Source organism: Lactococcus sp. dk101, assembly GCF_009601055.1.
Lineage (GTDB): Bacteria > Bacillota > Bacilli > Lactobacillales > Streptococcaceae > Lactococcus.
Map to the genome: position 1 here is coordinate 1 of NZ_WITI01000007.1, position 99,611 is coordinate 99,611.

Annotated in this window: 113 protein-coding genes, 1 tRNA gene and 3 pseudogenes; 29 read left to right on the forward strand and 88 right to left on the reverse strand. The window is 38.4% G+C overall.

The features are described 5' to 3' along the window. Positions 1 to 779 precede the first annotated feature (779 nt). Complete coding sequence (locus GHI45_RS06495) at positions 780 to 1,001, reverse strand: hypothetical protein (protein ID WP_147780108.1); 222 nt, start codon at positions 999 to 1,001, stop codon at positions 780 to 782. A gap of 98 nt (positions 1,002 to 1,099) precedes the next feature. Here GHI45_RS06495 and GHI45_RS06500 point away from each other — a divergent pair, with 98 nt between their 5' ends. Beyond that, positions 1,100 to 1,291, forward strand: a complete 192-nt coding sequence (locus GHI45_RS06500) for a hypothetical protein (RefSeq protein WP_147780107.1) — start codon at positions 1,100 to 1,102, stop codon at positions 1,289 to 1,291. On the opposite strand, the gene GHI45_RS06505 is transcribed toward GHI45_RS06500, so the two are convergent. The 4 genes from GHI45_RS06505 to GHI45_RS06520 are packed head-to-tail and all read right to left on the reverse strand — an operon-like array spanning position 1,288 to position 2,948. Beyond that, the gene (locus GHI45_RS06505; RefSeq protein ID WP_147780106.1) at positions 1,288 to 1,551 is read right to left on the reverse strand and encodes a hypothetical protein; all 264 of its coding nucleotides are present in this window, start codon (positions 1,549 to 1,551) and stop codon (positions 1,288 to 1,290) included. The two genes, GHI45_RS06500 and GHI45_RS06505, sit on opposite strands and share 4 nt — an antisense overlap. A gap of 20 nt (positions 1,552 to 1,571) precedes the next feature. Continuing rightward, positions 1,572 to 2,339 (reverse strand): phage antirepressor KilAC domain-containing protein, encoded by a 768-nt coding sequence (locus GHI45_RS06510; protein ID WP_147780105.1) that lies wholly within the window; start codon positions 2,337 to 2,339, stop codon positions 1,572 to 1,574. A gap of 16 nt (positions 2,340 to 2,355) precedes the next feature. Then, positions 2,356 to 2,685: a DUF771 domain-containing protein gene (locus GHI45_RS06515; protein WP_147780104.1), complete on the reverse strand. Its 330-nt coding sequence runs from the start codon at positions 2,683 to 2,685 to the stop codon at positions 2,356 to 2,358. Continuing rightward, complete coding sequence (locus tag GHI45_RS06520; RefSeq protein WP_147780103.1) at positions 2,682 to 2,948, reverse strand: helix-turn-helix transcriptional regulator; 267 nt, start codon at positions 2,946 to 2,948, stop codon at positions 2,682 to 2,684. Before GHI45_RS06520 ends, GHI45_RS06515 begins: the two co-directional genes overlap by 4 nt. A 119-nt stretch (positions 2,949 to 3,067) precedes the next feature. Between GHI45_RS06520 and GHI45_RS11565 the strand changes: the two genes are divergently transcribed. Then, positions 3,068 to 3,205 (forward strand): hypothetical protein, encoded by a 138-nt coding sequence (locus GHI45_RS11565; RefSeq protein ID WP_147780102.1) that lies wholly within the window; start codon positions 3,068 to 3,070, stop codon positions 3,203 to 3,205. Between the two features lie 28 nt (positions 3,206 to 3,233). Here GHI45_RS11565 and GHI45_RS11515 read toward each other — a convergent pair whose 3' ends face one another. Then, entirely contained in the window at positions 3,234 to 3,356 is a 123-nt protein-coding gene (locus tag GHI45_RS11515; protein ID WP_255471396.1) for a hypothetical protein, read from the reverse strand. Between the two features lie 245 nt (positions 3,357 to 3,601). Here GHI45_RS11515 and GHI45_RS06530 point away from each other — a divergent pair, with 245 nt between their 5' ends. The 3 genes from GHI45_RS06530 to GHI45_RS06540 all read left to right on the forward strand — a co-directional run bounded on the left by GHI45_RS06530 (position 3,602) and on the right by GHI45_RS06540 (position 5,849). Next, entirely contained in the window at positions 3,602 to 4,366 is a 765-nt protein-coding gene (locus GHI45_RS06530) for an XRE family transcriptional regulator (RefSeq protein ID WP_147780101.1), read from the forward strand. Positions 4,367 to 4,378: 12 nt separating this feature from the next. Next, a complete protein-coding gene (locus GHI45_RS06535) occupies positions 4,379 to 4,702 on the forward strand; it encodes a hypothetical protein (protein ID WP_147780100.1) in 324 nt (107 codons plus the stop codon). A gap of 76 nt (positions 4,703 to 4,778) precedes the next feature. Further along, entirely contained in the window at positions 4,779 to 5,849 is a 1,071-nt protein-coding gene (locus GHI45_RS06540; RefSeq protein WP_147780099.1) for a site-specific integrase, read from the forward strand. A 180-nt stretch (positions 5,850 to 6,029) separates the two neighbouring features. Here the strand turns inward: GHI45_RS06540 and GHI45_RS06545 are convergent. The 9 genes from GHI45_RS06545 to GHI45_RS06585 form a co-directional block, all read right to left on the reverse strand. After that, a tRNA-Ser gene (locus tag GHI45_RS06545) sits at positions 6,030 to 6,117 on the reverse strand. Positions 6,118 to 6,347: 230 nt separating this feature from the next. Further along, the gene (gene nrdG / locus GHI45_RS06550) at positions 6,348 to 6,959 is read right to left on the reverse strand and encodes an anaerobic ribonucleoside-triphosphate reductase activating protein (RefSeq protein WP_147780098.1); all 612 of its coding nucleotides are present in this window, start codon (positions 6,957 to 6,959) and stop codon (positions 6,348 to 6,350) included. Continuing rightward, complete coding sequence (locus GHI45_RS06555) at positions 6,937 to 7,254, reverse strand: hypothetical protein (RefSeq protein WP_147780097.1); 318 nt, start codon at positions 7,252 to 7,254, stop codon at positions 6,937 to 6,939. Before GHI45_RS06555 ends, nrdG begins: the two co-directional genes overlap by 23 nt. Before the next feature lie 9 nt (positions 7,255 to 7,263). Further along, positions 7,264 to 8,247, reverse strand: a complete 984-nt coding sequence (locus GHI45_RS06560; protein ID WP_228386037.1) for a virulence RhuM family protein — start codon at positions 8,245 to 8,247, stop codon at positions 7,264 to 7,266. A 124-nt stretch (positions 8,248 to 8,371) separates the two neighbouring features. Beyond that, entirely contained in the window at positions 8,372 to 9,787 is a 1,416-nt protein-coding gene (locus GHI45_RS06565) for a HEPN domain-containing protein (RefSeq protein ID WP_147780096.1), read from the reverse strand. Continuing rightward, complete coding sequence (locus GHI45_RS06570) at positions 9,788 to 10,117, reverse strand: hypothetical protein (RefSeq protein ID WP_147780095.1); 330 nt, start codon at positions 10,115 to 10,117, stop codon at positions 9,788 to 9,790. Further along, on the reverse strand, positions 10,095 to 10,676 hold the full coding sequence (locus GHI45_RS06575) for a histidine phosphatase family protein (RefSeq protein ID WP_147780094.1): 582 nt from the start codon (positions 10,674 to 10,676) through the stop codon (positions 10,095 to 10,097). Before GHI45_RS06575 ends, GHI45_RS06570 begins: the two co-directional genes overlap by 23 nt. Positions 10,677 to 10,714: 38 nt before the next feature. Then, positions 10,715 to 12,964: an anaerobic ribonucleoside-triphosphate reductase gene (nrdD, locus tag GHI45_RS06580; RefSeq protein WP_147780093.1), complete on the reverse strand. Its 2,250-nt coding sequence runs from the start codon at positions 12,962 to 12,964 to the stop codon at positions 10,715 to 10,717. A 255-nt stretch (positions 12,965 to 13,219) separates the two neighbouring features. Then, positions 13,220 to 15,874 carry a calcium-translocating P-type ATPase, PMCA-type gene (locus GHI45_RS06585; protein ID WP_147780113.1) on the reverse strand — a complete coding sequence of 885 codons (2,655 nt, stop codon included), beginning with the start codon at positions 15,872 to 15,874 and terminating at the stop codon, positions 13,220 to 13,222. A 418-nt stretch (positions 15,875 to 16,292) separates the two neighbouring features. On the opposite strand from GHI45_RS06585, the gene GHI45_RS06590 reads away from it, so the two are divergent. Beyond that, positions 16,293 to 17,594: a LysM peptidoglycan-binding domain-containing protein gene (locus GHI45_RS06590; RefSeq protein ID WP_147780092.1), complete on the forward strand. Its 1,302-nt coding sequence runs from the start codon at positions 16,293 to 16,295 to the stop codon at positions 17,592 to 17,594. A 27-nt stretch (positions 17,595 to 17,621) separates the two neighbouring features. Here GHI45_RS06590 and GHI45_RS06595 read toward each other — a convergent pair whose 3' ends face one another. Next, positions 17,622 to 18,134, reverse strand: coding sequence for a cysteine hydrolase family protein (locus GHI45_RS06595; RefSeq protein ID WP_147780091.1), 513 nt, complete (start codon positions 18,132 to 18,134; stop codon positions 17,622 to 17,624). 181 nt (positions 18,135 to 18,315) lie between these two features. Beyond that, positions 18,316 to 19,161: an aldo/keto reductase gene (locus tag GHI45_RS06600; protein ID WP_147780090.1), complete on the reverse strand. Its 846-nt coding sequence runs from the start codon at positions 19,159 to 19,161 to the stop codon at positions 18,316 to 18,318. 185 nt (positions 19,162 to 19,346) lie between these two features. On the opposite strand from GHI45_RS06600, the gene GHI45_RS06605 reads away from it, so the two are divergent. The 6 genes from GHI45_RS06605 to pnuC all read left to right on the forward strand — a co-directional run bounded on the left by GHI45_RS06605 (position 19,347) and on the right by pnuC (position 24,035). Beyond that, entirely contained in the window at positions 19,347 to 19,823 is a 477-nt protein-coding gene (locus tag GHI45_RS06605; RefSeq protein ID WP_147780089.1) for an S-ribosylhomocysteine lyase, read from the forward strand. 28 nt (positions 19,824 to 19,851) lie between these two features. After that, complete coding sequence (locus tag GHI45_RS11275) at positions 19,852 to 20,007, forward strand: hypothetical protein (protein WP_187230094.1); 156 nt, start codon at positions 19,852 to 19,854, stop codon at positions 20,005 to 20,007. Further along, entirely contained in the window at positions 20,004 to 21,023 is a 1,020-nt protein-coding gene (locus GHI45_RS06610; RefSeq protein WP_147780088.1) for a Gfo/Idh/MocA family oxidoreductase, read from the forward strand. The genes GHI45_RS11275 and GHI45_RS06610 overlap by 4 nt, the downstream gene beginning before the upstream one ends. A gap of 128 nt (positions 21,024 to 21,151) precedes the next feature. After that, positions 21,152 to 21,958: an NUDIX hydrolase gene (locus tag GHI45_RS06615; protein ID WP_147780087.1), complete on the forward strand. Its 807-nt coding sequence runs from the start codon at positions 21,152 to 21,154 to the stop codon at positions 21,956 to 21,958. Between the two features lie 140 nt (positions 21,959 to 22,098). Then, on the forward strand, positions 22,099 to 23,211 hold the full coding sequence (locus GHI45_RS06620) for a nicotinamide-nucleotide adenylyltransferase (RefSeq protein WP_147780086.1): 1,113 nt from the start codon (positions 22,099 to 22,101) through the stop codon (positions 23,209 to 23,211). 41 nt (positions 23,212 to 23,252) lie between these two features. After that, on the forward strand, positions 23,253 to 24,035 hold the full coding sequence (pnuC, locus tag GHI45_RS06625; RefSeq protein WP_147780085.1) for a nicotinamide riboside transporter PnuC: 783 nt from the start codon (positions 23,253 to 23,255) through the stop codon (positions 24,033 to 24,035). A 45-nt stretch (positions 24,036 to 24,080) separates the two neighbouring features. On the opposite strand, the gene GHI45_RS06630 is transcribed toward pnuC, so the two are convergent. The 3 genes from GHI45_RS06630 to GHI45_RS06640 form a co-directional block, all read right to left on the reverse strand. Further along, the gene (locus GHI45_RS06630) at positions 24,081 to 25,016 is read right to left on the reverse strand and encodes a LacI family DNA-binding transcriptional regulator (RefSeq protein ID WP_147780084.1); all 936 of its coding nucleotides are present in this window, start codon (positions 25,014 to 25,016) and stop codon (positions 24,081 to 24,083) included. Positions 25,017 to 25,128: 112 nt separating this feature from the next. Continuing rightward, positions 25,129 to 25,941, reverse strand: a complete 813-nt coding sequence (locus tag GHI45_RS06635; RefSeq protein ID WP_147780083.1) for an HAD family hydrolase — start codon at positions 25,939 to 25,941, stop codon at positions 25,129 to 25,131. Positions 25,942 to 26,076: 135 nt separating this feature from the next. Then, positions 26,077 to 26,742 (reverse strand): DUF697 domain-containing protein, encoded by a 666-nt coding sequence (locus GHI45_RS06640; protein ID WP_147780082.1) that lies wholly within the window; start codon positions 26,740 to 26,742, stop codon positions 26,077 to 26,079. 132 nt (positions 26,743 to 26,874) lie between these two features. Between GHI45_RS06640 and GHI45_RS06645 the strand changes: the two genes are divergently transcribed. Then, positions 26,875 to 28,737 (forward strand): glycine betaine ABC transporter substrate-binding protein, encoded by a 1,863-nt coding sequence (locus tag GHI45_RS06645; RefSeq protein WP_147780081.1) that lies wholly within the window; start codon positions 26,875 to 26,877, stop codon positions 28,735 to 28,737. A gap of 28 nt (positions 28,738 to 28,765) precedes the next feature. Here GHI45_RS06645 and GHI45_RS06650 read toward each other — a convergent pair whose 3' ends face one another. The 5 genes and pseudogenes from GHI45_RS06650 to GHI45_RS06670 all read right to left on the reverse strand — a co-directional run bounded on the left by GHI45_RS06650 (position 28,766) and on the right by GHI45_RS06670 (position 34,422). Continuing rightward, positions 28,766 to 30,616, reverse strand: a complete 1,851-nt coding sequence (locus tag GHI45_RS06650) for an ABC transporter ATP-binding protein (protein ID WP_370450753.1) — start codon at positions 30,614 to 30,616, stop codon at positions 28,766 to 28,768. A 2-nt stretch (positions 30,617 to 30,618) separates the two neighbouring features. Beyond that, a complete protein-coding gene (locus GHI45_RS06655; RefSeq protein ID WP_147780079.1) occupies positions 30,619 to 32,400 on the reverse strand; it encodes an ABC transporter ATP-binding protein in 1,782 nt (593 codons plus the stop codon). A 126-nt stretch (positions 32,401 to 32,526) separates the two neighbouring features. After that, positions 32,527 to 32,943, reverse strand: a complete 417-nt coding sequence (locus GHI45_RS06660) for a DUF1398 domain-containing protein (protein WP_147780078.1) — start codon at positions 32,941 to 32,943, stop codon at positions 32,527 to 32,529. Between the two features lie 63 nt (positions 32,944 to 33,006). Then, complete coding sequence (locus GHI45_RS06665; RefSeq protein ID WP_147780077.1) at positions 33,007 to 33,573, reverse strand: hypothetical protein; 567 nt, start codon at positions 33,571 to 33,573, stop codon at positions 33,007 to 33,009. Positions 33,574 to 33,647: 74 nt separating this feature from the next. Then, positions 33,648 to 34,422: pseudogene (locus tag GHI45_RS06670) on the reverse strand (NAD(P)H-hydrate dehydratase). Positions 34,423 to 34,519: 97 nt separating this feature from the next. Between GHI45_RS06670 and GHI45_RS06675 the strand changes: the two are divergent. From GHI45_RS06675 to GHI45_RS06680, 3 genes are all read left to right on the forward strand, one after another. Next, a complete protein-coding gene (locus GHI45_RS06675; protein WP_147780076.1) occupies positions 34,520 to 35,770 on the forward strand; it encodes an NAD(P)/FAD-dependent oxidoreductase in 1,251 nt (416 codons plus the stop codon). Between the two features lie 93 nt (positions 35,771 to 35,863). Further along, positions 35,864 to 36,001 (forward strand): hypothetical protein, encoded by a 138-nt coding sequence (locus GHI45_RS11280; protein ID WP_194285093.1) that lies wholly within the window; start codon positions 35,864 to 35,866, stop codon positions 35,999 to 36,001. After that, a complete protein-coding gene (locus GHI45_RS06680; RefSeq protein WP_147780075.1) occupies positions 35,992 to 36,489 on the forward strand; it encodes an HAD family hydrolase in 498 nt (165 codons plus the stop codon). The genes GHI45_RS11280 and GHI45_RS06680 overlap by 10 nt, the downstream gene beginning before the upstream one ends. A gap of 79 nt (positions 36,490 to 36,568) precedes the next feature. On the opposite strand, the gene GHI45_RS06685 is transcribed toward GHI45_RS06680, so the two are convergent. Then, positions 36,569 to 37,489 (reverse strand): LysR family transcriptional regulator, encoded by a 921-nt coding sequence (locus tag GHI45_RS06685; RefSeq protein ID WP_147780074.1) that lies wholly within the window; start codon positions 37,487 to 37,489, stop codon positions 36,569 to 36,571. 309 nt (positions 37,490 to 37,798) lie between these two features. Here GHI45_RS06685 and GHI45_RS06690 point away from each other — a divergent pair, with 309 nt between their 5' ends. Together GHI45_RS06690 and GHI45_RS06695 are read left to right on the forward strand one after the other, a co-directional pair. Continuing rightward, positions 37,799 to 39,181, forward strand: coding sequence for an MFS transporter (locus GHI45_RS06690; RefSeq protein WP_147780112.1), 1,383 nt, complete (start codon positions 37,799 to 37,801; stop codon positions 39,179 to 39,181). Positions 39,182 to 39,214: 33 nt separating this feature from the next. Beyond that, entirely contained in the window at positions 39,215 to 40,432 is a 1,218-nt protein-coding gene (locus GHI45_RS06695) for an amidohydrolase (RefSeq protein ID WP_147780073.1), read from the forward strand. 175 nt (positions 40,433 to 40,607) lie between these two features. Here the strand turns inward: GHI45_RS06695 and GHI45_RS06700 are convergent, their stop codons facing one another. From GHI45_RS06700 to GHI45_RS06830, 27 genes and pseudogenes are all read right to left on the reverse strand, one after another. Continuing rightward, entirely contained in the window at positions 40,608 to 41,780 is a 1,173-nt protein-coding gene (locus GHI45_RS06700; RefSeq protein WP_147780072.1) for a class I SAM-dependent rRNA methyltransferase, read from the reverse strand. A 49-nt stretch (positions 41,781 to 41,829) separates the two neighbouring features. Continuing rightward, a complete protein-coding gene (locus GHI45_RS06705; RefSeq protein ID WP_147780071.1) occupies positions 41,830 to 42,105 on the reverse strand; it encodes a bacteriocin immunity protein in 276 nt (91 codons plus the stop codon). Positions 42,106 to 42,344: 239 nt separating this feature from the next. Continuing rightward, on the reverse strand, positions 42,345 to 43,541 hold the full coding sequence (gene pgk, locus GHI45_RS06710) for a phosphoglycerate kinase (protein ID WP_147780070.1): 1,197 nt from the start codon (positions 43,539 to 43,541) through the stop codon (positions 42,345 to 42,347). Between the two features lie 192 nt (positions 43,542 to 43,733). Beyond that, a complete protein-coding gene (gene rpsU, locus GHI45_RS06715) occupies positions 43,734 to 43,910 on the reverse strand; it encodes a 30S ribosomal protein S21 (RefSeq protein WP_003134539.1) in 177 nt (58 codons plus the stop codon). 97 nt (positions 43,911 to 44,007) lie between these two features. Then, on the reverse strand, positions 44,008 to 44,994 hold the full coding sequence (locus GHI45_RS06720) for an adenosine deaminase (RefSeq protein ID WP_147780069.1): 987 nt from the start codon (positions 44,992 to 44,994) through the stop codon (positions 44,008 to 44,010). A gap of 89 nt (positions 44,995 to 45,083) precedes the next feature. Continuing rightward, positions 45,084 to 45,446, reverse strand: a complete 363-nt coding sequence (locus GHI45_RS06725; protein ID WP_147780068.1) for a hypothetical protein — start codon at positions 45,444 to 45,446, stop codon at positions 45,084 to 45,086. Between the two features lie 194 nt (positions 45,447 to 45,640). Further along, positions 45,641 to 45,916: a hypothetical protein gene (locus GHI45_RS06730; protein ID WP_147780067.1), complete on the reverse strand. Its 276-nt coding sequence runs from the start codon at positions 45,914 to 45,916 to the stop codon at positions 45,641 to 45,643. 128 nt (positions 45,917 to 46,044) lie between these two features. Then, a complete protein-coding gene (locus tag GHI45_RS06735) occupies positions 46,045 to 46,242 on the reverse strand; it encodes a hypothetical protein (protein WP_147780066.1) in 198 nt (65 codons plus the stop codon). 97 nt (positions 46,243 to 46,339) lie between these two features. Then, positions 46,340 to 46,552 (reverse strand): hypothetical protein, encoded by a 213-nt coding sequence (locus GHI45_RS06740; protein WP_147780065.1) that lies wholly within the window; start codon positions 46,550 to 46,552, stop codon positions 46,340 to 46,342. A gap of 98 nt (positions 46,553 to 46,650) precedes the next feature. Then, the gene (locus GHI45_RS06745; RefSeq protein WP_147780064.1) at positions 46,651 to 46,869 is read right to left on the reverse strand and encodes a hypothetical protein; all 219 of its coding nucleotides are present in this window, start codon (positions 46,867 to 46,869) and stop codon (positions 46,651 to 46,653) included. A 49-nt stretch (positions 46,870 to 46,918) separates the two neighbouring features. Continuing rightward, positions 46,919 to 47,194 carry a hypothetical protein gene (locus GHI45_RS06750; RefSeq protein WP_147780063.1) on the reverse strand — a complete coding sequence of 92 codons (276 nt, stop codon included), beginning with the start codon at positions 47,192 to 47,194 and terminating at the stop codon, positions 46,919 to 46,921. An 81-nt stretch (positions 47,195 to 47,275) separates the two neighbouring features. After that, positions 47,276 to 47,938: a uracil-DNA glycosylase gene (gene ung / locus GHI45_RS06755; protein WP_147780062.1), complete on the reverse strand. Its 663-nt coding sequence runs from the start codon at positions 47,936 to 47,938 to the stop codon at positions 47,276 to 47,278. Between the two features lie 284 nt (positions 47,939 to 48,222). Continuing rightward, on the reverse strand, positions 48,223 to 48,540 hold the full coding sequence (locus GHI45_RS06760; protein WP_147780061.1) for a sigma factor-like helix-turn-helix DNA-binding protein: 318 nt from the start codon (positions 48,538 to 48,540) through the stop codon (positions 48,223 to 48,225). Positions 48,541 to 48,691: 151 nt separating this feature from the next. After that, positions 48,692 to 48,916 carry a hypothetical protein gene (locus GHI45_RS06765; protein WP_147780060.1) on the reverse strand — a complete coding sequence of 75 codons (225 nt, stop codon included), beginning with the start codon at positions 48,914 to 48,916 and terminating at the stop codon, positions 48,692 to 48,694. 78 nt (positions 48,917 to 48,994) lie between these two features. Beyond that, positions 48,995 to 49,288 carry a sigma factor-like helix-turn-helix DNA-binding protein gene (locus tag GHI45_RS06770; RefSeq protein WP_147780059.1) on the reverse strand — a complete coding sequence of 98 codons (294 nt, stop codon included), beginning with the start codon at positions 49,286 to 49,288 and terminating at the stop codon, positions 48,995 to 48,997. Between the two features lie 696 nt (positions 49,289 to 49,984). After that, positions 49,985 to 50,323 (reverse strand): hypothetical protein, encoded by a 339-nt coding sequence (locus GHI45_RS06775; protein ID WP_147780058.1) that lies wholly within the window; start codon positions 50,321 to 50,323, stop codon positions 49,985 to 49,987. Between the two features lie 221 nt (positions 50,324 to 50,544). Beyond that, positions 50,545 to 51,435 (reverse strand): annotated as a pseudogene (locus GHI45_RS06780) (phage major capsid protein); the annotation flags it as partial. A gap of 5 nt (positions 51,436 to 51,440) precedes the next feature. Beyond that, a complete protein-coding gene (locus GHI45_RS06785) occupies positions 51,441 to 51,713 on the reverse strand; it encodes a hypothetical protein (RefSeq protein WP_147780056.1) in 273 nt (90 codons plus the stop codon). Next, on the reverse strand, positions 51,710 to 52,330 hold the full coding sequence (locus GHI45_RS06790; RefSeq protein WP_147780055.1) for a hypothetical protein: 621 nt from the start codon (positions 52,328 to 52,330) through the stop codon (positions 51,710 to 51,712). The genes GHI45_RS06785 and GHI45_RS06790 overlap by 4 nt, the downstream gene beginning before the upstream one ends. Positions 52,331 to 52,342: 12 nt before the next feature. Next, a complete protein-coding gene (locus tag GHI45_RS06795) occupies positions 52,343 to 52,729 on the reverse strand; it encodes a hypothetical protein (RefSeq protein ID WP_147780054.1) in 387 nt (128 codons plus the stop codon). 78 nt (positions 52,730 to 52,807) lie between these two features. Beyond that, a complete protein-coding gene (locus GHI45_RS06800; protein ID WP_147780053.1) occupies positions 52,808 to 52,987 on the reverse strand; it encodes a hypothetical protein in 180 nt (59 codons plus the stop codon). 441 nt (positions 52,988 to 53,428) lie between these two features. Next, positions 53,429 to 54,865, reverse strand: a complete 1,437-nt coding sequence (locus GHI45_RS06805; RefSeq protein ID WP_147780052.1) for a VapE domain-containing protein — start codon at positions 54,863 to 54,865, stop codon at positions 53,429 to 53,431. Then, positions 54,858 to 55,418: a hypothetical protein gene (locus GHI45_RS06810; RefSeq protein ID WP_147780051.1), complete on the reverse strand. Its 561-nt coding sequence runs from the start codon at positions 55,416 to 55,418 to the stop codon at positions 54,858 to 54,860. The genes GHI45_RS06805 and GHI45_RS06810 overlap by 8 nt, the downstream gene beginning before the upstream one ends. Next, positions 55,418 to 55,663 (reverse strand): hypothetical protein, encoded by a 246-nt coding sequence (locus tag GHI45_RS06815; RefSeq protein WP_228386038.1) that lies wholly within the window; start codon positions 55,661 to 55,663, stop codon positions 55,418 to 55,420. The genes GHI45_RS06810 and GHI45_RS06815 overlap by 1 nt, the downstream gene beginning before the upstream one ends. A 57-nt stretch (positions 55,664 to 55,720) precedes the next feature. Then, a complete protein-coding gene (locus GHI45_RS06820; RefSeq protein ID WP_147780050.1) occupies positions 55,721 to 56,011 on the reverse strand; it encodes a hypothetical protein in 291 nt (96 codons plus the stop codon). Positions 56,012 to 56,144: 133 nt separating this feature from the next. Continuing rightward, complete coding sequence (locus GHI45_RS06825; protein ID WP_187230093.1) at positions 56,145 to 56,330, reverse strand: DUF1655 domain-containing protein; 186 nt, start codon at positions 56,328 to 56,330, stop codon at positions 56,145 to 56,147. Positions 56,331 to 56,588: 258 nt separating this feature from the next. Next, on the reverse strand, positions 56,589 to 56,783 hold the full coding sequence (locus GHI45_RS06830) for a transcriptional regulator (protein ID WP_147780048.1): 195 nt from the start codon (positions 56,781 to 56,783) through the stop codon (positions 56,589 to 56,591). A 170-nt stretch (positions 56,784 to 56,953) separates the two neighbouring features. Here GHI45_RS06830 and GHI45_RS06835 point away from each other — a divergent pair, with 170 nt between their 5' ends. The 4 genes from GHI45_RS06835 (at position 56,954) to GHI45_RS06850 (ending at position 61,680) form a co-directional block, all read left to right on the forward strand. After that, positions 56,954 to 57,388, forward strand: coding sequence for a helix-turn-helix domain-containing protein (locus tag GHI45_RS06835; protein WP_147780047.1), 435 nt, complete (start codon positions 56,954 to 56,956; stop codon positions 57,386 to 57,388). Positions 57,389 to 57,779: 391 nt separating this feature from the next. Continuing rightward, a complete protein-coding gene (locus GHI45_RS06840) occupies positions 57,780 to 57,965 on the forward strand; it encodes a DUF6440 family protein (protein WP_147780046.1) in 186 nt (61 codons plus the stop codon). Between the two features lie 426 nt (positions 57,966 to 58,391). Next, positions 58,392 to 59,579, forward strand: a complete 1,188-nt coding sequence (locus GHI45_RS06845) for a site-specific integrase (RefSeq protein ID WP_147780045.1) — start codon at positions 58,392 to 58,394, stop codon at positions 59,577 to 59,579. A gap of 463 nt (positions 59,580 to 60,042) precedes the next feature. Next, positions 60,043 to 61,680 carry a peptide ABC transporter substrate-binding protein gene (locus GHI45_RS06850; protein ID WP_255514414.1) on the forward strand — a complete coding sequence of 546 codons (1,638 nt, stop codon included), beginning with the start codon at positions 60,043 to 60,045 and terminating at the stop codon, positions 61,678 to 61,680. A 53-nt stretch (positions 61,681 to 61,733) separates the two neighbouring features. Here the strand turns inward: GHI45_RS06850 and GHI45_RS06855 are convergent, their stop codons facing one another. From GHI45_RS06855 to GHI45_RS11405, 6 genes are all read right to left on the reverse strand, one after another. Beyond that, positions 61,734 to 62,147, reverse strand: a complete 414-nt coding sequence (locus GHI45_RS06855) for a MerR family transcriptional regulator (RefSeq protein ID WP_147780043.1) — start codon at positions 62,145 to 62,147, stop codon at positions 61,734 to 61,736. Then, positions 62,144 to 62,680 carry a TMEM175 family protein gene (locus GHI45_RS06860; protein WP_147780042.1) on the reverse strand — a complete coding sequence of 179 codons (537 nt, stop codon included), beginning with the start codon at positions 62,678 to 62,680 and terminating at the stop codon, positions 62,144 to 62,146. Before GHI45_RS06860 ends, GHI45_RS06855 begins: the two co-directional genes overlap by 4 nt. 137 nt (positions 62,681 to 62,817) lie before the next feature. Then, positions 62,818 to 63,228 (reverse strand): cupin domain-containing protein, encoded by a 411-nt coding sequence (locus tag GHI45_RS06865; RefSeq protein WP_147780041.1) that lies wholly within the window; start codon positions 63,226 to 63,228, stop codon positions 62,818 to 62,820. A gap of 56 nt (positions 63,229 to 63,284) precedes the next feature. After that, a complete protein-coding gene (locus GHI45_RS06870; RefSeq protein WP_147780040.1) occupies positions 63,285 to 63,617 on the reverse strand; it encodes a carboxymuconolactone decarboxylase family protein in 333 nt (110 codons plus the stop codon). A 16-nt stretch (positions 63,618 to 63,633) separates the two neighbouring features. Continuing rightward, positions 63,634 to 64,365, reverse strand: a complete 732-nt coding sequence (locus tag GHI45_RS06875; protein ID WP_228386039.1) for an alpha/beta hydrolase — start codon at positions 64,363 to 64,365, stop codon at positions 63,634 to 63,636. Then, a complete protein-coding gene (locus GHI45_RS11405) occupies positions 64,331 to 64,585 on the reverse strand; it encodes a hypothetical protein (protein ID WP_228386041.1) in 255 nt (84 codons plus the stop codon). The genes GHI45_RS06875 and GHI45_RS11405 overlap by 35 nt, the downstream gene beginning before the upstream one ends. Before the next feature lie 163 nt (positions 64,586 to 64,748). Between GHI45_RS11405 and GHI45_RS06880 the strand changes: the two genes are divergently transcribed. Genes GHI45_RS06880 through GHI45_RS06900 form a run of 5 tightly spaced genes read left to right on the forward strand, consistent with a single transcriptional unit; the run spans position 64,749 to position 72,197 of the window. Continuing rightward, positions 64,749 to 64,967, forward strand: a complete 219-nt coding sequence (locus GHI45_RS06880; protein ID WP_147780039.1) for a helix-turn-helix transcriptional regulator — start codon at positions 64,749 to 64,751, stop codon at positions 64,965 to 64,967. A gap of 2 nt (positions 64,968 to 64,969) precedes the next feature. Further along, positions 64,970 to 68,191, forward strand: a complete 3,222-nt coding sequence (gene hsdR / locus GHI45_RS06885) for a type I restriction-modification system endonuclease (RefSeq protein WP_147780038.1) — start codon at positions 64,970 to 64,972, stop codon at positions 68,189 to 68,191. Between the two features lie 18 nt (positions 68,192 to 68,209). After that, a complete protein-coding gene (locus GHI45_RS06890; RefSeq protein WP_147780037.1) occupies positions 68,210 to 69,649 on the forward strand; it encodes an N-6 DNA methylase in 1,440 nt (479 codons plus the stop codon). Then, entirely contained in the window at positions 69,646 to 70,683 is a 1,038-nt protein-coding gene (locus GHI45_RS06895) for a YhcG family protein (RefSeq protein ID WP_147780036.1), read from the forward strand. Before GHI45_RS06890 ends, GHI45_RS06895 begins: the two co-directional genes overlap by 4 nt. Next, positions 70,680 to 72,197: a restriction endonuclease subunit S gene (locus GHI45_RS06900; RefSeq protein ID WP_153497419.1), complete on the forward strand. Its 1,518-nt coding sequence runs from the start codon at positions 70,680 to 70,682 to the stop codon at positions 72,195 to 72,197. The genes GHI45_RS06895 and GHI45_RS06900 overlap by 4 nt, the downstream gene beginning before the upstream one ends. On the opposite strand, the gene GHI45_RS06905 is transcribed toward GHI45_RS06900, so the two are convergent. The 28 genes from GHI45_RS06905 to guaB all read right to left on the reverse strand — a co-directional run bounded on the left by GHI45_RS06905 (position 72,160) and on the right by guaB (position 95,539). After that, positions 72,160 to 73,599 carry a restriction endonuclease subunit S gene (locus GHI45_RS06905; protein ID WP_147780035.1) on the reverse strand — a complete coding sequence of 480 codons (1,440 nt, stop codon included), beginning with the start codon at positions 73,597 to 73,599 and terminating at the stop codon, positions 72,160 to 72,162. The genes GHI45_RS06900 and GHI45_RS06905 overlap by 38 nt on opposite strands. A gap of 156 nt (positions 73,600 to 73,755) precedes the next feature. Then, on the reverse strand, positions 73,756 to 74,163 hold the full coding sequence (locus tag GHI45_RS11410) for a hypothetical protein (protein WP_228386043.1): 408 nt from the start codon (positions 74,161 to 74,163) through the stop codon (positions 73,756 to 73,758). Continuing rightward, entirely contained in the window at positions 74,076 to 74,744 is a 669-nt protein-coding gene (locus tag GHI45_RS06910; RefSeq protein WP_222705833.1) for a hypothetical protein, read from the reverse strand. Before GHI45_RS06910 ends, GHI45_RS11410 begins: the two co-directional genes overlap by 88 nt. Before the next feature lies 1 nt (position 74,745). Further along, positions 74,746 to 75,069, reverse strand: coding sequence for a DUF2255 family protein (locus tag GHI45_RS06915; RefSeq protein WP_147780034.1), 324 nt, complete (start codon positions 75,067 to 75,069; stop codon positions 74,746 to 74,748). A gap of 135 nt (positions 75,070 to 75,204) precedes the next feature. Then, entirely contained in the window at positions 75,205 to 75,825 is a 621-nt protein-coding gene (locus tag GHI45_RS06920; RefSeq protein WP_147780033.1) for an NAD(P)H-binding protein, read from the reverse strand. Between the two features lie 14 nt (positions 75,826 to 75,839). Next, on the reverse strand, positions 75,840 to 77,168 hold the full coding sequence (locus GHI45_RS06925) for an MFS transporter (RefSeq protein WP_147780032.1): 1,329 nt from the start codon (positions 77,166 to 77,168) through the stop codon (positions 75,840 to 75,842). Positions 77,169 to 77,446: 278 nt separating this feature from the next. Then, complete coding sequence (locus GHI45_RS06930; RefSeq protein ID WP_147780031.1) at positions 77,447 to 78,601, reverse strand: cystathionine gamma-synthase; 1,155 nt, start codon at positions 78,599 to 78,601, stop codon at positions 77,447 to 77,449. A gap of 18 nt (positions 78,602 to 78,619) precedes the next feature. Continuing rightward, positions 78,620 to 79,357 (reverse strand): amino acid ABC transporter ATP-binding protein, encoded by a 738-nt coding sequence (locus GHI45_RS06935; RefSeq protein WP_147780030.1) that lies wholly within the window; start codon positions 79,355 to 79,357, stop codon positions 78,620 to 78,622. A 9-nt stretch (positions 79,358 to 79,366) separates the two neighbouring features. After that, positions 79,367 to 80,254: an amino acid ABC transporter permease gene (locus GHI45_RS06940; protein WP_147780029.1), complete on the reverse strand. Its 888-nt coding sequence runs from the start codon at positions 80,252 to 80,254 to the stop codon at positions 79,367 to 79,369. 99 nt (positions 80,255 to 80,353) lie between these two features. Further along, complete coding sequence (locus GHI45_RS06945) at positions 80,354 to 81,193, reverse strand: amino acid ABC transporter substrate-binding protein (RefSeq protein ID WP_147780028.1); 840 nt, start codon at positions 81,191 to 81,193, stop codon at positions 80,354 to 80,356. Positions 81,194 to 81,362: 169 nt separating this feature from the next. Then, entirely contained in the window at positions 81,363 to 82,082 is a 720-nt protein-coding gene (locus tag GHI45_RS06950) for a YebC/PmpR family DNA-binding transcriptional regulator (protein WP_147780027.1), read from the reverse strand. A 281-nt stretch (positions 82,083 to 82,363) separates the two neighbouring features. Next, positions 82,364 to 82,765, reverse strand: coding sequence for a hypothetical protein (locus GHI45_RS06955; protein WP_147780026.1), 402 nt, complete (start codon positions 82,763 to 82,765; stop codon positions 82,364 to 82,366). A 68-nt stretch (positions 82,766 to 82,833) separates the two neighbouring features. Beyond that, positions 82,834 to 83,367 carry a GNAT family N-acetyltransferase gene (locus GHI45_RS06960; protein WP_147780025.1) on the reverse strand — a complete coding sequence of 178 codons (534 nt, stop codon included), beginning with the start codon at positions 83,365 to 83,367 and terminating at the stop codon, positions 82,834 to 82,836. Continuing rightward, positions 83,364 to 84,461: a nucleotidyltransferase gene (locus tag GHI45_RS06965; protein ID WP_147780024.1), complete on the reverse strand. Its 1,098-nt coding sequence runs from the start codon at positions 84,459 to 84,461 to the stop codon at positions 83,364 to 83,366. Before GHI45_RS06965 ends, GHI45_RS06960 begins: the two co-directional genes overlap by 4 nt. A gap of 22 nt (positions 84,462 to 84,483) precedes the next feature. Continuing rightward, the gene (locus GHI45_RS06970) at positions 84,484 to 85,281 is read right to left on the reverse strand and encodes a class I SAM-dependent methyltransferase (protein WP_147780023.1); all 798 of its coding nucleotides are present in this window, start codon (positions 85,279 to 85,281) and stop codon (positions 84,484 to 84,486) included. Positions 85,282 to 85,566: 285 nt separating this feature from the next. Further along, positions 85,567 to 85,929, reverse strand: coding sequence for a ribosome silencing factor (gene rsfS, locus GHI45_RS06975; protein ID WP_147780022.1), 363 nt, complete (start codon positions 85,927 to 85,929; stop codon positions 85,567 to 85,569). Positions 85,930 to 86,102: 173 nt separating this feature from the next. Continuing rightward, entirely contained in the window at positions 86,103 to 86,363 is a 261-nt protein-coding gene (locus GHI45_RS06980; protein ID WP_147780021.1) for a hypothetical protein, read from the reverse strand. A gap of 250 nt (positions 86,364 to 86,613) precedes the next feature. After that, positions 86,614 to 87,198 (reverse strand): bis(5'-nucleosyl)-tetraphosphatase (symmetrical) YqeK, encoded by a 585-nt coding sequence (gene yqeK / locus GHI45_RS06985; protein WP_147780020.1) that lies wholly within the window; start codon positions 87,196 to 87,198, stop codon positions 86,614 to 86,616. Positions 87,199 to 87,207: 9 nt separating this feature from the next. Continuing rightward, complete coding sequence (locus tag GHI45_RS06990) at positions 87,208 to 88,005, reverse strand: DUF2785 domain-containing protein (RefSeq protein WP_147780019.1); 798 nt, start codon at positions 88,003 to 88,005, stop codon at positions 87,208 to 87,210. Further along, on the reverse strand, positions 88,002 to 88,631 hold the full coding sequence (locus tag GHI45_RS06995) for an RpiB/LacA/LacB family sugar-phosphate isomerase (protein ID WP_147780018.1): 630 nt from the start codon (positions 88,629 to 88,631) through the stop codon (positions 88,002 to 88,004). Before GHI45_RS06995 ends, GHI45_RS06990 begins: the two co-directional genes overlap by 4 nt. A gap of 4 nt (positions 88,632 to 88,635) precedes the next feature. Beyond that, positions 88,636 to 89,175, reverse strand: coding sequence for a GNAT family N-acetyltransferase (locus GHI45_RS07000; protein WP_147780017.1), 540 nt, complete (start codon positions 89,173 to 89,175; stop codon positions 88,636 to 88,638). Between the two features lie 16 nt (positions 89,176 to 89,191). Then, a complete protein-coding gene (locus GHI45_RS07005) occupies positions 89,192 to 89,788 on the reverse strand; it encodes a nicotinate-nicotinamide nucleotide adenylyltransferase (RefSeq protein WP_147780016.1) in 597 nt (198 codons plus the stop codon). Between the two features lie 128 nt (positions 89,789 to 89,916). Continuing rightward, positions 89,917 to 90,231, reverse strand: coding sequence for a ribosome assembly RNA-binding protein YhbY (yhbY, locus tag GHI45_RS07010; protein ID WP_147780015.1), 315 nt, complete (start codon positions 90,229 to 90,231; stop codon positions 89,917 to 89,919). Between the two features lie 53 nt (positions 90,232 to 90,284). Beyond that, positions 90,285 to 91,592: a GTPase HflX gene (hflX, locus tag GHI45_RS07015; protein ID WP_147780014.1), complete on the reverse strand. Its 1,308-nt coding sequence runs from the start codon at positions 91,590 to 91,592 to the stop codon at positions 90,285 to 90,287. A gap of 170 nt (positions 91,593 to 91,762) precedes the next feature. Next, positions 91,763 to 92,323 carry an NUDIX hydrolase gene (locus GHI45_RS07020; RefSeq protein WP_147780013.1) on the reverse strand — a complete coding sequence of 187 codons (561 nt, stop codon included), beginning with the start codon at positions 92,321 to 92,323 and terminating at the stop codon, positions 91,763 to 91,765. Beyond that, entirely contained in the window at positions 92,313 to 92,756 is a 444-nt protein-coding gene (gene msrB / locus GHI45_RS07025; protein WP_147780012.1) for a peptide-methionine (R)-S-oxide reductase MsrB, read from the reverse strand. The genes GHI45_RS07020 and msrB overlap by 11 nt, the downstream gene beginning before the upstream one ends. A gap of 62 nt (positions 92,757 to 92,818) precedes the next feature. After that, positions 92,819 to 93,952, reverse strand: coding sequence for a ribosome biogenesis GTPase YqeH (gene yqeH, locus GHI45_RS07030; protein WP_187230092.1), 1,134 nt, complete (start codon positions 93,950 to 93,952; stop codon positions 92,819 to 92,821). A gap of 105 nt (positions 93,953 to 94,057) precedes the next feature. Beyond that, the gene (gene guaB / locus GHI45_RS07035; RefSeq protein WP_147780011.1) at positions 94,058 to 95,539 is read right to left on the reverse strand and encodes an IMP dehydrogenase; all 1,482 of its coding nucleotides are present in this window, start codon (positions 95,537 to 95,539) and stop codon (positions 94,058 to 94,060) included. 152 nt (positions 95,540 to 95,691) lie between these two features. Here guaB and GHI45_RS07040 point away from each other — a divergent pair, with 152 nt between their 5' ends. After that, a complete protein-coding gene (locus GHI45_RS07040; RefSeq protein ID WP_147780010.1) occupies positions 95,692 to 97,161 on the forward strand; it encodes a GH25 family lysozyme in 1,470 nt (489 codons plus the stop codon). A 104-nt stretch (positions 97,162 to 97,265) separates the two neighbouring features. Continuing rightward, positions 97,266 to 99,197, forward strand: coding sequence for a GH25 family lysozyme (locus GHI45_RS07045; RefSeq protein ID WP_147780009.1), 1,932 nt, complete (start codon positions 97,266 to 97,268; stop codon positions 99,195 to 99,197). Between the two features lie 201 nt (positions 99,198 to 99,398). Here GHI45_RS07045 and GHI45_RS07050 read toward each other — a convergent pair. After that, positions 99,399 to 99,611, reverse strand: a pseudogene (locus tag GHI45_RS07050) (IS3 family transposase); the annotation flags it as partial.

Below are 99,611 nucleotides of genomic sequence, written 5' to 3' on the forward strand. Positions count from 1 at the left end.
TTTTACGTTGACTTGTATTTTATTTTTTTCCATTTTTGTTTCCTATTCTTAATGTTTTTTAATGTCTCTCTCATGCTATAATGTCTGTAGGCTATTGGTAGTAGCCTAGATTATAGAAAGGAGGTGTGTATGATTTATAATTTAGTTAAAAATATGCTTCCATTTTTGGAAAAGTATTCGGGATATATATCTTTGATACTATTTGTTGTTTGGATAATTCAAATGAAGTCAAAACATTATATTCTCTACCTGGAAATTAAAGCCAAGCGAAAACACGAGAAGAATGAAATAGGGTTAATGAATTACAATAACAATAACCCTAACTACCAAATGCAACTTTCAAGCGGGTGGTATAAATTATATGTTTCATACTTAAATTCGAGATACAACACTTTATTCTTGTCTTTGACATTCGCTTATATTTCATTCAATACTAAATCGTACTATGAGAGTTCTAGTGATAATTTTTATAAGCTCCTTGGAATTTCAACTACACTATTTTTAGCAGGTCTATCATATATCCAGCGAAACACAACACAAAAATAATTAGTAAGTACCTATTAATATTTGTATGAATTTGAACTGTACATGTAATGTCTGGATGCTCTAAATCATCAACTTCAACTACTTCTTTTACCTTGTAATTTTTTAAAATTCTAAAGCTTTCAAGTATTTCTTTTTTTTCTTCATGTTTACACCTAACAGTTATCAATATTACTTGCCTATCTGAAAACATTTCTAATAATTTCGATATCAATTAAATAACTCCCAGTCTTCTCTTAAAATATCTTGACCTCCTGGATTCCAATATCTTCTAGGTTCGGGATATTTTTTTTCATACCCATCTTTTGTTTGTCAAAGTAAGGTTTATCTCCCATAAGTACCATGCCAAGCGAAGCTGAGGTAGTTGGAATAATAATAACTCCACTTTCTTTGTAATCATCGTTTGTAATCGCCTTATTTTCGTCTAAGGCTTTTTTTGTTGCTTCGATAATATTCATTTTCTTGTTTCCTTTTCTAATTTTTTTTAATGTCTCTCTCGTGCTATAATGTCTGTAGGCTATTGGTAGTAGCCGTGATTATAGAAAGGAGGTGTTTTATGACTAAAACTAATGAAAAAATAGCTCATGATTTGGCAATTTGCATTTTAAATAATCCTGAAAATGTTGAAAACTTTTTTTCTGTTTTAGAGGAAGCAGAAATCATTAACGAAGATGAAAACATTCCTAAAAAATATGTTGTTGCTTACCAAAACATAGTTAACACCATTGAATCTGAACTAAATAACTAATTTATCCCCCACTTGTTAGCTTTTTTTCTATTAGCTTTAGTGGGTTTACTTATTGCGATTTTTTCTATTTTTTTGACTGCTTCTTCAATGATGAATCCGCCTGTATCTCCCCAAAGAAGAAACTTTCCTTGTTTTACAGCCTTGATCGCTTCAGCGTAAGTTGGAAAAGCATATAATGCTTCATCTACCAATTGATCTATGAGTTCATTTGTTGCATTTCTGCACGCTGTTAATTTTTCAATGAATTCTTTATCGTTCATCTTTTTCTCCTTAAAACAGCTCAAGCTGCATCATTCTTTTCAATAGTTGGTAGAATACCTTCAGACTTAAGCACGTTGTAAATGAATATCCGTCCTTTTTGAGTCCATTTAGTGTTCATGACGACTTTTTCACCACCTTTTTTATAGTTAGGTAGGATTGTCGTATCGCTAAACGTGTATCCGTGATTTTTGTGTTTGGCATATAATAGCCACTGACCGCCGACTTTATGTTGAATTTGTAGTTCAAATAGCTTTTTATTTAGTGCCTGTGCTGTCATGCCGTAGTCGTCAGCAATTTGACTAATCGTTACGAGTGACTTAGACTTAAGAATGCGATCATAGTAATCAGCCTTTGGGCGACTTTCAGCGACTTGTTGAGATAACATCGCTGTTTTTTCTTGTTCTGTTTTGAGCTGTGTGGCAAGCTGAATGATGAAGTCTGGGCTAGTCAATGTTTTTTCAATGACTTCGCTAGTCATGTACGCTCCGTGCTTGCGGATTGTTTTCATAGTTTCTTTAACTTTCTTCTTGAAAAGTTTTGCTTGTTGTTTTCTTGACTGCATTAAAACTTCATAAAGTCCATCTTCAGTTAAAAACCACATGTTTCGATTTTGACCTGATGTAGATACTACCGACATCAGCTTTTCATCATCATCAATATTATTAAGCATGTCACGATTATTTTTAATTTCTAACATTTCTGCAATATCTTTTGCTAAAAACAACGGATTTTCTGCTGTACCATATATTTTTGCTTTAAATCCATCAACGTTTTGTAATACGTTCATTTTCGTGTTCCTTTCGTTATTTGGAAACCCAGCTGTTTTTTGTCAGCCAAGCTTTTGCTTTATTTTTATTGAAGCTATAGCCATTCCTACCGCCTTTAGGATATTTAACCCAAGCTGTGGGAGAGCCTTTAGCTTCATCAATACGAGCTTTCAAACTATCGTTTTTATCCAAGAGCTCTCTTACTAACCAAGTGCGACCTCTTCCCGTATAGTTTTTAAGCCACTCCCAGCCAACGTATTCGTTCTCCTCATCACTAACTGTTATTTTTACTCCGCTAACAGCATCGGAAACAATTTGATTAATTATTCTTAGCTGCAACGGTGTAAATACATCTTCTTCCTTCATTGATTCTCCTTTGAAAACGATTTGTGTTGCAACTTGTCAACTTTTAATGTAAAAAAATATGATACCTCAAAAAGTTTATGCTTATCTATCCCAGTTGCATCTGAAATTTTCTTTATTAGTTCGACATCTAATTTTGAAGGCTTTTTTCGTAATCTGTACAAATAACTTTTGTCAATATTAGATTTTGCAGCAATAGCCGAGTATTTCATGCCAGTTGACTCTAGTAGGTCATCAAGTGGTTTATATGTTTTTTTCTCTCCCATCATGGCTCCTTTCCCAAATTCTTGTTGTTTTTTAATCCTCTAGTGCTATAATGTTATTAGAGCAAGCATTACTAGTAATAATGCCTACCCTAATAATATAATAGAGAGGAGATAATAATATGCACTCTACAGGCGAAAAACCTGGCAAAGGTGAGTACTATTGCACAAATTGCGGGCAAAATGTGTCACTTGACCAAAGCACAGATACTTTACCACCTTGCCCACGTTGTAACCACACCCAATTTAAAAAAGGGTGAGTCGTGAGAGAATCGTAAGATTCTCTTTTTAAATTTCAATTTCACGACTAAAAAAGCAGAAATGTTTCCCTAAAATATCTAATTGTATCCAAGAAACAGCTTTTCTAGTGTTTTTTTCATCACTGTATTTTGTAATATAATGTTTAACCATTTTTCTCCTTCCTGCCCTTTGGGCTATTTACTTTAACAAGTACTCGTCACGGGGTTTACGCAACGTACCCACACCCTGCACAAGTCCGAAACATTACGAATTACTCGGCAAATGCTGTGTTTGTTCTCTGTATTTCTTAAGTATGATTTAATTATAAAGTATAAGTTGTAATTTGTCAACTTTTTAGGTTGGCTTTTGTCAACTTTTCTATTGCAATTTAATCCCTTTTTATATATAATATAACTATGAAAAATAAAGCATTCGCAGATAGATTGAAAGAAGCCAGAAAGTCAGCAAAACTTTCCCAGCAGTCATTAGCTGACAAAATTGGGCGCACAAAGTCAACAATTTCTAGGTGGGAAAGTGGAGAAAGAAATCCTAAAATGTTTGAGATGGTTGAATTAGAAAATATTCTTGGAGTATCTGCCCAAACATTGATGTTCGGAAAAGATAAAATTGAATCAGACGCTATAACTCCTCACATTTTAAGAGTAAGTTCACAACTTAACAAAACGAGACAAGAAAAAGTCCTTAATTTTGCTGTTGCTCAATTAGATGAACAAGAATTAGAAAAAAATAAAATAATTGACATTAGTAACCAATCTCGTACTTCTCAATTAACTGCCGTTGAAACAGTAGAAAAAGTTTCTGCTGGATTTGGATTCCATTATGGTGAAAATGAAAAATCTCTCTATTACACCCTAAGAACAGATTTACCACGATTTGATTTTGCAACCGTTGTTGATGGAGACTCTATGGAGCCTACACTTCATGACGGAGATGTTATTCTTATCAAGCAAACGTACGATACCCCTCAAGGTGGTATCTATGTCGTTGACTATGATGGTACCTCTTGGGTAAAAGAAGTTACTCTTGACGAAGAAGAACTAATTTTACATTCAGTTAATGAGAAATATCGTGATAGATTTCTTCCAGTTCCTCCTGAGGATGGTGAATATTGGAATATTGTCGGTGAAGTCGTTGATTGGTTTACACCAGAAATTGTATAGGAGAGTTTTTTTATGGATATTGATGAATTTAAAGACTACGTTGAAAAGAATAGTAATGCTAAAGATATTTTCACTGCAAAAATGAAAGAGTATCTCAATTCAGTAATTATTTCTGGAGATGGTAAAGTTACTTTGACCCAATCTCAAGCTGAAAGTGAAATTAAAAAATCTTGGAACCAATCAATAAAAAAATTGTACGATTCAGTCAAAAGAAATGTTACTACTAAAGCATCAGATGCACATGAAACAAAAGTTGAAAAATGGTTAAACAAATTAAGTGAGCTGGAAGTTTTGGATAATTTTACTGAAGAACTTGATAATATGGAATTTGATTAAATTGTTCTGCTGAAAAAATATACTATGAATAAAAAATAGCCACCATACGGTGGCTAATCTTATATAGAGGTACATTATGGCATACTTTAGAAAAAGAGGTAAGGTATGGGAATATCGAATATCCTATAAGGATAGAGCTGGTAAAAGTAGAATTAAATCAAAGGGAGGTTTTGCTACAAAGAAAGAAGCTACTAACGCTTCACTCGAAGAAGAAATGAAGCTTAACAGAAAGATTTTTGAAGATAAGTCATTGATTTTTTCTGATTTTTTTAAGAAGTGGGCTGAAATTTACAAAGAACCTATTGTAACTGTAGTTACTTACAAAAAAATACTTATGTTTTCAAAGCAAGTTGAACGTTATTTTGGCGATGCTAAGGTTGTAGATATTTCTCCGACATACTATCAAGAATTACTCAATGATTACGGAAAAAAGTATTCTCAAGAAACAATTACTCAATTTCACCATTACGTTAAAGCAAGTATGAAAATTGCTGTTAGAGAAAAACTCGTAGATCAAAATTTTGCTGAGTATGCCACCGCTAAATCAAAAGTAAAGAGTAGACCGATAGAAGAAAGTTTTTTAGAAGAAGATGAATTTTTGAAATTAATTGAGCAGTCAAAGGCTAAATATCAAATTAAAAGCCACATGGCTATCTATCTAATTTGTGTTTCAGGAATGAGATTTGCTGAATGTATCGGATTGACCTGGAAAGATGTAGACTTTGACAAAGGAAGTTTAAATATAAACAAAACATGGAATTACTCTATTACACATAATTTTGCGGAAACAAAAAATAAGTCTTCCATTCGAATTATTCCAATCGACTCAGAAACAGTTAATTTGTTAAAAAAATTCAAAAAGGAGCAACCAAAGGACAAGTATAATCGTATCTTTGGCAATATAACGCATACGGCCGTTTCTAAGGCACTTAAACGAGCTGTTGGTAGAAATATCCATATTCACTCTCTAAGGCACACATACGCCTCTTATTTAATCTCACAGGGCATTGATTTAATTTCTATATCTAAAATACTGGGACATGAAAATCTAAACATAACTCTTTCTGTTTATGCGCATCAACTTGATAAATTAAAACAGAAAAATGATGATAGGGTGAAAGAGGTATTCAATAAAATTAATAGCTAAATTTTAGCTATTTTTTTGACCTAAATTTGACCTAAATTTGACCTAAATTTGACCTAAATGACCTAAATTTGACCTAAATTTTTTGAGACAAAACAAAAGTCTAGAATAAATAAACATGCTAAAAACCGCACTGTTATGCGGTTTTTAATTCTCGTAACTTATCGTAGATTGTTACAATTAAGGAGAGAAGGGGATTCGAACCCCCGAAACGCTTGTGACGTTTACACACTTTCCAGGCGTGCTCCTTCGACCACTCGGACATCTCTCCATGACCTTACTTAGAATTATTTTCGAGAATAAATCACTGTTAAAATTTATTCCGTGAGGAATTACGTTGTCCATTTGCTTATTTGCTGAAGCAAAAAGAGCAAAGGGCACTCGGTCATCTCTCTGTGAATTTACTTAGCCTTATTTTCGAGAATAAATCGTTATGCATGTTTATTCTAACAAATTTTATAAGAATTGTCATTTTTGAATATGGTCAGCGCTGACAACTCATCATATCAGCTTTTCTTTATGAATTTGCTCCACCGCAGCATTTCCGTCATTGAGTTTGTCCCAAATCACTGCTTTTCCTGCTTTCAAGGATTTTTTCACATCAATAATCCGCTGATTGCTGGAGCCGCGAAATTGCAGGTTCAGATTTTTCTTTGCCAGCTCAAAACGGCCGTCCACCAAAATATCAAGCAACCGTAACATTTCCTGCTTGTCAGCACTGACAACCTCCGACTCAAGCTGTAATTCTTCCCAAGTGTAGCCCGTCCATGACCAGATGTCCTTCTCAGGTAATTCTCGACGAATACGGCTTAATAAAGGTAATAAAATTCCAGTATTCAAGAAAGGCTCACCACCAAGGAGGGTCAATCCCTGCACGTAAGGTTGTGCCAAATCTGCCATGATTTGGTCTTCCAGCGCTTGCGAATAGGGCTTGCCATACTGAAACGACCAAGTCGCTTGATTGTAACAGCCCGCACAATGAAAGAGACAGCCCGACACATAGAGCGAGCAACGCACGCCCTCACCGTCCACAAAATTGAACGGCTTATAATCCGCAATGTAGCCCTGCGACAAATCAGCCGCGCGCCATTCATTTGGCTTTGGGTTGTTCATTTTCAAATCCCTCCTCCAATTTATTTATCGTTTTGCGAAGTGCTGATTTTTCAATCACTTTTGTCTGACAGCTCTGATCTGCTGGCTCAAAATCACCCGCAAATTCTCGGTCAATCCACAGGAAAATCCAGTCGTTCATTTCTTCTATCATTTCAAGTGAATATGAAACCTCCTTATCCCCTCCCATCTCAAAGCATTGCGTTGACGGGTTGTAGAAAAAGAGACTGTCGCCAATCGTGCGGTCGAAATATTCAAAGTCGTGTGTGTAAAAAGCGCAGAGGGATTGTTTGTTCATTTAAGTTTCCTATTTTAGATTTTTTGTTTGTTTATCAAAATCTGAGATAATTTTTTGTGTTTTGTTAAACGCATCGTATTCTTGGCTGGCGGCTGATTTTGCCTCTTTCATTGACACTTTCCCATAACCATCCAAAACTTGATACTCCCTAAATGCTAAAAAATTATCAATGCTTTGAGCACAATCTTCCATTGTGAAATTCGTCCGCCGCTCAATTAAATCCTCGATATAATCCAGATAACTTGACACGTTCCGTTCCAAACTCTTGATTTGCTTTTCATCCAGATAATTTTTAGCAATTCCGGTATCACTCTTTAAAATTCGCCCATCCGGAGAATTTTTCCAAGTGGTCAATCCCATATTTGCATTTTTATGATTAGCGCGAGATTTGATAATTTCAGCTGCCGTTTCACCGGTAATCGCGTAGTGAAACTTGTTTTGAACTAAGGCGTAAAACCGCTTTGTTACATCGCTGTCTTTATCATAATCTGATGAAATTTCTGCAAAAATATCCGTCACTTTCTGCCAAACACGCCGCTCACTCGCACGAATCGAACGAACGCGTTCCAGCAATTCTTGAAAATAATCTTGATTAAAAATTCGCTCGCCTTGCTTTAACCGCTCATCATCGAGCACAAAACCTTTAATCATAAATTCTTTCAAGATTTTAGTTGCCCATTGACGAAAACGCGTCGCTTTTTGCGAGTTCACACGGTAGCCGACAGAAATGATCGCGTCAAGATTGTAAAATCCCGTCTTATATTTCTTTCCATCTGTGGCAGTATATTCCATTTTGGAATATACTGCCGACTCTTGCAATTCCTGACTTTCAAAGATATTTTTTAAATGTTTTGCAATCGCTGGCTGCCCTACATCAAACAAGTCACTCATTGATCTTTGAGTCAGCCAAATCGTCTCATCTTTTATCAATGCATTGATTTCAGATTCATTATCTATCTGATAAATTTGAAAATTTAAGTTTTCTTTTTCCAATAATATACCTCTATCTATTTATACGTAAAAAATTGAAATTGTAATCTACTTCATCGCTAGCTCTCACAGTGTATGTATTCAATATTCTTTCAGAAGCGTATTATCTCATTCTAAATGTTTTTGTTTAATAAACCTCTATGTTATTGACCTGAATAAATTCATCATTAAATTTTTCATTCAATACCTCATCTGCAATACCTAGTTCCCTCAACAGCAATACATAGAAATAAAGTTTTAATTTTTCCGTATAAATTATTAAATCCCCGTCAAACTTTAAGTTTAAACTATTTTCTTTATCTCCGTGAACGACATTATCTCTGGTGTCTTTCATTATCTCCGAAAACTGTTCAATAAAGTCAGTAGCTTGGCCTGTGTAATCCCCATCTTTTATTTGAATGGATTTTTTCAACTCATTCGGTAATTGTCTGATTCCATAGATTATTTTCTTTTTTAAATCTGTAATCAGTTTCCCATTTGATGGGTAAGTAGAACCCTTATAATATGTTTCAAGCCCATTTGTTAAACTCGTCATTACATTTTCAACATATAAATTATCATTCATTGTGGAGACAAAGGCTCTAGCAAGCTTTTGCAATTTCAAATTATTTACAAATCCTTCAAGTATTTTAGAAAACTCCAAGTCTCTCAAATGCAACTTTAACTCTCTGGCTTTCAAATCAGGGTTGTAAGCTTTATTTTTTCCTTGATTAATAAATAGATTTTCTCTTCTATCATCAGCCTTATTTGTTTCAGCATCAAGGCCTAAATAATCGTTTTGCAAAACATAATTAAAAAATATGTACTTTCTCATCAAAACAGAAAATAAATCTTTCAAAATATAAATCAACTCTTGAACTTTATCCCTACTCATTTTACTTTCAAACTCAAAAACCAAAAAATAAGTAAAAGAGATGCCTATTCTCTTTCTATCTAACAAGTCTGGACTTGTCGCTCCTGTAAAAACTTTTACTTTAATTTTTTTATCTTCCCAAATTATTTCATCATCAAGTAAATAATTTTTCTTCTGATAAGATACTGTGATTTCATCTTCTTTTTCTTCCCACCGACTTATCACTTTGAATCTCGGGGTATCAACAAAAATATCAAAATAATCAAAAGCTAACTGAATCTTTTTCACATCTTCATCTAATTCAAATTGGTTTACCATTCTAAAATTTGAAATTTGATACGTCGATGTACTGTTGCCTATGTCTCCAATAGCCGCATAATTGCTAGTACCTATAAGCTGAAATTTATCCAAAACAGCTTTGAAGCCTCCATCGATAGATTTAATATATAAATGTTTCAAATCTTTGCTAGTTCTAACCGTATTACTCCAACCCACCTCTACGCCTGCATTTTCATTCTTTTTTAAAATTAAAGGAAGTTGTAATGTCGTTTTTTCGGCCGAATACTTAAAATAACCAATAATAGCGGTTCGCTGATCAAGCGTTGTTCCAAAATCAAATTCAGTTAATTCATCAGTTACATAAACTAGTGCCTCGAAAGAATCATTCATATTGTAGTCTGTATAACTCATTCATTCTCCCTCCACAATTCTAATTTCTTCCTCCGTCAATCCATACAACTCATAAACCAACGTATCAATCTCTCGATCCGTCGCCGTCAAGACCGCTGTCAGCTCTGACAAGTCCGCCTTGTAGCCGTCGAAATACTCTTCCCACTCGTCCTGTTCTTTCAGTGACAGCTTGACCTTCACCTTCTTCAGCTCCGCCAAAAATTCCTTGAAGGTCAAGGCGTCAAATTTCTCCAACTTATTGGAAAGCTTCACCAACTCAAAATTAGAAGTTAGGCTCTCCATATTTAATTTTACACGAACAAAATTATTATCCGTGATATGACAATTCATTTTCAAATTCCCAGCCTTGGTCCGTATATTTAAATGCCATCAAACTAGCCGCAGGTGTTGTCAAATTACCAAACCCCATTGCCATCAGAATTTCTTGAATGACTCCTCCGTGGGTAACAATCAAAATATTAGTATGGGATATTTTTGCATGCTCTGTTAGTAAAAGCCAAGCATTATTTACTCTATTATGAAATTCATGAGGACTTTCTCCCATTGGATATGATTCATCCCAACTTAAAGTAGACCGATATAAACCTGGAAATTTATTGTCTGCTTCACTATTTAGCATTCCTGCTAATTTTCCGTTATTCATCTCTCTGAAATTGTCATCAAATTCAATTTTCAAATGAATCATTTGATGAATAATTTCAGCCGTTTCTTTACTTCTCATTAAATCACTTGAAATAAATCGAGAAATCTCAAGTGATTTAGTATTTGATTTTATAAATTGAGCCAAGTTATTAACTTGTAAAATACCTTCATCGGTTAGTCCAAACTGGCTCCATCCTCCACGAACATCTGTTCTATCTTGTCCATGTCTTACAAGATAAATATTCATTTTATTCTTACCTTAGTTTATCATTTTTATATTAGAGGTCACCCCACAAAATACCCACTCTTGGCCTCATCCACAGCCACTGAATCAATATTCTCGCCGTTGGTCAAATGTCCGACAACTCCTGCCATGTGCTTGACACGACTGGTGATTTCGGAGTGTCTTCCATGCACCATGGGGCGCGCCTGAGGGTTGCCGAGATAACCGCAGGTTCGTTTGACCACATCGCAGGTTTTAGGGTCTTGATTGCCACATTGAGGGCATTTGAAGCCTTTAGCGGTTGGCGCAAAGTCGCCCTCAAAGCCACAGGCATAGCAATGGTCAATCGGGGCATTGGTGCCGAGATAGCCGACACGGTCATAAGCATAGTCCCAGACTGCTTCTAAAGCCTTTGGATTTTGCTGAATCATCGGATATTCGCAATAATGAATGAAACCTCCATTGGCATAGACAGGATAGTCCTTTTCAAAGTCAAGCTTCTCAAAAGGTGTCGGATTTTTACGAATGTCATAGTGGAAAGAGTTGGTATAGTAATCTTTTTCTGTAATGTCAGGGATTGAGCCAAACTTTTCCTTGTCCATCCGGCAAAAACGGTCGGTCAGCGACTCAGACGGCGTGCTATATACTGAGAAATGATAACCTGATGCTTTTGACCACTTTTCACAGTCCTCATGCATCTTTTTGACAATCTCAAGCGTGAAAGCTTTGGCCTCGGGATTGCTTTCCCATGTTGGCCCATAAAAAGTCGTTGCGACTTCGTAAAGCCCGATATAGCCTAGGCTTACAGTTGCACGTTCATTCTTGTAAAGTTCATCAACCGATTGATTTTCGCTCAAGCGTCCAAGCGCGCCATTCATAAATAAAATCGGTGCATTTTTGGGTTGTGCTTCTTTGGCACGTTCCACACGAAAAACAAGCGCGTCTTTGGCAATGCCAATTCGTTCGTTGAAAATGTCCCAGAATTTTGCTTTGTCGCCTACCGCTTCTAACGCAATCCGAGGCAGATTGACTGTGACAACACCCAGATTATTTCGTCCCGCCGTGACTTCGTTGCCTTGGGCGTCTTTCCAGCCTTGTAAAAAGCTCCGGCAGCCCATGCTTGCTTTGAATGAGCCAGTTAATTCGACAATCTTGTCATAGCTCAAAATATCTGGATACATGCGCTTGGTTGAACATTCCAGTGCCAGTTGTTTAATGTCATAATTGGCTGTGCCGATTTCGAGATTGAGTCCACGTTTCAAAGTAAAAATTAACTTAGGAAAAATGGCAGTCCTATGGTCTGAACCCAGTCCTTTAATGCGGACGTTCAAGATTGCCTTTTGAATTTCACGCGCATACCAATCCTGTCCCAAGCCAAAGCCAACTGTCACAAACGGCGTTTGTCCATTACTTGTAAACAAAGTATTGATTTCATATTCGAGCGATTGCATGGCATCATAAATATCTTTGACTGTCTTTTCTTTTGCATAATCAACGCGTTTTTCAGGTGCGTCAATCCATTTTTCAGCGTCTCTCATGTGCTTTTCATAATTCAATTTGGCATAGGGTGCCAAAATCTCATCTGCACGGTCAAATGAGCAACCACCGTATTGAGAACTTGCCACATTGGCAATGATTTGGCTGGTTTGTGCTGTCGCTGTCTGAATGGATTTCGGACTGTCCACCTGTGCATTTCCAAGCTTAAAGCCATTTTCAAACATGTTCTTAAAGTCAATCAAGCAACAGTTGGCCATGGTCGTATAAGGGCTATAATCCAAGTCATGATAATGGATTTCGCCTTTTTGGTGGGCATTTGCGACATGAGGAGGCAAGATTTTGAGTCCTATAGCTTTGGATACGGCACCTGCGGTCAAATCACGCTGTGTATTAAAGACATTGCTGTCTTTATTTGCATTTTCGTTGACGACGGTACTGTCACGATTGATCAGTTTTTCAATCGTAAAATTGATGTCCGTTGCTTTTTTGCGGTCAAAATCACGTTTTGTCCGATAACGAACATATTCTTCGGCAAGTCCAATCTCATCTGCCTCTAATAATTCATGCTCAACAATATTTTGAATTTCATAGATTTTGACATTTTCATGGAAACGATTGAAGATTTCTGAAATGACCCGATCTGTCACGGCTTCAATGCGTTCTTCCTGTGTATCATTCCAACTGGTAATTTTGTCGGAAGCTTTTTTTAGCGCCTGAAAAATTTTATCCTCATCAAATTTTACCGAGCGTCCGTCACGTTTTATGACGTTCATCGTCCGCTCATCTAAATCCAAATTTGCTGTCCATAGTTTCATTTTTCAGTTCCTCCAAAAAGTTTTTCGTTGTTACTTCTAAAATACTTGTGATTTTTTAATCAATCTTATTCTACCAAATTATTATCTTTTTGTACACCATATCTAGTACATTTTTTTAAAATTTATTTATTTTAACACAAGATATAGTTTCCGTAAAAAATGTAAGATTCAAGTACAATTACCGTAAAAGGACTCAAAAAAACCGCTCAATAGCTTGAGCGGTTCGTGTCATGAAAAAATATTATTTAATTTTCATTACTTTTTTGCAACTAAACGTTGGATTGCTTTCACGATTTCAACAATGATGACAACTGAAACCGATGCGGCAAGCACCATTGCCCATTGATAGAAATCAAGATGTGAAACATGGAAAATACTGTTGAGTCCTGGCACCATGATAACTGCGGCAAGCAAGACAAAGGAAACCAAGATTGACAAGTTGAAAGTCTTAGATTTGAAGACACCAACTTTGAAAATCGATTGATGAAGTGATTTGACGTTGAATGCATGGAAGAGTTGGATTAAACCAAGTGTTGCAAAAGACATGGTCAAGGCATCTTGATGGATCATGTCATAATTTCCCGGATGTGCTGGGAATGCAATCGCTAAGCCATAAATTCCGAGCGTCAATGCAGCTTGAACTACACCTTGATAAACGGTTGATGACAAGACACCACCGCTAAAGAAGCTGGCATTTTTACCACGCGGTTTTTCTTGCATGGCTCCTGGTTCATTTGGCTCTACACCAAGCGCAATCGCTGGGAAAGTATCTGTTACCAGATTGATCCAGAGCAACTGAACAGGTAACATAACGTCCCAACCTGCTAAAGTAGCAATGAAAATGGTCAAAACTTCGGCTGTATTTGCTGACAAAAGATATTGAATGGTTTTTTGAATATTGGCAAAGACTTTACGGCCTTCTTCAACGGCAACAATTATGGTTGCGAAATTATCATCGGCAAGCACCATATCTGATGCACCTTTTGAAACTTCCGTTCCAGTAATTCCCATTCCGATACCAATATCTGCTTGTTTAAGGGCTGGTGCGTCATTGACACCATCCCCTGTCATCGCAACGACTTTGTTTTCATTTTGCCATGCTTTTACGATACGCACCTTATGTTCAGGCGATACACGCGCATAAACAGAATATTGTTCCACTTGTTTTTGGAAATCATCATCAGAGAGTTCATTCAGTTGAGCACCTGTCAGGACGTGTCCTTCGCTATCGTCAGCACTGATAATTCCCAAACGTTTGGCAATGGCTTCAGCAGTATCTTGATGGTCACCCGTAATCATGATTGGACGGATTCCTGCCTCTTTAGCAACACGTACTGCTTCGGCAGCTTCCGGACGTTCTGGGTCAATCATACCGACCAAACCAGCAAAAATTAAATCATTTTCTAAATCTTCACTGGTCAATTCATCAGGAATGACATCAATATATTTATAAGCCATCATCAAGACTCGCAACGCTTCATGAGCCAACGCATGATTTTCAGCTAAAATATTTTCTTTATCTTCAATCGTCAATGGTGTGATTTCGTCATTGACTAATTTTTTTGATACCCGTTTGAGCAATTGATCTGGCGCACCTTTGACCGCAACGAAAAATTGACCATCAGCAAGTTGATGAATGGTTGACATGAGCTTACGATCACTGTCAAATGGCAGTTCAGCCACACGTGGATTTTCTGTCAGCTCTGACGAAAGATTGAAGGCTTTATCTTGTCCAAATTTGACCAAAGCGGTCTCTGTAGGGTCACCAATCAGCTCACCTTCTTGCGAAATTTTTGTATCATTGGCAAAGTTCATGACTCTTAGTGTCATGTCGTCAAGACTGATGTTTTCACTGGCATCAACAAGTTTACCGTTGGTCAAAAGTTTTTCAACCGTCATCTTGTTCATGGTCAATGTTCCTGTTTTATCAGAAGCAATGATTTCGGTTGAACCCAGTGTTTCAACCGCTGGAAGTTTACGCACGATTGAGTTTCGTTTGGCAAGCACCTGTGTACCAATCGCAAGCACGATGGTTACAATCGCAGGTAATCCTTCTGGTATGGCAGCAACGGCAAGCGCAACAGAGGTCATCAAGCCTTGCAAAACACCCTCTTGTGTGATGGTATCAAGGCGTAAGATATGAACTAAGAAAGTGATTAAGGCAATCCCCAAAATAGCCCATGTCAGAACTTTAGACAGACGATTTAAATTGCGTTTCAAAGGCGTTTCTGTTTCATCAGCCAGTTCAATCATTTTCGCAATTTTACCGACCTCGGTGTACATTCCCGTAGCAACGACAATCCCTGTTCCGCGACCATAAGTTACGTTGGCATTCTGATAGGCCATGTTAATTCGGTCACCAATTCCGCTGTCAGCACTGACAAGATTGCGCGCGTCTTTTTCAACAGGAACAGATTCTCCTGTCAAGGCTGCTTCTTCGATTTTCAAGCTGGCAGACTCAATAAGGCGCATATCAGCTGGGACAACATCGCCCGCTTCAAGCAAGACAATATCGCCTGGCACAAGTTCTTTACTATCAATCTCAAGCACGTGACCATCACGTTTTACGCGAGCTGCTGGCGAACTCATGTCTTTCAAGGCTTCAATCGCTGCTTCAGCTTTTCCTTCTTGGTAAACACCAAAAATCGCATTGATGACAACAACAGCCATGATGATAATCGCATCTGAAATATCATGACCACCACTTGTCACTACTGACAAAATCGCCGCGATAATCAAAATGATAATCATTAAGTCTTTAAATTGTTCAGCAAACTTGACCAGAAGTGATTTCTTTTTGCCCGCTGACAATTCATTTCTGCCGTAATCTGACAAGCGTTTTTGTGCTTGTTCACTTGACAAGCCATCGTCAGTACTGACGAATTCATCATAGATGTCTGGCATTGGCATCTGATGAAAAGCTTTGATGTTTTGAGTTTTCTTCTGTTCTTCTGGCAAAATGGTTCCTCCAATAATCAACCTAGATATAAATAAGCAGTCATTATGCTAAAAAAAGAGACCCGTAGCACAATGCCACAAGTCTCGCTGTTTAATACGATACCGAGCTTACGCTGTATTGACGGTATCATAAGAAGCTTACTTGCTTCCCGCTACTCCCTTGAGTGTTTTAATTATATCAAATTTTAATAAAAAATCAAACCAAAATATGTTTAGCGTTCAATATAAATATTAGTCTATAAATAGTAATATTATGCTAAATTATAAATAATTTAAAATTAAATTGAAATTGTTGTCTTATCTATGTTAGAATATGTTTATCTATCAAATAAAATTCAGAGTGAGTAGTTTCAGTCAGAAAGGACACGGCATGCCTCAATCACGGATTAAGAAAAAAAACCAACATTTAAAAAAGAAAAATTACAATTTTTATAAACCCACATCAAAAGCTGTCAGTACTGTCCTTTTAGCAGGTACTTTGACAACGACTGCCGAAATTTTATTGGATTTTCATGCGCCTAAAGCGGAAGCTGCGACAACGACCAGCCAACAAAATTTTATCGAAACGATTGCAGCGTCGGCAAAGCCTGTCGCTGATGCCAATGGCTTGTATCCGTCCGTCATGATTGCTCAAGCCATTTTGGAGAGTAACTGGGGGCAAAGTTCGCTCTCAAAAGCGCCTTATTACAACTTATTTGGCATTCAAGGAAGCTATCAAGGCAAGAGTATCTCGCTCACAACCCAAGAATACATCAATGGCAAATATGTCACTAAAAAAATGCCATTCCGTCAGTATCCATCTCACAAAGAAAGCTTTCAAGATAATGCCCGCGTATTAAAAACAACTAATTTCGGGTCAGGTTATTTCTACCGTGCGGCTTGGCGAGCAAATGCTGCGACATACCAGCAAGCAACAGCTGCATTGACTGGAAAATATGCAACGTCACCAATTTATGGACAATCACTCAACACACTGATTTCTCAATATAATTTGACCCGTTTTGATGGCGCAAGCGCAAGCACCAGCACGAGCAACACTACGACATCAACGGTTTCCAATACAGCCACAACTACGCAAAGCAAGACTTATACTGTCAAATCAGGCGACACTTTGTGGGGCATCAGCCAGAAAAATAATGTCACTGTTCAACAAATCAAAAGCTGGAACAAACTTACAAAAGATACGATTTTCGTCGGGCAAAAGCTTAATCTTTATGCAACGACAACAACAAGCACAGCATCAACAAATACGGCATCAAAAACAAGCAATTCGACAGCCTCAAGCACGAAAACAACGACTTCTACTAAGACTACAACCGTCAAAGTCGTTTCTGGCAACACCTTGTCAGGACTGGCAGCCAAATACAAAACTTCTGTCAGCCAACTCAAATCTTGGAATAATCTCAAAAGCGACCTTATCCTCGTTGGCCAAAAATTGATTGTCGCCAAAACAACGACCACAACAAACAATCAAACCACTGCTAAGACGACAACCACCAATTCAACGACTTCTAAAACCAGCACCAGCAGCACAAAAATTCATAAAGTCGTCTCTGGAGACTCCCTTTGGAAACTTGCTCAAACCAACAAAGTCAGCGTCCAACAAATCAAATCTTGGAACCATCTTTCAAGTGATTTAATTTTAGTTGGTCAATATCTAAGAGTCAAATAAAAAAACTGCACATGTGCAGTTTTTTTCTCATTCATTTATCATTTCGATTTGGCAAGATTTCATGGTTTCAATCGCCGCCAGATGACTTTCTGGAGTTACGCCCGCACAACAAGAAACATCAACCTTAATTTTTACCTCTGGTGCAAATGCCTTAATAAGTAAAGCATTAGAAACCACACAAATATCTGTGCAAATCCCGATAAGTTCAACCTCATCAACATCTTGTGCTTTTACAAATTGAGCGAGTTCGATTGAACCAAAGCTATTTTTTTCAAAAATTTTGGCAAATCCAAGCTGTGCTTCCTTGCGGATTTCCCAACCAAAAGTGCCTTTTTGACAGTGCAAAACTGGAAGATTTTTTCCTTCTTGAGTTGAAAGATAATCCTCAAAATGCGTATCTTGCGTTGCAAATCGATTTTTTTCCTCATAGCTTTCAATCTTTTTGACAACATTTCCAATGATGGCCTGTGCCTCTTTTGTCCCCAAACTGCCGTCAATAAAATCATTTTGGAAATCAATAACGAGAAGTATTTTTTTCATCTTCTAACCTTTCTGTGATTTTTTTAATTATAACATGAAAGTTGTTCATTTTTTTCTCATTTGATAATTTTTTGTTTTGTATGACTCAATCAGTTACCAAAATGATTTCGCCACAGCCATTATTGAAAAATACGACAACTAAAAAAACGACGTGTAGGCACGCCATTTTTTATTTGTCATATTAGAAATCAACTTCATCTGGATTGCTTGCAAGTCCTGCTTTGCCATGAAGTCCATCGATAAAGGCGATGTCTTCCACAGAGAGTTTGAAGTCGAAAAGTTGTGTATTTTCGATGATACGCTCTGGTGTAACTGACTTAGGAAGTGGCAAATAACCTTTGTGCAATGACCAACGAAGCACGACTTGGGCAACAGTTTTATTGTATTTTTCAGCAAGTGCTTTAAGTTCTTCAATTTCAAAAATACGCCCTGTACCAAGAGGACTGTATGCCTCTGTCAAAATATTGTGTTTGACATCATATGAGACAATTTCTCTTTGTTGGTCACTTGGGTTAACCATGATTTGATTGACTGCTGGCACAACTTTTGCTGTTTTCAACAATTTGTCCAAGTGATGACGGTGGAAGTTTGAGACACCAATGGCACGTGTTTTTCCTGCTTCAAGAGCAGCTTCCATTGCTTTCCAAACAGCCGCGTTTCGACTTTCAAAATCTGGACGAAATGCTTTTGGATTTGGCCAATGAATCAGATAAAGATCCACATAGTCAAGACCAAGTTTTTGGAGAGAGTCATCTAGCGCTTTTGCCGCATCTTCAGTCGTTCCAACGCCCCAAAGTTTTGTCGTAATGAACAATTCATCGCGTGGAATTCCAGAATCCGCAATCGCTTGACCAACCGAAACTTCATTGCCATAGACAGCGGCAGTATCGATATGACGGTAGCCAGCTTCGAGTGCGACTTTTACAGCATTGTATGCTTCGTCTCCATCTTTTGATTGCCAAGTTCCAAAACCAACTTGTGGAATTTTCACCCCATTATTGAGGGTATAAGTATCAGTTAAAGTCATCTTCTTTCTCCTTCACATTTTGATAAGTCCATTTTACCACTTTTAAATGTGAATAAAAAAAGATTTCGCTTTAAAAATGGTAAAATAGAATAGAATAATATTAGAAATAATATTTATTTCTAATTCAAATATAAATCATCTCATAAATGAGTCTTTTCTCATTTACGAATTCATGGAGGAAAATCATGGCAGAAGTAGAAAGTTTTCAACTTGACCACACGGCAGTGCTTGCCCCTTACGTTCGTTTAATCGGTGCTGAAAAAGGGCCTAAAGGCGACGTGATTACAAATTTTGATGTTCGTTTTGTTCAACCCAATGCAGATGCTATTGGAATGGCAGCACTTCATACGATTGAACACAGCATGGCTAGTCTCATTCGTGACCGTATCGATGGCATGATTGACTTCTCGCCATTTGGTTGCCAAACTGGTTTCCACATGATTATGTGGGGAGAACATTCAAGCGATGAAATGGCGAGCGTTATCAAGTCTTCACTTGAAGCCATTGCTGCTGATTCTTTTGACTGGAAAGATGTTCCAGGTGTTGCCGAAAAAGAATGTGGAAATTACAAAAATCACAGTGTTTTTGGTGCAAAAGAATGGGCTAAAAAAATTCTTGCGCAAGGCATTTCAACAGACCCTTACCAAAGAAAAGTGATTTAAATTTAATATCAAATAGAAATGAGAAACAATGGGGAAATATCAACTCGATCCGAAAGGCCAATCGGTCGCACAAAAATTTCACGAAAAAAATTCTACTGAAGGCGGAAAAGGCATTAACACAAGAAATGCAACGCAAGCAAAAATTGCTGCCCTCCGTAAAAAAATGGAAGGAAAGAAAAAATGAAACAAATGAATATTGCCTACGTTGGCTTTGGAAAATCAACCAACAGCTATCACATTCCTTATGTCAAAACGCGTGAAAACATTAAGATTGCTCGCGTTGTCAATCGTACATTAGGCAAAAGACCTGCCGATCAAGCAGCACTTGAAGCAACTGGAACGATTTTTTCAACCGACATCAATGATATCATTACTGACAAAACGATTGATTTGGCGGTCATTGTAACACCTGCCATGGCGCATTATGAAACTGCGAAACAACTGCTTCTGGGCGGAAAAAATGTCTTGTGCGATAAGCCTTTGGTTGAAACGCGTCAACAAGCTCAAGAATTGATTGACCTTGCCAATGAAAAGGGACTCTTTTTCATGCCATTTCAAAATCGCCGCTTTGACAGCGACTTTTTGACAGTTAAAAAAGTAATTGAAGCTGGTTATTTGGGCGACCTCGTTGACATCACTGTCAACATGGATCACTTCCGTCCAAATGATGCTGCCAAAGGAACTGATTTTGACGGCGCTTGGTATGGTCATGGGGTTCACATGGTTGACCAAATGGTTTCACTTTTTGGTAAACCAACTGATGTACAATATGACATTCGTTCAGCACGCGACGCAAATGCAGTTGATGATTACTTCTCAGTCAACTTGCTTTATCCTAATCTCCGCGCTACTGTTGCTGCAACTGAACTTGCGGCACTTCCACATCCAAAATGGATTGTTTACGGAACGCGCGGTACTTTTGTCAAAATGGACGTTGACCAACAAGAAAATGATTTAAAAGTTGGTATCATGCCTGGAACAGAAGGTTTTGGACTTGATACAGCCGCTGATTTTGGCACATTGACTTACTACAACGGCAATGGCGATCGGATTGTGAAACATATCCCGTCAGTTACAGGCGATTACGCACGCGTCTATGATGCTGTTTACGAGTCTGTCATCAATGGCAAACCAAAACTTGTCAGCGATGACCAAATTTTAACCGTCATTGAAACTTTAGAAAATGGATTTAAAAAATAAAAAAGACTGTCAGTACTGACAGTTCTTGATTTTACAGGTTTTAAATGCCTCTCTATTTTTTCTAGTGATAAAATATTTTGAAATATCATTAAAGATACGGTATATTTATATTAAAGCTGGAGAAAAAAATGAAAGATAAACTTTACTACGAACGACAAGCAGATGAGTCTGAATTTCTTGAATGGTATCAAAAGCAGGACTTGCCCCATTATGAAAAGCCTTCTGTAACGATTGATAACGTCATTTTTGCCTTTGACAAAAGCGATGAGTGTTTAAAAATGCTTTTAATCAAACGGGCCGCTAATCCCTACAAAAACAGATATGCATTACCCGGTGGCTTTATCAATCCCAATGAAGACGCCAAAGAAGCTGCTAAAAGAGAGACCTTTGAGGAAACAACGGTAAACATTCAAAATGAAAATCAAATGTGGCAAATTGGAGCCTTTTCTACACCTTATCGTGATCCAAGAGGCTGGACAATTACCATTGCACATACGACTTTCTTATATCCATTCGTTAGTCCACAAGCTAATGACGATGCTGCCAGTTGCGAATGGGTCACTGTTATGCCAGTAGGTTCTGCGGCTGACAGGCTCTATTTTATAACCGAGTCTGGACAACGCATTGATTTGGAAACAGATTTTGCCTTTGACCATTCAGAAATTATCAAAACAACTTTTGAGCGGATTAGGTCTTCGCTCAGTTTTAATGCCGATATTGCTCAGGTTCTAGGACCAACATTTACGAGCAATCAACTGCGCAACTTATTCTACTACTTTGATTGTAAATTCAACGAAAAATACAATACTTCAAATATTGTTACCACTTATGTAAAGCGGCTGAAAATTTTTGAAAAAGTAGGACAAATGACGGTCAATGAACAATCCGCTGGCCGCCCCAAAGCACTCTTTAGTTTTGTACAAAACGAAAAATAAACTCTAAAAAGAGCATCGTTTAGCGATGGTCTTTTTTTTAGCAAAAAAGTATCTTCTTGTTGACAAATATTTTTATTAAAGATATAATATATCTAATTCAATAAAGATACGTTGTAATTTTAATGAAAAAGGAGACAAAAATGCAAACGGCGAATTTGAATAAAGAAAAATTAACTGGAAGTAGGATTGGTGTTGTCTTTGGAACTTTCGCTCCCCTCCACCTCGGTCATCAAAAAATAATCTATAAAGCATTGATGGAAAATGATAGCGTGGTACTTATCGTTTCTGGCTATCTGGATGACCGTGGCGACCAAATCGGCTTGCCACTGGACAAACGTTTTCGCTATCTTCGAGAAACATTCAATGATGAATTAAATCTTCGGATTGACATTCTTGATGAGACTGATTTACCTCGCTTGCCAAAAGGTTGGGAGCAATGGACAAAGCGGCTAACAACCGTCATCGAGGACAATCTTAAAGGAGAACAGCCGCATCACTACAAAGTATATGTGGGTGAAAAAGAATATGTCTCTGAACTGCAAAAACGCTTGCCCGAAAATTTTGAAATCGAATTACAAAATCGTGAAGAACTTCCAATCACAGCGACTGACATTCGCGAAGCTCCACTCCAACATTGGAATTCAATCAGTCGTGTTTTCAGGCGACATTTCACAAAGAAAATCTTGATTGCTGGGTCTGCTTCCACCGGAAAATCTACCTTAGTAAAGCGTTTGGCTAGAACATTCAATGCTCCATTTTCAGAAGAATTCGCCCGAACTTATGAAGAACAAAACAATGTCAATGATGATGAATTAAGAGCTTCTGATTATGCCGAATTTATTTTGGGCCAATGGAGTGCAAATTATCAAGAGGTTATCAATCCTTCCAACAATGGACTCACTTTTTTCGATACCGATGTTATGGTTACCAAGGCTTATGCACAACTTTATTTATCCGAAACGGACAATGCCGAACTTCATTCCTTATTTGACATGATGATTAAGAGAGAAAAATTTGACTTGATTTTCATTATCCCACCAATCACAACCTATGTCGATGACGGCTTTAGAAATATGGACTGGGCCAACTCGACTGACGCTTATCATCACGCCTTGATGGAAATCATCAGTGCTTACGGCTTTTCAGATAAGGTTGTCATTCTTGACGACAAAGGAAAAGACGAGTACGACGGATTTTATCAGCGCTACCTACATGCTTGCAAGGCTGTCAGCACACTCTTAGAGGAACAATAAACCCCAGACAATCTCAAGATTGTCCTAGAAAGCGAACTTTTATGAAAAACACAAACAATTTTGATCTCACTATTTTTATTTCAGGAATGAAGGAAGTCTTCAATCCAAAAGAAATCTTTAAAGAGTTGACAACGATGACTTTGAAAGATAATCTTTTACTTTTTTTCCTCTTAGCTGTCCAATTTATCGCATACTTTTTGACTTCAGCCTATGATTTGATGAGTAATTTATCACTCATCGTTGGCTGTTTAACAATCGTCAATCTTATTCTTGTCAATCGCGGACGCATTACAAATTATGCTTGGGGAACAGTGAGTGCCATATTTTGGCTTGTCGTTGCCATTCAATCTCAGTTGTTTGGCGATGTTTTCAGCCAAACTTATTATGTTGTGATGCAGTTTGTAGGGATTTATGCTTGGAAAAAATCATTGGATAAGACGGAAACTAAGGAAGTGGCTCCGCGAAAAATCAGTCTCAAGATGGCTTTGATTGCGCTACTTGGATTTGTGGTGATTTATCTAGTCGTTCTTGCCACTTCTTCTCATCTTAATGGTCAACAAATCTTTTTAGATGCAACGCTTTTGCCACTTGCTATCATTGGTCAATTATTGATGACCTTTGGCTATCGAAGTCAATGGCTGGCTTGGTTTTTGATAAATGCCATCAATATCGTCATCTGGTACAACAACTGGCAGTTGCAAGGCGACGCAGCCTTTGGCATGTTTATCCTGCAAATCTTAATGTTTATCAATGCCATTTACGGATCATACCTGTGGTTCAAAAAACCCTCTGAAGATACCTACGAGACAGCAAAAGCCAAATAATAATCAACCAAAAATCCCAAAAGTTAATTTTGGGATTTTTTTGTTTTATTTATTTCTGTCAGCTCTGACAATAAAATCTGACTCAATCGGAATTTGCTTCATTTCTTTTGAGATTGCTAAACTAAAAGCTTCTCTACCCAGTTGGAGATAATGATTGTCAACGGTTGGCAAATCAAGCAAGCGACCTGAGAGAAGTTTTTCCTGTCCAACAATGATTGGCTTGGGTATTTTTTTCTCGTCAAACCACTGCCAAACACCCGCAGCAATATTATCAGAATTGGCAAACACAGCATCAAAACTGCGCATTTTATCTGCCAAACGATAACCATCCTCGTCAGAGACAGCCCCTGTCATTATCTGTTGCTCTGTCACTTTTTGACCAAAAACTTTTTCGTAAGCTCTGACCGTTACCGATGTTGTTGGGCTTTTTTCACGCGCCAACAAAAAGCCAACGGTCTTTACATTTTGAGTTTTCAGCCAACCAAATGCTTTTTCATAGCCCAGTTCTCTTTGCGTGTAAATGGCAGAAATTTGACTGCTCTGCGGTTTATGACAAAGAACAATCGGCCCATATTTTTGATAGGGTCTTATTTTTTCTTCGCTGATTTGAACCGACGTAAAAATCAATGCTTCAAAGGCTTTTTTGCGAAATTGTTCAAGGTATTTCAACTCTAAATTTTCATCATAATCGGACGGCAAAATCACTATTTTGTAGCCACTGTCAAAACTTTTTTCCAACACGCCTTCCAAAATTTGTTTGAAAAAAGGGTGTTTGATATGCGGTACAATCAATCCGATATTGTGATTGGTTCCTTTTGCCAAATCTTGTGCAATTGCATTTGTGGCATAATCCAGCGAATCCGCGCAGTCTAAAATCTTTTGTTTTGCTTCCGGCGATACGTAACCATTTCCTGATATGGCACGTGATACCGTCGATTTAGAATAACCTGTCAGCTTTGACAGATCTGAAAGTGATGTCATGCAAACTCCTATTCATTAAGTCGCCAGCTCATCAAGTGAAAATCCAGTCCTCATGCTTGATGTTCATAGAAAAGCAAAGCCAATTCAGCATTCTCCAACGTCCATTCGTGGATTAGCTAGCACTTGCTTGGTTTAAATCATGGATTGCCGAAATGGCTTGGGCAACGCCAGAATCAGTATTTTTCCCTACGACCATTTTAGCATATTTTTTGACCTGCTGATTTGCATTTTCGACCACAATCGGAAGGCCAACCATTTGAAGCATTGGAATATCATTTTCCCCATCCCCAATCGCCGCTACTTCATCATTTTGTAGGTCTGATGTTTTCAAAATCGTGGAAATTGCGTCTGATTTACTGTAATGATCCGAGGTAACTTCCAAATACCAAGCACCCGATTGTTTGACCGAAATCCCTGAAAAATTGAGTTCCGCCAGTCTTTCCTTGATTTCTTCCATCTGAGTGGGATCAAAAACCATCATCATTATTTTGTAAATTTCAGATTGACCGTTGAATGGTTTAAAAGTCGGTGTCAAATGAGTCAACGATTTTTGAATGAAAATTCCTTTGTCTTGTTTTGCCGCATACCAATGCGAAAGGCTGTACCAGCTCAAGCTGACTTGGGGAAATTCAGTCGAAATCAAGTCAATAATACTTGTGACCGTTTCACAAGCAATAGTATGTTGGTCTAAGACTTCAATGCCATATTCATTTTTTTGGAAGGTCAGATTACCATTATAAGCAATCTGAGGGCCTGAAACATTGAGTTGCTCAATCAAAGGTAGCATTTCCAAAGGGCTACGTGCTGAAACCAGACTTACTGGAAGTTGACTGTAATAAATCGCCCAAACATTTTGTTCAGGAAGATTCCCACGTGCGTCCAATAATGTGCCATCAAGGTCTGTAAAAATATGTTTAATTGTCATGTCAATCTCCTTTAAGATTTGTCTTTTATTTTTATGACTTCATTGTAAACTGTGGAACTCGTTCCATGTCAAGCCCTTTTTTTATTTTTTTTACAAAAAAAACATTCTAAAACTAGAATGTCCTTTGTTTACTTATTATTTGAGCTTAAAATGGGTTGAAAGTTGCATCAATTGAAGCATTTTTTTGACTTGTTGATTGACATTTTTCTTGTTACTTAAGACATCTTCGCCTTTGTTGAGCATGTTGACAGTAATCCAGCCTAAAGTTTCTGTTATTGCCACCGAAACCGTCAGATTTGCCACTGTTCCAGCCGCCGTTCCAAAAAAAGGAATTATTTTCATCAAATTTCCGGGGATTTCACGGACAAATGTCATCAAAAATGTCTCTTTTGCCAGGCTCCATGCCATACCTTCGCTCCATTTGGCTCCAAATATTTTGTGCAAACGGCTCATCATGACCACTTGGATAGGCACCAGCATAGCAGAGTCAGTTAAAGGAATTGGCGACAAAGTAACGATTGCTGCCATTAAGGTAGCCGAATGTATGGTTTGATGCGCTTTTTTCCTCACTTCTGGCGCTACATTTTCAAGTAAGGGGTCAAAATAGTGATCTAGCTTGCTTCCAACAACCGTCAGATTTTTTTCTGCCTCTTGCTTCAAACTTGCCAGCGATTTTTTCAAGATTGACGCTGACTTTTTCGGCATTTTTTGCGTCACTTCCGTAAAAAATTGATCAAAATCGTCAGCCTTATCAACTGTCATTGGTGACAGCACTTCTTTTTTCTGCTTTCTCTTAAACATGTGTCTCCTTTCCAAAAATTGAAAATGACCTTTTGTAATGATAATTATAGCACAGTTTTGAACTGTAAAACAGCAGATTATTTTTATCAAATTGTACTGCCCAAAATGGCAAAATAATGATAAAATTTGAGTATGACAATTACATTTAGAGAAATACGAAAAGAATATCAAAATCAGGCCGTTTTATCCGAGGTCAATTTTCAGATTGAAAGTCGGGAATTTTTCGTGCTTGCCGGCAGTAGTGGTGGTGGAAAAACAACCCTGCTCAAGATGATTAATCGGCTGATTGAGCCGACATCTGGTCACATTGAGATTGATGGGCAAGACATTAGGGAGATGGATTTGCGCGAGCTTCGCCTTCAGATTGGCTATGTTTTACAAGATATTGCCCTTTTTCCAAATATGACAATTCTTGAAAATGTCGGACTTATCCCACAAATGAAAGGCTGGAAAGCTGACAAAATCAAAGCGCGCGTCGAGGAACTTCTGCCTTTGGTTGGATTGTCTGCCGAAAAATATCTCATGCGTTATCCACACGAACTCTCTGGTGGTGAGGCTCAAAGAATTGGTATTTTGCGGGCCATTGCGGCCAATCCAAAAATTATTTTGATGGACGAACCTTTTTCAGCGCTGGATCCGATTTCACGTAAACAACTGCAAATCACAGGCATTTTTCAGACCATTCCATCTTTGGCATTGCTTGGCTTGCTCATTCCTTTTCTCGGAATTGGTGCACCACCTGCTATCGTCGCATTGGTCGTTTATGGTTTGTTTCCGATTATCCAAAATACTTATACGGGACTGCAACAAATCAATCCGTCTTTGATTGAGGCTGCGACTGCATTTGGTATGAACCGACGTGAGCGTTTGATGAAGTTTGAACTGGCGCTCGCCATGCCATTTATCATTGCGGGTATCCGAACCAGTGCTGTCATGATTATCGGAACAGCTACGCTTGCAGCACTCATTGGTGCAGGTGGTCTTGGTAATTTTATTATTCTTGGTATTAACTCAAATGACATTAGCCTCATTCTCATTGGTGCCATTTCATCAGCCATTCTTGCCATTTTGTTCTCAACGCTTTTACATTGGCTGGAAAAAGCCAAACTTCGCACGATTTTGATGAGCTTTTTCATTGGTTTAATACTTTTGGCTGGTTCTTATTATCAACCTCAATCAAGCACACACCCTGAAATCACGATTGGTGGCAAACTTGGTTCTGAGCCGACCATCATTATCAATATGTACAAAGAATTGATTGAGAAAAAAAGTGATATTCGTGTCAATTTGAAGTCCAATTTTGGCGATACAACTTTTTGTTACAATGCGCTAAAAACTGACAAAATCGACCTTTATCCTGAATATACAGGTACCATTTTGACCACATTTTCAAAGAAAACGACCACATCAACCAATCCTGGGACCGTCTATGAAAATGCACGCGATGACATCAAAAAATTGGACGATTTCATTTATCTAAAACCAATGGCCTTTCAAGATACCTATGCACTGGCTGTCAAATCAAGCACTGCAAAGGAAAATCAACTGGAAAACATTTCTGATTTGAGCACGCTCAATCACCCACTTGCAGGATTTGACCTCGAATTTGCCAATCGAAAAGATGGTTATTTGGGACTTCAAAGTAAATATGGCTTGAATTTCAATGTTAAAACCATGCAGACCAGCCTGATTTATAGCGCTTTAAACAGCAATGCTGTTCAGATTGCTCAAGTTTATTCGACAGACAGCCAGATCAAGCAATACAACTTGAAAGTCTTAAAAGATGATAAAAAACTTTTCCCACCTTATCAAGCAGCACCCTTGATGTCTGAAAAATTACTCAAAAAATATCCACAGTTAGAGACAATCTTGAACCAGTTGGCTGGCAAAATCACAGACCAAGAGATGATTGAAATGAACTATCAAGTCAATGTCGAACAAAAATCCGCAGCCACAGTGGCTCATGATTTCTTGGTCAAACATCATTTGATTTAAATAAAAAACTTATCTAAGGATAAGTTTTTTATTTTGCAAACTGAGAATTATAAAGATGAGCATACAGTCCACTTTGAGAAAGGAATTTTTCATGATTTCCCTTTTCAACGATATTTCCTTGATTCATGACAATGATTTGATCTGCCTCACGAATGGTTGACAATCGATGAGCCACGACGAAACTGGTTCGCCCAATCAAAAGCCGATTCATCGCTTCTTGAATGTGCTTCTCTGTCCGTGTGTCAACCGAGCTGGTTGCTTCATCCAAAATCAAAATTTCAGGATTGGCGACAAAAGCCCGAGCAATCGTCAAAAGTTGTCGCTGACCTTGTGAAATATTGCTGGCCTCTTCATTAAGCAAAGTGTCATAACCTTGTGGCAATGTTTGAATAAATTCATCTGCGAATGCCATTTTGGCAGCACTGACAAGTTCTTCATCTGTCGCGTCAAGTCTGCCATAGCGGAGATTATCACGAATACTCCCACTAAAAAGCCAGGTTTCCTGCAAGACCATCGCCATTTTTGAACGCAATTTTTCTCTTGAGAAACTTTGAATGTTTTGCCCATCCAAAAATATGTGTCCTGAACTTGGCTCATAAAAGCGCTCTAATAAATTGATTAGGGTTGTTTTTCCCGCACCTGTTGTCCCTACAATAGCAATCATTTCTCCTGATTTTACTGCCAGCGAAAAATCTTGCATCAGCGGTTGCGATGGCAAATATTGAAAAGCTAATTTGTCAAAGCGAATAAGGTCTGAAGTCCCTTTGTCAGTACTGACAGAAGCCTCTTCTGGAAAGAGTGGCATTTCTTCTTCATCGAGCAAATCAAAAATACGTTCCGCTGAGGCCACCGTTGCTTGAATGGTATTTAGCATGTTAGAAATATTCGTGATAGGCTGCGAAAATTGATTGGTATATTGGAGCATGGCTTGAACATCTCCAAGATTGATTGTGCCAGAGATGACTTTTAAGCCTCCGACAACAGCCATCGCCAGATAATCCAAATTATTGATAAAGCGCATGGTTGGATATATCAATGTTGAAACCACCTGTGCTTTCCATGCTGCCTGATAGAATTCTTCATTTTTCTGCTTAAAACGTGCTAGCATCTCTTCTTCATGGTTAAACGTTTTAATAATTGAATGTCCTGCATAATTTTCCTCAATTTGATTGTTAAGGAGGCCAAGATGGCGTTGTTGTTCGGCAAAGAAACGCTGTGAAAGAGGCGCTACAATACGTACCGTCATAAAAGCCAATGGTACTGTTACAAAGGCAACCAAAGCCAGTTGCCAACTAATCGTCAACATAAAATAAATGGTTCCAACAAACTGTAAAACAGAGGTGACCAATTGAATGAGTGTTTGATTGAGCGTCCCCGAAATATTGTCCATATCATTAATCATACGACTCATGATGTCTCCATTATTGTGACCATCATAATATGAAACTGGCAATTTCCGCATTTTTTCTTTAAATTCGCGCCTCAAAGCATAGACCGTCCGCTGTGAAATACGTGTCATAATGCTTTGCTGCAAGACACCTGACACAAAACTAATCACATAAATGACTGCCACCACTGACAAAATCGAAGCGACTTTCGCCATATCAATTCGAATGCCCTGATGTGTTTTGTAAGCACTGATGATGCCATCAAATACGACAGTCGTCGCATTCCCGAGTATTTTTGGCGCCTGAACGGATAAAATGACTGATATACTCGCAATAATTAGTGAAAAAATAACCCCCCAGAAATCACGACGCATATATTTAAACAAGCGAATGAGCGTTGGCCAGAAGTTTTCAGCTCTTTTTGCCTTTTTCCCCCACCTTGAAGCTGCACCATTGCCAGATCGATTGAGATAGTTACCACCATTTCTCATCATCAGTTTTGCCCTCCTTTCAACACTCTATCTGGGCTGTCAAGTCCCATTTTTTGCAAGTCTTGGTCAGAAAGTTGTGAACGCAATATTTCTTGATAATGAAGGCAAGTTTTGGACAATTCAGCATGACTACCAAAACCGCTGACCTGTCCATTTTCTAAAACTAAAATCTTGTCAGCATTCATGACTGTAGCAATACGTTGTGCCATAATAATTTTAATCGCATTTTGGTGGGCTTTCGAAGCAGAAATGGCTTGCCGTAATTTTGCATCTGTCGCAAAATCAAGGGCCGAAAATGAGTCATCAAAGAGATAAATTTGTGCAGGCTTAATCAAACTTCGTGCGATAGACAGGCGTTGCCGTTGACCTCCCGAAAAATTGGCTCCATTTTGTTCAACAGACATTTTCAAGCCTCCCTGTTGACGAACGAAATCGGCTGCTTGAGCAATTTCAAGGGCTTGCCACATTTCCTCATCAGTAGCATCCGGTTTACCAAAATAGAGGTTAGACTGGACCGTTCCTGAAAACAAAACTGCTTTTTGCTGAGCAATCGATATTCGGTCATAAAGTTCATGAAGAGTCAACTGACGAATATCTACTCCATTCAGCAAAATGCGCCCAGTTGTCACATCCATAAAGCGTCCCATCAATTGGACGAGCGTTGTTTTACCTGCCCCCGTTCCTCCAATAATTGCTAGCGTTTGACCGGCTTCAACCTCAAATGTCAGTGCTGACAGCGCTAGTCGTTCCGCTTGATCAAATTTGTAAGTAACCTGTTCAAAGGCCAATGCCGAGCCAGTTGCGCTTATTTCATTTTTGGGCAATGCGCCTGGGTTTGACATTTTTTCTTCTCTACCCAGCACTTCGCATACACGAATCGCAGAAACCTGCGCACGAGGAACCATCACTGCCACAGCTGATAACTGCATGAAACTCATCAAAATTTGGCTGGCATAAGTCAAGAATGCGACTAAGTTCCCCATGGGCATCATTCCTTGTCCAATCAATTTAGCTCCAAACCAAACGATTCCCAAATTCGTAAACGATAAGATAACAGTCATAATTGGCATAAGCATTGCAACAGTCGTCAAGACAATCCGACTGGTCTGTGTCAGATCTCGATTGGCTGCATCGAATTTTTCCTGCTCAAAATCATCTCGATTGAAAGCACGAATGACACGAACACCTGTCAATCCTTGCTGAAAAACCAGATTGATTTTATCAACCAGCGTTTGCATGACACGAAAACGAGGAATGGCAATTGCCATATTGATGACTACTGCAAGAGTCAACAAAGGTAAACTGACTGCAAAAACAAGCATCAGATTTTGGCTCAAATGCCATGCCATAAAAATCGAACCAATCAACATCATCGGTGCCATTAGCATCATTCGCAGCATGGTTTGAAAGACGTTTTGCAACTGTGTCACATCATTTGTCGTTCGTGTAATCAAAGTCGAATCACCAAAATCGGCAAAGGACAAGTCGTCCATTAGCATGACTTTCTTAAAAACGTCCTGCCGTAAATTTCTTCCCAAACGTTGCGATTGTTTTGATGCAAAATAAACATTTACCAATGCAGAAATCCAACTGGCGAGAGCAATGAGAAGCATGACCGCTCCCATCTTCCAGATGTAAGACATTTCTTGCTGCGCAATGCCTTTATTGATAATGTCAGCTGTGATACTGGGCAACCATAGATTTGTCATCACTTGAATAACCAAGAAAAACAGCGCCCAGAATACCGGCCAAGGCTGTAAATAATGACGTCCAATATTTAACATTTTACCTTCTTTAGAAACCTCAAACTATATTGTGTAGTTTCATATCTATCTTTAATAGCATTTGACATTATAGCACTTTTTCTAAAAAAAATCCCAAGAAAAAAACTGTCAAAGCTGACAGTTTTATTATAAATTTACATTGATTTCAGGGTAGCTTTCAGCATAAACTTCATCATTTGTTCCATAATATGAAACTTTTCGTACTTCAAAATCAACCACATAGCGAACAATTCCGGCCTTCCAGCAGCCCATTAGGAATTCTGGAAAACTGCTTTCTCCATTTTGGTCAATTTTCAAAATCCGTTTTAATTCTGCTTCATCAAAGCTTGGAACGTCAGTGGGTTGACTGATTAAACCTTGATTTAACATGGTCAAGACGCCTTCCGATGTCCAATAAGTGCTTTGCCCAGCAGGCAAAATCCATTCGTTTTTTGTCACGCCTACTTCATGCAGACAAGCTGACAAATAAGGAAATCCGCCAACTTTTGGCCGTATCTTTTCAGCTTTCTTCATTGCAGTTTGAATTAAATCAATGCTTTTCATTTTTTACTTGAACTCTTTTCTTATTTTATTTTCATGAAATCATCTGTCAGTGCTGACAGGCTTTTATTTGGTGTAAGTTAAGCTTTTGACAATGTTTCCTGAGCCGTTTGTCAAATTGATGACAACTTTTGGATTTTCTGTCCCACTTTCAGACATGGACGTAAGGGCTTGGTCGGCAAGAGACTGAATAGAGTCGCCATTTGCTGCAACCAATGCATTGGCAGTCAAACTATTCAGCTTGCTTGATTTGATGGTATAAGTCACCGTTGAGCCACTTACTGTCGCCACTGCGCTATCAACATAAGCACCAGCTTTAGCTTTAATGGTAGCCGCATAGCTATTCATTTTTTCTGCGACTTGTTCAGGCGTTTTGGCTGCAACAGCTTGTCCCGTTGACGAAGCCGTTCCAGCGGATGATGTGCTGGAGCTTGAAGCTACTGCACTTGAACTCGATGCTTCTGTTTTGATGGATTGTACCAATTTATTCGTTTCATTTTTGACAATGTTTCGCTCAATCATCAGTCCGACACCAGCGACAATTGCCAGTAGGACAATGATTGAAACGATGGTGATAAGTACTTTTCTCATCACATGTGATTTTTTCTTTGTTTTGTTCTGTCGTGAATTCATTTTTCTCCATTTCTTCCGTGAACAAATTCATCCCGTACAGGTATTTTATCAAAAAAGTCTCAAATCAAACAGAATTACGCTTCTTCATGCCTTTTCATCCATTTTGGAATTTCTGAAATGATTTGACTTGGCAAAACAACATAGGCATCCTGTGCCAGTTGGTGCGCGATTGCAGAATGAAGATAAACTGCCGCAGCAACTGCTTCTGGCAAAGTACTAGAAAATTGTCCGATAAATGCACCGATGAGACCTGCCAGCGTATCGCCCATTCCGCCCGTTGCTTGAGCTGGCGTGCCAACAGTCAACAGATAAGCCGATTTGATTGGCAAATGCTTGAACAGCTGCTTCATTTTGACCACCAATCTCAAGTCCTGACAAGCGTTGAAGTTCCATCTCATGAGGCGTAAAGACCGTTCGTTCTGGAAATGGAAGTTCAAGCCCATACCTTGCGAAAAGACTGATGGCTGAGCCATCAATCACAAGAAATTGATTTTCTGTGATTTGCTTAAGAATTTCCTTAAAAATTTCTAGGCTTTCCTCAGATAAACCTAGTCCACAACCAATCACAACCACGTCTGCTGCCAAAACAGCTGCCTTCAAGTCCGAATGAGCGTCAATCACCATTGCTTCCGGTAAGCGAGCATGAAGTGCTGAGCGATTGTGCAGATCGCAAGCGACCGTTGTCAAGCCACTTCCTGCATACACCGCTGCAGAAGCAGCCAAAATAATGGCACCACCAAATTGTTCATTTCCGCCTACCAGCAAAAGCTTCCCATAATCCGATTTATGAGAATGCGCCCGCCGTTTTTTAATCACACGCCTTAAAATATCATCATTTAGTTCAATCATGATTTAATTATATCAAAATCCACAGCTCCTGAATTCAATTTTCCGAAAAACAGCTTGTTTTTGGGAATGTTTGTTCTAAAGATGTTATAATTTTATCATGAATAAATTTGATGTAATCGTCGTAGGCAGTGGGCCTTCAGGAATGATGGCAGCCGTTTCTGCTGCTGAAACTGGCAAATCTGTTGCCTTAATTGACAAAAATAAAAAAGTTGGAAAAAAACTCTTGATGACTGGTGGCGGACGCTGTAATGTGACCAATAGTCGCTCTGTTGATGAGATTATTTCTAATGTTCCAGGAAATGGCCGTTTTTTGTACAGTGCATTTTCACAATTTTCTAATCAAGATATCATTTCTTTCTTTGAAAACAATGATGTGCCACTCAAAGAGGAAGACCACGGCCGACTTTTTCCGACAACTGACAAGTCAAAAACCATTGTCGCCGCTTTGTTTAACAAGTGTTTGAGCCTGGGCGTTCATTATTATCCCCAAACGACTGTAACGGATTTAATCATTGAAAATGGTGCCATTTCTGGTGTTCAGACTGAAAATGACAGCTATTTTGCACCTGCCGTGATTTTGTCAACCGGTGGCAAAACATATCCTTCAACAGGTTCAACTGGCGACGGTTATCGCTTTGCAAAAGCTGCCGGCCACACCATTACGCCACTTTATGCAACCGAATCTGCTTTGATTTCTCATGAAAACTTTATCCGAGAGAAAACCTTGCAAGGTATTAGCCTGCGCGAAGTCGAATTATCTGTCTTAAATCCAAAAGGAAAAACTGTCGTTAAGCATCAACATGACTTGCTTTTTACTCATTTTGGAATATCTGGCCCTGCTGCACTGAGATGTTCTAGCTTTGTTAACAAATTATTAGGAAAAGGTGAGAAAAACGTTATCGTTCAGCTTGATTTATTCCCTGAAAAATCAAATGGACAGCTCAAAAACGAGCTGTCAGCTCTGACAAACTCAAATAAAGCGGTAAAAAATGCACTGTCAGCTCTGACACAAGAACGCGTTTTGCTTTTCATGCTCGAGCAGGCTCAGATTGATGCCGACATGCCAGTTAAACAGCTCAACGACAAGCAAATCGACCAGTTGATTAGCCTTTTGAAAGCTTTCAAAATTACTGTTGATAGCACTTTTCCTATCGAAAAATCCTTTGTTACTGGCGGTGGTGTCAAACTCAGCGAAATCACGCCTCAAAGCCTTGAAAGTAAGCTCACACAAGGACTTTACATGACTGGAGAACTCCTCGACATCAACGGCTACACGGGTGGCTACAATATCACCTGCGCCTTCGTCACAGGTGCTGTTGCTGGGAAACATGCTGCGCAAGGATATTGATGTAGGAAAATTTTTCTTGGTTGAAGTAAAATAGTGGAAATCAAAAACAATGGATTTTCTCAGGAAAATCTAATTTTTAAGAAGGCATTAACAATGAACAATATCGAATGGTTATTCTTTGACTTGGGATACACCCTTGTCATCAAAAAAGAATACGAACTGCCATTCAGCTCCTTGAAAAAAACGATATTTTTGTCAGCTTTGACAGTTTTTATAATCAAATGGTTGTAGCCTCTAAAGCTTATCAATCTCCCTTCTTAACTGTTTTTAATCAATACGGTTTAAGTGAAATTATTGCTTATCCAAGTCAATTTGAAATCTTGTATCCAGAAGTTGAAAAAATTTTATCACAGCTTCATAAAAATTATAAAATTGGACTCATTGCAAACCAATCTAGCGGTGCAAAAGAACGACTTGAAGGTTGGGGCATTTCGGAGTATTTTGATGTTATCGTTTCATCTAGTGAAGCCGGTGTTGCCAAACCAGATGAAAAAATTTTTAAACTTGCATTAGAAAAAAGTGAAGCCATTCCACAAAATGCTGTAATGATTGGTGACCGTCTAGACAATGATATTTTTCCAGCCAAAAAATTAGGATTTCAAACAATTTGGATAAAACAAGGACTTGGAGGACTTCAAAAGCCACTTTCTAATGCTTATCAAGCTGATTTTGAGATTAGTTCTATTTCAGATATCTTAAACATATTTAATAAAAAATAATATCAACACGACTTGTAAAAAGACTTTTCAAAATAATGAAAAGTCTTTTATATTAAGCATGATCTTTGCTATTTTCAAATCAACTTTGATTTAAGATATTTAAAAATGAAGTGTACAGTTTTATGGATAGCTCACTCAAACTGTAATCTTTTTTGAAGATTAAAATATAGTCAGCGACTAGTTCATTTTTATCCAAACTATAAACAACACATTTTTCATCTGAAATATAACGATCGACCAATATTTTTGGTATAAAAGTTACTCCCATCCCCGACATTGTTAAGTTAACTGCCGTAAGTACTGTACTAGTAGTGATAAGCGGATTGATATTCAAATTATTTTTTGCAAAAAATCTAGCAACATTTTTACCAATACCATAGTCAAGTGGTGTAAGAATAATCGGCTGTTCCTTGACTAAAGAAAGTTCCCCACTGTATTTTGCTATTGACTTATTTTTGCTCGGATCAAACAAAGGGCTTATTTCGGGGACAAGTAAATAAAGTTCTTCCTTAAAGATACTAGAATATGTAAGATTTTGTTCATATAAAAGTGGTGCCATTCCTAAGGCAAGTTCCATTTCACCACTTATAATCATTCTTTCAGAAATATTTTGATTTTGTTCATTTAAAACGATATCTATACCTGGTGATTGTTTATGAAATTCTGGTAATACTTTTGATAGAAAGGTCGAGGCTAAAGCCGAATTAATACCTAAAGAAACTTCCCCTCTTTGATTTGTTTTTAACAAATAGAGCTCGTGCTTCATCTTATTTTCTAAAGAACTGATTTCCTTTAGATACCAAAGGTAGCGTTTCCCTGAATAAGTTAGATAAGCTTTGTGGTGGCTATGATTGAATATTTGAATTCCCATTTCTTCTTCTAATTGTTTTATTAACTTACTGAGATAGGGCTGAGAAACAAAGAGTTCTTTTGAAGCTTTTGTTATGTTCTGACAACGTTCTATTGTTTCTATATATGAAATTTTGTCTATTGTTTCCATGTTTCCCCCATTAAGACATCTAATAATAATAAAAAAGTTATAAATCAATAAAAATTAGGTTATAATATAAGATATAAAGGGGAATTTCCATCAAGTCAATTAACCGTTATCATCTATATAAATAAGTTCTTTTATACTCATTATAACATAAATTATCCCATCCAAAACTCGCTTTAATAACCAAAGAGTTATAAAATCCTTCAAAAAAAAGTCTTTTTATTCTTGAGACTTATTTTATATAATTTAATTGAATGAATAATTATTGTATTAGCGTTCTATTTAAATATTATTGGAGGTTTATTAAAATTGTTGAAAGATACAAATGCATCAACTTATAAAGGAGATGCGAAATTATTAATAGGTATTATCCTAGCAGTTTTATCATTTTGGTTATTTGCTCAATCCGTACTTAATATGGAACCAGCAATTCAAAAAAGCTTAGGAATGACTTCAGGAGCTATGGGGATTGGTGTTTCAATCACGGCTTTATTTTCTGGTTTATTTATCGTACTCACTGGTGGTTTAGCTGATAGATTGGGCCGAGTTAAATTTAGTTTAGCTGGTCTTGTCATCAACATTATCGGTTCTATTTTACTTATTATTGCTCAAAGTGCTCCTCTCTTTATAGCAGGACGTATTCTTCAAGGAGTCGCTGCTGCATTTATTATGCCTGCCACAATGGCTTTAGTAAAGACTTATTATGATGGGGCAGAGCGTCAACGTGCGGTTAGCTATTGGTCTATTGGTTCTTGGGGAGGTTCTGGTTTATGTTCATTCTTCGGTGGAGCCATTGCTAGTACATTGGGTTGGCGTTATGTTTTCATATTCTCAATTATTGTTTCAGTCATCAGTTTTATTCTTATTATGGGAACACCTGAAAGTAAAGTTGTTGTTGAAAAAGTAAAATTTGACTTCTTTGGCCTTATCTTATTCATCATTAGTATGTTGGCTTTAAATCTCGGAATTTCTTCAGCACAACAATACGGTCTACAAAGTTCTCGCACGCTCACTCTGTTCGCTGTCGTAATTGTTGGATTAGTTTTGTTCTATTTTACAAAAAAAAACAAATCAAATAGTTTCATGGATTTCAATCTCTTTAAAAATCGTTTCTACCTTGGAGCAACCATTTCTAACTTTTTATTAAACGCGGTTGCTGGAACACTTATTGTAATTAACACTTATATGCAAATTGGTCGTGGCTTGTCATCTGCTGTCGCTGGTGAAATGTCTCTTGGCTATCTCGTTTGTATCTTAATTACAATCAGAATTGGTGAAAAATTACTTCAAAAAATGGGTGCTCGTAAACCAATGGTGTTGGGGGCTTCTGCCACTCTAATCGGTATTATCTTGATGACTTTTGTTAATGTTCAAGGCCCACTTTATCTCGTGCTTGTCTTTATTGGTTATTCTATTTTCGGTATTGGACTCGGTATCTACGCGACTCCTTCAACCGATACTGCTATTTCCAATGTATCTGATGAAAAAGTTGGTTCAGCATCTGGGATTTATAAAATGGCTAGCTCTTTAGGAGGCGCCATCGGAGTTGCCATTTCTTTGGCCGTTTTCAGTTCAGTAGGAGCAGACAAAGTATCTACTGCAGCATTTTTGGGTCTAGGAGTGAACATTATTTTTGGCATTCTTGCTATCATTTCAATTATGTTTATCATTCCTAAAAACTCAAAAATGAAATAATTATAATCATAGTTTTAAAGAAAGGAAAAGAAAATGAGTATTCAATCGGTTTTAAGCGACCTTGAAGAAATAAAAGGTTGGCAAGAAGAGTTGTACAAAGACTTTCACAAACATCCCGAACTTTCAATGCAAGAGGTAGAAACGACTTCTAAAATTGAGAACATTTTAAAACAATGTAATTTCACTGTGAAAAAAATTGGCGGTGGAATTGTTGGAATTCTAGAAAACGGAGAAGGACCTAAAGTTCTTTTTAGAGCGGATATTGATGCTCTTCCTGTAAAAGAAGACTCCGATGTTCCTTACGCTTCTACTGTTGAAATGACTGATTTAGAAGGTCATCTTCTTCCAGTCATGCATGCATGCGGGCACGACTTTCATATCACTGCTGGATTAGGGGCAGCAAAAATGCTATCAAGCCACCTGTCAGAATGGCATGGAACATATATTGCCCTCTTCCAACCTGGTGAAGAAATCGCTGCTGGTGCAAAATCAATGCTCAAAGACGATCTTATAAATAAAATTCCAAAGCCAGATGTTGCTTTGTCTCAACATGTATTGAATGAACCCGAGTCTGGAAAAGTAGGAACAACAGCAGGGCCATTCTTATCTACTGCTGCTTCAATTAAAATCCACATTAAAGGCAAGGGAGCACACGGTTCTATGCCTCACTTGAGTATTGATCCCGTTGTGATTGGTTCGTCTATCGTTATGAAGCTTCAAACTATTGTGTCTCGTGAAGTCAATCCTTTTGATTTTGCTGTCGTCACTGTAGGTTCCTTCCAATCTGGGCTTAAAGCAAATATTATTCCTGATGACGCTACACTAGAACTTAATATTAGAGCATATAGTGAAGATGTAAAAGAACATCTCATTAGCGCTATTAAGCGAATTGCTCTTTCAGAGTGTCAAGCTGGTAATTGTACAGAAGAACCAACAATAGAAGTTTATGACAACTATCCTTTGACTAAAAATTATGAAGAAACTACGGCTAAAGTAACCCAAGCATTTAAAACTAATTTGGGTGAAGACAGAGTAGTTGACTACAAACCTATGACCGCTTCTGAAGATTTCTCATATCTTCCAGATGCCTGGGGAATTCCTTATTTCTACTGGGGCTTTGGCGGATTTACAAAAGATCAAGTGGCTTATCCAAACCATAGTCCAAAATTTGTTCCAGCTTTACAGCCAACACTGACAACTGGAACTCAAGCTGCAATTACTGCTGTTCTTGCATTTCTCGGAAATGATTAAACAATTTCCTTGGTAAGTTATGCTTTTAATTCAGACAAATTTTAAATGAATATCGCATTTGATTATCATCAAAAGCAATCAAAAAGACAAGATTTAATTCTTGTCTTTTTTGATCAATGAACTTCCTACAACATGAAAAACCACAGCGCATTGCTGTGGTTTTCATATTTCTTGATTATTTTTTAATCTTAACGAACAATACTTTTAAATAATTTCCGTCAGGGAAGGCTCTAGACACATGGAAATCTGCGGGGAGTTGCTCTTTTTGGAAGATGTCAAAGCTGACAGCCTTATCAACTAGGGCTTTGGTAACCATCTGTTCAAATTTGGTAGCATTGATGTTGGCAGCATTGGTTGAGCAAATCAAAATGCCATCTTTTTCTAATATATCAATGGATTGTTCAACTAATTCGCCATAATTTTTTGCCACCGAAAAAGTATGTTTTCCGTTTCGAGCAAAACTTGGTGGGTCAAGCACAATCAAATCATAGGTCAACTGCTTCTTTTTAGCATAATTAAAATAAGCAAAGGTGTCCATCACGTAGATTTTTTGAGTATCTGGATCGATTTGATTGACCTCAAATTGTTGGCGGGTTTTCTCAAGGCTTCGTTTTGCCAAATCAACCGAAGTCGTTTGAATACTGCCGCCAAATGCACTTGCGACAGAAAATGCTCCCGTATAACTAAACATATTGAGCATGGTTTTTCCAGCTGAAAGGCCGTCCGCCAAAATTCCACGAACATTTTTTTGATCAAGGAAAATGCCTGTCATCAAGCCTTCATTAAGATAACTGGCATATTTCACGCCATTTTCAAGTACAATCAGGGGTTCTGGTGCTTCCTGTCCGCTGACAAAACGGCTTTCGATTTTATCAGCATGAGCAAATCTCATTTTCTCATAAATTCCACAGATTTCTGGATAAACATGAGAAAATGCCGCCAGAATTTCTAATCTTTGTTCATAAATGAAAGCATTGTACCATGAAAAGACGACATAATCAGCATAAAAATCAACGGTTACGCCGCCAAGACCATCACCTTCGCCATTAAACAAACGAAATGCGGTTGTCAGTTGATCATCAAAAAATGAGAGCCGTAAATTTTTAGCTTCCAAAAATTTACTTTCGTAAAATGCTTGATTGATTGTTGTTTTTGAACTGCTAAGAAGCCAACCAATCCCCTTATTTTGCTTTGATAAATAGGCAGTGCCGAGCGTTTTTTGCTTTTGATCAACAAGCTCAACAAAACTGTCTTCAGGAAGTTGCGACACTAAATCTTCCAAGACAAGCAAAGGGTAGCCCTTGCTCAAACGTTTTGCGGCTTGTGCTTTTACAGTGATTTTATTCATAAAATCATTATACCATGACTTTGTAGCATTTTGCATGGGAGCAAAAATTTTAATTTTTTGCTTCTCCATAAGAAGTCGCAAAACTAGGTGCATACTGCTCCATCAGCAAGGTCAAAAATTCTGATACCGATTTGCTAAGTGTGCGATTGACCGAGTAAAAGGACAAATCACGCTCCAGTCCAAAAATCGCACGACCATTTTCTTTGTCTGTTTCCAGTCGTCTTTTTGTTGCCAGCAAAATTTCACGTTCGCCTTGCGAAATTGTTTCGTCCAAAACAAGTGTATAAACACGGCTCAAAACTTCTTTTTCTGTCCATTTTTCCATGACAAAACCTCCATTGATTTATTAAAATCATTATAACATGGAAAAATTGGCTTTCTAGATTATTCCCAAAAACGAGTATTTTTTTCTATCATCTTTGTACTATTCAGTACGTCGAAGTCTTAAAATCAACAAAAAAACTCTGTCAGTACTGACAGAGTCCATTTTTCAATAAAGTACGTAGTTTTTATTGTATAAAAACTGCGTTCATCGCTCTAAACGCTGAAGCGTCAAGACCGATTTTATTTTTCAGTCAATGCAGCAAGACCTGGAAGAACTTTACCTTCCAAGAGTTCCATAGATGCTCCACCACCAGTAGAAATCCATGAGAATTTGTCTGCGTAACCAAGGTTGATTGCAGCAGCTGCTGAATCTCCACCACCGATGATTGATTTAACACCTGGTTGTTTAACGATAGCTTCCATCAAACCAACTGTACCTGCTTGGAAGTCTGGGTTTTCAAAGACACCAACTGGGCCATTCCAAACGACTGTTTTAGCACCTTCAAGTTGAGTTGAGTAGTCAGCGATTGTTTTTGTTGCAACGTCAAGTCCCATGAAACCAGCAGGGATGTTTTGGTCTGCAGTTTCTTTAACTTCAGTATAATCAGCAAATGCGTTTGCTACTTTGTGGTCAACTGGCAAGATAAGTTTTCCGTCAGCTTTTTCAAGAAGACCTTTAGCAAGTTCGATTTTGTCATCTTCAACAAGTGAAGTTCCGATTTCGTAACCTTGAGCTTTCAAGAATGTGTAAGCCATACCACCACCGATAATAACTTTATCAGCTTTGGCAAGCAAGTTTTCGATAACACCAATCTTGTCAGAAACTTTAGAACCACCAAGGATTGCTACGAATGGACGTTCTGGAGCTTCAACTGCTTCTTGGATATAAGCAATTTCGTTTTCAAGAAGGAAACCAGCAACAGCTTTTTCAACGTTTGCAGAGATACCAACGTTTGAAGCGTGAGCACGGTGAGCAGTACCGAAAGCGTCATTTACGAAGATACCATCTCCGAGTGAAGCCCAGTATTTACCAAGTTCAGGATCGTTTTTAGATTCTTTCTTACCATCGATATCTTCGAAACGTGTATTTTCAACGAGCAAGATTTCGCCATCTTTAAGTTCGTTTACAGCAGTTTCAAGTTCTGCTCCACGAGTTGTTGGAACAAAAGTAACTTCTTGTCCAAGTTTTGTAGCCAATGCAGCAGCAACAGGAGCAAGTGTTTTGCTTGCTTTGTCAGCTTCTTCTTTCACACGTCCGAGGTGAGAGAAAAGAATTGCACGTCCGCCTTGTTCAAGGATATACTTGATTGTTGGAAGAGCTGCAGTGATACGGTTATCGTTAGTAATCACACCATCTTTGATTGGGACATTAAAGTCAACACGAACAAGGACTTTTTTGCCTTTGAGTTCAACATCTTTGACAGTCAATTTTGCCATTTTTGTAAATCTCCTTAAGATTTTAGTTGGGTAAAAACCCTTTTTGATAAGATAATTATATCACAAATTCTCACATTTTGTTGTGAAATTCTGCGTTTTAATCATGTAATCGGTACCAGTAATAAAAAAATTAAGATTGAAAAATGAATAAAATAAGAGACCGACTTTCGTCAATCTCTTTTAAAATTTCAATTAGAATTTTTTACGTTTACGAGCTGCTTCTGATTTGCGTTTCGCTTTTACAGATGGTTTTTCGTAGTGTTCACGTTTGCGGAGTTCTTGAAGAGTTCCAGCTTTTGTTACTGAACGTTTGAAGCGACGGAGTGCGTCGTCAAGTGATTCATTTTTACGAACGATAGTTTTTGACATTGATTTCACCCCATTCCCGTTTCTGAATTTGCGTTAAAAAACACGCTAAGAACATTTTAACAAAAAATGGATGTTTTTGTCAACTATTATTTTTCATTTATTTGATAAAACTGACCTCATGTGCCAGTTGATTAGCCGCTTGTGCCTGATCCATCGTCAAAATATGATTTTCAATCAACATTTCATATTCTTTAGGGAGGGTTGTCTTTTGCAAGATTGGCCCGTCAGTGTTGATGGTAAAGGGAACGCGATGCTCAAGCAAGGTCTGATAATTAAATCTCATTTCGTCCAAATCTTTGACAGATTTCGTTTTGAGATTTGAGGTTGGGCAAGTTTCAAGAACGATGCGATGTTCACGTAAATAAGCCATCAGATTTTCGTCATGAACGCAGGCAATCCCGTGGCCTATTCGATTGGGCTTAAGTTTGGTCACCACTTCCCACATCTCATCTGCGTTCGTAGCTTCGCCTGTATGAATGGTCAAGCCAAGACCTTCTGCATGAATGCGTTTGGCAAGACCTTCAATCGGCTCAAAACTAAAGTTTTTATCGATAGGCCCAGCCAAATCAATCCCAATCACACCTCTGTCTTTGTATTTAATCGCCTTGTCAACGATGATTTTATTGACATCTGGCGGAAAACGACGATCCATTGATAAAATCAAGCCTGTTCTCAAACGAGGAAATTTCAGACTGGCACGCTCCAAGCCTTGTAGAGTATAAACAATGATATGATCCAAATCAATTTTACCCGACCGTGAACGCAACATTGGGTTCATACGGATTTCAACCAAATCAATTTTGTCATGTTGGTAAAGATGTGTTGGAACCTGCTCTGCCAAACGGAACATGGCTTCAGGTGTGGATTGGATTTCTTCGAGTAAATCGTACATTTTGAGATACTCTTCGTAACCGACATTTCCGTCGATTGTGACTGACTTAGCGAATTCAAAATAATCTCGCATGGGTAATTTCATGCCTTGCTCATGCGCCAAATCCCAGAGGATCTCTGGTGTTACCGAAGCTGAAATATGCATGTGCAAATCTGCGAGATTTTCAAGTTCGACTGCTGTTTTTGTTTCCATTGTTTACAAGTGCCCTTTCGAATTAAAAAACAACCAATCTTCGATTGATTGTTGTCTATCATAACACGCTTTGCCTCAGATTTCAAATCTTAAGCGGGCTTATCTTCATCATCTACCTTAGGCATTTTTCTTTTTGGTAAATAGGAATAACAATAGCCCCAACTTCCCATGAACAAGGTTTTATAAATGGGGTCTTGCCACCAAGCCAAAGGCGAAATCGCCGTTAGCGGATAGCTCAGAATAAAAAATAAAACGAGCCAAAAGGAAAAATAGTGCCAAAAATGGCGTTTATACCGAACCTGATCTGGATATTTTTTCAAAATCATAATAATGAGCCAAATAAATAAAGTCAAAACGGCAAAATTTATCCACCAGTAAAAATGATAATAGGCGTCCAAAAAGAGATAAGGTACAGCCAAGCACCAATACAGCAAAGCCAATCTTTTGTTCATTTTATTCTCCTACATTTCTTTTACAAGTTATGAACTCGCTGGTTTTTACAGAGCAGTCGGCGCATGCTCATACGAACGAGACCGATAAATATTTCACCCTTGGACTTATAATCTGATAATCAAGGTACATTGTCCCCCGCTCATTACCAAATGAAAAGCGCTCGCTTCTCATTTCAACAATCTTATTAAGTAAATTAGTATGTCATACTATAAGGCTCAATGTCTTTCCAAATATCTTTTAAGGTTTTTCCATCGCTAAAATCATAACTGAATATTTCTGATACTTCATTGAACTTTTCTTCAAATGCAGGACAATCATCATGCTCTGTTTTATTAGCCCAAATATACCGACCATCTTTCAGTTCCTCAATAGTGTAAAGCAAACCGCTATACCAAAATGCTGTTGGATAACCAGTATTTATCGAGAACTCTAAGTGTTCAAATTTTTCAAGTTTAGTTTTCTTTGTCATTTAATACCCTGCTTTTAATTTCGATTTTCATTCGTCCAATCTTGAATATGGGAGATAATCTCATACTTCTTAGGATTTCAATCTGCTGTATAATGAACAACTTTAGATTTAATAGTGGTGTTTGATGGTTAGTCAGCTGATTCGATAGATTGGATTTCGTTTTCTTTCAGTTCTATCAATGCCCCATCACTTGAGTCAATCAGTATTCCATCTACAAAAGAATCATCATCTTCTCCATACGTTTTATCATAGACTACACCAACAAAAGTTTTTTTATCGGTTAGAACAATTTTAACTTTTTTATCGAAATATTTTTCAAATTCCATGTTAGCCCTCCCTATTCTTACCTGGTATGATGTGAGTGGCTGATTTTTACCTGCTGTATAGTGAATATCCTGAGCTTTAATAATGTTGTTCTGATTGTTAGTCAGCTAATTCTATACTTTTAATATCTTTCTGATAAATAGGACGTCCAATATTGGGATTGCCATCAACATCAAGAACCAATGCATCATCTACATCATTGTCAGCTACATCGTCAATAGACAGAAGTTCGCCAACAGTTGATGTCCCATCGTTGAGAAATACCCTTATTTTCTTAAATTGCCACTTTTCATAATCAAAAACTCTAACCATGAGTTTCCCTCTCCATCTTTGATAGGGATAAAATATATATTTCTTCAGAGTTTTTTGAAAAATAATTTAGTTCTCGCCCCTTAGATTTATCCGATTTTTTAATTCCAGCCGATTACAAACCTATCCGGATATTTCGATTCAGGTTTGATATCTCCAAATACTTTGTAAATCCATTTTTTAGTTTTTTGAGAAATATTATCTTTCATGGTTATTTCTCCAGTTTCATAATCAACGGATATATCAAACAACTCAAAATCGTCTTGAACTTCGAAGTTTAAAGTATTACCATTTTTCGATATTAATTTAAATACTATCATTCTGACTTTCTCTTACAAGTTTTTTCTTTTAATAATGTTATTCTGATTGCTATTCAGCTAATTCTTCGATTTTTGCAATTACTATGTCACGTAGTGATTTTCCATCAATTTGATAATTGAGTAAATCGTCAACGGTATCAAAAAAAGTATCTTGGTTGGAATAAAATTCTGAAAGGATGATTTTTCCATCAATTCTACCAATCCAGTATCCTGTATCTTTATATTCAAGTTCGATATCCATTCCCAATGAGACATATTCAATGAAATCATTCAAATCATCATTCGTATTTGGGTATTTCATCTCGACCAATCCTTTCTCGTCCATTTAATACGCTTCAAGATTTTCGTGCTCCAATAATATTAGAGCATCTTCCTGTTTACTTGGCTTTTAACATCAAACATCTGTTTACTTAGTCCAATCAATCGGCGTTTGTCCCTTTTCTATCAAAAATTCGTTCGCTTGTTTAAAATGATTGCAACCGAAAAAGCCTCTCGATGCCGACAGTGGCGATGGGTGTGCAGATTCCAAAACCAGATGTTTTTCTGAGTCAATCAAAGCGGCTTTCTTTCGGGCAAATCCGCCCCACAATATAAAGACTTTCGGACGACTGTCAGCACTGGCAATCTTTATGATCTCATCTGTCAGCGGTTCCCAAATCTTACCCGCGTGCGCATTTGACTGGTTTTCAGGAACCGTCAAAACTGCATTTAGCAAAAGGACGCCTTGCCTTGCCCATTCCGTCAAGTCAGAGCCTGTCTTTGAAAATCCTTCTTGCAACAGTTCTTTTTTGATATTGACAATCGAATCTGGTCTGTTGACTGTAAATGTTTCTGGATAAGAAAAGCTCAAGCCCTGCGCTTTTCCTGGTTGAGGATAGGGATCTTGTCCTACGATAACGACCTTACATTGTTCAAGCGCTGTCAGCTCAAGCGCACGGAAAATCTTATCTTCAGGTGGGTAAATAGCGACTTCTTGAGCGTATGTCGTATTGATAAAGTCAAGCATGCGTTCAAAATAGTCCTGTGGCAATCGCTCCCGCAATGGAGCTGACCAATCTGTTTTTTTCATGCCTTCATTATAACATTGACCGTCAATAGTGGTCAACTGACATCGCAAACCTTACTGTTAAGCGATTTTTAAAAAATATAATATCAATGAAAAGCAATAGATTTCATTTCGAACGTAGTTAAAAACGTAGTTAGATGTAGTGAAATTTTTGTCGGGCGAGTGGCTGTATATCTAAGATATACGGCTTTTTATTTTGACTCATATATTTGGTAAAACGTAGCTAAAATGGTTAATTATGTTAAAAAGCTAGTGCAAGCAATCCTTGCATCAGTATCTATGTTTTTCTAACTACTAAACTCATCTCCCAGCACTTCATAAAGTTCAGATTTTAATGCTCTAATCGTGGGGCTTGTTCGTTGTCTCACTGTTCGCTCATTGATATGATAGATTTCACCCACTTCTCGCTGTGTTAGACCGCTTATGTAACGTAGCTTGAGCATTTGTGTGCTGTCAGTCGATAAGGGCTTTATATGCTCATTACAGACCTTCTGCACCTGCTTAATTTTATCAATATTCTTTAGCTTGGTTGTCTTTTTATCTCGTTCAATCATTTTAATATAAAAGTCAGACAGATATAATCTCATCACAAAATCAAATTTCATGCTATCTCCTTATATAAGAAAATGCCTCGCTTAAGAGGCACTCACTGTATATTTTTTCTCGCGCGACTAACGCTATCAAAAGCGCACGTCTGCGTTATTTGATAACTCTATTATACCAAAATCGAAAGTGTGATGCTTGAAATCTAAGAACTTAATACATTAATGCTAGGCAACCACCAGTTGCGCCTGATGCGCTATTTTTAAACTGGGTAATATTTATCTCTCCGTGTTCAAACATTTCAGAATACATATCATACTCACTTTTAATATATTCCATTTCACTCTGGAGGTATTCTGCAACTTCATTTTCTGTTAAATTCTTCCATTCTTCGTGGAATGATTTACGAGCTATTGCTAAAAAATCTTCAAACTTCATTAATATCCTCCCGCTTTTTCTTACATTATCTCATAAAATTCTATTGAATTAAATAGGCCGACAATTCCGCCGATTGAATTAAAAGCCCTTTTCTTTAAATAGCTTGTTAAGAGGAGAGACACAACGCCTCACAGTCGCTACGCTTACGTGGTATTGTTCGGCTACCTCCTGAACTGTTACACAACTGCTAAAGTAAGTTTTAACAATATCTCTTTTTTCCTCTGTCAACGTCTCAAGATAGTCTGAAATACAATCAATTATATTGTTTGCTTTCTCTACCTGCTCCTCTAGCCCTCGTTTTAATAGCATATCACGCAATTTATAGAGTGCTCCTCTATAATAGGCACTCACATACAAATCTACAGCTTTCATACTACCTCCTGCGAAACAAAAAAGACAAGTTTCCTCGCCCTTCCTGCACTATATTATAACATGCCCGATTAAGGGTCTTTTATTTTATAGTTAAATTATATCAAAAAATGAAATTCATTTCTCAAATATCTTGATTTATGTGAGCGCATTTGAGCGCTGACCACTAGGGAGAAGGTAAAACTCCCCTCTCTGCCAGTTGTGGCAGAAAATACGGATCATCCCCGACAAATTGTCGGTTTAGCTATGTAGTTGTAACTACAGACCATTCCTGTCAATTTAACAGATATAGATTTGTAGAAAAATTAAGCATACAAATCCCCTGCCATAATTGACAGGGGTTGCTATTATTTATTACGATAATCTCGCATATAGTTCTTCATGTATTCAGGATTCTTAGTTTCCCATTCTTTCCGCTCTGTTCTCCGTTTCTCATTACTGCATTCTTTGCTACAATAACAAGCGTTTGCAGTCTTCGGATAGAATGATTTACCACAAATACGACATTCTTTTGCTCTCAATTTTTGTTATTTCCTCCTGTTAAACGCATGCCCACGAAAAAATATGTACAGTGACGGCGTGAAGGACGAAGCGCCCGAGGGGGAGGGGGGGATACCCCCATATTTCAAACTCCGTACTCACTTATAAAATAAAATAATTATTTTTTATTTATTATTTTTTTTTATTTATTTTTAAGCATCAATCATTTACATCAAAGACTTTAGCTAATCGTGCATAAGACTTATGCTTGGACTTTGTTCGGTCAGACAACACGCCTTGACTTTCATATTTATCTTCGACTGCTTGCACTGCTTTATTTTTTTCTTCCTCTATCTTCGCATCTCTTTCACGTTGGGCTTGGTCCATCTCATTCTTAAATGACTCGCCCCATAAAGATTGTAGTTCCTTTGATTCATTCTTTTTCAGCTCTTGTTGCTTTCGAAATCCCTCCCATGATTTATCTACTTTATCTTGGAAATCTTCGTCAGCTTTTTTCTGCATACTTTTTAAATCTAAAATATTATTTTCTTCTGTCATTTTATTCTCTCTCTAATAACTTAGACACTCATCATCAAATCGTATAGCGTTTGTTTATCTGCGTTCGCATCATAGGTTACACCAAAGGCATCAAGCTCTTGCTTAATCTGTTCAATCGTCAAGGCATCAATGTCAACGTCATCTGATACACTCTCTGACTCTGTCTCAACTGGTTCACTGGTTACATCAAGTGATGTTGCTTGAATTGTTTCAGGGCTTGCTACTGGCTCTTTAATCACTCGTGAGAAACTATCTCCGTCCATGATTGCCCAGCCAACATAAGCGACTGCTCGCAGATATACTTGCCCATGTCCTGCAAGGTCTCGCCCACTATTGTCAGGGTCTCCATATTCAATAACCTCAAGTGACATTTCTTTTGCATATCCCCATTTGAACATGTTGCCAAAGTCCCCAATGATAGCGAGGTCATCAGTTCCATTTGCTACTGTGTTATTGATGTCAATAGGCATATTGTTGAGGGTTGCTGGTGTAGCTCCCCACGCAAGCTCTGGGAACTTCTCAACATTATTATCATCTCTCGTTCGCATGTTAGCCATAGCAGTCGAGAACTCTCGGCTCATGATCACACCACTGACTTCTTTATCTGTAGCTTGAATGAGTCCGATAGCTGCGTTAATGTTTGAGTCAGGGTTAGTACTATCATAGACAATCGTCTGTGTTGCTTTACTATCAAAGTTATTATTTCCAATGATTTCAGAAGCTGTACCAGTTCGTGGGTTAACTCCATGCATTGCCATGAGGTCAATCCCTTTAGCAAGTTTACTAGCAAAACCTTCTATAAAGCCTCCTAAGATTTCAATTTGGAATTCATCTGCGCCATGCATGAACTCGTCTGTTACTCGTGCACCGTATTCGACTTTGATTGGAACGGTTGTTACTGGTTCTAAAGAGATGCCTCCAGCAGTCATCTTTCCACCTTCCGCAACGATATCAATTTCAGAGTCCATTGTGAAGATGAATTCTTTCTGTCCATTGAATGGGATTGGTTTTTGTTTTGATAGTTTGATTAACGAGCTTTTTCCTTTTACACCGTTTATTACATCGCTGACAATCTCTGCGTCAAAAAGTGTTCCTTTAGATAATGTGTCCATATATTTTATTCTCCTCTAGTAATTTTATTGATAATGTTATTGTATGAATTTCCTTTTTTATGATGCTGTTCCACATTTTTGAGTGGAGCGACTGGTGCTTTAGGTTTAAACCAGTTAATAAGCATTTCAGCATCTTGCATCATACTGCGCTCGTCATCGCCCTTAAGACGACTGATAATGTCATCAGGTAGTCCAGCAAGATGTCCTACTTTCTGTTGTAGTAATTGATGTTCAAGTGCTTGGTTTCGTGCTTGTAAATCTTCAATCGTTTCTGTCATTTGTTATTCTCCAATCGTTTCGCCAATCGTGGCGAATTATCCTCATAAGTCTCTGCAATTTTGGCAAGTGCCCCGTTGCCAATCGTGGCATTATAATAACCTTTGGCAGTACTTGGCAATCGCAATGAAGGTAATGAAGTATATACTTTGTTGCCTTCAGGTGTAATTGTGAGGGGGTCTGCCTTATTCAAGCTTTGAAGTTGTTCCAATAGTTCTTGACCCTTAACTTGCATTTTAGTAGATGCATCTGCAATGTCTTTCAAGGCTTTGACTGGCTCAATCATTTCTTTAATTTGGGATTCATTGATTTCTTCCGCTTTTGCAAGAATATTTTTAGTGATTTCATTATATTCAGCTTCAGAGAATACCTTTTTATCTTCGGCTTTCTTTTTCAGTTTTGAGTACATTTCTTTTTCTGCTTTGGCTGACCAGATAGCATCTTTAGCTTTCTTATAGTTATCAAGATCTGCATCATCTTCAGCTTTAGCCATAGCTGATTTTCCTTGCTCAAGTTTATTCTCGGCTTTAGTTACTTTATCAGCCAAGTCTTTAATTTTTGCTTGCTGTGCTACGTTTTTCTCGTTTAAGAGTGTTTCGATTTCTTCAAGTGATTTCATTGTGTTCTCCTTTTAATCTTCTAATTCAATGCCAAGTGTTTCAGCGATGTTATAAAGCGTGTTGATGTTCACATCTGCAAGGTCTTTAGCGTCAATAGGTTCGCCACTGGTAAAGCGTGGGGTATAATTAGGGTCGCCATTAAACATCGAGTCATTGTAAGCATGTAGGTCGTTGAGATGCTCTTTAATTGAGCCTACACTATTCTCTTCCTCATTGACTCCAAGCAGAGCAGTCAGTTGGTAGAGTTCATCACAGATAATATCCGTTAGCGTGTCCATATCGCCACCTGAAAGCTCGTAGGCATTGAGTAGCGTACTTTGAATGGAATTGATAAGACTTGCGACTGTTTTGGTTTGTGGTGCTTGCTCCTGCTTATAGAGCTTAATTGTTTTTGTCATTATTTTCTCCTGTTATTTATATTAGTGATCCGTTGCCAGCAGTTAAGTTGGTGCTCTATTTTGTTGCATTAAGTCTCCTTATTGTCTGTGAATGGTTGTTATTTCTTGAATGCTAAATATAAAATTATCAATTTTAATAGTCTTAAAATCATAATCTTCCATTACTTCTGATAAAATTCTCCACCGCTCCTCTGTATAAGCAAGTTGAGCAGTATTCCCTCCAGTTGTTGTTATATAGATTTTCTTAAATTCTTCCATTTTTTTGCCTTTCTAAAATATGAGTATGCTGTTGATATATTGCGGTCAATTTCTATTTTTACCATGCTTTTTGTAAGTTTTGAATGGGGTGCATCTGAAATGCTCCTCCGCCTACCTCCTTTAATACCAACGGGTGTACCTCCAGGTACGTCCTCAAAATCGTGGGGTGCATTTACTTTTTGGGGTGCAATATAAATGCACCCTCCTTAACTCCTTTAGTACCAAGGGATTAAGCTCTTTTTTTACCTCAAAATCGTGGGGTGCATTTACTTTCTAAAACTATATAAGTATGTCCTCAAGCCCCTTATTTATTACTTTTATACTAAATAAAAGTTTTATAGAATTTAAATGCACCCAATGCACCCCAATAGCGATAAAGCCATATATACCAAGCGTTTGTAGAGGGTGCATTTGTGGGGTGCATTTACTATTTGGGTGCATTTAGTTTGCACCCCGCTTATAACCTCGTTTCCCCTTTTGTGTTACTTTTACCCATTCAGCTTTATTATTCATTGAATTCTTGAATTTAGCGACTATCTTAGAACTTCCTCTACCTGTTTCAATTCCCATAGCTTCCCAATAGAAGTAACTAGCTGTCACAAATTCTCGTGGTTTGGCTTCCCCTCTAAACTCATGTTCAGGAACTTGACCAGTTTCAAGAATAAAACCGATATAGTCTCGTCGATAATCTTTACCCGTCCTATTATTGAACGTTCTATAAAAATCAGTTGGGATTGGTATTTCTAAATACTGTTCAAGTAATTCTTCCTGCTCATCAAGATATTCAAAGCCTGTACGTTCTTCATTAAGCATTTTCTCATCTTGTTGCGAAAGAACTGGCTTAAACCCTTCTTTGTAGTAGTGGACAATCTCCCCCCAAAACTGATTGACTATCTCCTGCGTCAAATCGCTCACAGGGTGGTACTTTTGCAAGTTCTTAGAACAATGGATAGGCAAGAAACGGCGTGCACCTGTACGGTCTTTCTGATACTCCTCTTGGTTGGTTGTCCGTGCAATTACAAAGTTCTTGGCATACTTCTCAACACTCGTCCCATAAGGGCGTCTAAAAGAGACTTCTGTTTGAGTGATGAATTTCTTTAAGTCTGCGAATGATGTTTTATTACTCACTGCCATTTCATCATCATTTACAATCAATGCCTTGAGCATCTTAGCCAGTTCGTCCTTTTCCTCAAAGTTTTTGAATGAGTCGGTGTACCAATCACAAGCGACTTTGGTTAGGAAAGTTGTTTTCCCTGAGCCTTGCCCACCTACTAAGTCCAGTACAAGGTCAAATTTACTATATGGGTTATAGACTTTAGCAACTGCACCAACAAAGAAAATCTTTGTCATTTTTTCAGTCAGATCACTCTCTTTAGCACCTAAATAATCAGGCAGCAGATTTCTGACTCGTTTGGTCTTGTCCCAGTCTTTATAACACTGCTCCATATAGTCTTTTACAGGGTTGTACTTATTTGCATATGCAATTTTATTGATAACTTTTACAAGTAATAAGTTGTCAAAGAGGACGTCATACTTTTCTTCAAAATGCTCTAGAATGGCAGTAATATAAACATCTTTTAGTCCGTCATTTCTGACCTTCACATTTTTCAGTTCAAATGGTTCTTTAATCTCAATTTCTTGAGTAAAATCATTAAATACAAATTTATCTTTAAGAATGGGATCATGTTCAATCGCCACACGTATATTTCTTATAGACTTTGCTTTTGGTTTCCCATATTGATTATTAATGAATAATCCTTCTTCAAATTTAGGCTTAATGACCTTAGCTTTATCGTCAGGCTTGTCCTTTTCAATTTGAAACTCTTGTATAGGCACTGTCAGCACTTGTAAAGCTAGCTCTTGGTTGAATTCAGGCAATTAACACCTCCTTTTCTTTTTCGTTAAAATAATAATTTGATATGCCGATAAAATCAGAGAGCATTTTCTTTTTCTCTGCTCCGTGAGTTGTCGCTGTGATTTCAGAGACTGCCCACATGGTAATCATGAAATATGACCAGCCTTCCTGTTTTCCTAACAGAATGAAGCGTGTTATATTTTCAGCATTGCCAAACCCATGATTAAGCACGATTTTATCTTTAAACCGCTCAAACTGACTTTGCTTGTGAGTCGTGGCGCTCTGCTCAATTCCCTGCCGTCTTAGCTCGTGTAAGAATGAAACGAACTGATTAGAAGGTTCTTTAATTAAAGCCGTATGCGCTCGTTTAAAGCCCTCTATCATGGCTTCATGTTGCCAATGGTTGTAAGGTCTAATATCAATCAAGCCATTATAAAAACTATCGTAATTCATGCCCTTCGGTTCAAGATAGATATAGTTGTAAAAATCATCTTTTTGAAAGATTGAGGTCTCGCCAGCTCCTGTCATTGCCAGCTTTGCCGTTTCTTTTTTTATTCTGATAGATAGAAGTCTCATTATGGCACCTCCAATGCATCAAATAAACTGATCTCTCCGCCTTCGGTTTCGCCCTCGAACCTTGTGCCAGCTCGGTGTCTTTTGTAGGTAAAATCATACCCAGATACTGGCTCAAGTTGAAAACTATCACGCTTTTTAATCTGTTCCGGCGTGAGGTAAGCAAACTCTGCCTTTAAGTTTTCCATGCCTCTTGATTGAATGCCAGCAACAAACGAACAGGCAACAATAATGTTATTCTCTTTCATGTTTCTCCTTTCCTATAAATACTTAACTCCTCGAATTCGTCTCGCCCGACAAATCATTTATTTGTTGATTAAAAACTTTTTGACATCATCAATCTTGAAAAATACAAGACTGGTTTTGTAAGGTGGTTGGTATCGGTCTAAGCCGTTTTCTTCCCATTTGGTCACTGTACCGTCAACTATTCCAAGCTCAAGCATTAAATCCTGCTTTGAGATGATGCCCAAGCTATGTTTTTCTTTTAACTTGTATTGAGTTTTCATGAAACTATCAATCTGATCAGCAACAGTTTCGGTAATATCTCTTGTCATAAGACTGACAGCAGTAGTTAGAAAATCATCTGTATTTGTCATTATTTACCCCCTCTAGATAGTTTCAGTTTAAATTTTGGTCTATAGTTTCTATTGACAAATATAATTCTCATTTTTCTGTGAACAATCCACCAGTTATCGATGTCGCAAATAAACACTTCCATTTTTTCGTATCTCATGCCACACCTCCCACGAATTCGACTAATACACCTTCATTTTTAAGCGTGAATGTTACCACGTTTCTGCGGTAGTCAAACAATGTGTTGGTGCGTTCTGTGCTGATATGGTGCTTTGTTACTGTTTCAAGAAGTGCCATGAGCTGGCTTGCTATTTCATCTGTTAAAAAGTATTGTTTTTTCAAAATAAATTTCTCCATTATGGTATAATGAATATAAAGAATGAATTACCTATTCACCTCTTTAAATTCTGATTGAAAGCTCCGTTCGTCGCCAAACTGCAGGGGCTTTTTTTGCGTCATTTTTTATAACTTGTATCACGGCCTTTCTTCTAACTATCAATGTCAATCATCTTCACTACATACAACGAGGTTTACGCTGTGTACCTACGCTTTGGCAAAAGCTGTGCAAGTGCCTGCGTTTGTTCGTTTAGATGATTAGGATCAGTAGTCTTTAGCTAGCCACTGCGTTATTTTTTGATAAGTGGATTGTTGAACTCTGTGGTTGTAGTCAGGATTTTCCAATTGTCCATATGTTAGACGGTTAATTCCTAGTAGTTCAGCAGTATCACTTTTACTTAAATTAAGAGTAGCGCGCTTTTTTCTTAATGCTTCTTTAATCTCTTTTGTTAGATACATACATTTACTCCTTAGTTATTATCATCAAATTGATGATAAACTAATTATAAATCATCAAATTGATAATGTCAAGCATTTTTTTATTTTCAAATTGATGATTTTTATTTATATTAATATAAATTATGTGTTAAAATAGATAAAGATAAATTATTTTATGAAGGGAGTAATGAATGAATAAGATTAAAGAGTTGAGAAAAGAAAGGAAGTTAACTTTAGCAAAGTTGGCACAAATGTTTAATGAACAAAATGTTCTAGATAAAGATGGAAATCAAATTAAAATGTCAGATAGCCAACTTTCAACATATGAAAATGGTTCAAGATCACCAAGACATAATGAAGTGTGGATTGGTTTGGCAAACATTTTTGAAGTATCTGAACTTTATTTAATGGGATATGATAATGAAACGCTAAAAAAAACACTAGATAACGCATTAACAAATGCGTCTGATTTAATGGAAAAGCTAGAGTTAAACCCAGATGATTTTTTACAATTAAAGTCTTTAAATAAATCTGTAAAACTAATAAAAGGTCTATCAGACGAAAATAATGAAAAATGGTTAGAATATGGCAAGCTGCTACTTGAATCACAAAATAAAAGTAGTTAATCTGTAAAGATACTTAAGAGAAAAGTCTTGACACGCTAGCCCACTTAGACCACTGAAAGTCTGTGATTGGTTGGTAACACTAGCTTTATAACAAGTGGGCTAGAAGTGGGCTAGCATTTTCTCCAAGTGGGCTACACCCTCTAGACCACTTAGCACTACACTAGCCCACTTCTAGCCCACTTGACCTAATCTCAGTCATATCAACGGTTTACAGGTTTTAAGTGGGCTAAGTGGTCTAGTCGTTCAAAACTTTTTAGTTTTAAGCTCTTGTTTTATTAATCAGAGTAAGCCTCGTAATGATCAAAAACAAAAAATAAGTAACAAGTTAAATCAAGTTCATAAAAAACTTGTTTAGCTATCTATTTATTTAAAAAAAATAAGGAGAAATAATATGATTACAAAAAGAGAAGTAAAAGAACGTTTTGAAGTTGTATCTGCTTCATTGGGAGGTATTGGAATAATCCTTGATAAGCAAACAGGTGTTCAGTATCTCTCAACAGCTGGAGGCTTAACTCCGTTATTGGGTGCAGATGGTAAACCAGTCATACATCATGAAGATAAAAATAGTGCTTTTTAAAGCAATATACGTTGTTACTGTACTTGTTACCGTTCTATTTTCAAATAAGACCTCACAAACAGCTTAACCATGGGCTTGTTACCGTACTACCGTACTTTTAATTGCACTATATATTCACAGCATGGTTGATAATTTAGAAAGGAGGTTGATAAATCAATTTATTTAAACAAAGCATCTTAATAACACTTATTATAATCGCAGTGACTTTGGCGATTTACACAGTTTATATAACTATAAAATCGCTTGTTTTAAAAATTAGGAATAACAAAAGAATATCCTTAACGTTCAAAGAAAATTTTGGTCAGTTGAATATCTTTATAACTGATGTAATCTTAGAAGCACTCTCTAAAACATAAAAATATTAGTTAGAATTATTAATATGATCTCCTTGAATTCGTCTCGCCCGACAATAGAACAGGAGAAAGTATGAAAGTTAAAGAAATAATAAAAAAAGACGGTTCAATCGCCTTTAGAGTGAATGCTTACTTAGGCATTGACAGCCTCACAGGCAAGCAAGTAAGAACTACAATTACCGCCAATAGCCCTAAAATGTGCGACATTAAAGCAAAACAAGCTATAAATAAATTTATACAAAATGGCTCAACCGTCGCAAGAGAAAAAGTAGAATTTGAGAACTTTGAACAGTTGGCTCTTTCGTGGTTTGATAGTTACCAGCTGACAGTAAAAGCAAATACTGTACGAGTTACAAATAACTTTTTTAGAATTTACCTTTTGCCCGTATTTGGAGAGTATAAGATTGATAAGATCACACCCACTCTGATACAACAAACAGTAAATCAATGGGCTAAAAATGCGAATACCGCTCAATTAACGAACGGTAAAAGAGAAAAAGGAAAGTGTAAAGATTTTAAGCTGTTGCTCAATTTAATGAAACGTATTTTAGATTATGCTGTTCAGTTGGGAATAATCTCAAGTAATCCAGCTATACAGGTCGTAGCACCTAAATTAAAAACAAGGGCATCAAAGAAAATAAAGTATTTTGATAATGATGAGTTAAAAAGATTTCTTCTCTATCTTGATAACTTGCCCTCAACCTCTGAAAACTTGATGCGCTCAACACTTTATAAACTTTTGATTTCTACCGGCTTGAGAATTGGTGAAGCCTTGGCTCTTTCATGGTCAGATATTGATTTAAAAGACAAGTCTATCAAAGTTAGTAAGACAATGCTTCAAACTAATGAGGTACAAGACAGTGCAAAAACAACAGAGAGCAATAGAACGGTCTCTATAGATGATGAAACGGCACATCTATTACGTGAATGGAAAGCTAAACAGCAGGACGTTAGCAAGGTAATCAGCCTTAATAGTAATGTTTCTATCTTTTCTATTGAAGGGCATCAGTTTACTTATGCAAGAGAGCTTACCTTTTTAACTCAACACTTTAGAAATGCTGGAGTAAAAAACATTGGTTTTCACGGCTTTAGACACACACATGCCAGCTTGTTAATGAATGCAGATGTTAACCCAAAAGAAATACAGTTAAGGCTAGGACATGCGGATTATAACATCACAATGAACACTTACAGCCATTTAGCCGAGGACAAGAAAAAAGACACTGCGGAAAAATTCAGCAGTATCTTAAAAGCATTATAATTTTCATTGACGTAGTTAATTGCGTAGTTAGGTTATATCAGAATGAACGCAATCCCTTATATAGCAAGGGTTAAGACATTTGTTTTTTCATGCCTTCATTATAACAAATCCCCGTCATCCTTGCCACAAGGGAGCTGTCAGTACTGACAAGAAAGAGTTGTTCATTTATTTTAATTGAAAATGATTTTTTTCTTGCATTATCCTAAAAATAAGTCTATACTTAGAGAAAAATTAACGAAGGAGAAATCACAATGCAAAATCAAAACTCAAAACGTTGGCAAAATTGGCGTAGCTGAAGTTGTGTTTATGCATGTGGCATAGACCAACTTTTGAAGTACTTCTCAAAAGTATCTATGCCGGTGATTTCAAAATAGAAAGGCCGGAATCGAACAGATTTAGGTCTTTTTTTGTGCAAGTATTTCATCCTCCAACCAAGAAAAAAATAGAAATTAGGAAAATACTTGTGAAAAAATCAAATAAAATAATCTTGTCAGCACTGACAGCCTCTACCTTAATCCTTCTTGCTGCTTGTGGAAAATCCGCCAGCTCTCGCAACATCCAATTTGGACTTCCATCAGACATTACAACGCTAGACTCATCGATGGTTACAGACGTCTTCTCTCAAGAAGTTATCGGCTCAACCGAAGAGGGACTAATGCGTAACGGGGCAAACAATCAACCTCAACTGGCCTTAGCCAAATCAATTAGCGTCTCAAATGATGGCCTGACTTACACCATTATTTTGAAAGATAACTTGAAATACTCAAACGGAATAAAATTGACCGCTAGTGATTTTGTTTATAGTTTTGAACGCGCAAATGATCCTAAAACAGGTGCTCAATATAATTATCTCTTCACCAATGTTTTAAAAAATGCAGCACAAGTCCAAGCCGGCAAACTTCCTGTTTCAGCACTTGGCATTAAGGCTGTCAGTGCTGACAAACTCGTTATCACGCTGGTCAAACCAACCCCCTACTTCAAATTCTTGCTTACTGAGCCAATCACTTATCCCCTCAATCAAAAATTCGTCGAAAGTCAAGGTAAAAAATACGGAACGACTTCCGCAACAACGCTTTATGACGGCCCTTATGAATTTTCCAAAACCAAGGGATTTACAGGCACGAACAAGAACTTTTCAATCGTCAAGAATCCTAATTACTATGATGCGGGAGCTGTCAAATCAAACGAAATTGATTTTCAAGTTGTCAATAATCTGAATACTGGTGCCGAGCTTTTCAAGACGGGAAAACTTGATTTTGCAATGATCAACACAACTGATTTAGTAAAAGCCAACGAAAACACCAAAGGTTATTCTGTTATCCACCCTTCTGAAACTCAATTTCTTCAATATAATCAGACCGGCTCAAACAAGGCTTTAGCCAACGCTGATATTCGTGAAGCCCTCAATCTCGCAACAAACCGCAGTGAAATCGTTCAAGAATTTGAACCTGCTTCAACCGTCGCAACAAGTATTATCCCTAAAGGCATGTACACGACTGCTTCGGGACAGGATTTCGCTAGTCTTGCCAAACAAGACTATACTTACAATACCGCTCTTGCCAAACAATTATTTGAGAAAGGCATGAAAACATTGGGATTAAGCAAGCTGACCTTATCTATTGAAGCGCCTAATGATAACCAAGAAGCTGATAATCAACTGGTCAGCTACTTGCAAACTTCTTATGAAAAAGCCTTACCCAGTCTTACGATAAATCAAAAACTTGTTCCCTTCCAACAACAACTAAATGACCTCTCTGTTCATAATTTTGACATTGCCCTTTCGTCATGGGGAGCTGATTATGCCGAACCTACGACATTCTTCAATCTATTTACGACAGGTTCTGCTGGAAATATGGGCGGCTTTAGCAATGCAACGTTTGACAAAGCGTTTGCTGCTGCAACCAACCTGCCTGATGTACTCAATGCTTCCAAACGGGATGCGGATTACGAAAATGCTGAACATGCACTTTATACCCAATCCAACATCAACCCTATTTCATACGGCTCATTTCCAACCCTCACAAATCCAAACTTACAAGGATTTGAAGTTCACTCTGCAGGGCTTCCGTTCGATCTGAAAACCGCTTATTTGAAACAGTAACCGCTGCTGTCAGTGCTGACAAGAAAGACACTCCAAATTTGAAGTGTCTTTCTTTATTTTTCCCATAATTTTTCAACATGATTATCGTCCCACTCACCAGAGACAAATTTGGCGATGTGGTCATCATAGGTATCAAGTTTGAATTTTAATAAATCTCGTGTGAGCGTGGCTTCTTCGAGTTGGTCTTCGACTTCCTGAAGTTGCTTGGCTAAGATTTCTTTCTGTGCCATCTGATTTTCTGGCGTGCGCTCTTTTGTACCGTAGGAAGCAAAAGTTTTTAAGGATTCGATTGAAACATTTGCGCGACGCAAGGATTTGACAAGATAAATCCAGTTCAAATCACGGTCGGTAAAACTACGATAGCCAGATAAATTTCGTGTGATTGGAGGAATAATTTTCGCTTCCTCATAATAGCGAATGGTAGCTGGCGAAAGGTCAAATAATTCAGATACTTCTTTTATATTCATAATTTTTCTTCTTTCAGTTGATAGCTGACCCAGTAAATTCCGAGCAACAGCATAACAATCATAAAGGCAGCTGGGAAAAAGAGAATTGAAATCCCCAGAGCAAGCACTTTGGCAACAATATCAAACCTGATAAAAAAGCTCGTTTTGCGCAGGCCGATACTCCGATAAAGTGCCGTATTGGATAAGGTAACGCCCAGAACAATACAGCCGTAAAAAAATTGCACGCTCCGATTATCAAATTGATCCGACACAAGCAAGGTGGCATAAGGAAAAAGGCTGCTAAAAAAGAGCATAATCAATGACAACCAGACTGTTTTGCGTCTGATACTTGAGACTTTGTCCCATTCATTATGAAGATTGACCCACATCGTGCCAAGCCAAAAAAAGGAAAGTGCATACGCAAAAAATTGTGTGCGTAAGTCCCAAAAACCTGCGAAATCAAAGGTTTTTGGCGCTTTGAGATTGAACACCATAAGCGTCATCGCAATCGCAAGCACCGCGTCAATAAATGAAGTTAGCCTATTTTTATTCATAGCCATATTATAGCAGAAAATATCTACTGCGTATTCTTTTTATGATGTGTTTATTATATAAGATTACTTGGCTCAAGTCAATCTTATATTTTTGCAAATTCGTCAGCGCTGCTACTTCGACTAGCTGCTTTAGCAGCTTAGAGAGAATCGACATTTGAGACTTCGTCGAAGATAACAGCCTCTAGCCATTCAGCTTTTCCTTTAGTTAATGCAACATGAGACATTGTCGAAGTCGCTGTTGCGCCATGCCAATGCTTAATTCCCTCATGTGTAACAATCACATCTCCTGCTTTAATTTTTTGAGCAGGCTTGCCCCATTCTTGATACCAGCCTTCTCCATCTGTGACGAGCAATATTTGGTAACCCCCACGATGAATATGCCAGTTATTACGACAGCCAGCTTCAAAAGTTACCACGCCGACACCATAATCAATATTGTCATGTGGTTGAACAATTCTATTTAGAAAACTTTTCCCAGTGAAATATTGTGCATTTCCGTCATTTTGAACACCCAAACCAAACATGGCTTTCAGTTCTTTATTTTCCATCTGCTCTCCTTGATATTTTGCTTTGCAAAACTTTATCCACCGATTGAACGCTCATTTTAATCGCCTTCAACCTTAATATCTGTCCAAATTTCTTTTGCCATATTAAAGGCAGTCCACGCTTTTGGCCAGCCTGTATAAAAGGCAAGTTGCGTAATGAGAGCAGAAATTTCTTCTTTTGTTACACCATTTTCTTTGCCTAAAATCATGTGATTTTTTAATTGTGGGAAAAGTGCCATTCCCATCAATGCCGAAATCGTAATGAGTGAACGCTCGTGCGGTGCAAGTGCAGCGTTTGCCCATACTTCACCAAATAAAATATCATCATTATAACGAGCAAAATCTGGGGCAAAGTCATTTAACTTATCACGCCCATTTGTAATTTTTTTCAATTTCAATCCCTCTTTCTTAAAGGCGAGTAGAAAGGAATTCTAGCAATTTAGCTACTTCCAGTTCAACATATTCTGGCTTCCAGTAAGTTTCGATGTGTTGCACGCCGTCCATCAAATATAGTTCTTTATCGTTGGTACCAGTCGCTTTGACATAACATTGTTGGGTCATATAAAAGGTATCGGCGTCTTTGCCTGCCATCATGAGCAAAGGCACGTTAATCAAATCCATATTGACCGACGCATCAAAAGTAAACAAATCCAAATAACTTTCTTGAGTGAAAATAAAGCTTGATTTTGGGTGGGCATTGGTTTGCGCATAGTAAGTATAACCGTCACGATAAAGGGCAAATGGTAATTTAGCTGCATCTTCGGGCTTCATATCTTTCAAGTCAGGTGTGTAATCCACATCGCCGCCTTTGACTGCTTTGACACGCGCTGCTGTTGCCGCTGCTAAACGCTCCTGAATGGTCGTTGCTTGTGAGCCCATAAATCCGTCACGACGGACAAGACCTGAGTTAAAAGCTGACAAAGTTGCCACCACTTTGAAGCGTTTGTCGGACTGACCTGCACGCAAAGTGTAGCCACCCCCGCCACAAATGCCAAAGGCAGCCATGCGGTTTTCATCAACACCTGGGAAAAGACTCAGCGCGTCTGCCATGCCGTGAATGTCTTCCACACGAAAAGCAGGTTTATCGGTCAAGCGTGGCAGGCCTTCAGAGTCGCCTTGATAAGAAGCGTCCGCCGCCATTAGGATGTGCGACGGTCAATGCAGGATAAAGTTTGCCTGAGTTTTCGTCGTAGCCTGCGGGTGTGTAAACATTGGCTGAGATTTTCAGTCCATTAAGGATATAGTTAATGGGGTGAACATTGACCTGTCCAGCCACATTTTCGGTCAGAGCATCGGCATAGACAAAGCCAAATTTGTTATCGTTGAATGAAGGTTCAAGTGTGCGTGTTGTGAGTTTCATTATTTTCTCTTCTTTCTTTAGTTGATAATTCCATTTTAAACCTTCAAGTTCACTTGAACGCAAGTGAAAAGGTCTTTTTTGATATTTATTGAAATCAGTTTTCGTCTTTCTTCTCAAAAGTTGATAATTTTACTATCAGAGGTTAAAAATGAGGTAATGTTCGGTGCCGATAACATACAAAAAACTATGGAAACTTTTGATAGAGCGTGAGATGAATAAAGGTCAACTCAAAGAAGCTGCTCAGGTCAGTAGCAATGTCATAGCAAAACTCGGAAAAGATGAACCGGTTGCTATTGAATCACTGGTAAAAATCTGCAATGCCCTAAATGTTGACTTTGGGGAAATTATTGAAATAAAAAAATCAAACAAAGGTGGTAAATAGCCATGAGTAACTTTGATATACTTGGTGATAAATGGTCATTCTTTGCTAAGCTAGGAAAGCAGGCGGAAGACAGTATTTATCGTGATCCAAACGTTACGCTCATCAAAATCCGTCAATTTGCTGAGAAAATGACGGATGCGGTTTGTAGTTTGGAGAATATGGCAGGTTGGACTGCTGATAGTCAATTTGATAAATTAAGAGAACTTGAGCGACAAGGCTTGCTCGAAAATGAAATTATCTCTGTTTTTCATACCATTAGAAAACTAGGGAATCAGGCGGCCCATGATAATTACGGGACAACAAGAGAAGCACTGAACGTTGTTAGATATGCTCATTATCTTGCAAATTGGTTTATGGAAGTTTATGGTCCGTTGGACTTTACAGCGACCGAATTTGTTGTGCCTGAAAATATCGAGAAGGCTCAAGCCGAAGAAATTGCTAAGCTGAAAGCTCAATTAGAATTAGTAGAGAGTGAAAAACAAGCATTCCAATCTCAACTTGACGAAGCAATCAAGCAGTCTGATGAACAACCAGAGGAAGATAAGATTGAACGCCGTGAACGCTCTAAGAAATTCTTACTCAATGCGAATTTGAATGAAAAAGAAACTCGCCTCATGTTTATTGATGAACAGCTGAGAAATGCAGGTTGGGAAGTTGATACTGAGACACTCGTTTGGGGGAAAGGTGCAAGACCAGAAAAAAACAAAAATCGGGCAATTGCTGAAGTTCCAACTGTAAATGGAAGGGCTGACTATGCACTTTTTATTGGTTTAGATTTGGTGGGAGTGGTTGAGGCCAAAAGATATAATGCCACGGCAGCAGGAAATATTTCACAAGCAAAAGAGTACTCACGGGAAATTATAGAATCATCTGACTATCTTGTTTCAAGTACATCAAGTAATTACAAAGCACCATTCATTTATTCTTCTAATGGTCGTCCTTACTTAAAACAACTGCAAGAACAATCGGGCATTTGGTTTTGGGATGCAAGAACACCTAATAAGGCATCTTTCGCTTTAGAATCTTGGCATAGTCCAGAGGACTTACAACAAAAACTGATCGTTGATGAACAAAAAGCAGAACAAGGACTTAAAGAAGAACCTTATCCAGAGTTTGCCAATAGGGATTATCAAATCAAAGCTGTAAAAGCAGTTGAGATAGGACTTTCTGAGAATAAACGCCGTATGCTACTTGCAATGGCAACAGGAACGGGCAAAACACGTCTCGCCCTCTCTTTGATGTATCGTCTCATTAAGACAAAGCGTGTAAGAAGAATTTTATTTCTAGTTGACCGACGTAGCCTAGGGGAGCAGGCAGCCGATGCTCTGAAAGACACTAAAATTGAGAATTTATCGTTCTCAGATATTTATGATGTCAAGGAAGTAACGGATATTCTCCCTGAGAAAGATACAAAGATTCAAATTGCGACGGTTCAAGGCATGGTTCGTCGTTTATTCTTCAAGGATGATGCCGAGGAAATCCCATCTGTCGGCACCTATGATTTTATCATCGTGGATGAGGCGCATCGGGGTTATACTGAAGATAGGGACATGAGCGAGGACGAGCTTTATTTCCAAAACGAAAAAGACTATGTTAGCCAATATCGCCGAGTTATTGATTATTTTGATGCGACAGTTTTAGGATTGACTGCAACTCCTGCCCTCCACACCACGCAGATTTTTGGTGCTCCAATTTATACTTATTCTTATACCGATGCGGTAGTTGATGGTTATTTGGTTGACCATGAGCCACCTTATAAATTTGAGACGGAACTTTCTAAAAACGGTATTAAGTTTGAGAAAGGTACCGATGTTGAAGTATGGAATGATGAGACGAAAACAGTTGACAAGGCACATCTTGAAGATGAGTTGAGTTTTGATGTTGAAAAATTCAATAAGCAAGTCATTACGGAGCCCTTTAATAAAGCAATTTTAGATGGCTTAGTGAATTACATTGATCCCAATGAACCAGGGAAAACTCTGATTTTCGCTGCGAATGATGAACATGCTGATTTAGTGGTTCGCCTGCTCAAGGAAGCCTATCAAGAAGCTGAAATAGATGTAGATGATGATGCAATCGCTAAAATCACTGGCTACATTCGTCACCCAGCCAAAGAGATTAAACGGTTTAAGAATGAAAAATATCCGAATATCGTTGTAACGGTAGATTTGTTGACAACGGGAATTGATGTTCCCAAAATAGAAAATCTTGTCTTCCTTCGCCGTGTCCGTTCCCGTATTCTTTACGACCAGATGCTGGGTCGTGCTACTCGGCTTTGTCCAGAAATTGGGAAAGAGAGCTTTAAGATTTTTGATGCTGCTCATCTGTATGATTATTTACAAGATATTACGGATATGAAACCCGTGGTAACGAACCCTAAGCAGAACATCCAAGAAGTTTTAGAAAAGACACTTGATGCCAAGGATGAAGAAGAATTCGGCTTTTTTAAGGCAGAATTGATTGCCAAACTCCAACGCAAAAGACAACGATTTAATGAAAATGTCCAAAAAGAAATTTCAGAGCTAAACGGCGTTCAAAACCTAGATAACTGGCTCAAGAGCATTAAGACAATGTCTAGGGCAGAGCTTGAGGCTGAGACAGAAAAAATCCAACGAGTCGCCAATTACCGAACCTTTAGAAATCCAGTCGTTATTTCCCATCAAGAGGATGAGTTGAAAGAAGTGACAAGAGGCTACGGCGAAGATAATGTCAAACCTTCGGATTATTTGAATGAATTTAGCCAGTTTGTCCGAGAAAATATCAATCTGATACCAGCTTTGGAAATTGTCATTAAACGTCCTAAAGACCTAACTTATCAGGATTTGCGCGATATTCAATTAAGGTTGAAAGAAAAGAAATTCGATGAAAGACAGCTCCAAGAGGCGTGGCGGCAAGAAAAAAAGGAATACATTGCCGCTGACATTATCAGCTTCATTCGACAAGCCGCTTTAGGGACTGCCCTAGTTGATCACGAGACGAAGATCAAGCAAGCCATGCGAAAAGTTTATGGCTTAGAAGATTGGACACTCAAGCAACGTAAATGGTTAGAACGGATTGAAAAACAGCTTTTAGAGACACCAGTTCTTGCTCCAACGGCACAGCGTTACTTTGATGAAAGCACCGTTTGGAAAGACAGTGGGGGCTATAAGACGGCTCAAAAAAATATTGGTGAGAAGGTAGATGTTGTCATTCAGGTCTTGAATGAACAGCTCTACGTCTCGTAATAACAGAAAAAGGAAAACATGACAAATCAAGAAATTGTACAAAAACTGTGGAAAATGGCGGATGTGCTCCGAGATGATGGTATCAGCTATCAAAACTATGTAACTGAATTGACCTATATTCTCTTTTTGAAAATGATGAAAGAGCAGGATGCTGAAAAGAGCATTCCTGAAGGTTATCGCTGGGATGATTTGGTCTCAAAAGAGGGACTTGAACTCAAGACTTTTTACAAGGGCTTATTGCTTGACTTAGGTAATTCAAAGATTGCTAAAGACAAGCGACTAAATATGATTTATGCTGATGCCTCTACCCATATTGACGAGCCTAAGAACCTTGAAAAAATTATTAAAGATATTGATGGTCTGGATTGGTACTCTGCAAAAGAGGAGGGTTTGGGTGACCTTTACGAGGGATTACTCGAAAAGAATGCCAACGAGACCAAGTCTGGAGCAGGTCAATATTTTACGCCACGCGTTCTAATTGATGTCATGGTCGAGCTGATGAATCCTGACAAGGGAGAAAAGCTCAATGACCCCGCAGCGGGTACTTTTGGCTTTATGATTGCAGCTGACCACTATCTGAAACAGAAATACGATGATTTCTTTGACCTCTCTCCCGAGGAAGTGAAGTTTCAAAAGGAAGAGGCGCTCAGCGGCATGGAACTTGTACCAAATACGCATAAACTTGCCTTGATGAATGCTCTCTTACATGACATTGAAGGCCGTTTGGAGCAAGGGGACTCCCTCTCAGCAAATGGGAAATGGATGACAGGCTTTGATGTTGTTTTGACAAATCCTCCATTTGGTACAAAGAAGGGCGGAGAGCGTGCGACCCGTGATGATTTGACCTACGAGACCAGTAATAAGCAGTTAAATTTTATTCAAACTATATACAATTCACTTAAAACAACTGGAAACTCCCGTGCAGCGGTTGTTGTCCCTGATAATGTCTTATTTGACAGCGGAGTCGGGGAGTCTATCCGCCGAGATTTGATGAACAAATGCAATCTGCACACGATTTTGAGATTACCGACAGGGATTTTCTACGCTCAAGGCGTTCAAACAAATGTTTTATTCTTTGAACGTGGCAAGACTGAAAAGGACAATACAAAAAACGTTTGGATTTTCGATATGCGAAACAACATGCGTTCATTTGGCAAAAGAAATCCACTCAATAAAAAGGATTTTGAAGAATTCATTGAGTGCTACAAGCGTGATGACCGTGAAAATCGTGTAGAAACTTGGAGCGAGGAAAATACTAATGGACGTTGGCGTAAATATTCTATTGAACAAATCACGAATCGTGATAATCTGAGTTTGGACATTTCTTGGCTGGAGGCTGAGAGTGATACGCCTGATTACACCATTTCAGAAATGCTAGCTTTGATGCAAGAAAAATCTGATAATATTGCAAGTGCAGTCTCTCAACTTCAAGAACTGCTTGGAGGTGTCGAAGAATGACGGGAAATCATCAGATTGACCAGCAACCCAAGGAAATCGTTTCTGATATTCAACACATCATTGACAATGCCCGCAATAATGCCATTCGCAGCGTTGATTTCGAGCGAGTTCAGATGTATTGGAGAATTGGCGAGCGAATTGTTGTAGAAGAGCAAGGAAATAAAGAACGCGCAGAATACGGGATTAGTTTACTTAAAAATCTTGGCAAGGCATTGCAAAAAGAATATGGTAGTGGCTTTTCTGAGCGAGTTCTGAGACTTGCAAGGCAATTTTATCTGACTTATCCAATTCGGAACACACTGCGTTCCGAATTGAATTGGCTTCAATATCGTCTGCTTATCCGCATTGATAATTCTGCCAAACGTGAGTACTATGAGCGTGAAGCAATCAAAAATAATTGGACAGGCCGAGAATTAGAGCGCCAAATTAACTCTCTCTTTTTTGAGCGTTTGTTATTATCCACGGATAAAAAAGCAATGATGGAAATTGCTAGAGAAGAACGACTACCGGAGCAACCGAATGAGATTATCAAAGATCCGATGGTTTTAGAGTTTCTAGGATTAGAAAATCGTCCGTCTTATCGGGAAAGCGAGCTTGAAAGTGCAATTATTGCTCATTTGGAAGAATTTTTACTTGAACTAGGGAGTGGCTTTTCATTTGTTGCGAGACAAAAGCGAATTACTTTAGAAGATGATGAATTTTTCATTGATTTGGTTTTCTATAATAGGCTGCTTCGTTCGCATGTGATTATTGAGATAAAGACACACGAATTAACGCACGAGGATCTGGGACAGCTTCAGATGTATGTCAACTACTATGACAGAAACGAGCGCTTGGAGTATGAAAATCCAACGATTGGGATTTTATTATGTACTGGTAAAAATGATACATTAGTCAAATATGCTTTACCTGATAATAATAAATTTGTGCTGACGAGTGAATATAAATTAGCGCTACCAAGTGAAGAAAGCCTGAAAACTGAGGTTGAAAAGGTTGAACGTGAACTTCAGGATGAGTCGGAGGTGAATGAATGATTGATACGAAAGCCTTGCGAGAGAAGATTTTAGACCTTGCCATGCGAGGAAAACTCGTTCCTCAAGACCCAAACGATGAACCAGCGAGTGAACTCTTGAAACGCATCAAAGCCGAGAAAGAGGAGCTCATCAAGCAGAAGAAAATTAAGCGAGATAAGAACGAAACCGAGATTTTCCGAGGTGATGATAATTTACATTATGAGAAGTTTGCGGATGGCAGCCTGAAAATGATTGAAGTCCCTTATGAAGTTCCAGAATCATGGCAATGGGTAAGAATTCGCAATATAGCAAATATTATAGCGGGTGGAACTCCTAAAACTTCTGTACCCGAATATTACGGCGGCTCAATAGCTTGGATTACCCCAGCAGAAATGGGAAAGAAACAGAAAAATATGCTTTTCGAAAATCCTCAAAGGCATATTACAGATTTAGGACTTCAAAAATCATCAGCTCAACTTGTTTCCAAGAACTCCGTGGTTTACTCAAAAAGAGCACCCATCGGGCATATAAATATTGTACCGTTTGAATATTCAACAAATCAGGGGTGCTTATCATTTGAGTCAATTCTTGTTGATAGTAATTTTTATTACTTTGAAATAAAGAATGTTAAAGCAGACATTGAAAATCGTGCAAGCGGAACAACGTTCAAAGAAATCTCAGCTACAGCTTTTTCGGATACATTGGTAATTTTACCGCCGATAGCAGAGCAAAAGCGGATAGTTGCAGTCGCAAATGAACTTTTGGCGATTGTTGATAAAATTGAATCAGAGCAAAAAGACCTAAAAAATCTCTCCACCCAACTCAAGAAAAAAGTCCTCGACATCGCCATGCAAGGCAAACTTGTCCCACAAGATCCAAATGATGAACCTGCATCCGTCTTACTCGAAAAAATCAGAGCCGAAAAACAAAAATTATTTGAAGAAGGCAAGCTGAAAAAGAAAGATTTAGAAGAAATAACGCCTGTAAATGCTGAGGATAACGCCTATTATGGGAAGTTGCCGAAAACGTGGAGTTTAACGACTTTAGGAAACATTGGGACTTGGATTTCTGGGGCGACACCAAAGAAAGCGAGAAAAGATTATTACCAAAACGGCTCTATTCCTTGGCTAAAAACTGGGGACTTGAATGATGGATATATCCATGAAATTCCAGACTTTATCACAGAATTAGCACTAGTGGAAACTTCTGTTAAAATAATTCCGAGAAATACAGTTGTTATTGCGATGTATGGAGCAACAATAGGAAAGCTCGGAATTACAACTTTTGAAACAACGTCTAATCAAGCTTGTTGTGCCTGCCTAAATGTATCGGAAGTTGATAAAAACTTTTTGTTTTATTATCTATTATCTTATCGGAAACAATTTATTGACTCAGCTTTTGGAGGAGCTCAGCCAAATATTTCTAAAGAGAAAATCGTTATCACACCATTTGTTTTACCACCAGTAAGAGAGCAACTGAGAATCATCGGAAGTCTTACTAAATTTGAGAGCATAATTCATCAATTTGTGCAGTGACATAATTGATTTTAACAAGACTCTTTTCAGTAGGGAGTGGAAGTAATGTTGCGTTAAATACAGGAAGTGAGATTCCTTTGACAGTTGTTCCAGTGCTTTCAAAGTTCAATCTAGGATAAATTCTAATAAAATAATCTCGGAGCTCATTATTTAAAAAGAAAAGCCCTCTTAAATCTTGATTAATGGCAACATTTATCTCAGTTACCGCAACTTTATCAAGAGACATTCTAGTTGCAATCACTACATTCCCTTTTGGCACTATATTAGAACTACTATTTTTTAATCCTTCGGGACTAATTGAATCTGCTGTTGAAATCAGTTTTCCAGTCTGAAGATCTTTAACGCTTGCCCACGGGATAGAACCATTCCAAAAATCAGGATTACTTTTAGATGGTGTGCCTCCACCTACATTTAATGATATTATTTCTTTTAGATATACCCAGTTCCAATTATTCGGAATATCATACGGAATCTTGAGCTTTTCGATTTTTCTTCCGAACTTCCCATAATAGGCGTTATCCTCAGCATTTACAGGCGTTATTTCTTCTAAATCTTTCTTTTTCAGCTTGCCTTCTTCAAATAATTTTTGTTTTTCGGCTCTGATTTTTTCGAGTAAGACGGATGCAGGTTCATCATTTGGGTCTTGTGGGACGAGTTTGCCTTGCATAGCGATGTCTAGGACTTTTTTCTTGAGTTGAGTGGAGAGATTTTGTAAGTCTTTTTGCTCTGATTCAATTTTATCAATAAGATTCAAATACTGATTAGTTGCCTCAATGATTCGTTCTTGTTCAGCTAATGGAGGGATGGGAACGAAGAATTTTTTGAAAATTATAAAAGGTGGAATGTTTTTTAATGCCGTTCCTTTGCTATTTTCTTTTGACGACTCTTTCAAAATCGCATCAAAGTAATTCAAAAAATAATCTAGGTTTATCTCACCAAATATTTTCATTTTCATTAGGGCTTGATTTATTATTCCACGTTCAAACATTTTTGGCATAACAAAGGTTTCACCGATTGTTCCTGCACAGCTTACGAGTATTTCATTTGGAAATAACTCAAAACTAGTCATATTTTCTTCAAAATATTCTTTGGTTATGTAATAACTTCCGAGAGTTTCATCTTTTTGAATAGCATTTTTTTGCTCATAAACTTTAATTGACGTTTCAGATTTTGGAACGAAAATACTCTTTTTCAGTGCGCTTCCAAATGGACCTTTCCGATAAGAACCAATACTTCCCAAATTACACCACTCCCAACCCGCAGGCAACTCATAAGGAACCTCAACCTTTTTCAAGCTGCCATCGGCAAACTTCTCATAATGTAAATTATCAGGAGCATAAATATCTATTTCTATTATATCACGATATATCAATTTTTTATGTGATATAATCAAGCTATTCATTGCATAGAAAAACTCGACAAAATTTTTGTCGAGTTTCTGATTTTGTTCTAATGCTCTGCTTCGTGAATTGATAAAAAGTAGTTTGATTATATAGAAGTAAAGACTTGACTTAAAGAATCTTGAAAAAATCTGGTTGATTTTATGTCATAAAACCGCCTATTTTATCTTTTCTTTTATCCAATGCTCAATATGCGTAGCAATCTCAAGATTATTCAAATCACTCATGATAAAGTGCGTATTGCCAGCACTGCCGATTTCAGGCAGATGAACAAGCGTGGCATCCCCACCCTTTTCGTTGATTTTATCAACAAAACATTTCGCCATAGCAAGACGGGTCCGCCAGTTGTCCATGCCTTGAATATCTGTGGGTTCCGTCGGGATATTGTCGCCATAATAGATGATGATTGGGATTTTTGTGAGTTTCATGAACTCTGATTTTTCGACTTCAACAGGGGAAAGTGGGCCGTTGGAGCTGTTCATGGTTTCAGGGGCTTCGTCTTTTGGGAAGACAAATCCAGAGCCGGGTTCAAGTGAGATGACCGCTTTAATTTTGTCGTTTGCCATGGCAGCAAGCCAGCCAAAGCCTCCGCGTGGCTGTGCGTCATCAGGATGGTATCACCAATACTGTCAACAGCTGCACTCGTACCAGCAACCAACAAATCGCTCTCAATCGAACCTGTATCAGGCACCATAGCACGGAAAAATTGGTTTAAGGCTTCTGGCTCTCTTGAAAATTGCACATTGTCAAAGAAATCAGGCCAAGTACCTAGGCGAAATTGATTAAAGAACCATTGTTCATTGGGTGTGGTGTTAATAGGCGTAGCAACCGTTGTCTTGCCAGCAGAGCCACGGCGCGCTTGGTCAATCAGATAGACAGGAAATCCTTTTTCAGCAAAAATTGTCTTAAAGCCGTCACGTCCGTCGGACGTGGTATCCCAAGAAGAGCTGTCTTCCCACCAACCATGCCACATCAAGATAGGCAAGCCTTTTACATTTTCTGGGATTTGGAAAGAAACACGCGCATGGTCACCGTGCAAACTTTGACCTTGCGGATTCATCTGGTCTTTGCCGTCAAATGTCCCTTCGTTTGTGATAATTGTGCCACCGACAGCATAAGAACCTTGTTTTTTAATTGCTAATGTCATTTTATTTTATCTCCAATTTCAATATTTGTTGTGGTGCTTTATCTAAATGAAGCAAGCTTCCACCAAAGCTCGAAAATTCTTTCAAGAATAATTTATGGATTTCCTTAAAATCAATATTTTCTGGTACGGAAATTGTCACATCTGAAATTGTGCTATTAATTTTGATTTGTCCTTTTTGAACCTCTCTTGCGAGTTGATACCACTGTTGATTTGGTGCATTATATCCCCAAATATAAATCTCATTTTCATATTCAACATAACCAAGTTCGACTGCTTCTGGTTGATGAAAATCAGGAATAGCCAATATTAATACGTGTTCTGCCATAATAATCTTCTTTCTATGTGTAGTATAGCAAGCTTTTGGTGCTTGTTTCTTATTGATAAAACAATTATAAACCTTCAAGTGAACTTGAACGCAAGCGCCAATAAATTAATATTTCGTTACGTTCTATTACAAAATTTAATAAAAATCTGGTTTTGCTTTTCCTTCGCTCCGTGGTTCCCAAAGTCCGATAGAACTATAATTATCCATTTTAGGATTTTCAATCAAATCACAAATATAATGAACAACAGCTCGCCGTGAAATTTGAACGCCTGTAAATGCCTCCCCTCGTGGAGATTTAACATAATCAACTGCCTGCCCATCATAAAGCCAGGTCAATCGAAGATAGGTGTAATTCAAAGAAGAACCTTCGAGAACGGCAAATGATTTTTTGTGGCGGTCAATACCAGCTCCCATCATACGTTTGTTCCATTTTCCAAACGCACCTACCACTTCATCATGCACACCAAGTGCCGCAGCAACGATAATACGTTGTCGAGTTGAGACCACTTTGACTAAATTTTTAAGTGCTTCTTCGTTATCGAAATTGATATAAATGAAATCTTGCCCTTCAACCACTTTGCAAAGTTGGTCAATTTCTTTTGGATTGGTCACATTTCCGTCAATTTTAGTGACATTTTGATAAGATAATTGACTGGCATTGCGTCCATAGAGCGTAATTTCAATATTTTCTTTTTTTAAACGTGGAATTAAAATTTCTGGAATTTGTCCACCTGCTCCGATAATTAATACTTTCATTTTCTTTCTCCTTTTTATTTTTCTGACTCTCTATTTGTGATGAGTAAGACCACAAGTCCTACTGTTAAGAAGCCAACGATGAAATACATCACTGCATGATAATAGCTACCAATATTTACGATTGAACTTGTAAAGAATACTGTCAATGACAAACCAACTGGACCTCCAAGTTGATGCATGGTATTTGTCAGACCTGAAGCACCTCCTGCAAGTTCTGGCGTCGTATCATAAACACCTGCCGCAGTTAATGGTGCAAGCAACCATCCTTGCCCCCAACCAATCAAAATCATAGGCAAACCGATTGTTAGCCAATAGCCTGCGTGTGGATCAATCACTGCTGAAATCAAAATTCCAATAAGTAAGATAATTTGACCTGTAAGCATGACATGACCATTTCCCCATCTCTCTGTAATTTGTGGCAAATAGAGCGCCGCTATGAAGTTTACGATAGTTAATGGCAAGAATCCCATTCCTGCTTGCAAGGCTGTAAAATGATAGAGTTCTTGCATGATTTGTGGCACGATAAACCAATAAGTCAACATTGCCATCATAAATAAGAAACGCGCAATATAGGCACCTGAACGGATACGATTTTTAAAAAGTTCAAGTTTCATCAAAGCAAATGAACGTGATTTTTCAAGGAAGATAAAACCAACCAATAAAACAAGTGAAATCGCGATGAGCCAAATATTGCTGACTGTGATACTATAAACAAATAAGCTTGAGACTGCGACTGATAAAATTGCACCTAATACATCAATTTTTTGTTTCTTCACTTCTGAATTGCTTAATTTCATTATTGTCAGGATAATCAAGAACAATGCAAATGGAACATTAATCAAAAATCCTGCACGCCAGCTAATCAATGAAGTTAAACCTCCACCAATTAAAAGCCCTGCACTTGAACCAATTCCAGCCGTTACACCATAGAGTGAAATTGCACGCGTACGCATATTTCCTTCATAATGGTCAAGCAAAAGTGCGAGTGAACTTGGAGCAATGATTGATGAACCAATCCCTTGAATCGCTCGGAAAATAATAATTTGTGCCGCATTCTGTGATAAACCTACTGCAAGCGAACTAATCCCAAATAGAATTAAACCAATTAGAAAGATACGCTTACGTCCAATAAAATCTCCTACACGCCCCATCAGCAAAAGAAAACCGCCAAACGTAATCGTATAAGCATTAGAAACCCATGATAAAGATGCTTCATTCATATGTAAGCCCTGACCAATCTGCGAGCTTGATGTGAAGATAATGCTATTGTCCATTAAAATTAAAAAATATGAAAATAAAATGATGAATAAGACAATGCCAAATTTTTCTTGTTTTGTAGTCATTAGTCCCCTTTCTCCATAGTGTCATAATCCTTTTATCATCTTAGTTTATAAAAGACTCACCTCACTAATTAATGTCTATTGTAAACCCTCAAGTGAACTTGAAGGCAAGTCATTTATCTTTAATTTTTGATTTCATCTTTATGTCATTTTGATATGTTCTGCTGTCAGCACTGACAAGAAAAAAGCCTGCCAATCCTTCATTTCTGAAGTGTTGACAGGTTTTATTTGTTATATGTTATGAGGTTTGATTTTCATGAATAGAAATCAGTTTCAAGTGATTAAGCATTGGCTCCAATTTTGTCAAAGGCAGCTTGAAGATCGGCGAGCAAATCAGAAATGTCTTCTACACCAACTGAAAGTCGGATAAGTCCGTCTTTAATTCCTGCTTTCTCACGCAGGTTCTTAGGAATAGAGGCATGTGTCATCACTGACGGAACTTCTATCAAGCTCTCAACGCCACCTAAAGACTCGGCAAGCGTGAAATACTTAAGGCTTTCAACAAAAGTTTTAACCTTACTATCATCTGAAAGTTCAAAGGAAATCATACCACCAAAGCCATCCATTTGGCTTTTAGCGATTTGATAACCAGCGTGACTCTCAAGCCCTGGATAAAAGACTTTTGCGACCTGATTTGATTGTTCCAGATATTCAGCAATAGCTTGCGCATTTTTGGCATGTGCTTCCATTCGCAAAGCAAGTGTTTTGATGCCTCGTTGGACAAGCCAACTGTCATTTGGGCCTAAAACACCGCCGATTGAATTTTGCAAGAAGGCGATTTGTTCTGCTAAATCTTCTGAATTTGTCGTTACCAGTCCTGAAACAACATCAGAATGGCCTCCGAGATATTTCGTCCCCGAATGCAAGACAACATCTGCACCAAGCTCAAGTGGGCGTTGGAAATAAGGCGTTGCAAATGTATTATCAACAAGGGTAATGGCCTTGTGTGCTTTAACAATGTCAGAAATGGCTTTAATGTCCAAGATTTTAAGCAAAGGATTTGAAGGTGTCTCAAAATAAACAGCTACTGTTTCTGCTTTAAAAGCCGCTGTCAGTGCTGACAAGTCGCTCAAATCAACCAAATCATAAGTAATGCCAACTTTTGTCAAGACTTTATCGACCAAGCGGAATGTTCCACCGTAAACATCGTCTGCCAAAATCAAGTGGTCGCCTGATTTGAACATGGACAAAACCGTATGAATACCTGCAAGGCCTGAACCAAAAGCAAAGCCTCGAACACCGCCCTCAAGGTCTGCAATCAAATGCTCCAGCGCATCACGCGTTGGATTACCAGAACGGCTATATTCGTAAGCTTTTGGCTGTCCTAGCCCATTTTGGCCATAGGTTGACGTTTGATAAATCGGAACCGAAACGGCACCCGTTGTTTCATCAGTTGAAATTCCACCATGAATGACTTTTGTTTTTAAATTTGACATCTTATTCACCTCTTTATATTATTGATTTGAAAAATGCGATAAAAACTCACGCGTTCTTGCTTGTTTTGGATGATTGAACACTTCATCTGGAGTGCCACTTTCCACAATTTTTCCATGTTCTAGGAAAATAACTTTGGTTGCCACTGAATAAACAAAACTCATCTCATGACTGACCAAAACCATGGTTTGTTTCTTTTTAGCTGCCTTCAAAATGACTTCTTGAACTTCAGAAACAAGTTCTGGGTCAAGTGCTGACGTTGGCTCGTCTAGCAAGAGCAAGTCTGGTTCCATGGCAAGTGCGCGCGCGATGCCCACACGTTGCTTTTGTCCACCAGATAAAAACTTAGGATAATAATCTTTACGGTCCGTCAGCCCCACTTTTTCGATTTCTGCTTCCGCAATTTTTATTGCTTCAGCTTTAGGTAATTTTTTGACTTGAATGAGTCCTTCCATCACATTTTCAAGGACGGTTCGGCGTTCAAAAAGATTAAATTGCTGAAAAACCATTCCCGTTTTACGACGGAGTTCCAAGATTTCTTGCTTGCTGGCATTGGCAAAGTCAATCTTAAAATCATTGATTTGGAGCTGGCCTTCATCTGCTTCTTCTAAAAAATTGATGCTTCTCAGAAAAGTCGATTTTCCCGCACCTGATGCCCCAATCAAAGCAATCACTTCGCCTTCTTCAATTTCCAAATTGAGATGGTCAAGCACTTTTTCACCTGAAAAATGCTTACTGAGGTTCGAAATTTTAATCATGATACTCCTTTATTGATTCGAAAATGGATTTTCGGATAGCGAAATGCGCGCACTATTTTTATTTTTACCATCTGGCGATTTGATTTCCAGTTTTTTCTCAAGCTGGTGAATCAGCACTTCAATAACAATACAGATTGCCCAATAAACAACAGCTAAAGCAAGGTAAGGCTCAAAAATACGTAAACTTGAGCCACCGATGATTTGAGCTTTGGCAGTCATTTCCACAACACCAGCAACGAAAGCAAGCGATGTCGATTTGAGCAAGCCAAGCAGGGCATTCCCGAGAGGAGCTGTTGCAACCGTTGCGGCTTCTGGTATGATAACACGTTTGAAAGTCTGAACACTTGTCATACCCAATGCTTTCGCAGCTTCAATCTGACCTTTATCAACAGATTGAATGGCAGAACGAATAGTTTCTGAATTATAAGCTGCTTCATTGAGCGCAAATGTGAACATGACAAGTAAACTTGCTGGAATTGCATTGATATTAAATGACGTTCCGTAGTTCATATTGATAGCTTTCAAAATCAGAGGAAGCCCCGTGTAAGTCAAAAAGAGTTGCACAATGATGGGTGTTCCACGGATAAAGCTGACAAATAATGCCCGAATTTGATTGAGTAAAGGAATTTTATTGATTTTCACCAAAGCCAAAAGCAGCCCTGAAACAAGGCCGAAAAACATGGCAATAATCGTGATTTCTAAAGTCGTTGGAATGGCACTGATAATCGGTACAAAAGCACCTACAAAAGCGTCCCAACTGAATATTTTCGTGAAAAACATTTGCCAAAATTCGCTAAATGTATATTGCCCTTTGATGAACAAAAAGGGAAGGGCTGGCCCAATGAGCAAAATCAATAAAATTGAAATTCCCCAAATGATTTTACTTTTCTTTTTCATTTATTTCCTATCAAAAACTCTGTCAGTACTGACAAAACCAGTTCTGGCAGAGTTTATCCTAGCAGTGACGCTTATCAATGATAAGCTGTCCACGTTCATTTATTTAAATTTGTCAGCAGCTGGAACGAAATCACCATCAAAGTATTTTTCTGACAATTTCTTCAATGTTCCATCAGATTGTAATTCTGCCAAAACTTTGTTCACTTCTTTTTGCAATTTTTCGCCTTGAGTATCTTTGGCAAAGATGAAGTATTCATAACCATCGTGTTCAGGGTCTCCTGTTTGGTCATTGATACTTTCCACTTTCAAATTATCAAATCCTTGATCCTTGATGGCTGATAACAATGAAATTTTGTCGTAAAGCATAAAGTCGATTTTTCCTGATTCAACTTGGTTGAAACGTGTTGCGATTGAAGTTGAATCTGATGAGTAAGAAATGTTAATTTTCTTATCTGGATTTGCTGTATTCCAATCTTGAATTTCTTTAGAATAATTCGAAGCTGGATTTCCAATCGTTGTTTTTCCTGCTAAATCAGCCAAAGTCTTGTAAGTTCCACTTTTAACGAGAACGGCATTGTTTGATTTGGAAATAGGTGATGAGAAATTATATTTTTCAGCACGTTCTTTTGTCCAACCGAAATCATTGGCACCGATTTGGTAGCGGCCAGAGTCAATCCCTGGTACGATACCAGAAAAGTCAGTCACTTGAAATTTAACAGTGTATTGTGGCAATTTTTTAAAGACTGCACGCGCAACTTCGATATCGTATCCTGTTACGTTCCCTTGCGAGTCTGAATAAGCAAAAGGCTTTGTTGAACCATCTGTCGCAATCGTAATCACTTCTTTGCTTGATGAACTTGACGTATTTGAGCAAGCAGCCAAAGTCCCCGCGCCTAAAAGAGCAAGTGCAGCAAGTGTAAGTTTGAGTGATTTCTTCATTCTTAATTCTCCTAAAATAAATCTTTCTTTATAAAACCATTATATCATAGCAACTTTTAGATTTCGTTAGTCTCTCCTTATTTTCGTTATAAGTTTTATTTATGGCGAATAAACATTTTTTTATAACGAGAATAAATAAAAAAAGTACCTTGCGGTACTCATTTTTTACTTACATATTTTCAACATTATGATAAACTTTTTGAACGTCTTCGTTGTCTTCCAATGCGTCAACCAAACCTTCAAAAATTTCCAAATCTTCATCTGACAAAGTAACTTCTGATTGAGGTACAAGTTCAAGGTCAGTTTCTTCAAATTCAGTAATGCCATTTTCTTTCAAAACTTCGATAGCTTTGTGAAGTTCAGTTGGTTCAGTTGTTGCAGTAACATAACCTTCTTCAGCTACTACATCGCGAACATCGATTTCAGCGTCTAAAAGCATTTCAAAAACGCTGTCGCTTTCTTCACCTTTGAAAACAATCATTCCTGTGTTCTCAAACATGTAGCTTACAGAACCAGCTGCTCCGATATTTCCGCCATTCTTGTGGAAAATCGTACGGATATCAGCGATAGTACGGTTAACATTTGGTGTCAATGTTTCACAAACAATCATAGAACCGTTAGGGCCAAATCCTTCGTAACGTCCTTCAACGAAAGTTTCATCTGATTTTCCTTCCGCTTTTTTAAGCGCGTTTTCGATAACGTGGCGTGGTACTTGTGCTTGTTTTGCTTTTTCAATTGTAAATTTTAATTGGCTGTTCGCTTCTGGGTCTGTTGATCCCCCACGTTTTGCTGCAACATACAATTCAACACCGAATTTTGCATTTTTAGCTGATGTGGCACCATCATTTTTTGTTTTCTTAGCGACAATATTTGCCCATTTACGTCCCATTGGTAGATACTTCCTTTATTTTTAGTTTATACTAGTTAACCTCTAAACGACTTTTAAGTCGTTTAGTAGATTAACTGCAAATATACTGCCTTGCGCTTGCGCAAGAAGTGGTTTGCGTAAAACGCAAACTTTAACTTCTATGTTTTTTAGAAGTTAAACAGTATTAATAGATTGGCAACTTCATTGCCTTGATTTTTTCTTGTCTATTATACCACAAAACCAGCTATAATGTATAACTGGCTCTCTTTTAATTGCTTATTTTATATGTGGAAATGATGGATTTACATAAACATCTGAACATCTGACGGTTCAGCATCGTCATCATCAAATTTGAGCCTTAGCAAAAGCACTGCTGCAATGACCCATAAAACCAGCGCGGCATAAGTAATCAGCAGGCTGAGCGCACCCGCTACAATTAACAAAATCGCAGCCGTCGATTTTTTACCAAATTTTGTCAGCGTAGTAGCTAACAAAATCCCCAAAACCAGTGTCGCAATCCCAATCGCTGCGACAACAATATTGATTGGCATTGCGGCAGCAATTCCCTTAAGCATATCTCCACTTGACCCAGATTTTGCAAGAATAGCGCTGACCACAAAAAAATTTATGACAACCAATATAGAACCAATAATACTTAGAATTGCACTCGCAAGCACTAATTTTTTAACCGTATTTTTTTTCATACGCGTCTCCTTTTCAACATTGTACTTCTTTTCACAAAATATTGCAAGGAAATGTGCAGGCTTTTATATCAGTTTGAGTTATTTTCGTCAAGCTTCAATTCAAGCACATCAACTACGGTTATTTTTTCGCTATCAAGACGTGGTTTTTCTGCGATTTTTTCATAAGCTAGGCTTTGCCAAAAACGCAAGCCCTTTGGATTATTTTGAAGGACACCCAAACGAATTTTTTCTGTTCCTTTGCTCTGCGCAAACTTACAAATGATTTGATGAATTTGCCTTCCAATCCCATGCTTACGTACTTTTGGAATAAGGAGCAAAAGCCCAATCCAATCGATTTTTTCCTCAGGATAATCCTCAAGAAAATCAACCAAGCCAACACATTTTTCGCATTCAAAAACACCAAGCGTGTGCTTATCTTCTGGCATTCTTTGAGGTGGAATTCCTTCAAAAAAATCAACTGCGTCAGCTTCAAAATCAGGATTATCGCCTTCCAAAAGCGCATAATCTTCCGATAATCGCCAAACCTGTACCACCTCTGATAGATACTGCTTATCAATTTCCCGAACGGAAAATGTTTCGTTTATTTTATGATTGATTTTCATTTTATAATCGGCTTTCGTCCGTGATTTTGTTCTAGCAGTTGGTTTGAACCAAGTTGGTAGATAGCATCTGCTTTTTGCGTGACGCTGTCCCAAGGCTGCTGGCCAATCCTAACAATCGTTTTTTCACTAACTGAACGGAGATGTTGCTGTCCTTTCGCCGTAAATCCAAGCACATGAATTTGTTTAGGCAAGGTAAAATCTGGTTTAATATCCAACAAAAGATAGGTCAAAATCCGTCTGACACGCGCTTTCGTATAGCGTTTCGTATGGACAAGCGTGACCAATTCATCAAAGTTTTTAGCCACTTTAATCTGCTTCTTCAAGCGACTAGAAAGTTCCTCGTTCACTTGAAAAATCGTCGTCAAATCTTCCGTCGAAATGATTTTATAGCGCAACAAATCAAAATACGCCGACCAATCCACTGCTTGCACTTCTGTCAGTACTGACGGACTGTAACGATTGATTTCATCAGCTGGCTGGCCATCCAAAATCGCTGTCCGTAGTGCTGTACCACTGGCAAATCTTGACTGCATTGACATATCCTGACTGCCATGCTCCGAGCCTGTCCGAGCAACCGCACGCAAGCGTATCTTTTTATTGGCGCAGGCTTTTGCATAAGCCAAACCAAGCACATGATTTGGCGTATTGCCGTCAAATTTGACTGTCGAAAAATGCTCCCACATCAGTTGCGTTTTTTCTGGATAGCTGTATTCATCTGGGAGATTTTCGATGAAAGCATTCATTTGGTCAGCTTTCTTTTCGTACAATGCTGTGATTTCATTGTAGTCTATTGCTGTTTCCGAGCCAAAAACAAGTTCCTCGACACCCAATTCTGCCAAAATATCAACACTGCCACTGGCAAAAAAATCCGCCGCCTGTACAGAAACAAGCGTCGGCATTTCCACCACCAAATCAGCACCATTTTCAAGTGCCATCTCAGCCCGTGTCCATTTGTCAAAAATAGCAGGTGCACCACGCTGATCCCAGTTGCCACTCATCACAACAATTTTCAAACCATCGGCCTGCGCAAGCAGGTGTTGATGTCCATTGTGAAAAGGATTGAATTCAGCAATAATTCCTGTGATTTTAGTCATCTTTCCTCCTTTTCAACTGGTTTTATTTTGTACAAACAAAGAACCAGCGTAAGCTGTCAGCTTTTGGTGCGTCGTCAGAAAAATCAGCGTACACTTCAACGCTTGAAAACAAAGCTGTCAGCTTCGCACCTTCGGCGCTCGAATGTCGACTCTGGCTAGGTTGCTGAAGCAACGAGTCGAGTCGCAGCGCTGACAGATACTCTTCCATTTCATAAGTTCGTTCTTGATGAATTTCGTCCTTGCGAACAAATTTTCCGTCTGCTGCTTTGACAAAAAAGGTCAATTCATGCTCGATTGAATGTGGGACTTGTCCCTCAAAACTGTCCCATAAAAAGGCGAAATCTTCTTCATTTTCATGATAAGAAGTGCCTGGAAAGACATCATCAATCTGGTGTGTCGAATGCACATCAAAGATAAATTTCCCACCTTCTATCAGTACTGACGCAACTTGTTCAAAAACTTGCTTGACCTCTGTCAAGTCTGCCATGTAACAAATCGAGTCAGAATAACAGGTTACCGCATCAAACTGACCGATACCCGTCAAATCTCTCATGTCGCCCGCCACAAAATCAATTTTGGCTCCAGCGGCTTGTGCCTTTTGACTTGCCAAAGTCAACATTTCTTCTGAAATGTCCAAGCCAAAAACGTCATAACCTTCCTGTGCCAAACGAACAGATAAAGCTCCAGAACCACAAGCCAACTCAAAAATTGATTGCGTCTTTTCATTCAAATGTCTCAAGGTAAATGCCAACCATTGATCATATAATTCTTGATCCATCACTTGGTCGTAGACCTTTGAAAAATCTTCGTAAAATGCCATTATTTTTCCTATCTAAATTGTACTAACGAGTATCCGTTTTATCTAGTCGCCTAAAACATTTGTCCGTTTTATCTAGTCGCTAAAGCGACTGATAAAAAGGCTCAAGCGACTGCCAAAACGACTTTAGCAACTAATCAAACGGACAGCGAAGTATAAATTTTTTGTAAGATATTTTTACAAAAAAACTGTCGGCACTGCCATCATTCACTTTTGTTCTTCACATCAATGCTCAAACAATTTGTGCTGGCTGTACTGACAGTAATTTATTATTTTTGTTTAGATTTCTTAATCCATTTCAATCATAGCTGACAAATCCACCAAAGGTGCGTCAGACCAGAGTTTTTCAAGATTGTAATGCCCACGTTCTTCGTGGCTAAAGACTGAAACAACGACATCGCCAAGGTCAAGAAGCACCCAGCCATCGCGACCGTTTCCTTCAATATGACCACCAGCAGGGAATCCCGCTTTTCCTGCTTCTTCATCAACATTTGAAACGATGGCGTCAATTTGACGGAGATTCATTGCTTCCATAATGACGAAAAAGTCTGCTACGCCTGACACTTCGCTCACGTCAAGTGCAACAATATCAAGTGCTTTTTTATCGTCGGCTGCTTTCACAACCACTTCGAGTAATTCTTTTGAATTCAAATTTAGTATCCTTTTTTCTTTATTACCCCTATTTTACCATAAAATCGCCCGTCTTAATAGACTTTGACCACAAAAAACACTTCATCAAAGATGATTTTTGATATTTTCTAAGCCTTAAAAACAGCGGCATTAAAATGAGAAGGGATACAAGTAGGAAAATCAGACAGCATTATTCATTTTTTCCTCCAATATTCTGGATAATATTTTTTCAAGTATTGCTTCGTAAATACGACCAAACTCACGACACCAATCATCAGCCAGCCATACGTGATGACAAATGCAAGTCCAGCAGCTCCTGTCAGCACTGACACGATCATCAATGGCGCTACAAATAGGATGAGCCAGACCAAAATAAAGAGCCATCCTTGCGCATTATTGGGGCTTATTCCCCAACCATAACTTCTCGGACGAAACATTCTTTTTTTATCATTCATTTCTTTCTCCAGCTGCTATCCCAAATCATGCCGATAGCCACTAAAACTACGACAAACCATGTGGTACGCACAACATTGCTCATATAAAGACTCGAAAAAACACCAATTATCAAAAAAATCACGCTCAATAAGAGCTTCTTTTTATTCATCTATTCAATCCTCGTTCATGTCTCAACTTTTTGTTTGATTGACCATATTATAATCTTTTAACTACTGAATTACAAAAAAAGAAACGAGGGTCGTTTCTTTATTATTTATTCAAAAAATGAACAAAGGCATTGTAAGTTTCAATGGTTTGAGGATAAATCGGCACCTGTTTTTTCGCCAAGAATTCAACCGTTCGCACCGTTTCAAATGCAACCGCAGCATCGAGCGACTGTTTGGCAATTTTTCTAGCTTCTTTGACGCCATCAAAATCACGATTTTCTTCGATATAGTCCGCCACGTAAACAATCTTATCAAGCATGGTCATCTGACTACTACCAACCGTATGTATCTCAACCGCCCGCAAAATTTCAGGATAAGTGGTTGCAATCTCAGGAAAATCTTCCTTTATTTTGCACCAACCAACCATTCCATGCCAGACATTATTGCCCCATTTTTTCAATTCTGGGTTGAGCTGATATTGTTCAATCAACCGCAAATATTCATCCCTGCTTTGTTCTTTGGCATAATCATGCAAAAGCCCTGCTAGTGCTGCAACATCAGGGTTTTCATAGCCATAACGAATGGCTAATTCTCGTGCTGCTTTTTCGACGCCAAGGCAGTGTTTGTAGCGACTTTCTTTGACTTGTGAATGAAGTTTTTCTAATATTTCTTCTCTAGTGATGTTCATTGTTTCTTTTCATCTTTCTCTTAGAATGCTGATTAAAACGGTACTCAACTGGCTTGACGGCTCAATATCATCTAATGTGTGGAAATAAACAGTAGCCAAAAGTGACATGAAATTCCACATTCGTCGGCGTTCAATCAGCTCATCTTGTGAAAATTTAAGGTTCGAAATCCACAGTGCAATTTGTGATTGACTGAGTTTTTTATTCCGCAGAGCTGCCACAAACACTTGCGCCAGTCGCCGTTCTTCGTTATGGCTAAAAGGCTCAGGCAAACGATGAAAGAGCGCAGCCATCTCGTCAAGCGCACGTAATGCTTGCTTTTCCGAAAAGTCTGGATGTTGCATGGCTGACGCTAAAGCGTCGGCATCATGAGCAAAACCATGCACCCAGCCAAATTCTTCTGAAAAACCTGTGAAATCCTGCTCCAAATGGAGATATGAAAGGACGGTTTCAAAAAGATATTCTCTTTGTTCAGAGCTCAAGCTTCCTTCATATTTGCCAGCATTCTCGCCGTCTCCCTTAATCAAATAACCATTCAGCAATGCTGAAAATGTACGGGTTAGGCTGGCTTTCCCGCTCTTTTCAAGCTCAAAAAGTTGACCATTGGTTTCCATCGAAGCTTGTGCAATATATTGGAATTGTGCCAGTGAAAAATAATGATTTAAAATTCCATTTGCTAAACTTTCAAAAACAAGGTCATCTCGAATTTCTGAATTTTCATTTCCGATATTTTCAAGCAACCAATCAATTTCCGCTTGCTCATAAGTTACTGAATCGCGATTTAGCTTTTCTTCTAAAATGTGGTTCATCTTTGTGTCCTCAAATAATCTACAATCTTAATTGATGTGCCATTTTCAATTATAAAATCTATCAAATCCGTCTTTTTAAAAATTGGTCGAATAATATCTTCTGTCAGTCCTGACAAAATCGCTATCATATCCGTTTGACCTAATTCTTTAACTTTTTTAAGCATTAAGACATCTTTCATTTTCCGCTCCGCTGACGCTTTCGGATATCCAGTATTCATTGGGCTTTCAAAAAGTTTTTCTAATGTAAATCTCAAATTAAGTTCACCAGCCCAGCCAAAATTCAACCCAAGGGGGAGACTCACGCAGTTTCCTTGATTAATACGCCCAAATAAATAAGCATCAGAAGGTGTTGGTGTATAAGCACAAATTACATTTGGTAGTACATTTGCGGCAATCGCCATTCCATTTCCTGAACTACAGCCTGTCACAACAAAATCAATTGCTACTGAATTCAAAAGTAAACCCACACAAATTGCAATTTGAATATATGAATAATTATCTTCTTCAGAACTGACTCCAAAATTGAAAACCATATCATCAGTTTCCGATGTAGCTCTTTTGGTTTCCTCAAATAAAAGTTGATTACGAGCAACTTGTGTACTTGCTTGAATGACCGCAATATTCATTTTATCATTCCTTTCCCCACCATTCTTCAGCAAGAATGCCGTAATTCAAGCGATTAAGCCATTGGCCATCTTGAAATAGCCCTTCTCGAATTATTCCTTCTTGGACAAAACCAACTTTCTCATAGGTATGAATGGCAGCAGCGTTGTTACTATTGACCGATAAGCTGACGCGGTGCAAGTTCAAATCCATAAATGCAAAATCCAACATCAGACCGATAGCTTCAGTACCATAGCCTTTTCCACGACTTTCAGCAGCAAATAAGGCAATGCCAAGCTCTGCTGCATGATTGGAAATTTGAATATCCTCAAGGAAAACATAACCTAGAAATTGCTCCGTTTCAAGCAGACGAATTGCAAAAATAAAAGATTGATTGTTTTCAGATGTGAGTGATTTCCGCCAATCTTCCGCCGTATAAACATTGATGGCATCAAATGCCAAATTCCGAATCACTTCTGTTTCCCATTGTGCATTTTCTAAAAAGGTAAAATCCGCTTCACGAAAATTTGCCAGTTTCACTTGCTTTCCTTGAAATAATGTCTTCATCTTATTTTCCTATTTTCTAGACATAAAGTCCGTTTTTTATGATATAATCCAATACTTTTGGAGCCAATAAAAAATGAGGAATGAGGCCTTGCTTGAGTTGTTCACGAATGAGACTGCCCGAAATCGCCATGGCTGGAATGTCCACCCACAAAATAGGATATGACGTGCCTACACGATAGCCTGGTCGGCGCACGCCCACAAACTGGACCAGTTCAAGCAGTTGATCAATATGTTCCCAATGTGACAAAGTGCTAATCACATCTCCACCGACGATAAAATAAAAATCGCATTCGGGATTTTCTTTACGCAATTCGCACACCGTCTCATAAATGCCTGCAGCTGGCGTTTTCAGACGGCAAGCATCAACTTCTAAACCCTTCGTGCCATCAATCGCTGCCGTCAGCATACTCGCCACATGACCATTGACATTATGCTCAGGCAAGAAAACAACCTTCTCCAAATCCAGTTGCTGTCTCACTTGGTCAGCAATCGTCAAATGAGCAATATGCACAGGGTTAAAATTCCCCCAAAAAAGCCCAATTAGGCGCCGTTTTTCAGTTTTTTCTTCTTCTAGTTGTACCTTCGTAAAAGGTGTCAAGAGTTCTAATGCCATTTTATTTGCCTTACCTATCAATCTCGTTATTGTCAGTCATGACAGACTTTTAAGATAATTATAACATAATCTGACGGAAGAAAAAAAGCAGTTAAAGGCAACCACTTTTCTCTTTTTATCCGATTTTCTTATTTTAACAAGTTTTTAACCTCAACAGAAATCTTGCGATTTTCTTTCTTGTCAGATACTTTGAAAACGACGATATTGCGTCCGATGATTTGCACAACGTCAAGTCCCATTTCTTCAATGGCATCTGCCACATCATCACGTTCAGCGTCAGAATTTTGCAAGATATTAACCTTGATCAATTCACGCGCATCGCAAGCTGAACGAATGCTTGTCAAGATTTCATTTGTCAAGCCACCTTTACCGATTTGCACGATAGGGCGAATGTTGACTGCCAAGCTGCGCAAATAACGTTTTTGTTTTCCATTTAATTCCATTTAATCATTCTCTTTTCTAATTCTATACTATACTACTCTAACGAATAAAATCGTTAGTCATCAAGTGGCAATTTCCAAGCCAACTCTTTCGCAATCCGCCCAGTAACATGATAGCCGTCATCGGCTTCAACAACTTCTTCTATCAAGGCAATTTTCTTTAATTCTTGAAGTCGATAAGCATTGGTGTAAGACAGGCTGAGTTTGAAAGGTTCAAAAAACTCATGCAGTTTTTCTAAAATCGCCGTTTTCAACCATTGGACGCCTTCTTCTGACTTAATGGACAGTTGAATGGCTGGCGAGAGGGTCGGCAGAAACTCGCCTTCCACCAAGTCCATCTTGTTGTAAACATTCAAGACGGGGATATGCTCAAGTTTCAGGTCTTTCATAATGTCAAGCACTGTTTGTTCATGAATTTCATGATGTGGATTGCTGGCATCGATGACATGAATGAGCAAATCAACAGTCGCACTTTCTTCCAAGGTTGATTTGAATGCTTTGATAAGCTCTGTTGGCAAATTTTGAATAAAACCAACAGTATCTGTCAAGCTGACCGTAAATTGATCTGTGATATTGCGGCTTTCATTATTGGCTGTGCTGGTGCCATTGATAAGGGTCGTGTTGGCCGAGATATTGACCATTTTGGTCGTTGCATCAAGTGTAGCAAACAGCTCATTTTTCTCATATTGATCTTTGTCAGCACTGACAAGTGCGTTCATGATACTTGATTTTCCTGCATTGGTGTAACCAATCAAGCCAATCTTAAAGACACTCGATTTTGTCCGCTTGTTTCGCATGGTCTCACGCGTTTGTTCAACCTTAGCCAAGGCTTTGTCAATGTCCTCAATGCGTTTGCGGATATGACGGCGGTCAGTTTCCAACTTACTTTCACCCGGCCCTTTAGAACCAATTCCACCGGCCTGACGCGACAAGGCAATCCCTTGTCCGACCAAACGTGGCAATAAATAAGAAAGCTGTGCTTGTTCGACTTGCAACATTCCTTCATGACTTCTTGCACGCATGGCAAAAATATCCAAGATCAGTTGCATCCGGTCAATGACTTTAACGCCCAAAGCATTTTCCAAGTTGACATTTTGTCTTGGAGTCAAGCGGTCGTTGAAAATGACGGTATCAACTTCGCCGACCTCAATCGCCCAACTCATCTGTTCAATCTTTCCTGAACCAATCATGAAGCGACTGTCTGGTTTATCCCTTTTTTGAGTGAAGCTGTCAATGACCAGACCACCTGCCGTTTTTGTCAGCTCTGACAGCTCTAGCATTGAACTTTCAAATGAGTCCTGATTGCTGAAAGTCTCAATTCCAGCCAGTAAAACACGCTCCTGTTTTTCTTCGTTTTCTATCAAATTTTTCTCGTTTCTTCAAGAATATTACTCTTATTATATCATATTTCACAAGGATTTTCGGCTGATTTCAACGATAAAAGCTGGAGCAGTCCAGCTTTTATTTTTCTCTCTAACAGCAAAAGCATTCAAATTCACGTTCGAAAATGGCGCATGAGTTAGCATTCACTCGCTCAAAGCTCTTTTATTCGTCCAATAATTTTTTCATAAATCACTTTCATTTCTGGCTCTGTCGATTTTTCGACAAATTCGTCAATCGGAATCCAAGCAAGACCGCTTGTTTCTGCCTCGTTCAAGGTCAATAAATCCTGTTCGCGTGCTTCAAAAACGAAAGTGATGTTCAGATGCAGATGTGCCGAAACATAGCCACGTGTCCGATGAATATGCGGTGCAACTGTGATGTCTTCCAGCGAAATCGGCGTCTCTTGCAAGGCTGTCAGCTCTGACAGACCACTTTCTTCTTGTGCTTCTCTGCGAGCGACTGCCAATACATCACTGTCACCATCGCAATGACCACCCAGCCAGCCCCAACTTTGATAAATCTTGTGGAAAATGCCCAAAATTTTGTCATGATTTTCGTTTAACACAATGCTAGAAGCTGTAAAATGCGCTAAACTTTCACGCGTCAAATTTATATCATCTTGCGCACATTTTTTCATGATTACCAGATCAGAATATTCCTGCTGACCTTTCGGTTCGTATTGTTCCAACACAATCTGTAATTTATTTCTCATTTTCATCATCAAAATATGCGACGAATTCGCCATATCCTTCTTCTTTTAATTTTTCAAAAGGAACAAAACGTAAGGCAGCCGAATTGATACAATAACGCAAACCACCGCGATCAAGAGGGCCGTCAGTAAAGACGTGCCCCAAATGACTATCCGCAGTCTTGGAACGCACTTCTGTCCGTTCCATCCCGTGCGTTTGGTCACGTTTTTCCTTAATCACTTGACGCTCGATTGGAGAGGTAAAGGCAGGCCAGCCACAGCCAGACTGATATTTTTCGATACTTGTAAATAAGGGTTCACCTGAAACAATATCGACATAGAGTCCTTTTTCAAAAAAATCATCAAATTTATTCTGAAAAGGTGCCTCAGTTGCTGCTTCTTGAGTAACCTTGTAAGACAAATCGTCCAATGCTGCTTTTTCTTTTTCAAATGCCATTGTGTTGCTCCTTTCGAAAGTGTGCTTTACAGTTTACGCTGCAAAATTAAGGGATAAGTTAATCAAATCAATGCCTTACGTATGACAACATCGACGCCTTTTGGAACCCATGCGGCAACAACCGCAGCTTCAGGCACACGAACCCAGCCAAGACCAGAGAAAACAACATCTGTTTTGCCTTCCAACTTGAATTCTTTACGTACCATTGTCGCTCCAACTAAGGCAGGAGCCAATAATTCACCAGCGTGTTTTTCATAAAGTTCCGTCGCACCTTCAAGTTTTGTACGGTGGACATTGATTTCATTGTCAAAATAACCTGTAAATCCTTGTTTGTCACCTCTGATAAAATCGAACCGTGCCAAACCGCCAAAGAATAAGGTTTGTCCGCTATTCAACTGGTAAGTTTTAGGCTTGATTTCCTTGCGAGGAGAGACATATTTCAAATCTTCAGGTTTCAAATAATGCGCCATTTGCCCGCGATGAATAATCCCCGGCGTGTCAATAATGGCGGTCTGTTCATCAAGCGGAATTTCAATCATGTCAAGCGTTGTCCCAGGAAAACGACTCGTCGTAATCACATCTTGACTGCCTGGATTTTCCTCGCTGGCAGTTGCTTGCTTAATAATTGCGTTAATCAAGGTTGATTTTCCGACATTGGTTACACCAACCACATAAACATTGCGTCCCTTGCGGTATTTTTCAATGTTTTCCATCAATTCAGTCACGTCAAAACGATTTTTAGCTGATGTCACGAGAATGTCTTTTGGTTTCAGTCCTGACTTTGAGGCCTGCTCTTTAAGCCAGTTTGTTAATTTATTGACCTTTAGAGACTTAGGCAAAATATCGCGTTTGTTGGCAACCATAAGTAAATCATTGTTGCCTGTCAGCTTGTGCAAATTCGGAATCAGTGAGCCGTTGAAATCAAAAATATCAACAACATTAACAATCAATGCATTCTGTTTACCGATTTTTTTCAACAATTTCAAGAAATCTTCATCTGTCAAAGAAGTTGGCACGATCTCATTATAATGACGCAAACGGAAACAACGTTGGCAATACATTTCCTCATCATTTTCCATTTTTTTCTTCAAAGCACCTGACGGTAAATATCCTAGGGCTTCTTTATCTTCAGTTTGAATAATCGTACCGCAACCAATACAGCGCAACTCTTCCATCATAGTTTCATTATCATTCATAAGCCTTATTATAACACATTTAGTCCGCATTTTTCGCCCTCATTCATGCAAAAAAACCTGTCAGAGCTGACAGATTTTAGATTATCATTTTTAATCAGTCATTTTTTACAAAGCTGAGTAGTTTGGAGCTTCCTTCGTGATTTGAACATCGTGCGGATGCGATTCTTTCAATCCTGCACCTGACATTTCGATGAATTGTGCTTTATCATGCAATTCAGTGATTGTACCTGCACCAGTATAACCCATACCAGCTTTCAAACCGCCCATCATTTGGAAAACAATATCGCCAGCGGCACCTTTATAAGCGACACGGCCTTCAATTCCTTCTGGAACAAGTTTATTGGCATCGTTGACAGCACCTTGGAAGTAGCGGTCTTTAGAACCTTTAGCCATTGCAGCAAGTGAGCCCATGCCACGGTAGGTTTTATATTTACGGCCTTGGAAAATTTCCATTTCGCCAGGAGCTTCATCTGTACCAGCAAACATAGAACCGAGCATAACGGCATCTCCACCAGCAGCCAAAGCTTTGACAATATCACCAGAATATTTAATTCCACCGTCAGCGATGATTGTTTTGCCATATTCACGCGCAACATTTGCTGAATCATAAATGGCTGTGATTTGAGGTACACCAACACCAGCAACAACACGTGTTGTACAAATTGAACCAGGGCCAATTCCGACTTTAACAACGTCAACACCAGCTTCAAACAAAGCACGTGTGCCTTCGCCAGTCGCTACGTTACCAGCAATCAAAGTACGGTCTGGGAAATGTTCGCGGATTTCTGCAATCTTACGCAAAACACCTGCTGAATGACCATGTGCTGTATCGATAACGATAGCATCTGCACCTGCAGCAAACAAGGCTTCTGCACGGTCAAATGTATCTGAACCAATACCAACTGCACCCGCAACGAGCAAACGCCCTTGTTCATCTTTTGCAGCGTTAGGGAATTCAATCACACGCTCAATATCTTTAATAGTGATGAGACCAGCTAATTTTCCAGATTCATCAACGAGTGGCAATTTTTCAATCTTGTGTTGTTGTAAAATGTTTGCAGCTTCATCCAAAGTTGTGCCAACAGGTGCAGTGATCAATTCTTCTGCAGTCATGACATTTTTGATCAATTGATCGTAATCACTGACAAAACGCAAGTCACGGTTTGTCAAAATTCCGACAAGTTTGCGATTTTCAAGTGTTTCAACGATTGGAACACCAGAAATGCGGTATGTTGCCATCAAATTTTCTGCTTCTTCGATTTTATGCTCAGGAGTCAGATAAAATGGGTCAGTGATGACACCAGATTCAGAACGTTTTACCTTGCGCACTTCTTCAGCTTGCAATTCGATTGACATATTTTTGTGAACAACACCAAGACCACCTTGACGCGCCATTGAAATTGCCATTTTGCTGTCAGTAACGGTATCCATTGCTGCAGAAATTACCGGAATGTTCAATGTCAAGTTTTTAGCAAGACGTGTTTTCAAATTCACCTCATTAGGTAACACGTGGCTTTCAGCCGGAATCAGCAACACATCATCAAAAGTAAATCCTTTTTTCAAAAACTTAGTTTCCCAGTTTGACATCGAAAATAATCCTCCATTTTTTAGGCAATCGCCTGTACTATATTTTGTCTATTTTATCACTATTTTCACTGATTTTCAACAATGTCTTCTTAAAGCTATTATTTTTAATTGTAAGCATTGAATTTTTGTAAGTTATTTATTACAATAGAGCTATGAAAAATAAAATAACTAAACTCTTGCTTGTTTCCAGTTTATCTTGTGCCATTTTTTCAGCACAAGGTGTACTTGCAGCAACAACAACCAATCACAGCATGGGTGATTCTTTCGCCACCCAACTCGCAAGTCAAACGGCACTCGTGCCAAAATTTGCCAGATTAGGTGACACAGCTACCAGCCTCTATAACCTGTCTTCAGCAGATAGTACCCTTCCTCGAACAGACGTTGTCGATATTGCAAGCTATCAATCTTGGATGACTCAAGCTGACTTTAATTCACTTAAGGCACAAGGCGTGCAAACCGTTGTCGTCAAATTGACCGAAGGAACCTATTACACCAATCCCTACGCTGCTAGCCAAATCCAAATGGCACAGGCGGCAGGGCTTAATGTAGCGGTCTATCATTATGCCATTTTCGGAAATACGAGCGACCAAGCAACCGCAAATGCTGCTGCTGTCAGTGAAGCAGATTATTTTGCTGCAGCAGCAAAAAGTTTAAACCTCCCATCAACAACAATCATGATTGAAGATGCTGAAAACTCATCAACAAGCGGAAGTGTCTGGACACAAGCCACACAAAGCTTCCAAACGGAACTTGCAGCACAAGCCTACAGTAATTCAAAAATATACACCAGTAAAACGTGGGTAACCAATTCCTACATTAATTCAACCACGCTAGGCGCATCAAATATCTGGATTGCACAATATCTCTATGGAAACCCTACCGTCAATCCGACAAGTTGGGGAAATGCATTGACCAATAACAGCGTTTATGGCGCATGGCAATACAGCAGTCAGATGTATTTTAATGGTAGCAATACAACTTCCAACTTGACTAACAACCGCCTTGATGTCTCGATTGACTACTCCAATTTCTTTGGTGTCACAAACAGCTCAACAAGCCTGAACAATACAAATGGAACTACCTCAGGTGCGACAACAAACAGTTCAAGTTCAAATAACTCAAGTTCAAATAGTTCATCGACTAACACGACAACGACCACTGGTAATTCTACTAGCACAACCAATAACAGTAGCTCAACTATCAGCTACCAAAACATTTACCGCCTCTACAACAGCATTACAAAAGAACACCTCTACACAGCTGATGCCAATGAAATGGCGACACTACCTAAACTTTGGAGTGCTTGGACATACGAAGGCATTGCTTGGCAATCGCCAACAACATCTTCAACGCCTGTTTACAGACTTTATTCATCAAAATCAGGCGAACATCTTTATACATCCGATACCAATGAAGTTACGGTTTTAACTAGCATGAACGGTTGGAAAAAAGAAGGCATCGCCTTTTACTCCGCTGATTCAACGGGAATACCCGCTTTCCGCCTCTACAATGCCGCTGCGGGTGTCGGCGCTCATTTCATCACGACAAGCACCACCGAACGTGATAATCTAGTAACTTATCACAACTGGAACTATGAAGGCATCGCTTGGTACGTCAAATAAAAATAAGTATAAGTCAATTATTACAAAATTGACTTTTTATTTCGTTTTAGTTTCAATTCAGGGTATTGTTTTCTATCTCTAATCTTTTTTAGTACAATGAAACTATGACAAATTATAAACCAATGAAAAAATTCCTTCTTTTTACTGCGATTGCCTTTACAACAGGCTTCGCAATTCAAGGCAAGGCAGATACAATACAAGAAAATTACAGCATGGGAAGTATGATTGAAGCTGAGAGCGACACAACAACGACGACAAGTTCCAGTCAATCCTCAAGCCGTTTACGTGCTGCTGTTCCAGCCGCTGCGTACACTGGTTGGAGTACAGATAGTTCTGGAAATACGACCTATTATCTCAATGGTGTTCTAAAACCAACGGGAACCATTGCTTCTCCAAATGATGATGGCTATACCTATGCCTATTCTGATGCAACTAAGAAAACAGTCATTGCGAAACGTTTAGATCACCCAGGAGACATCACTAAGAGTATCAATAATCTTGCCACAGATGCTGTTGATATTGCTTCCTATCAATATTGGATGACGCAAGCAGACTTCAACGCACTCAAAGCTCAAGGCGTTAAGACCATTGTCATTAAACTTACCCAATCAACAAACTATACTAACCCCTACGCAGCAAGCCAAATCAAAATGGCACAAAATGCAGGGCTTAATATCGCTACCTACCACTTTGCCATTTTTGGTTCGACCAGCAATCAAACCACTGCCACAAACGCTGCAATCGCTGAAGCAAAGTATTATGCAGCACAGGCAAAAGCACTCGGTATCAGTAGCAATACTGTCATGATTGAAGATGCAGAGTATTCTGGTACAGCTTCTAGCGTCTGGACAAATGCTTCAGTCGCATTCAGAAATCAACTCGTTGCTTCTGGCTATCCGCAAGTTAAATATTATACTTCTAAAAGTTGGGCAACCAGCGGTACAATGAATACTTCAACTTTGGGCATTAAAAACTTCTGGGTAGCACAGTACCTTTATGGAACTCCTAAAACAAACGCAACCGGTTGGAACAACACTTACAATAACAACTCGGCATACGGCGCTTTACAATACACAAGCCAAATGTATTACAACAATCAATCTTCTGTCAACCCTGTAGATACTTCTGTTGATTACTCTGACTTTTTCGGAAGTTCATTTACCAGCTTAACTGAGCCACGTTTCATGAAAATCAATGTAAGTAAAACTTACAGATATGACCTCAATACAATGGCAACAGTCGGTTCTGCGCTCACTCAAAACCAAGTGATAAAGTTTGTTGACAAGAAACAAGTCAATGGCGTTTGGTATCTCCGAACTCAAGCAGATGTTGACAGCGGAAATGCCTATGGTGTCCCACAATCAGCACTGACTGAAATCACAACAAACACTATCACTCCAAAATATATGTATTTCACATCAACAGGTTGGAAGAGTGACCCCGCAACGCAAAGTAAGGTTGGAAATAACATCGGACAACAGACTTTAGTTAAAGTCGTTGATACTTATTCCGTAAATGGTAAAACTTATTATCGTACTGAGGAAGATGCAAAAGCCAACAATAGACTTGGTATAAGCGGACAATTCTTAGCAGATGTTTCCGTCATTTCGCTTGATGGCCCACGGATGTTCTATGCAACAGACGCCACTGTCAAAACCAATTTCTTAACAAATTCTACTACTGCTGTAAAATCTGGTGATACTTTCTTTATAACTAAAAAAGTACTGATGAATGGCGTTTGGTATTTCCAAGCTAAGACTGATGAAGGAAGTTATACATTCATCAATAGTAGTAAATTATCTTCAACTGTAAAATACATTGATTTCCTCGGACCTAGAAAGATGAAGTTGATTGAAGATACCGATCGTGTCAATCCACTAACTGGAGAGGTGCTTGATCGTCTTCCCAAAGACAAAATCATCGATTTCAGCACAAAAGTTTACATCAATGGCGAATGGTATTACCGCACAGCATTTAATACTGCAAACAACACCAATGCCGCTATTCCTGCTAAATACCTGACAGAAGTCAAATAACAAAAAAACATGACCGATGAAAAGTCATGTTTTTTTGTGACAAAGCTTGTGCTTTGCGTGTTCATGCAAAATGCTTGTGCAATGGATTTTCTATCTCTACTAATCGCATTACTCTAGAAATAAAGGAGGTTAGTTAAATGAAAATCTTTCAGACTTTGCATGAAAGAAATGTGATTGCGGATCTGGACTAATGTCAAATAATTAGACATAAAATGAGCTATGTTTTCTTAAAATAAATTTCTTCCTTCTGATTTGGAGTTAACCCATTGTTGGCAGAATGAGGATTATAATTGTTATAAAATTGTTCGATATATTCAAAACAAGATAACTGAACCTCTTGAATTGAATGATACGTTCTTCGATTAATTTCTCGCTGTTTAAGATATTTGAAAAAGACCTCGGTCACGGCATTAT

Coding starts and splice junctions, on each gene's coding strand:
- GHI45_RS06530 (WP_147780101.1), top strand. CDS start 3,602: ATGAAAAATAAAGCATTCGCAGATAGATTGAAAGAAGCCAGAAAGTCA.
- hsdR (WP_147780038.1), top strand. CDS start 64,970: ATGAGTAACTTTGATATACTTGGTGATAAATGGTCATTCTTTGCTAAG.
- GHI45_RS06675 (WP_147780076.1), top strand. CDS start 34,520: ATGAATAAATTTGATGTAATCGTCGTAGGCAGTGGGCCTTCAGGAATG.
- GHI45_RS06660 (WP_147780078.1), bottom strand. CDS start 32,943: ATGAAAAGCATTGATTTAATTCAAACTGCAATGAAGAAAGCTGAAAAG.
- GHI45_RS06860 (WP_147780042.1), bottom strand. CDS start 62,680: ATGAATAAAAATAGGCTAACTTCATTTATTGACGCGGTGCTTGCGATT.
- GHI45_RS06595 (WP_147780091.1), bottom strand. CDS start 18,134: ATGAAAAAAATACTTCTCGTTATTGATTTCCAAAATGATTTTATTGAC.
- GHI45_RS06905 (WP_147780035.1), bottom strand. CDS start 73,599: ATGAATAGCTTGATTATATCACATAAAAAATTGATATATCGTGATATA.
- GHI45_RS06945 (WP_147780028.1), bottom strand. CDS start 81,193: ATGAAGAAATCACTCAAACTTACACTTGCTGCACTTGCTCTTTTAGGC.
- GHI45_RS06790 (WP_147780055.1), bottom strand. CDS start 52,330: ATGAAATCACTTGAAGAAATCGAAACACTCTTAAACGAGAAAAACGTA.
- GHI45_RS06900 (WP_153497419.1), top strand. CDS start 70,680: ATGATTGATACGAAAGCCTTGCGAGAGAAGATTTTAGACCTTGCCATG.
- GHI45_RS11275 (WP_187230094.1), top strand. CDS start 19,852: ATGGGGAAATATCAACTCGATCCGAAAGGCCAATCGGTCGCACAAAAA.
- yqeH (WP_187230092.1), bottom strand. CDS start 93,952: ATGAATGATAATGAAACTATGATGGAAGAGTTGCGCTGTATTGGTTGC.
- GHI45_RS06810 (WP_147780051.1), bottom strand. CDS start 55,418: ATGAGACTTCTATCTATCAGAATAAAAAAAGAAACGGCAAAGCTGGCA.
- GHI45_RS07040 (WP_147780010.1), top strand. CDS start 95,692: ATGAAAAATAAAATAACTAAACTCTTGCTTGTTTCCAGTTTATCTTGT.
- GHI45_RS06605 (WP_147780089.1), top strand. CDS start 19,347: ATGGCAGAAGTAGAAAGTTTTCAACTTGACCACACGGCAGTGCTTGCC.
- GHI45_RS06995 (WP_147780018.1), bottom strand. CDS start 88,631: ATGAATATTGCGGTCATTCAAGCAAGTACACAAGTTGCTCGTAATCAA.
- GHI45_RS06890 (WP_147780037.1), top strand. CDS start 68,210: ATGACAAATCAAGAAATTGTACAAAAACTGTGGAAAATGGCGGATGTG.
- GHI45_RS06680 (WP_147780075.1), top strand. CDS start 35,992: ATGGTTGTAGCCTCTAAAGCTTATCAATCTCCCTTCTTAACTGTTTTT.
- GHI45_RS06565 (WP_147780096.1), bottom strand. CDS start 9,787: ATGAGTTATACAGACTACAATATGAATGATTCTTTCGAGGCACTAGTT.
- GHI45_RS06950 (WP_147780027.1), bottom strand. CDS start 82,082: ATGGGACGTAAATGGGCAAATATTGTCGCTAAGAAAACAAAAAATGAT.
- GHI45_RS06760 (WP_147780061.1), bottom strand. CDS start 48,540: ATGAAATTTGATTTTGTGATGAGATTATATCTGTCTGACTTTTATATT.
- GHI45_RS06765 (WP_147780060.1), bottom strand. CDS start 48,916: ATGAAGTTTGAAGATTTTTTAGCAATAGCTCGTAAATCATTCCACGAA.
- GHI45_RS06895 (WP_147780036.1), top strand. CDS start 69,646: ATGACGGGAAATCATCAGATTGACCAGCAACCCAAGGAAATCGTTTCT.
- GHI45_RS06815 (WP_228386038.1), bottom strand. CDS start 55,663: ATGAAAGAGAATAACATTATTGTTGCCTGTTCGTTTGTTGCTGGCATT.
- GHI45_RS06575 (WP_147780094.1), bottom strand. CDS start 10,676: ATGAATATTTATCTTGTAAGACATGGACAAGATAGAACAGATGTTCGT.
- GHI45_RS06640 (WP_147780082.1), bottom strand. CDS start 26,742: ATGTTTAAGAGAAAGCAGAAAAAAGAAGTGCTGTCACCAATGACAGTT.
- GHI45_RS06935 (WP_147780030.1), bottom strand. CDS start 79,357: ATGATTAAAATTTCGAACCTCAGTAAGCATTTTTCAGGTGAAAAAGTG.
- GHI45_RS06930 (WP_147780031.1), bottom strand. CDS start 78,601: ATGTCAAATTTAAAAACAAAAGTCATTCATGGTGGAATTTCAACTGAT.
- GHI45_RS07020 (WP_147780013.1), bottom strand. CDS start 92,323: ATGAGAAATAAATTACAGATTGTGTTGGAACAATACGAACCGAAAGGT.
- GHI45_RS06505 (WP_147780106.1), bottom strand. CDS start 1,551: ATGAACGATAAAGAATTCATTGAAAAATTAACAGCGTGCAGAAATGCA.
- GHI45_RS06495 (WP_147780108.1), bottom strand. CDS start 1,001: ATGAATATTATCGAAGCAACAAAAAAAGCCTTAGACGAAAATAAGGCG.
- GHI45_RS11410 (WP_228386043.1), bottom strand. CDS start 74,163: ATGGCAAACGACAAAATTAAAGCGGTCATCTCACTTGAACCCGGCTCT.
- GHI45_RS06520 (WP_147780103.1), bottom strand. CDS start 2,948: ATGGGAGAGAAAAAAACATATAAACCACTTGATGACCTACTAGAGTCA.
- GHI45_RS06570 (WP_147780095.1), bottom strand. CDS start 10,117: ATGAATTGTCATATCACGGATAATAATTTTGTTCGTGTAAAATTAAAT.
- GHI45_RS06655 (WP_147780079.1), bottom strand. CDS start 32,400: ATGTTAAATATTGGACGTCATTATTTACAGCCTTGGCCGGTATTCTGG.
- GHI45_RS06745 (WP_147780064.1), bottom strand. CDS start 46,869: ATGATAGTATTTAAATTAATATCGAAAAATGGTAATACTTTAAACTTC.
- pgk (WP_147780070.1), bottom strand. CDS start 43,541: ATGGCAAAATTGACTGTCAAAGATGTTGAACTCAAAGGCAAAAAAGTC.
- GHI45_RS11280 (WP_194285093.1), top strand. CDS start 35,864: ATGAACAATATCGAATGGTTATTCTTTGACTTGGGATACACCCTTGTC.
- GHI45_RS06735 (WP_147780066.1), bottom strand. CDS start 46,242: ATGGAATTTGAAAAATATTTCGATAAAAAAGTTAAAATTGTTCTAACC.
- GHI45_RS06910 (WP_222705833.1), bottom strand. CDS start 74,744: ATGACATTAGCAATTAAAAAACAAGGTTCTTATGCTGTCGGTGGCACA.
- GHI45_RS06720 (WP_147780069.1), bottom strand. CDS start 44,994: ATGGAAACAAAAACAGCAGTCGAACTTGAAAATCTCGCAGATTTGCAC.
- pnuC (WP_147780085.1), top strand. CDS start 23,253: ATGAAAAACACAAACAATTTTGATCTCACTATTTTTATTTCAGGAATG.
- GHI45_RS06635 (WP_147780083.1), bottom strand. CDS start 25,941: ATGACAATTAAACATATTTTTACAGACCTTGATGGCACATTATTGGAC.
- GHI45_RS06500 (WP_147780107.1), top strand. CDS start 1,100: ATGACTAAAACTAATGAAAAAATAGCTCATGATTTGGCAATTTGCATT.
- GHI45_RS06960 (WP_147780025.1), bottom strand. CDS start 83,367: ATGAAAATCAATCATAAAATAAACGAAACATTTTCCGTTCGGGAAATT.
- nrdG (WP_147780098.1), bottom strand. CDS start 6,959: ATGAACAACCCAAAGCCAAATGAATGGCGCGCGGCTGATTTGTCGCAG.
- GHI45_RS06695 (WP_147780073.1), top strand. CDS start 39,215: ATGAGTATTCAATCGGTTTTAAGCGACCTTGAAGAAATAAAAGGTTGG.
- GHI45_RS06650 (WP_370450753.1), bottom strand. CDS start 30,616: ATGAGAAATGGTGGTAACTATCTCAATCGATCTGGCAATGGTGCAGCT.
- rpsU (WP_003134539.1), bottom strand. CDS start 43,910: ATGTCAAAAACTATCGTTCGTAAAAATGAATCACTTGACGACGCACTC.
- GHI45_RS06800 (WP_147780053.1), bottom strand. CDS start 52,987: ATGGAAGAATTTAAGAAAATCTATATAACAACAACTGGAGGGAATACT.
- GHI45_RS06685 (WP_147780074.1), bottom strand. CDS start 37,489: ATGGAAACAATAGACAAAATTTCATATATAGAAACAATAGAACGTTGT.
- GHI45_RS06615 (WP_147780087.1), top strand. CDS start 21,152: ATGAAAGATAAACTTTACTACGAACGACAAGCAGATGAGTCTGAATTT.
- GHI45_RS06555 (WP_147780097.1), bottom strand. CDS start 7,254: ATGAACAAACAATCCCTCTGCGCTTTTTACACACACGACTTTGAATAT.
- GHI45_RS06970 (WP_147780023.1), bottom strand. CDS start 85,281: ATGGCATTTTACGAAGATTTTTCAAAGGTCTACGACCAAGTGATGGAT.
- GHI45_RS06920 (WP_147780033.1), bottom strand. CDS start 75,825: ATGAAAGTATTAATTATCGGAGCAGGTGGACAAATTCCAGAAATTTTA.
- GHI45_RS06915 (WP_147780034.1), bottom strand. CDS start 75,069: ATGGCAGAACACGTATTAATATTGGCTATTCCTGATTTTCATCAACCA.
- GHI45_RS06865 (WP_147780041.1), bottom strand. CDS start 63,228: ATGGAAAATAAAGAACTGAAAGCCATGTTTGGTTTGGGTGTTCAAAAT.
- GHI45_RS06665 (WP_147780077.1), bottom strand. CDS start 33,573: ATGAATTCACGACAGAACAAAACAAAGAAAAAATCACATGTGATGAGA.
- GHI45_RS11515 (WP_255471396.1), bottom strand. CDS start 3,356: ATGGTTAAACATTATATTACAAAATACAGTGATGAAAAAAACACTAGA.
- GHI45_RS06820 (WP_147780050.1), bottom strand. CDS start 56,011: ATGACAAATACAGATGATTTTCTAACTACTGCTGTCAGTCTTATGACA.
- GHI45_RS06585 (WP_147780113.1), bottom strand. CDS start 15,874: ATGCCAATGCCAGACATCTATGATGAATTCGTCAGTACTGACGATGGC.
- GHI45_RS07000 (WP_147780017.1), bottom strand. CDS start 89,175: ATGAAGACATTATTTCAAGGAAAGCAAGTGAAACTGGCAAATTTTCGT.
- GHI45_RS06700 (WP_147780072.1), bottom strand. CDS start 41,780: ATGAATAAAATCACTGTAAAAGCACAAGCCGCAAAACGTTTGAGCAAG.
- GHI45_RS06875 (WP_228386039.1), bottom strand. CDS start 64,365: ATGGCGGCGGACGCTTCTTATCAAGGCGACTCTGAAGGCCTGCCACGC.
- GHI45_RS06785 (WP_147780056.1), bottom strand. CDS start 51,713: ATGACAGAAACGATTGAAGATTTACAAGCACGAAACCAAGCACTTGAA.
- GHI45_RS07045 (WP_147780009.1), top strand. CDS start 97,266: ATGACAAATTATAAACCAATGAAAAAATTCCTTCTTTTTACTGCGATT.
- GHI45_RS06845 (WP_147780045.1), top strand. CDS start 58,392: ATGAAAGTTAAAGAAATAATAAAAAAAGACGGTTCAATCGCCTTTAGA.
- GHI45_RS06940 (WP_147780029.1), bottom strand. CDS start 80,254: ATGAAAAAGAAAAGTAAAATCATTTGGGGAATTTCAATTTTATTGATT.
- nrdD (WP_147780093.1), bottom strand. CDS start 12,964: ATGAAACTATGGACAGCAAATTTGGATTTAGATGAGCGGACGATGAAC.
- GHI45_RS11565 (WP_147780102.1), top strand. CDS start 3,068: ATGCACTCTACAGGCGAAAAACCTGGCAAAGGTGAGTACTATTGCACA.
- ung (WP_147780062.1), bottom strand. CDS start 47,938: ATGAAAAAAACAGATTGGTCAGCTCCATTGCGGGAGCGATTGCCACAG.
- GHI45_RS06830 (WP_147780048.1), bottom strand. CDS start 56,783: ATGTATCTAACAAAAGAGATTAAAGAAGCATTAAGAAAAAAGCGCGCT.
- GHI45_RS06705 (WP_147780071.1), bottom strand. CDS start 42,105: ATGGAAAAATGGACAGAAAAAGAAGTTTTGAGCCGTGTTTATACACTT.
- GHI45_RS06835 (WP_147780047.1), top strand. CDS start 56,954: ATGAATAAGATTAAAGAGTTGAGAAAAGAAAGGAAGTTAACTTTAGCA.
- GHI45_RS06610 (WP_147780088.1), top strand. CDS start 20,004: ATGAAACAAATGAATATTGCCTACGTTGGCTTTGGAAAATCAACCAAC.
- GHI45_RS06725 (WP_147780068.1), bottom strand. CDS start 45,446: ATGAACAAAAGATTGGCTTTGCTGTATTGGTGCTTGGCTGTACCTTAT.
- GHI45_RS06730 (WP_147780067.1), bottom strand. CDS start 45,916: ATGACAAAGAAAACTAAACTTGAAAAATTTGAACACTTAGAGTTCTCG.
- msrB (WP_147780012.1), bottom strand. CDS start 92,756: ATGGCATTTGAAAAAGAAAAAGCAGCATTGGACGATTTGTCTTACAAG.
- GHI45_RS06840 (WP_147780046.1), top strand. CDS start 57,780: ATGATTACAAAAAGAGAAGTAAAAGAACGTTTTGAAGTTGTATCTGCT.
- GHI45_RS06965 (WP_147780024.1), bottom strand. CDS start 84,461: ATGACTAAAATCACAGGAATTATTGCTGAATTCAATCCTTTTCACAAT.
- GHI45_RS06770 (WP_147780059.1), bottom strand. CDS start 49,288: ATGAAAGCTGTAGATTTGTATGTGAGTGCCTATTATAGAGGAGCACTC.
- GHI45_RS06510 (WP_147780105.1), bottom strand. CDS start 2,339: ATGAACGTATTACAAAACGTTGATGGATTTAAAGCAAAAATATATGGT.
- GHI45_RS06955 (WP_147780026.1), bottom strand. CDS start 82,765: ATGAAAAAAAATACGGTTAAAAAATTAGTGCTTGCGAGTGCAATTCTA.
- GHI45_RS06600 (WP_147780090.1), bottom strand. CDS start 19,161: ATGACTTTAACTGATACTTATACCCTCAATAATGGGGTGAAAATTCCA.
- GHI45_RS06645 (WP_147780081.1), top strand. CDS start 26,875: ATGACAATTACATTTAGAGAAATACGAAAAGAATATCAAAATCAGGCC.
- GHI45_RS06540 (WP_147780099.1), top strand. CDS start 4,779: ATGGCATACTTTAGAAAAAGAGGTAAGGTATGGGAATATCGAATATCC.
- GHI45_RS06630 (WP_147780084.1), bottom strand. CDS start 25,016: ATGACATCACTTTCAGATCTGTCAAAGCTGACAGGTTATTCTAAATCG.
- GHI45_RS06590 (WP_147780092.1), top strand. CDS start 16,293: ATGCCTCAATCACGGATTAAGAAAAAAAACCAACATTTAAAAAAGAAA.
- GHI45_RS06925 (WP_147780032.1), bottom strand. CDS start 77,168: ATGACTACAAAACAAGAAAAATTTGGCATTGTCTTATTCATCATTTTA.
- GHI45_RS11405 (WP_228386041.1), bottom strand. CDS start 64,585: ATGAAACTCACAACACGCACACTTGAACCTTCATTCAACGATAACAAA.
- yqeK (WP_147780020.1), bottom strand. CDS start 87,198: ATGAACATCACTAGAGAAGAAATATTAGAAAAACTTCATTCACAAGTC.
- yhbY (WP_147780015.1), bottom strand. CDS start 90,231: ATGGAATTAAATGGAAAACAAAAACGTTATTTGCGCAGCTTGGCAGTC.
- GHI45_RS06515 (WP_147780104.1), bottom strand. CDS start 2,685: ATGAAGGAAGAAGATGTATTTACACCGTTGCAGCTAAGAATAATTAAT.
- GHI45_RS06980 (WP_147780021.1), bottom strand. CDS start 86,363: ATGAATGATAAAAAAAGAATGTTTCGTCCGAGAAGTTATGGTTGGGGA.
- GHI45_RS06535 (WP_147780100.1), top strand. CDS start 4,379: ATGGATATTGATGAATTTAAAGACTACGTTGAAAAGAATAGTAATGCT.
- GHI45_RS06740 (WP_147780065.1), bottom strand. CDS start 46,552: ATGGTTAGAGTTTTTGATTATGAAAAGTGGCAATTTAAGAAAATAAGG.
- GHI45_RS06795 (WP_147780054.1), bottom strand. CDS start 52,729: ATGACAAAAACAATTAAGCTCTATAAGCAGGAGCAAGCACCACAAACC.
- GHI45_RS06990 (WP_147780019.1), bottom strand. CDS start 88,005: ATGAACCACATTTTAGAAGAAAAGCTAAATCGCGATTCAGTAACTTAT.
- GHI45_RS06620 (WP_147780086.1), top strand. CDS start 22,099: ATGCAAACGGCGAATTTGAATAAAGAAAAATTAACTGGAAGTAGGATT.
- GHI45_RS06855 (WP_147780043.1), bottom strand. CDS start 62,147: ATGAATATAAAAGAAGTATCTGAATTATTTGACCTTTCGCCAGCTACC.
- guaB (WP_147780011.1), bottom strand. CDS start 95,539: ATGTCAAACTGGGAAACTAAGTTTTTGAAAAAAGGATTTACTTTTGAT.
- GHI45_RS06775 (WP_147780058.1), bottom strand. CDS start 50,323: ATGACAGAAGAAAATAATATTTTAGATTTAAAAAGTATGCAGAAAAAA.
- GHI45_RS07005 (WP_147780016.1), bottom strand. CDS start 89,788: ATGGCATTAGAACTCTTGACACCTTTTACGAAGGTACAACTAGAAGAA.
- GHI45_RS06750 (WP_147780063.1), bottom strand. CDS start 47,194: ATGGACGAGAAAGGATTGGTCGAGATGAAATACCCAAATACGAATGAT.